The organism is Cellulomonas sp. T2.31MG-18, from assembly GCF_964266755.1.
Taxonomy (GTDB): Bacteria; Actinomycetota; Actinomycetes; order Actinomycetales; family Cellulomonadaceae; genus Cellulomonas.
In genome coordinates this window covers 1,020,602-1,132,162 of record NZ_CAXWGW010000001.1, presented here as the reverse complement: position 1 = coordinate 1,132,162, position 111,561 = coordinate 1,020,602, and the positions used below count along the sequence as shown (strand labels likewise).

At 73.9% G+C, this 111,561-nt stretch carries 105 protein-coding genes and 1 riboswitch (2 of these 106 only partly in view); of the genes, 48 read left to right on the top strand and 57 right to left on the bottom strand.

From position 1 onward, the window contains the following. From narH to ACFQTY_RS05285, 4 genes are all read left to right on the top strand, one after another. Nucleotides 1-1,428 carry the 3' portion of a nitrate reductase subunit beta gene (narH, locus tag ACFQTY_RS05300; protein WP_378098222.1) on the top strand. The gene continues 240 nt to the left of window position 1, outside the view, so the window shows 1,428 of its 1,668 coding nt (coding positions 241-1,668); its start codon lies beyond the left edge, outside the window; it ends in the stop codon at nucleotides 1,426-1,428. Beyond that, complete coding sequence (gene narJ, locus ACFQTY_RS05295; protein ID WP_378098219.1) at nucleotides 1,428-2,135, top strand: nitrate reductase molybdenum cofactor assembly chaperone; 708 nt, start codon at nucleotides 1,428-1,430, stop codon at nucleotides 2,133-2,135. The genes narH and narJ overlap by 1 nt, the downstream gene beginning before the upstream one ends. Then, nucleotides 2,132-2,905, top strand: coding sequence for a respiratory nitrate reductase subunit gamma (gene narI, locus ACFQTY_RS05290; protein WP_378098216.1), 774 nt, complete (start codon nucleotides 2,132-2,134; stop codon nucleotides 2,903-2,905). The genes narJ and narI overlap by 4 nt, the downstream gene beginning before the upstream one ends. Nucleotides 2,906-2,979: 74 nt before the next feature. After that, on the top strand, nucleotides 2,980-3,744 hold the full coding sequence (locus ACFQTY_RS05285; RefSeq protein ID WP_378098213.1) for a helix-turn-helix transcriptional regulator: 765 nt from the start codon (nucleotides 2,980-2,982) through the stop codon (nucleotides 3,742-3,744). 75 nt (nucleotides 3,745-3,819) lie between these two features. On the opposite strand, the gene ACFQTY_RS05280 is transcribed toward ACFQTY_RS05285, so the two are convergent. Genes ACFQTY_RS05280 through ACFQTY_RS05270 form a run of 3 tightly spaced genes read right to left on the bottom strand, consistent with a single transcriptional unit; the run spans nucleotide 3,820 to nucleotide 7,842 of the window. Further along, nucleotides 3,820-5,328: a multicopper oxidase domain-containing protein gene (locus tag ACFQTY_RS05280; protein WP_378098210.1), complete on the bottom strand. Its 1,509-nt coding sequence runs from the start codon at nucleotides 5,326-5,328 to the stop codon at nucleotides 3,820-3,822. Then, nucleotides 5,321-6,646, bottom strand: a complete 1,326-nt coding sequence (locus ACFQTY_RS05275) for a hypothetical protein (protein WP_378098207.1) — start codon at nucleotides 6,644-6,646, stop codon at nucleotides 5,321-5,323. Before ACFQTY_RS05275 ends, ACFQTY_RS05280 begins: the two co-directional genes overlap by 8 nt. Continuing rightward, nucleotides 6,643-7,842 (bottom strand): hypothetical protein, encoded by a 1,200-nt coding sequence (locus ACFQTY_RS05270; protein ID WP_378098204.1) that lies wholly within the window; start codon nucleotides 7,840-7,842, stop codon nucleotides 6,643-6,645. Before ACFQTY_RS05270 ends, ACFQTY_RS05275 begins: the two co-directional genes overlap by 4 nt. A 64-nt stretch (nucleotides 7,843-7,906) precedes the next feature. On the opposite strand from ACFQTY_RS05270, the gene ACFQTY_RS05265 reads away from it, so the two are divergent. From ACFQTY_RS05265 to ACFQTY_RS05245, 5 genes are read left to right on the top strand one after another with little or no spacing between them, the layout of a single operon-like run. After that, nucleotides 7,907-9,211, top strand: coding sequence for a ThiF family adenylyltransferase (locus tag ACFQTY_RS05265; protein ID WP_378098201.1), 1,305 nt, complete (start codon nucleotides 7,907-7,909; stop codon nucleotides 9,209-9,211). Next, entirely contained in the window at nucleotides 9,208-10,488 is a 1,281-nt protein-coding gene (gene glp, locus ACFQTY_RS05260; RefSeq protein WP_378098198.1) for a gephyrin-like molybdotransferase Glp, read from the top strand. The genes ACFQTY_RS05265 and glp overlap by 4 nt, the downstream gene beginning before the upstream one ends. A 16-nt stretch (nucleotides 10,489-10,504) precedes the next feature. Next, a complete protein-coding gene (gene moaC, locus ACFQTY_RS05255) occupies nucleotides 10,505-10,978 on the top strand; it encodes a cyclic pyranopterin monophosphate synthase MoaC (RefSeq protein ID WP_378098195.1) in 474 nt (157 codons plus the stop codon). After that, entirely contained in the window at nucleotides 10,960-12,012 is a 1,053-nt protein-coding gene (locus tag ACFQTY_RS05250) for an NTP transferase domain-containing protein (protein WP_378098191.1), read from the top strand. The genes moaC and ACFQTY_RS05250 overlap by 19 nt, the downstream gene beginning before the upstream one ends. Beyond that, nucleotides 12,009-12,266: a MoaD/ThiS family protein gene (locus ACFQTY_RS05245; protein WP_378098188.1), complete on the top strand. Its 258-nt coding sequence runs from the start codon at nucleotides 12,009-12,011 to the stop codon at nucleotides 12,264-12,266. Before ACFQTY_RS05250 ends, ACFQTY_RS05245 begins: the two co-directional genes overlap by 4 nt. 36 nt (nucleotides 12,267-12,302) lie before the next feature. On the opposite strand, the gene moaA is transcribed toward ACFQTY_RS05245, so the two are convergent. The 3 genes from moaA to ACFQTY_RS05230 form a co-directional block, all read right to left on the bottom strand. Continuing rightward, nucleotides 12,303-13,358, bottom strand: a complete 1,056-nt coding sequence (gene moaA, locus ACFQTY_RS05240; RefSeq protein ID WP_378099114.1) for a GTP 3',8-cyclase MoaA — start codon at nucleotides 13,356-13,358, stop codon at nucleotides 12,303-12,305. A gap of 67 nt (nucleotides 13,359-13,425) precedes the next feature. Then, nucleotides 13,426-13,839, bottom strand: a complete 414-nt coding sequence (locus tag ACFQTY_RS05235) for a molybdenum cofactor biosynthesis protein MoaE (protein ID WP_378098185.1) — start codon at nucleotides 13,837-13,839, stop codon at nucleotides 13,426-13,428. Continuing rightward, nucleotides 13,839-14,438, bottom strand: coding sequence for a molybdenum cofactor biosynthesis protein B (locus ACFQTY_RS05230; protein WP_378098183.1), 600 nt, complete (start codon nucleotides 14,436-14,438; stop codon nucleotides 13,839-13,841). The genes ACFQTY_RS05235 and ACFQTY_RS05230 overlap by 1 nt, the downstream gene beginning before the upstream one ends. Nucleotides 14,439-14,474: 36 nt before the next feature. Here ACFQTY_RS05230 and ACFQTY_RS05225 point away from each other — a divergent pair, with 36 nt between their 5' ends. The 4 genes from ACFQTY_RS05225 to ACFQTY_RS05210 all read left to right on the top strand — a co-directional run bounded on the left by ACFQTY_RS05225 (nucleotide 14,475) and on the right by ACFQTY_RS05210 (nucleotide 17,309). Next, on the top strand, nucleotides 14,475-15,206 hold the full coding sequence (locus ACFQTY_RS05225) for a helix-turn-helix transcriptional regulator (RefSeq protein WP_378098180.1): 732 nt from the start codon (nucleotides 14,475-14,477) through the stop codon (nucleotides 15,204-15,206). Continuing rightward, nucleotides 15,196-16,377, top strand: coding sequence for a cytochrome P450 (locus ACFQTY_RS05220; RefSeq protein WP_378098177.1), 1,182 nt, complete (start codon nucleotides 15,196-15,198; stop codon nucleotides 16,375-16,377). The genes ACFQTY_RS05225 and ACFQTY_RS05220 overlap by 11 nt, the downstream gene beginning before the upstream one ends. Before the next feature lie 152 nt (nucleotides 16,378-16,529). After that, entirely contained in the window at nucleotides 16,530-16,841 is a 312-nt protein-coding gene (locus ACFQTY_RS05215) for a DUF2249 domain-containing protein (RefSeq protein WP_263729481.1), read from the top strand. A gap of 81 nt (nucleotides 16,842-16,922) precedes the next feature. Beyond that, nucleotides 16,923-17,309, top strand: a complete 387-nt coding sequence (locus ACFQTY_RS05210) for a DUF488 domain-containing protein (RefSeq protein ID WP_378098174.1) — start codon at nucleotides 16,923-16,925, stop codon at nucleotides 17,307-17,309. Nucleotides 17,310-17,328: 19 nt separating this feature from the next. On the opposite strand, the gene ACFQTY_RS05205 is transcribed toward ACFQTY_RS05210, so the two are convergent. Continuing rightward, on the bottom strand, nucleotides 17,329-17,874 hold the full coding sequence (locus ACFQTY_RS05205; RefSeq protein WP_378098171.1) for a hypothetical protein: 546 nt from the start codon (nucleotides 17,872-17,874) through the stop codon (nucleotides 17,329-17,331). 186 nt (nucleotides 17,875-18,060) lie between these two features. Between ACFQTY_RS05205 and ACFQTY_RS05200 the strand changes: the two genes are divergently transcribed. Next, on the top strand, nucleotides 18,061-19,014 hold the full coding sequence (locus tag ACFQTY_RS05200) for an aldo/keto reductase (RefSeq protein WP_378098168.1): 954 nt from the start codon (nucleotides 18,061-18,063) through the stop codon (nucleotides 19,012-19,014). 51 nt (nucleotides 19,015-19,065) lie between these two features. On the opposite strand, the gene ACFQTY_RS05195 is transcribed toward ACFQTY_RS05200, so the two are convergent. Further along, on the bottom strand, nucleotides 19,066-20,079 hold the full coding sequence (locus ACFQTY_RS05195; protein WP_378098165.1) for a pirin family protein: 1,014 nt from the start codon (nucleotides 20,077-20,079) through the stop codon (nucleotides 19,066-19,068). A gap of 106 nt (nucleotides 20,080-20,185) precedes the next feature. Here ACFQTY_RS05195 and ACFQTY_RS05190 point away from each other — a divergent pair, with 106 nt between their 5' ends. Continuing rightward, complete coding sequence (locus ACFQTY_RS05190; RefSeq protein WP_378098162.1) at nucleotides 20,186-21,385, top strand: Gfo/Idh/MocA family protein; 1,200 nt, start codon at nucleotides 20,186-20,188, stop codon at nucleotides 21,383-21,385. A gap of 109 nt (nucleotides 21,386-21,494) precedes the next feature. After that, nucleotides 21,495-22,370, top strand: coding sequence for an LLM class F420-dependent oxidoreductase (locus ACFQTY_RS05185; RefSeq protein ID WP_378098159.1), 876 nt, complete (start codon nucleotides 21,495-21,497; stop codon nucleotides 22,368-22,370). A gap of 34 nt (nucleotides 22,371-22,404) precedes the next feature. On the opposite strand, the gene ACFQTY_RS05180 is transcribed toward ACFQTY_RS05185, so the two are convergent. Continuing rightward, nucleotides 22,405-23,364, bottom strand: coding sequence for a GlxA family transcriptional regulator (locus ACFQTY_RS05180; protein ID WP_378098156.1), 960 nt, complete (start codon nucleotides 23,362-23,364; stop codon nucleotides 22,405-22,407). Nucleotides 23,365-23,417: 53 nt separating this feature from the next. Here ACFQTY_RS05180 and ACFQTY_RS05175 point away from each other — a divergent pair, with 53 nt between their 5' ends. Then, nucleotides 23,418-24,683 (top strand): APC family permease, encoded by a 1,266-nt coding sequence (locus ACFQTY_RS05175; protein WP_378098152.1) that lies wholly within the window; start codon nucleotides 23,418-23,420, stop codon nucleotides 24,681-24,683. Here ACFQTY_RS05175 and ACFQTY_RS05170 read toward each other — a convergent pair. Beyond that, the gene (locus ACFQTY_RS05170) at nucleotides 24,670-25,590 is read right to left on the bottom strand and encodes a Gmad2 immunoglobulin-like domain-containing protein (RefSeq protein ID WP_378098148.1); all 921 of its coding nucleotides are present in this window, start codon (nucleotides 25,588-25,590) and stop codon (nucleotides 24,670-24,672) included. The two genes, ACFQTY_RS05175 and ACFQTY_RS05170, sit on opposite strands and share 14 nt — an antisense overlap. Nucleotides 25,591-25,797: 207 nt before the next feature. Between ACFQTY_RS05170 and ACFQTY_RS05165 the strand changes: the two genes are divergently transcribed. Then, nucleotides 25,798-26,271, top strand: coding sequence for a CoA-binding protein (locus tag ACFQTY_RS05165; RefSeq protein ID WP_378098145.1), 474 nt, complete (start codon nucleotides 25,798-25,800; stop codon nucleotides 26,269-26,271). A 49-nt stretch (nucleotides 26,272-26,320) separates the two neighbouring features. Here the strand turns inward: ACFQTY_RS05165 and ACFQTY_RS05160 are convergent, their stop codons facing one another. Both ACFQTY_RS05160 and ACFQTY_RS05155 read right to left on the bottom strand, forming a co-directional pair. Next, on the bottom strand, nucleotides 26,321-26,998 hold the full coding sequence (locus ACFQTY_RS05160) for a hypothetical protein (RefSeq protein WP_378098142.1): 678 nt from the start codon (nucleotides 26,996-26,998) through the stop codon (nucleotides 26,321-26,323). Next, entirely contained in the window at nucleotides 26,991-27,566 is a 576-nt protein-coding gene (locus tag ACFQTY_RS05155) for an RNA polymerase sigma factor (protein ID WP_378098139.1), read from the bottom strand. Before ACFQTY_RS05155 ends, ACFQTY_RS05160 begins: the two co-directional genes overlap by 8 nt. Nucleotides 27,567-27,714: 148 nt before the next feature. Between ACFQTY_RS05155 and ACFQTY_RS05150 the strand changes: the two genes are divergently transcribed. Together ACFQTY_RS05150 and ACFQTY_RS05145 are read left to right on the top strand one after the other, a co-directional pair. Continuing rightward, complete coding sequence (locus ACFQTY_RS05150; protein ID WP_378098136.1) at nucleotides 27,715-28,266, top strand: hypothetical protein; 552 nt, start codon at nucleotides 27,715-27,717, stop codon at nucleotides 28,264-28,266. Between the two features lie 43 nt (nucleotides 28,267-28,309). After that, nucleotides 28,310-28,939 carry a DUF6529 family protein gene (locus ACFQTY_RS05145; protein ID WP_378098133.1) on the top strand — a complete coding sequence of 210 codons (630 nt, stop codon included), beginning with the start codon at nucleotides 28,310-28,312 and terminating at the stop codon, nucleotides 28,937-28,939. Between the two features lie 24 nt (nucleotides 28,940-28,963). Here the strand turns inward: ACFQTY_RS05145 and ACFQTY_RS05140 are convergent, their stop codons facing one another. From ACFQTY_RS05140 to ACFQTY_RS05110, 7 genes are all read right to left on the bottom strand, one after another. After that, nucleotides 28,964-29,302 carry a DsrE family protein gene (locus ACFQTY_RS05140; RefSeq protein ID WP_378098130.1) on the bottom strand — a complete coding sequence of 113 codons (339 nt, stop codon included), beginning with the start codon at nucleotides 29,300-29,302 and terminating at the stop codon, nucleotides 28,964-28,966. A 1,202-nt stretch (nucleotides 29,303-30,504) separates the two neighbouring features. Further along, complete coding sequence (locus ACFQTY_RS05135; RefSeq protein ID WP_378098127.1) at nucleotides 30,505-31,128, bottom strand: ATP-binding cassette domain-containing protein; 624 nt, start codon at nucleotides 31,126-31,128, stop codon at nucleotides 30,505-30,507. Beyond that, complete coding sequence (locus ACFQTY_RS05130; protein ID WP_378098124.1) at nucleotides 31,125-31,847, bottom strand: ABC transporter permease; 723 nt, start codon at nucleotides 31,845-31,847, stop codon at nucleotides 31,125-31,127. Before ACFQTY_RS05130 ends, ACFQTY_RS05135 begins: the two co-directional genes overlap by 4 nt. A 55-nt stretch (nucleotides 31,848-31,902) precedes the next feature. Further along, entirely contained in the window at nucleotides 31,903-32,931 is a 1,029-nt protein-coding gene (locus ACFQTY_RS05125; protein WP_378098121.1) for an ABC transporter substrate-binding protein, read from the bottom strand. Nucleotides 32,932-32,935: 4 nt separating this feature from the next. Continuing rightward, nucleotides 32,936-36,130, bottom strand: coding sequence for an NAD(P)-binding protein (locus ACFQTY_RS05120; protein WP_378098118.1), 3,195 nt, complete (start codon nucleotides 36,128-36,130; stop codon nucleotides 32,936-32,938). Between the two features lie 205 nt (nucleotides 36,131-36,335). Beyond that, nucleotides 36,336-36,698, bottom strand: coding sequence for a thioredoxin family protein (locus tag ACFQTY_RS05115; RefSeq protein WP_378098115.1), 363 nt, complete (start codon nucleotides 36,696-36,698; stop codon nucleotides 36,336-36,338). Nucleotides 36,699-36,710: 12 nt separating this feature from the next. Then, the gene (locus tag ACFQTY_RS05110) at nucleotides 36,711-36,926 is read right to left on the bottom strand and encodes a YgaP-like transmembrane domain (RefSeq protein WP_337973378.1); all 216 of its coding nucleotides are present in this window, start codon (nucleotides 36,924-36,926) and stop codon (nucleotides 36,711-36,713) included. Between the two features lie 111 nt (nucleotides 36,927-37,037). Between ACFQTY_RS05110 and ACFQTY_RS05105 the strand changes: the two genes are divergently transcribed. Further along, on the top strand, nucleotides 37,038-37,361 hold the full coding sequence (locus tag ACFQTY_RS05105) for a rhodanese-like domain-containing protein (RefSeq protein WP_378098111.1): 324 nt from the start codon (nucleotides 37,038-37,040) through the stop codon (nucleotides 37,359-37,361). 114 nt (nucleotides 37,362-37,475) lie between these two features. Here ACFQTY_RS05105 and ACFQTY_RS05100 read toward each other — a convergent pair whose 3' ends face one another. Next, nucleotides 37,476-38,858 carry a UTP--glucose-1-phosphate uridylyltransferase gene (locus tag ACFQTY_RS05100; RefSeq protein WP_378098108.1) on the bottom strand — a complete coding sequence of 461 codons (1,383 nt, stop codon included), beginning with the start codon at nucleotides 38,856-38,858 and terminating at the stop codon, nucleotides 37,476-37,478. 176 nt (nucleotides 38,859-39,034) lie between these two features. Between ACFQTY_RS05100 and ACFQTY_RS05095 the strand changes: the two genes are divergently transcribed. Further along, entirely contained in the window at nucleotides 39,035-39,484 is a 450-nt protein-coding gene (locus ACFQTY_RS05095; protein ID WP_378098105.1) for a methylglyoxal synthase, read from the top strand. A gap of 145 nt (nucleotides 39,485-39,629) precedes the next feature. Here the strand turns inward: ACFQTY_RS05095 and ACFQTY_RS05090 are convergent, their stop codons facing one another. Further along, nucleotides 39,630-39,785 (bottom strand): hypothetical protein, encoded by a 156-nt coding sequence (locus tag ACFQTY_RS05090; RefSeq protein ID WP_263729507.1) that lies wholly within the window; start codon nucleotides 39,783-39,785, stop codon nucleotides 39,630-39,632. A gap of 214 nt (nucleotides 39,786-39,999) precedes the next feature. Here ACFQTY_RS05090 and ACFQTY_RS05085 point away from each other — a divergent pair, with 214 nt between their 5' ends. The 5 genes from ACFQTY_RS05085 to ACFQTY_RS05065 all read left to right on the top strand — a co-directional run bounded on the left by ACFQTY_RS05085 (nucleotide 40,000) and on the right by ACFQTY_RS05065 (nucleotide 45,901). Further along, a complete protein-coding gene (locus ACFQTY_RS05085) occupies nucleotides 40,000-40,188 on the top strand; it encodes a hypothetical protein (protein ID WP_378098102.1) in 189 nt (62 codons plus the stop codon). After that, the gene (locus ACFQTY_RS05080; protein WP_378098099.1) at nucleotides 40,181-41,035 is read left to right on the top strand and encodes an SDR family oxidoreductase; all 855 of its coding nucleotides are present in this window, start codon (nucleotides 40,181-40,183) and stop codon (nucleotides 41,033-41,035) included. Before ACFQTY_RS05085 ends, ACFQTY_RS05080 begins: the two co-directional genes overlap by 8 nt. 87 nt (nucleotides 41,036-41,122) lie before the next feature. Beyond that, nucleotides 41,123-42,094, top strand: coding sequence for a UDP-glucuronic acid decarboxylase family protein (locus tag ACFQTY_RS05075; protein WP_378098096.1), 972 nt, complete (start codon nucleotides 41,123-41,125; stop codon nucleotides 42,092-42,094). A gap of 237 nt (nucleotides 42,095-42,331) precedes the next feature. Beyond that, nucleotides 42,332-44,122 carry an adenylyl cyclase gene (locus ACFQTY_RS05070; protein WP_378098093.1) on the top strand — a complete coding sequence of 597 codons (1,791 nt, stop codon included), beginning with the start codon at nucleotides 42,332-42,334 and terminating at the stop codon, nucleotides 44,120-44,122. A 345-nt stretch (nucleotides 44,123-44,467) separates the two neighbouring features. Further along, a complete protein-coding gene (locus tag ACFQTY_RS05065) occupies nucleotides 44,468-45,901 on the top strand; it encodes a P-loop ATPase, Sll1717 family (protein WP_378098089.1) in 1,434 nt (477 codons plus the stop codon). Nucleotides 45,902-46,177: 276 nt separating this feature from the next. Here the strand turns inward: ACFQTY_RS05065 and ACFQTY_RS05060 are convergent, their stop codons facing one another. Genes ACFQTY_RS05060 through ACFQTY_RS05020 form a run of 9 tightly spaced genes read right to left on the bottom strand, consistent with a single transcriptional unit; the run spans nucleotide 46,178 to nucleotide 56,648 of the window. Continuing rightward, complete coding sequence (locus ACFQTY_RS05060) at nucleotides 46,178-47,254, bottom strand: glycosyltransferase family 9 protein (protein WP_378098086.1); 1,077 nt, start codon at nucleotides 47,252-47,254, stop codon at nucleotides 46,178-46,180. Continuing rightward, entirely contained in the window at nucleotides 47,251-47,976 is a 726-nt protein-coding gene (locus ACFQTY_RS05055) for an SDR family oxidoreductase (RefSeq protein ID WP_378098083.1), read from the bottom strand. The genes ACFQTY_RS05060 and ACFQTY_RS05055 overlap by 4 nt, the downstream gene beginning before the upstream one ends. Next, on the bottom strand, nucleotides 47,973-49,433 hold the full coding sequence (locus ACFQTY_RS05050; protein WP_378098080.1) for a PfkB family carbohydrate kinase: 1,461 nt from the start codon (nucleotides 49,431-49,433) through the stop codon (nucleotides 47,973-47,975). The genes ACFQTY_RS05055 and ACFQTY_RS05050 overlap by 4 nt, the downstream gene beginning before the upstream one ends. Further along, nucleotides 49,430-50,068 (bottom strand): SIS domain-containing protein, encoded by a 639-nt coding sequence (locus ACFQTY_RS05045; protein WP_378098077.1) that lies wholly within the window; start codon nucleotides 50,066-50,068, stop codon nucleotides 49,430-49,432. Before ACFQTY_RS05045 ends, ACFQTY_RS05050 begins: the two co-directional genes overlap by 4 nt. Continuing rightward, nucleotides 50,065-51,336: a glycosyltransferase gene (locus tag ACFQTY_RS05040; RefSeq protein WP_378098074.1), complete on the bottom strand. Its 1,272-nt coding sequence runs from the start codon at nucleotides 51,334-51,336 to the stop codon at nucleotides 50,065-50,067. Before ACFQTY_RS05040 ends, ACFQTY_RS05045 begins: the two co-directional genes overlap by 4 nt. Beyond that, nucleotides 51,333-52,289, bottom strand: coding sequence for a glycosyltransferase (locus ACFQTY_RS05035; RefSeq protein WP_378098071.1), 957 nt, complete (start codon nucleotides 52,287-52,289; stop codon nucleotides 51,333-51,335). Before ACFQTY_RS05035 ends, ACFQTY_RS05040 begins: the two co-directional genes overlap by 4 nt. After that, nucleotides 52,286-53,389, bottom strand: a complete 1,104-nt coding sequence (locus ACFQTY_RS05030) for a glycosyltransferase family 9 protein (protein ID WP_378098067.1) — start codon at nucleotides 53,387-53,389, stop codon at nucleotides 52,286-52,288. Before ACFQTY_RS05030 ends, ACFQTY_RS05035 begins: the two co-directional genes overlap by 4 nt. Continuing rightward, the gene (locus ACFQTY_RS05025; protein ID WP_378098064.1) at nucleotides 53,386-54,990 is read right to left on the bottom strand and encodes an HAD-IIIA family hydrolase; all 1,605 of its coding nucleotides are present in this window, start codon (nucleotides 54,988-54,990) and stop codon (nucleotides 53,386-53,388) included. The genes ACFQTY_RS05030 and ACFQTY_RS05025 overlap by 4 nt, the downstream gene beginning before the upstream one ends. Beyond that, nucleotides 54,987-56,648: a carbamoyltransferase gene (locus tag ACFQTY_RS05020; RefSeq protein ID WP_378098061.1), complete on the bottom strand. Its 1,662-nt coding sequence runs from the start codon at nucleotides 56,646-56,648 to the stop codon at nucleotides 54,987-54,989. Before ACFQTY_RS05020 ends, ACFQTY_RS05025 begins: the two co-directional genes overlap by 4 nt. Nucleotides 56,649-56,798: 150 nt before the next feature. Here ACFQTY_RS05020 and ACFQTY_RS05015 point away from each other — a divergent pair, with 150 nt between their 5' ends. Both ACFQTY_RS05015 and ACFQTY_RS05010 read left to right on the top strand, forming a co-directional pair. Beyond that, on the top strand, nucleotides 56,799-58,292 hold the full coding sequence (locus tag ACFQTY_RS05015) for an aldehyde dehydrogenase family protein (protein ID WP_378098058.1): 1,494 nt from the start codon (nucleotides 56,799-56,801) through the stop codon (nucleotides 58,290-58,292). A gap of 49 nt (nucleotides 58,293-58,341) precedes the next feature. Then, the gene (locus ACFQTY_RS05010) at nucleotides 58,342-58,941 is read left to right on the top strand and encodes a TetR/AcrR family transcriptional regulator (protein WP_378098055.1); all 600 of its coding nucleotides are present in this window, start codon (nucleotides 58,342-58,344) and stop codon (nucleotides 58,939-58,941) included. Here the strand turns inward: ACFQTY_RS05010 and ACFQTY_RS05005 are convergent. The 5 genes from ACFQTY_RS05005 to ACFQTY_RS04985 are packed head-to-tail and all read right to left on the bottom strand — an operon-like array spanning nucleotide 58,925 to nucleotide 63,854. After that, nucleotides 58,925-59,851, bottom strand: a complete 927-nt coding sequence (locus ACFQTY_RS05005; RefSeq protein ID WP_378098052.1) for an NADP-dependent oxidoreductase — start codon at nucleotides 59,849-59,851, stop codon at nucleotides 58,925-58,927. The genes ACFQTY_RS05010 and ACFQTY_RS05005 overlap by 17 nt on opposite strands. Next, complete coding sequence (locus ACFQTY_RS05000; protein ID WP_378098049.1) at nucleotides 59,851-60,615, bottom strand: glycerophosphodiester phosphodiesterase; 765 nt, start codon at nucleotides 60,613-60,615, stop codon at nucleotides 59,851-59,853. The genes ACFQTY_RS05005 and ACFQTY_RS05000 overlap by 1 nt, the downstream gene beginning before the upstream one ends. Next, nucleotides 60,612-61,388, bottom strand: coding sequence for a glycerophosphodiester phosphodiesterase (locus ACFQTY_RS04995; protein WP_378098046.1), 777 nt, complete (start codon nucleotides 61,386-61,388; stop codon nucleotides 60,612-60,614). The genes ACFQTY_RS05000 and ACFQTY_RS04995 overlap by 4 nt, the downstream gene beginning before the upstream one ends. After that, nucleotides 61,385-62,437 carry an alpha/beta fold hydrolase gene (locus ACFQTY_RS04990; RefSeq protein ID WP_378098043.1) on the bottom strand — a complete coding sequence of 351 codons (1,053 nt, stop codon included), beginning with the start codon at nucleotides 62,435-62,437 and terminating at the stop codon, nucleotides 61,385-61,387. Before ACFQTY_RS04990 ends, ACFQTY_RS04995 begins: the two co-directional genes overlap by 4 nt. 1 nt (nucleotide 62,438) lies before the next feature. Beyond that, complete coding sequence (locus tag ACFQTY_RS04985) at nucleotides 62,439-63,854, bottom strand: MFS transporter (protein WP_378098040.1); 1,416 nt, start codon at nucleotides 63,852-63,854, stop codon at nucleotides 62,439-62,441. 216 nt (nucleotides 63,855-64,070) lie between these two features. On the opposite strand from ACFQTY_RS04985, the gene ACFQTY_RS04980 reads away from it, so the two are divergent. Further along, on the top strand, nucleotides 64,071-64,754 hold the full coding sequence (locus ACFQTY_RS04980) for a DUF4232 domain-containing protein (RefSeq protein ID WP_378098037.1): 684 nt from the start codon (nucleotides 64,071-64,073) through the stop codon (nucleotides 64,752-64,754). A gap of 88 nt (nucleotides 64,755-64,842) precedes the next feature. On the opposite strand, the gene ACFQTY_RS04975 is transcribed toward ACFQTY_RS04980, so the two are convergent. Then, nucleotides 64,843-67,851: a UPF0182 family protein gene (locus ACFQTY_RS04975; RefSeq protein WP_378098034.1), complete on the bottom strand. Its 3,009-nt coding sequence runs from the start codon at nucleotides 67,849-67,851 to the stop codon at nucleotides 64,843-64,845. 120 nt (nucleotides 67,852-67,971) lie between these two features. Between ACFQTY_RS04975 and ACFQTY_RS04970 the strand changes: the two genes are divergently transcribed. After that, nucleotides 67,972-68,625 (top strand): PPA1309 family protein, encoded by a 654-nt coding sequence (locus ACFQTY_RS04970; protein WP_378098031.1) that lies wholly within the window; start codon nucleotides 67,972-67,974, stop codon nucleotides 68,623-68,625. 4 nt (nucleotides 68,626-68,629) lie between these two features. Here ACFQTY_RS04970 and ACFQTY_RS04965 read toward each other — a convergent pair whose 3' ends face one another. Next, nucleotides 68,630-69,763, bottom strand: coding sequence for a PDZ domain-containing protein (locus ACFQTY_RS04965; RefSeq protein WP_378098028.1), 1,134 nt, complete (start codon nucleotides 69,761-69,763; stop codon nucleotides 68,630-68,632). A gap of 251 nt (nucleotides 69,764-70,014) precedes the next feature. Here ACFQTY_RS04965 and ACFQTY_RS04960 point away from each other — a divergent pair, with 251 nt between their 5' ends. Further along, nucleotides 70,015-71,487: a zinc-dependent metalloprotease gene (locus tag ACFQTY_RS04960; protein WP_378098025.1), complete on the top strand. Its 1,473-nt coding sequence runs from the start codon at nucleotides 70,015-70,017 to the stop codon at nucleotides 71,485-71,487. Between the two features lie 85 nt (nucleotides 71,488-71,572). Here ACFQTY_RS04960 and ACFQTY_RS04955 read toward each other — a convergent pair whose 3' ends face one another. After that, nucleotides 71,573-72,199: a M48 family metallopeptidase gene (locus ACFQTY_RS04955; RefSeq protein WP_378098022.1), complete on the bottom strand. Its 627-nt coding sequence runs from the start codon at nucleotides 72,197-72,199 to the stop codon at nucleotides 71,573-71,575. Between the two features lie 184 nt (nucleotides 72,200-72,383). Between ACFQTY_RS04955 and ACFQTY_RS04950 the strand changes: the two genes are divergently transcribed. Beyond that, the gene (locus ACFQTY_RS04950) at nucleotides 72,384-72,542 is read left to right on the top strand and encodes a DUF5679 domain-containing protein (RefSeq protein WP_263729539.1); all 159 of its coding nucleotides are present in this window, start codon (nucleotides 72,384-72,386) and stop codon (nucleotides 72,540-72,542) included. A 202-nt stretch (nucleotides 72,543-72,744) separates the two neighbouring features. Beyond that, a complete protein-coding gene (locus tag ACFQTY_RS04945; RefSeq protein WP_378098017.1) occupies nucleotides 72,745-73,749 on the top strand; it encodes a ThiF family adenylyltransferase in 1,005 nt (334 codons plus the stop codon). A gap of 69 nt (nucleotides 73,750-73,818) precedes the next feature. Here ACFQTY_RS04945 and ACFQTY_RS04940 read toward each other — a convergent pair whose 3' ends face one another. From ACFQTY_RS04940 to ACFQTY_RS04930, 3 genes are all read right to left on the bottom strand, one after another. Beyond that, the gene (locus ACFQTY_RS04940; protein ID WP_291757739.1) at nucleotides 73,819-74,157 is read right to left on the bottom strand and encodes a WhiB family transcriptional regulator; all 339 of its coding nucleotides are present in this window, start codon (nucleotides 74,155-74,157) and stop codon (nucleotides 73,819-73,821) included. A 144-nt stretch (nucleotides 74,158-74,301) separates the two neighbouring features. Beyond that, complete coding sequence (locus ACFQTY_RS04935) at nucleotides 74,302-74,472, bottom strand: hypothetical protein (RefSeq protein WP_291757741.1); 171 nt, start codon at nucleotides 74,470-74,472, stop codon at nucleotides 74,302-74,304. 67 nt (nucleotides 74,473-74,539) lie between these two features. Further along, nucleotides 74,540-76,627 (bottom strand): ATP-dependent helicase, encoded by a 2,088-nt coding sequence (locus ACFQTY_RS04930; RefSeq protein WP_378098013.1) that lies wholly within the window; start codon nucleotides 76,625-76,627, stop codon nucleotides 74,540-74,542. A gap of 194 nt (nucleotides 76,628-76,821) precedes the next feature. On the opposite strand from ACFQTY_RS04930, the gene ACFQTY_RS04925 reads away from it, so the two are divergent. After that, complete coding sequence (locus tag ACFQTY_RS04925; RefSeq protein WP_291757743.1) at nucleotides 76,822-77,091, top strand: mycoredoxin; 270 nt, start codon at nucleotides 76,822-76,824, stop codon at nucleotides 77,089-77,091. Nucleotides 77,092-77,106: 15 nt separating this feature from the next. On the opposite strand, the gene nudC is transcribed toward ACFQTY_RS04925, so the two are convergent. Continuing rightward, on the bottom strand, nucleotides 77,107-78,384 hold the full coding sequence (nudC, locus tag ACFQTY_RS04920) for an NAD(+) diphosphatase (protein ID WP_378098008.1): 1,278 nt from the start codon (nucleotides 78,382-78,384) through the stop codon (nucleotides 77,107-77,109). 152 nt (nucleotides 78,385-78,536) lie between these two features. Between nudC and ACFQTY_RS04915 the strand changes: the two genes are divergently transcribed. After that, nucleotides 78,537-79,484 carry a phosphotransferase gene (locus tag ACFQTY_RS04915; protein ID WP_378098005.1) on the top strand — a complete coding sequence of 316 codons (948 nt, stop codon included), beginning with the start codon at nucleotides 78,537-78,539 and terminating at the stop codon, nucleotides 79,482-79,484. Nucleotides 79,485-79,498: 14 nt separating this feature from the next. Here the strand turns inward: ACFQTY_RS04915 and ACFQTY_RS04910 are convergent, their stop codons facing one another. Both ACFQTY_RS04910 and ACFQTY_RS04905 read right to left on the bottom strand, forming a co-directional pair. Then, a complete protein-coding gene (locus ACFQTY_RS04910; protein ID WP_378098002.1) occupies nucleotides 79,499-82,804 on the bottom strand; it encodes a UvrD-helicase domain-containing protein in 3,306 nt (1,101 codons plus the stop codon). Beyond that, nucleotides 82,801-86,100 (bottom strand): ATP-dependent helicase, encoded by a 3,300-nt coding sequence (locus tag ACFQTY_RS04905; protein WP_378097999.1) that lies wholly within the window; start codon nucleotides 86,098-86,100, stop codon nucleotides 82,801-82,803. Before ACFQTY_RS04905 ends, ACFQTY_RS04910 begins: the two co-directional genes overlap by 4 nt. Before the next feature lie 153 nt (nucleotides 86,101-86,253). On the opposite strand from ACFQTY_RS04905, the gene ACFQTY_RS04900 reads away from it, so the two are divergent. Both ACFQTY_RS04900 and ACFQTY_RS04895 read left to right on the top strand, forming a co-directional pair. Further along, a complete protein-coding gene (locus ACFQTY_RS04900; protein ID WP_378097996.1) occupies nucleotides 86,254-87,042 on the top strand; it encodes a TetR/AcrR family transcriptional regulator in 789 nt (262 codons plus the stop codon). Nucleotides 87,043-87,162: 120 nt separating this feature from the next. Beyond that, complete coding sequence (locus ACFQTY_RS04895; RefSeq protein WP_378097992.1) at nucleotides 87,163-87,387, top strand: DUF3107 domain-containing protein; 225 nt, start codon at nucleotides 87,163-87,165, stop codon at nucleotides 87,385-87,387. 30 nt (nucleotides 87,388-87,417) lie between these two features. Here ACFQTY_RS04895 and ACFQTY_RS04890 read toward each other — a convergent pair whose 3' ends face one another. Then, on the bottom strand, nucleotides 87,418-88,191 hold the full coding sequence (locus ACFQTY_RS04890) for a ferritin-like fold-containing protein (RefSeq protein WP_378097989.1): 774 nt from the start codon (nucleotides 88,189-88,191) through the stop codon (nucleotides 87,418-87,420). Nucleotides 88,192-88,508: 317 nt separating this feature from the next. On the opposite strand from ACFQTY_RS04890, the gene ACFQTY_RS04885 reads away from it, so the two are divergent. Next, nucleotides 88,509-90,191: a DEAD/DEAH box helicase gene (locus tag ACFQTY_RS04885; RefSeq protein ID WP_378099112.1), complete on the top strand. Its 1,683-nt coding sequence runs from the start codon at nucleotides 88,509-88,511 to the stop codon at nucleotides 90,189-90,191. Between the two features lie 118 nt (nucleotides 90,192-90,309). Here the strand turns inward: ACFQTY_RS04885 and ACFQTY_RS04880 are convergent, their stop codons facing one another. After that, entirely contained in the window at nucleotides 90,310-90,930 is a 621-nt protein-coding gene (locus tag ACFQTY_RS04880) for a MarC family protein (RefSeq protein ID WP_263729549.1), read from the bottom strand. Then, a complete protein-coding gene (locus ACFQTY_RS04875) occupies nucleotides 90,927-91,772 on the bottom strand; it encodes a PHP domain-containing protein (RefSeq protein WP_378099110.1) in 846 nt (281 codons plus the stop codon). The genes ACFQTY_RS04880 and ACFQTY_RS04875 overlap by 4 nt, the downstream gene beginning before the upstream one ends. Nucleotides 91,773-91,993: 221 nt before the next feature. Between ACFQTY_RS04875 and ACFQTY_RS04870 the strand changes: the two genes are divergently transcribed. Genes ACFQTY_RS04870 through ACFQTY_RS04855 form a run of 4 tightly spaced genes read left to right on the top strand, consistent with a single transcriptional unit; the run spans nucleotide 91,994 to nucleotide 97,199 of the window. Beyond that, nucleotides 91,994-93,184, top strand: coding sequence for an NADH-quinone oxidoreductase subunit F (locus ACFQTY_RS04870; RefSeq protein ID WP_378097985.1), 1,191 nt, complete (start codon nucleotides 91,994-91,996; stop codon nucleotides 93,182-93,184). A gap of 10 nt (nucleotides 93,185-93,194) precedes the next feature. After that, nucleotides 93,195-95,117: a [FeFe] hydrogenase, group A gene (locus ACFQTY_RS04865; RefSeq protein WP_378097982.1), complete on the top strand. Its 1,923-nt coding sequence runs from the start codon at nucleotides 93,195-93,197 to the stop codon at nucleotides 95,115-95,117. Further along, nucleotides 95,114-95,695 carry an NAD(P)H-dependent oxidoreductase subunit E gene (locus ACFQTY_RS04860; protein WP_378097979.1) on the top strand — a complete coding sequence of 194 codons (582 nt, stop codon included), beginning with the start codon at nucleotides 95,114-95,116 and terminating at the stop codon, nucleotides 95,693-95,695. Before ACFQTY_RS04865 ends, ACFQTY_RS04860 begins: the two co-directional genes overlap by 4 nt. Further along, a complete protein-coding gene (locus ACFQTY_RS04855) occupies nucleotides 95,655-97,199 on the top strand; it encodes an aminopeptidase P family protein (protein WP_378097976.1) in 1,545 nt (514 codons plus the stop codon). Before ACFQTY_RS04860 ends, ACFQTY_RS04855 begins: the two co-directional genes overlap by 41 nt. A gap of 9 nt (nucleotides 97,200-97,208) precedes the next feature. On the opposite strand, the gene ACFQTY_RS04850 is transcribed toward ACFQTY_RS04855, so the two are convergent. Continuing rightward, complete coding sequence (locus tag ACFQTY_RS04850; protein WP_378097972.1) at nucleotides 97,209-97,943, bottom strand: general stress protein; 735 nt, start codon at nucleotides 97,941-97,943, stop codon at nucleotides 97,209-97,211. A gap of 92 nt (nucleotides 97,944-98,035) precedes the next feature. Between ACFQTY_RS04850 and ACFQTY_RS04845 the strand changes: the two genes are divergently transcribed. The 3 genes from ACFQTY_RS04845 (at nucleotide 98,036) to ACFQTY_RS04835 (ending at nucleotide 101,064) form a co-directional block, all read left to right on the top strand. Further along, the gene (locus tag ACFQTY_RS04845; RefSeq protein ID WP_378097969.1) at nucleotides 98,036-99,304 is read left to right on the top strand and encodes a magnesium transporter MgtE N-terminal domain-containing protein; all 1,269 of its coding nucleotides are present in this window, start codon (nucleotides 98,036-98,038) and stop codon (nucleotides 99,302-99,304) included. Further along, nucleotides 99,297-99,821: a DUF1003 domain-containing protein gene (locus ACFQTY_RS04840; protein WP_378097965.1), complete on the top strand. Its 525-nt coding sequence runs from the start codon at nucleotides 99,297-99,299 to the stop codon at nucleotides 99,819-99,821. Before ACFQTY_RS04845 ends, ACFQTY_RS04840 begins: the two co-directional genes overlap by 8 nt. Nucleotides 99,822-99,897: 76 nt before the next feature. Continuing rightward, nucleotides 99,898-101,064, top strand: a complete 1,167-nt coding sequence (locus tag ACFQTY_RS04835) for an Mrp/NBP35 family ATP-binding protein (RefSeq protein WP_378097962.1) — start codon at nucleotides 99,898-99,900, stop codon at nucleotides 101,062-101,064. A 57-nt stretch (nucleotides 101,065-101,121) separates the two neighbouring features. On the opposite strand, the gene ACFQTY_RS04830 is transcribed toward ACFQTY_RS04835, so the two are convergent. The 5 genes from ACFQTY_RS04830 to ACFQTY_RS04810 all read right to left on the bottom strand — a co-directional run bounded on the left by ACFQTY_RS04830 (nucleotide 101,122) and on the right by ACFQTY_RS04810 (nucleotide 105,561). Next, nucleotides 101,122-101,919 (bottom strand): exodeoxyribonuclease III, encoded by a 798-nt coding sequence (locus ACFQTY_RS04830; RefSeq protein ID WP_378097959.1) that lies wholly within the window; start codon nucleotides 101,917-101,919, stop codon nucleotides 101,122-101,124. 39 nt (nucleotides 101,920-101,958) lie between these two features. Next, entirely contained in the window at nucleotides 101,959-102,438 is a 480-nt protein-coding gene (locus ACFQTY_RS04825; protein ID WP_378097956.1) for a VOC family protein, read from the bottom strand. A 135-nt stretch (nucleotides 102,439-102,573) separates the two neighbouring features. Next, entirely contained in the window at nucleotides 102,574-103,455 is an 882-nt protein-coding gene (locus ACFQTY_RS04820) for a bifunctional methylenetetrahydrofolate dehydrogenase/methenyltetrahydrofolate cyclohydrolase (protein WP_378097953.1), read from the bottom strand. Next, complete coding sequence (glyA, locus tag ACFQTY_RS04815; RefSeq protein ID WP_378097950.1) at nucleotides 103,455-104,732, bottom strand: serine hydroxymethyltransferase; 1,278 nt, start codon at nucleotides 104,730-104,732, stop codon at nucleotides 103,455-103,457. Before glyA ends, ACFQTY_RS04820 begins: the two co-directional genes overlap by 1 nt. Before the next feature lie 71 nt (nucleotides 104,733-104,803). Then, nucleotides 104,804-104,893, bottom strand: a riboswitch (ZMP/ZTP riboswitch). Nucleotides 104,894-105,036: 143 nt separating this feature from the next. Next, the gene (locus tag ACFQTY_RS04810) at nucleotides 105,037-105,561 is read right to left on the bottom strand and encodes a MarR family winged helix-turn-helix transcriptional regulator (protein ID WP_378097947.1); all 525 of its coding nucleotides are present in this window, start codon (nucleotides 105,559-105,561) and stop codon (nucleotides 105,037-105,039) included. 42 nt (nucleotides 105,562-105,603) lie between these two features. Between ACFQTY_RS04810 and ACFQTY_RS04805 the strand changes: the two genes are divergently transcribed. Then, the gene (locus ACFQTY_RS04805; protein WP_378097943.1) at nucleotides 105,604-106,560 is read left to right on the top strand and encodes a DMT family transporter; all 957 of its coding nucleotides are present in this window, start codon (nucleotides 105,604-105,606) and stop codon (nucleotides 106,558-106,560) included. Here the strand turns inward: ACFQTY_RS04805 and ACFQTY_RS04800 are convergent. Continuing rightward, on the bottom strand, nucleotides 106,547-107,077 hold the full coding sequence (locus ACFQTY_RS04800; RefSeq protein WP_291757768.1) for a GNAT family N-acetyltransferase: 531 nt from the start codon (nucleotides 107,075-107,077) through the stop codon (nucleotides 106,547-106,549). The genes ACFQTY_RS04805 and ACFQTY_RS04800 overlap by 14 nt on opposite strands. 48 nt (nucleotides 107,078-107,125) lie before the next feature. On the opposite strand from ACFQTY_RS04800, the gene purU reads away from it, so the two are divergent. Beyond that, nucleotides 107,126-107,992, top strand: a complete 867-nt coding sequence (gene purU, locus ACFQTY_RS04795) for a formyltetrahydrofolate deformylase (protein ID WP_378097940.1) — start codon at nucleotides 107,126-107,128, stop codon at nucleotides 107,990-107,992. A gap of 146 nt (nucleotides 107,993-108,138) precedes the next feature. Here the strand turns inward: purU and ACFQTY_RS04790 are convergent, their stop codons facing one another. The 3 genes from ACFQTY_RS04790 to mmsA all read right to left on the bottom strand — a co-directional run. Next, entirely contained in the window at nucleotides 108,139-109,242 is a 1,104-nt protein-coding gene (locus ACFQTY_RS04790; RefSeq protein WP_337973421.1) for a sugar-binding protein, read from the bottom strand. Between the two features lie 67 nt (nucleotides 109,243-109,309). After that, nucleotides 109,310-110,590 (bottom strand): multiple monosaccharide ABC transporter permease, encoded by a 1,281-nt coding sequence (gene mmsB / locus ACFQTY_RS04785; RefSeq protein ID WP_378097935.1) that lies wholly within the window; start codon nucleotides 110,588-110,590, stop codon nucleotides 109,310-109,312. A 29-nt stretch (nucleotides 110,591-110,619) separates the two neighbouring features. Next, on the bottom strand, nucleotides 110,620-111,561 hold the 3' portion of the coding sequence (gene mmsA, locus ACFQTY_RS04780) for a multiple monosaccharide ABC transporter ATP-binding protein (RefSeq protein WP_378097932.1). The gene runs 606 nt beyond the window's last position; only the last 942 of its 1,548 coding nucleotides appear in the window; its start codon lies off the right edge, out of view; its stop codon occupies nucleotides 110,620-110,622.

Genomic DNA, 111,561 nt, shown 5'->3' with positions numbered 1-111,561 from the left:
CGCGTCGCCCGGTTCGCCAACCTGTTCGCCAACCCGGACCTGCCGGAGATCGTCGACTACTACGAGCCGTGGACGTACGAGTACGACAAGCTGCTCTCGGCGCCCAAGGACTCGAAGGACTTCCCGGTGGCGCGCCCGGTCAGCCAGCTGACCGGCAAGCCGATGGACACCATCGGCTGGGGCCCCAACTGGGACGACGACCTGGGCGGCTCCACGGAGACGATGCAGCAGGACCCGGTACTGGCGAAGATCAGCACCGAGGTCCGCGCCGAGATCGAGCAGACCTTCATGTTCTACCTGCCGCGGATCTGCGAGCACTGCCTGAACCCGACCTGCGTCGCGGCCTGCCCGTCCGGCGCGATGTACAAGCGGGCCGAGGACGGCATCGTGCTGGTGGACCAGGACCGGTGCCGCGGCTGGCGGATGTGCGTCTCGTCGTGCCCGTACAAGAAGGTCTACTTCAACCACACCACCGGCAAGGCCGAGAAGTGCACGCTGTGCTACCCGCGCCTCGAGGTCGGTCAGCCGACGGTGTGCTCGGAGACCTGCGTCGGGCGCCTGCGCTACCTCGGCGTGCTGCTCTACGACGCGGACCGCGTCACCGAGGCCGCCTCGGTCGAGGACCCGCAGGACCTGTACATGGCCCAGCGCTCGATCCTGCTCGACCCGTACGACCCGACCGTCGTGGCGGCGGCCCGCGCCGAAGGTGTGCCGGACTCGTGGGTCAAGGCCGCCCAGGACTCCCCGATCTGGGCGCTGATCGACACCTACGAGGTGGCGCTGCCGCTGCACCCGGAGTACCGGACGCTGCCGATGGTCTGGTACGTGCCGCCGCTGTCCCCGGTGGTCGACCGCGTGACCGCCGCCGGCAACGACGGCGAGGACCACAAGGTGCTGCTCACGGCCCTGTCGACCATGCGCATCCCGCTGGAGTACCTCGCCGGGCTGCTGACGGCCGGGGACACCAGGCCGGTGGAGCGGTCGCTGCGGCGGCTGGCCGCGATGCGCTCGTACATGCGCGACCTGGACCTGGGCCGCGAGGGGAACGAGGAGATCGCCGCTGCCGTCGGCATGAGCGGCGAGCGGGTGCAGGCGATGTACCGGCTGCTCGCGATCGCCAAGTACGACGACCGGTACGTCATCCCCACCACGCACCCGGAGACGCCGCGCGGCATCGCCGAGCTGGGCGAGGACGTGACCGGCATGGTCGAGGAGCTGGTCGGCGCCGGTGAGGGTGCACCGGAGGCGTGCTCGGTCTCGACGTTCCACGGCGGTGGGACAGGCCTGCGGATCACCTCCCGCGGTCGGGCCAAGGCGGGGGCGGAGGGACTCGCACCGACCCCGGGCCGCGTCAACCTGCTCGACTGGAGCGGCGACACCGCCCAGGCCGGGCTGTTCCCGCCGGCCGCCGCGGGGGTGGACGCCTGATGGTCGCCCGCATGGTGCACGCCCCGCGGCTGCCGGAGCTCGCGCGCGTCGTCTGCACCCCCGAGCAGCTGCGGACCGTGCACATGACGGTGTCCGTGCTGCTGGACTACCCCGGCGAGCGGACGGGTGCCGCGCTGGGCGCCGCGCGCGAGTCGATGGCCGGCCTGCCTCCGCTGGTGCAGCAGGACGTGGAGGCCTTCTGCGAGTGGGCCGGCCGCAGCGGGCTGCGGGCCATGGCGGAGCACTACGTCGACACGTTCGACCAGCGCCGTCGCTGTGCGCTGTACCTGTCCTACTACGCGGTGGGCGACACCCGGCAGCGGGGTGCGGCGATCCTCGGGTTCAAGGCGGTGCTGCGCGCGCTCGGCTTCGAGCAGGTGCGCGACGAGCTGGCGGACTACCTGCCTCTGGTGCTGGAGCTGTCGGGCCTGACGGGCGAGCGGCTGGTGCTGGAGCTGCTGGCCTCGCACCAGGAGGGCATCGAGGTGATGCGCTCGGCGCTGCGGGGGTACCGCTCCCCCTACGCGCACCTGCTCGACGCGCTGTGCCGCACGCTCCCGCCGGTGGACGCCGCGACGCACGAGCGGTACCAGCGCCTGGTCACCCAGGGACCGCCGGCCGAGATGGTCGGCACCACGTCCGCCTTCGCCGACGCGATGCCCTTCGCACCCGCATTCGCCCTCGCTGACGGGAGCTCCCCCTCGTGACCACCGCCGACGTCCTGCTCTGGGTCGCCTACCCCTACATCTGCCTGACGCTGCTGGTCGGCGGGCTGGTGTGGCGGTGGCGCAACGACCAGTTCGGCTGGACCACCCGCTCCTCGCAGCTGTACGAGAAGCCGATCCTGCGGGCCGCCTCGCCGACGTTCCACCTCGGGTTCCTCGCGGTGATCGGCGGGCACTTCGTCGGCCTGCTGGTGCCGAAGACGTGGACCGAGGCGGTCGGCATCCCGCAGCACGTCTACCACCTGACGGCGACCATCGGCGGGTCGGTGGCGGCGTTGGCCACCGTGCTCGGCCTGGCCGGGCTGCTGTACCGGCGGTTCGCCGTGCGGTCGGTCACGCTGGCCACCACGACGCGGGACAAGGTGATGTACGTGCTGCTGGTGCTGCCGGTGGCGCTCGGCACGTGGGCGACCGTGGCCAACCAGGTGCTCGGCGGGCCGGAGGGCTACGACTACCGCGAGACGATCAGCCCCTGGCTCCGTTCGGTGCTGACGTTCTCGCCGGAGCCGCAGCTGATGACGGCGGTCCCGCTGTCGTTCCGGCTGCACGTCCTGGCCGGGTTCGCGCTGTTCGCGATCTGGCCCTTCACGCGCCTGGTGCACGCCGTCACCATCCCGGTGCAGTACCCGACGCGCCCCTACATCGTCTACCGCGCCCGGCGCGCCTCGGTGTCCGCGGCCGCCGGCCGCCGCGGCTGGGCGCCCGTGCAGCGCTCCGCCGACCGCGACGGCGCCCGGTCCCGGGGCGCATGAGCGCCGTGCCGGCGCCCGGCGCGAAAGGGCGCATCCTTGGATCGGACGCCTCGCATGACAGGATCACGGCCGACATGAGCAGCCTCGCCACGCACGACCAGCCCGATGCCCCGGACGGGCCCACCACCCCGCAGACGCTGATGCGCGCCCTCGAGGCGCTGTCCCCCGCCCAGCACACCCTGCTGCGCGAGGTCGCGCGGTACACCGAGCCGGTCACCGTCACCGAGCTCGCGGTGGGCATGGGCCTGCACCCGAACTCCGTGCGCGAATCGATGGCGGCGCTGCTCGACGCCGGCCTGGTGGCCCGGGGCCGTCGGCCCGCGGTCGGCCGCGGCCGGCCGTCGTGGACCTACCGGTCGGTCGCCCCCGCGCAGCCGTCCGCGCTGGCCCGCGAGTTCGCGGACGTCTGTGCCGCCGTCGCGGACCACCTGGCCGACACGGTGCCGGACCCGGAGGCGGCGGCGCGGGACATCGGCTCACGGTGGGCCCGGCGCATGGTCGACGTGGCCGGGCCGCCCGCCGGCAAGAACGGTCAGCCGCTCGACGAGCCGCAGCGGATCGACGTGCACGGCGGCCGGCTGCGGCTGCTGCTCAGCTCCCTGGGCTACGGCGCCCTGTCCGAGGAGACCCCCGGGCGGCTGACGCTGCACCAGTGCCCGCTGCGGATCGAGGGCCAGGTGCCCAGCCCGCTGGTGTGCCAGATGCACCGCGGTCTGATCGACGAGGTGCTGCAGCGGGTGTCGCACGGCAACGTGGAGGCCGAGCTCACGCCGTTCGCGGGGCCGGACCACTGCACGGTCGCGCTGCACCTGACCAAGCGGGACGCCGCCACCGCCTGAGGACGGGTTCGCCGGCCGCGGTGGTGGCCGCGCAGCAGCGGGTCGTCAGGCGGCGGGTCGTCAGGCGGCGGGCGGTCAGCCCGTCACCTGCAGCACGCCGTGCGCGCCCTTCTCCGCCAGGCTCATCTCGTGGTTGACCAGGGCGTAGCGGCCCGCGGCGGGCGGCACCAGCTCGACGAACCCGCCCTCGGCCGGCAGCAGGGACAGCACCTGCGCGCCCGTGCTGCCGGTGGTGGTCCCGTCGGTCGCCGTGCCGTGGTGGACGCGGTACGCACCCTCGGTCCAGACGGTGTCGAACTGGGTGCCGACGACGTGGAACGACAGCGCCGCGTTCGGCCCCGCGTCGAGCACCCACAGGCGCACGCGCTGGCCAACCGTGGCGGCCAGCGGGTGCGCGTCGTACTGGAAGGCGCGGCCGTTGAACGCCACGACGTCGGGCACCAGCCCGGCGATCTTGGTGGCGTCCGCCGGCTGACCGTTCGCGCCGAGGTAGAGCTCGGACTGGACGACGACGTAGGAGCGGTCCACCTGCTCCAGCCCGTCCGGCTCGATGACGACCGCCCCGAACATGCCGTTGGCGATGTGGCTGGACATCGGCATGGTCGCGCAGTGGTACATCCAGATGCCGGCCCGGCCGGCCGTGAACGTGTAGTCGAGGCTCTGACCAGGCTCGATGGTGCGCATCGGCTGCTCCGGGGCCACCTCGCCGGCGTGGAAGTCGATCGAGTGGCCCATCGTCCCGTGGTTCACCAGCGTGATGTGGAACGTGTCGCCCACGCGGCCGTGCAGGATCGGGCCCGGCGTTGTGCCGTTGTACGTCCACACCTCGCGCGTCAGGCCGGCGGTCACCGGGTCCTGCTGCTGCGTGATGGTGAACGTGTACGAGTGGTCGGTCGACGAGTCGAGCGGCGGCAGCTGCGCCGGGTAGGCGGGGAGCGCGGCGGCCTCGGCCTGCAGGTCGGCCATGGTGGGCGCGGCGGTGGTGCCGCCGGTGGTCCCCATCCCGGGCATGGCTGAGCCGTACGACGAGCCGGACGACGAACCGGAGGACGAACCCGGCGACGCAGACGCCGCCGGCGTCCCGACCGCGACGACGTGCACCACCATGCCCAGCTGCCGATGCCCCGGCAGCGAGCACCAGCCCTCGAGGTTGCCGCTGATCACCCCGACGTCCAGCACCGCCGTGGCACCGGGCGCCAGTGGCTCCAGCGCCGCGCCGTTGGCGAACACCAGGTCGTGCCGCTGGTCCCCGCTGTTGACCAGCGTGACGCGCAGCCGGTCGCCGACCGGCACCTGGATGGTGGACGGGGTGAACGACATGCCGCTGACGTGCAGCGTCACCTCCGTCGTGCGTCCGGTCGGGGTGACCGTCGTCGTCCCGGCGCCAGCTGCGCCCGCCGTCGCCGCCGCCGTCATCGCCATCCCTCCGCCGGCCAGGCCCGTCGCCGGCCGCGCGAGCAGCACGGCCAGCGCGACACCGACCACGACCACCACGCCGACCACGGCCATCGCCGCCCGGGACGTCGGCGTGCCCTCGCGGCCCGGCAGCTGCCGGGGTCCGGTGGGGCGGGGCTGCTCAGACATCGACTCCTCCGAGACTCTCCACCGCGGCCCGTCGCGCCCTTGCCTGCCTGACACCCGAGACCGCGAACAGGACCACGTCGAACGCGTACGCACCCAGCACCAGCAGCCACCACGCCGTGCGCAGCGCGCCGGACCCGGTGCCGGTCACGGCGATCAGCAGCAGGGCGGTGCTGCGCAGCACCACGCGCAGCGGCCAGACCGTCTCCAGCACCCCCATGCCCCGGCGGACGGCCTCCGGACCGCCACCCACCACCACGGGCATCAGGTAGGTCAGCGCGCCGACGAACACCTGCGCCAGTCCCCCGGCACCGAGCACCGCCAACCAGGGCAGGTCGGCGTCGCGCAGCGCGGACGCGTCGGCCGCACGGAAGGCGTTGACGGCGATGGCCAGCACGGCGACCAGCGCCCAGCCGATCCCGGCCGTCATGGTCCACGTCGCATAGGCGCGCGGCGCCTTGCCCAGCGCGGCACGCACCAGCGGGAGCGCCACGCCGAGCAGCAGACCGACGAGCACCACCAGCAGGCCGATGCCGATGCCCGGCATCAGCCCGACCGTCGCCGCCGTCGCGGCCAGCAGCACGCCGCCGGCCACCCACGGCAGGACGCCGATCGCGTCGTCCACCGCCCGCGGGTCCATGCGCGTGCGCAGCATCGTGGGACCGAGGGTGACCAGCGTCCCGGCGATCGACAGGCCCAGCCAGCCGCCCACGTTGACCAGGGCGTGCGCCAACGTCAGGTCGTCGCGGGCATGCAGCAGCCACGCCGGCGCGGTGCGGGCGAACATCGAGACGGTGAGGAACCCGGCCAGCACGCAGCCGACCACCAGGAAGCCGGCCGCCACCACGTAGTACCGGATCACCACCGCGAACCGGGACGCCAGGGCGGTGCGGCCCGCCCGCAGCAGGGCCAGCCCGTGCCAGCCGATCACCACGCCGACCAGCCCCGCGGCCGTGACGGTGCCCCACGTGCTGGCCGTCCACATCGCCGCGACCAGGCCGATCAGGACGACGTTGAACGCCACGCTGCGCACGGTGGCGTCCCGGCCGGACCGGAGGTCGTCGGGCGCCAGGTGCAGCAGTGCCCGCGTGAAGTACCAGGACCACTGCAGGATCCCGTTGGTCAGCACCCCGAGGGCGCCGACGTGGATCATGCTCCACAGCGGCTGCGGTAGCGCCGCGGGGTGCAGCAGCCCGACGGCGGTCACCGCCAGGGTGGCCAGCAGCCAGCCGGTGGTCCACCGGTCCGTCCGGGGCCGTCGGGTCTGGCGCCGCGCCGGGGTGGCCGGCCGGGACACCCCAGGTGAGCTCAGCCCCGTCATGCCACCACCTCACGGTCGTCGCCGGCCGCGTCGGTGCGGGCCACCCGCGCTCGTCGTCCGCCCACGGTCACCAGCACCACGGTGCTGCCCAGGAAGGCGAGCAGCGCCACCACGCTGAGGGAGCCGCCGAGCTGCCACGCGCCGACCGACGTCCGCGCGTCCGCCACCAGCCGGATCGCCAGCCCGACGTGCAGCATCGCCCACACGGCCCACATCACCGGGTGGTACGGCAGCGGCCGCCGGGCGACCGCCGGCACGATGACCGGGGCGTGCGCCACCACCATCGACATGACGAACCCGATGGTCAGCGCGTGCACCACCGCGTCGTACCCGAAGCCGGAGAGCACCGGTCCGTGCACCATCCAGACGAGCGCCGGCACCATCGCCCACACGTAGCCGGCCAGCATGCACGCGCCCATGAACCGGGTCAGGCCGCTGCTGCGGACGGTGCGCCGGGCCACGTCGTGCAGCCCGACGTCCACCATCAGCACGCCGAGCGCCAGCCCGAGCAGCGGGTACCCCCACGCGGGGGTCACGACGGTGGCGACCAGGGCGACCAGCAGCAGGCAGGACTCGGCGAGGATCCGCGGCTCGGTGGCCGAGGTCATGAACGCCACCCGGGCCAGCTCCAGCCGTTCGCCGACGATGGTGAGCACCATCAGGGCGGCCCACCACGGCACGATCGTCGCCACCTCGTACCCGCGCGCCCACAGGGCCACCCCGCCGAGCCCGGCCACGGCGCCGACCAGCTGCACCAGTACCGCGACCGACTGCTGCCGCCGCCACACGGTCAGGTAGATCGCCGCGAACAGGGCCATCGAGGCGACCCAGGCCCCGCCGGGCAGCGCCCGGCCCCACGGGACGTGCAGCGGAGTGGACTGGGCGACGAGCAGCAGCGCCCCGAGCCCGCCGGCCGCCGGGGCCGCGTACGCCCACCCGGAGCGCGGCTGGGACTGCAGGGCGACGGCCCGCTCCAGCATGATGGCGGTGCCGAGGAACCCGTAGATCATGAGGATGCCGTGGGACGACGCGAGCGCTTGCGAGTGCACCGGCGCGGACACGCCCAGGCGCAGCAGGGCGGCGTCCAGCCCGGACAGCGCCGCGACCAGGACGAGCACCAGCACGGCGAGCCGACCGCGGGGCACGCGCCCCGTGGGAACGCCCGTCGCCCGCGCGTCCGGCCGGCTCTTTGTCACGGATCTAACCGTAGTAAGTTGACGGCCGGCCGAGTGCCGCGACGACGGCAAGGAGACTGAGGCGATGCTCACATCCCAGCCGGCCGTGGCGCTCCCCCCGCTGGTCGAGCCCGGCCCGCCGCTCGACGGCGCCGAGGCGCAGCGCACTGCTCGGCAGACCCGGTTGCCGGAGCTCGGCGAGCTCGGTCAGCGCCGGCTGGCGGCCGCCCGCGTGCTGGTGATCGGCGCCGGCGGCCTGGGCGCACCCGCGCTGCTGTACCTCGCGGCGGCGGGTGTCGGCACCATCGGCATCGTCGACGACGACGTCGTGTCGCTCACCGACCTGCACCGTCAGGTGATCCACGGCGCGGCAGTCGGTGAGCCCAAGGTGGACAGCGCCGCCCGCCGGCTGGCCGAGCTGGCGCGGGACGTCGTCGTCGAGACGCATCGCGTCCGGCTCGAGGAGTCCAACGTCCACGACCTGCTGCGCGGCTACCACCTGGTGCTGGACGGCACGGACACCTTCGCCACCCGGTACCTCGTCTCGGACACCTGCGCCGAGCTCGGGGTGCCGCTGGTGTGGGCGTCGGTGCTGCGGTTCGACGCCCAGGTGTCGGTGTTCTGGTCCCGGCCGCCGGCCGGGGTGGCGCCCGTGACGTTGCGCGACCTGTTCCCCGAGCCGCCTGCGCCGGGGTCGGTGCCGTCCTGCGCCGAGGCGGGCGTGCTGGGGGCGCTGTGCGGGATGGTCGGCTCGATGATGGCCACCGAGGCGCTCAAGCTGATCATCGGCGCCGGGCAGGTGCTGCTGGGCCGCGTCGCGGTGGTGGACGCGCTGGGCATGCGGGTGCGTGAGGTGCCGCTGCTGCCGCGGGCGGCGAGCGCGCCGACGGACGTCGTGGGCGCACCGGCGGAGGCTGCGGACGCGTCGCGGCAGGTGGCGGCCGAGCGGCTCGCCGTCGGGACGCACCCTGTGCCGTTCACCGCTCGGGCGACCGGGGATCCGCGTGGGCCCGCGCGAGCGGCCACGGCGTCCGGCGACCTGTCGCTGGACGAGTACCGATCGCTGGCCGCCGCCGACCCGGCCCCGGTGCTGCTCGACGTGCGGGAGCCGTCCGAGTTCGCTCTCGACGCGCTGCCGGGCGCGGTCAACGTGCCGGTGTCCGCCCTGGTGCAGGCCTCGCGGCACGGGCCGGACGTGGTGCGGGCGCTGCTGACCGAGGCCGGTGCCGACCCCGCCGGGCTGCTGGTCGCGTACTGCGCGGTCGGCGCACGGTCGGCACGTGCCGTCCAGCTGCTGGTGGCCACGGACCACCGGGCCCGGACGCTGGCGCCGGCGGCGGTGACGGCGATCCGCGCCGAGGTCGCGGCTGCCGGACGGAGTGCCCGGTGAGCGGTCTGGTCCCGGTCGCCGAGCACCAGGCGCGCGTGCTGGCCGCCACCCCGACGCTGCCGGCCGAGCGCGTGCCCCTCGCGCAGGCGGCCGGGCGGCGGATCGCCGAGGACGTGCACGCCCTGGTGCCGGTCCCGCCGTGGGACGCCTCGGCGATGGACGGCTACGCGCTGCGCCATGTCGACGTCGCCGGCATGGCGACCCGGGGCGAGGCCGGCGGCGCAGACGACGACGGCGTGACGCTCGACGTCGTCGCCGACGTGCCGGCCGGCTCGGACCTCGACCCGCACCTGACCGCCGGGCAGGCGGTCCGCATCATGACCGGTGCGACTCTGCCGACCGACGCGGACACCGTCGTGCAGCTGGAGCACACCGACCGCACGGACACGCTCGCCGCCCTGCCGCCGACCGTCACGGTGCTGCGCGCACCGAGCAACGGCATGCACGTGCGGCGCACCGGTGAGGACAAGGCCGTCGGCGACCTGGTGGTCCCCGCCGGCACGCTGGCGCGGGCCACGGTGCTGTCGGCGCTGGCGTCCACCGGCCACGGCAGCGTGCTGGTCACCCGGGCGCCGCGGGTCGCCGTGATCGCCACCGGCAGCGAGCTGGTGGCGCCGGGAGAGCCGCTCCCGCGCGGGCACATCCCCGACTCGAACAGCCTGCTGGTGTGCGGGCTGGTGGCCGAGGCGGGCGGCGAGGTGGTCGCCGCCGAGCGGGTGCACGACGACCCCGCGGCGCTGGCGTCCGCGCTCGAACGGGCGGTCGCCCTGGAGCCCGATGCGGTGATCCTGACCGGCGGGGTGAGCGCGGGGGCGTTCGACCCGGTGAAGCAGCTGTTCACCGGCTCGTCTGACGTCACGTTCACCAAGGTGGCCATGCAGCCGGGCAAGCCGCAGGCGTTCGGCACGCTGCCCGGCGGGGCGCTGCTGCTGGCGCTGCCGGGCAACCCGGTCAGCGTGTGGGTGTCGTTCCACGTGTTCGTCCGTCCGGCGCTGCTGACCATGCAGGGTGCGGAGTCGTCGGCCGTGCAGCCGGGGCCGGTGCGCGCCCGCGCCGCCTCGTCGTGGCGCACCCCGGCCGGCCGCACCCAGTACCTGCCCGTCCGCGTGTCCCCGGCCGCGGACGGCTGGTCCGTCGAGCCGGCAGCCCGGCGCGAGTCGGCATCGCACCTGGTCGGCAGCCTCGCGGCGGCCGACGGGTATGCGATCGTGCCCGCGGAGACCGATGAGGTTCAGGCCGGCGACCTGGTGGACGTCGTGCTGACGGACCGGCGCTGAGGACGAAGAAGGAGCCATGGACGCACTGACCCACCTCGACGGCGCCGGCCACGCCCGGATGGTCGACGTGACCGAGAAGACGCCGACGGTCCGCTCGGCGACGGCCAGCGGATTCGTGCACTGCAGCCCGACGGTGGTCGCCGCGCTGCGCGACGACGCCGTGCCGAAGGGCGACGCGTTCGCCGTCGCCCGCATCGCCGGGATCGCCGGCGCCAAGCGGTGCGCCGAGCTGCTGCCGCTCGCGCACGTGATCGGCGTGCACGGCGCCAGCGTCGACCTCGAGCTGACCGACGCCGGCGTGCGGATCAGCGCGACCGTGCGCACGGCCGACCGCACGGGCGTGGAGATGGAGGCGTTCACCGCGGTGTCGGTGGCGGCGCTCGCCCTGGTCGACATGGTCAAGGCGCTGGACCGCGGCGTGTGGTTCGGGGACGTGCGGCTCGAGGCGAAGTCCGGCGGGAAGTCCGGCGAGTGGCGCCGCGAGCAGTGACCGCCGGGGGCACGGCCGACGGCGCGGCTGGCGGCCCAGCCGGGGTCACCGCGCGGGGCATCGGCGGCGCTCGCGCCGCTGACGTCCAGGCGGTGGTGCTGACGGGCGGGCGGGGGTCGCGGCTCGGCGGTGCGGCCAAGGCGGAGCTGGATCTCGGCGACGGACCGCTGATCGCCCGGCTGCTCGACGCGCTCGGCGCGGCCGGCATCGCCGACGCCGTCGTCGTCGGGCCGCCCCCCTCCCACGTGCCGGACTCCGTCCGCGTGCGCGTCACCCGCGAGGACCCGCCGTTCGGCGGCCCGGCCGCGGCGGTGCAGGCGGCGATGCCCCTGGTCGGGGCCCCCTGGGTGCTGCTGCTCGCGTGCGACCTGCCGCGCGCCGCCGACGTCGTGCGCCTGCTGCTGGACCGCTGGGGCGACGTGTCCGGCACCGCCGGCGACGGCGTGGTGCTGGTGGACGGCGAGGAGCACCCGCAGTGGCTCGCCGGGATCTACGCGCGGGAGCCGCTGGCGCAGGCGTTGCGGTCGGCCGCCTCGGCCGCGACGCTCGGAGGACGGCGCGGCGTGCGGATCGGCGACGTGGTGGGACAGCTGGAGCTCGCACCGGTGACGGACGCGGCCGGCGTCTCGCGGGACGTGGACACCCCGGACGACCTGGCGTGGTGGCGGGCGGCGCGGGAGCAACGAGGGACGACGAGCGGGAGGACGACCGTGGAGCACAGCGGCAAGGCCGGACGGGTTCCGGCGGGGGCGCTCGGCGACTGGCTCGCCGAGCTGCAGGGGTTGCTCGGCATCCAGGACTCGATCAACGTGGACGCGGTGCTGGACGTCGCACGCGACGTGGCGCACGGGGTGGCGCGTCCGGCGGCGCCGCTGAGCACCTTCGCACTCGGCCTGGCGGTGGGCCGCTCCGCAGCCGCCGGGGTGCCGGTGGGTGAGGAGCTGGAACGCCTCGCGGCGCTGGTGCAGCGTCGAGCGCTCGAGCACGCCGCCGAGTCGTCCCCCGAGCCCTCCGCCGAGCAGGGCACCGAGTGAGCACCACCACGACCACGGCGACGGTCCGACTGTTCGCGGCCGCGGCCGAGGCGGTGGGCGCCGAGCAGCTGGAGCTGCCAGCCGGCACCGTGCAGGACGTCGTGGACGCGCTGATCGCCGGAGGCGGCCCCGACACCGCCACGGTGCTCGGCCGCTGCTCGTTCCTGGTCGCCGGCCTGCGCGCCGACGGCCCCGACGTCCCCGTGCCGGCCGGCGCCGTGGTCGACGTCCTCCCACCCTTCGCCGGCGGCTGATCAGCCTTCGAAGCGTTCGGCCCCGATCGCCTTCGGTCAGCCGCCGATGGCGTTCATGCCGCGGGCCGGCTGGAGGAAGCCCGGGTCGTTGATCCCGTGGCCGGGCAGCTTGCCGTGCACGCACCGGCGGAGCACGGCGTCGAGCGCGTCGTCCGTCCGCTCGTCGTCGTGGAGCCCGTCCGAGCCCCGCTGATCCCGCAGCACCGCCCGCAGGTCCAGCTCCGAGGTGGCGAACAGGCAGCTGCGCAGCTGACCGTCTGCCGTCAGCCGCAGCCGGTCGCACGCGCCGCAGAACGGCGCCGTCACGGCCGCGATCACCCCGACCCGGTCGGGACCGCCGTCGAGCAGGAACGTCTCCGCCGGCGCACCGCCACGCCCCGGCAGCGGGGTCAGCGCCCACCGCTCCCCCAGCGCCGCCAGCATCTCGTCGCGCGTCACCATGCGGCCGCGGTCCCAGGTGTGGCCGGCGTCGAGCGGCATCTGCTCGATGAACCGCATCTGCGCACCGTGCGCGACTGCGAACTCGACCAGGTCCACCAGCTCGTCGTCGTTCACGCCGCGCATCGCCACGGCGTTGAGCTTGAGCGGCCGGAGCGGGGAGGCCGCCGCCGCGGCGATGCCCTCGAGCACGTCGTCGAGCCTGTCCCGCCTGGTCAGGGCGTGGAAACGGTCGGGGCGAAGGGTGTCCAGGCTGATGTTCAGCCGGTGCAGACCTGCCGCGACCAGGTCGTCGAGCACGGCGCCGAGCCGGATGCCGTTGGTGGTCATCGCCACCTGCACCGGGTCCCCGGACGGCCCACGCAGGGCCGACAGCCGCCGCACCAGGTCCACCAGGTCCGGCCGCAGCAGCGGCTCGCCCCCGGTCAACCGGAACGTGGTGACGCCGTCCTCCGCGCAGACCCGGGCCACCCGGACGATCTCGTCGGCGGACAGGATGCTGGGGCCCGCCAGCCAGGCCATGCCCTCGGCCGGCATGCAGTAGGTGCACCGCAGCGAGCACCGGTCGGTCAACGAGATGCGCAGGTCCCGGTGCACCCGGCCGAACGTGTCCACCAGCGGGTCACCGCGTCGTCCCGACGGCGCCCCGGGCATCGCCTCGGGGGCCGGTCGGGGCGCTCCGATCGTCACGGGGACCGCGGTCCGCCCAGCCCCCGTCACGTCAGATCCCCACCCACGACGTGCGGCCGTCCGCCTGGGACTGCCGCTTCCACACAGGCAGCTCGGCCTTGATCCGCTCGACGAGCTCGCGCGACACCTCGTACGCCTCCGCGCGGTGGGCCGTAGCCACGCACGCGACCAGGGCCAGGTCACCCACGGCCAGTGCACCGATGCGGTGGCTGACGGCCACCCGGGCCCCGCCTGCCTCGGCTCGCGCCGCGAGCTCCGCCAGGATCCGCTCGGCGTCGGGGTGAGCGCTGTACTCGATGCCGGTCACCTCGCCGTCGGCGCCCGGGTCGTGGTCGCGCACCTGCCCGACGAAGGTGACGACAGCACCGCAGCCCGGGTCCTGCACGGCGGCCAGGTGCTCGGCGAGGTCCAGAGGTGCGCTGCTGACGCGCGCGAGCGCCGCCATCAGTGGTCGCCGCCGCGCAGCTGGTCGAGCACGTGGGGCACCAGGGGCACCAGCACCTCCAGAGACTCGCGGACGGCGGCGGGCGAACCGGGCAAGTTCACCACCACCGAGTGTCCGGCCGTTCCGGCGACGGCGCGCGACAGGGCCGCCGTCGGAGTCTTCTGCAGACCTCGGGCACGGATCACCTCGGCGACACCCGGCAGCTCCAGGTCGAGCACGGCGCGGGTCCCCTCCGGTGTGCGGTCCCGCGGTCCGACACCGGTCCCACCGAGGGTCAGCACCAGGTCGGCACCCTCCGCGACCGCCTCCTCGAGAGCGAGGCGAACCGGCTCGGCCCCGTCCGGGACCACGCGGGGCGCGTCCACCGACCAGCCGGCCTGCGTCAGCGCCTCTGCGGCAGCGGGTCCGGACAGGTCCTCGCGCAGCCCGGCTGCGGACCGGTCCGAGACGGTGATCACCACGGCGCGGCGACGTGGCACCTGGTCGGTGGGGACGTGGACGTGGGCGCCGGCGGAGGGGTTGCGGTCGACCTCGTGGCGGTGCTGGCCGGCGGTGTCCACGCCGTGCGCAGCGGCGTCCGTCGGGTCCGGTCGCGGCATCCGGTCAATATAACGGACGATGGTAGTTTCTAAGCCGTGACGGCAGCGGACGACGCGAGCACCAGCGCCGCGCTGGCCTCCCCGGCACGCCGCCGGGTGCTCGACGCGGTCCGCGCGGCAGCGGAGCCTCCGACGGCCCAGCAGCTCGCCGTCGAGCTGGACCTGCACGTCACCACGGTCCGATTCCACCTGGACCTGCTGGAGCAGTCGGGTCTCGTGGAGCGGGTGACCCGCCATGCCGGCCGGCGCGGGCGGCCCAGCGTGCACTACCGCGCGGTGGGCCCAGCGGCGGACGTCGCGAGGGACCAGATGATCGAGGCGCTCGCCGAGGCCCTTGCCGCGAGCGGAGCCGCCGCGCACCGGGAGTCGGCGGCGGCGGGCCGGCGGTGGGCTGACCAGCTCGCGGCGCGAGCCGACACCGACCCGGAGACGCACATCGACCCCGCCACGCGCACCGACCCCGCCACGCGCACCGACCCCGCCGGTCAGGCTGCCGAGGCCACCGCCGCAATCTCCGAGGTGTTCGGGCGGCTCGGCTTCGACCCCGAGGCGCACGACGACACGATCCGGCTGAGGTCCTGCCCGTTCCGCGAGACCGCGTCCCGCTACCCCGAGATCGTCTGCCAGGTGCACACCGGGTTGGCGCAAAGACTGGCGGAACGGGCCTTCGACGGGGAACGTGTGCAGGTACGCCTCACCCCCTTCGTCGAACCGGAGCTCTGCGTGCTCCGCCTGGCCCCGCGAACGGATGGCGCCCTTGTCCGCTGAACCGAGCTCCCAGGACGACTGGGACCCGCGCTCTCCCGCCGTCCTGCAGGACCAGCTCGCCGCGTACGACGAGATGCGCGGCCGCTGCCCCGTCGCGCACAGCGAGTACCTCGGCTGGTCGCTGTTCCGCCACGCCGACGTGCTGCAGGTGGTGCAGGACCACGAGACCTTCTCCAACGTGGTGTCCACGCACCTGAACGTCCCGGACGGCATGGACCCGCCCGAGCACACCGTGTACCGGCAGATGGTCGACAGGTACTTCACCGACGAGCTGGTGGACGCCTTCGAGCCGGAGTGCCGCCGGGTGGTGACCGAGCTGCTGGGCCAGCTGCCGCGGGACGGGTCGCCGTGGGACGTCGCGGACCTCTCGGAGCAGGTGGCCCTGCGCACCCAGTCCGCCTACCTCGGCTGGCCCGAGCGGCTGCACGAGCCGCTGCGCGCGTGGACCGCCCGCAACCGCGCGGCGACCCTGGCGCGGGACCGCGGCGCGATGGCGGACGTGGCGGAGGACTTCGACGGCTACATCACCGGTCTGCTCGACGAGCGGCGGGCGCTCGGCGACGCGGCGCCGGACGACCTGACGACGCGGCTGCTGACCGACCAGGTGGACGGGCGACCGCTGACCGGCGCTGAGCTCGTCTCCACGCTGCGCAACTGGACCGTCGGCGAGCTGAGCACCATCGCGGCGTCGGTCGGCATCGTCGTGCACCTGCTCGCCACCCGACCGGAGACGCAGCAGGCGCTGCGCGACGACCCGTCGCTGATCCCTGCCGCGATGGACGAGATGCTGCGGATCCACCCGCCGCTGGTGGCCAACCGCCGCGTGGTGACCCGGGACGTCACCGTGGGTGGCCACGACTTCGCACCAGGCGACCGGCTGACCGTGATGTGGGCCTCTGCGGACCGGGACGAGGCCGTGTTCGGCGATCCCGACGAGCTGCGGCTCGACCGGCCGCCGGCGGACAACCTGCTGTACGGCGCGGGGATCCACGTCTGCCCGGGTGCCCCGCTGGCCCGGCTCGAGCTGCGCGTGCTGACCGAGGAGCTGCTGCGCCGCACGCGCTCGATCGAGCTGGACACCGAGCAGCAGCCGGAGCTGGCCGTCTACCCCGCCAGCGGCTTCACGCGGCTCTTCGTCCGGGTGCGCCGGGCGGGGCGCCACACCGCCTGAACCCCCCGAGAGCCCTGCGAGAGCGCCCCGTCACCGTGGCGAGACACGGGTCCGTTCGACAAATAAGTCGGAGTAGAGTCCTCTCTATTCAGGGTGAGACACGGCCCTGTCCCGGGCGGAGCGCCCGGCGCGACGTCACCGAGGAGCACCACGTGAGCGAGCCCATCGAGATCCTGCCCAGCGCCCCCGCGCCCGCCGGCCATTCCTGCGGCTGCGGCGGCCACGACGAGGCCGTCCCGGTGCTCGACGTGCGCACCATCCCGCACGCCATCCGCCACGCCGCGGTGTTCGGCGCCTTCGACGCGATCGCCCCGGGCGGCTCGATGGTGATCGTCGCGCCGCACGCCCCGCTGCCGATGCTGTCCCAGCTCTCCGAGCGCGCGCCGATCGACGTCGAGTTCCTCGTCGAGGGCCCCACGGAGTGGCACGTGCGTCTCACCCGGCTGGCCGCCGCCGCCGTGTGAGCCGGACGGGTGCCGGTCCGGTTCTCCCCGAGCCGGCCCGGCACCCGTCGTCATCACGCAAGGCCCCCGAAGGAGGCTGGCATGAGCGGCGTCGTACGGATCAAACGCGTCTACGACGACCCGGCGCCCGAGGACGGCTACCGCGTGCTGGTCGACCGCCTCTGGCCGCGCGGCGTCAGCCGCGAGCGCGCCGCCGTCGGCACCTGGCTCAAGGAGATCGCCCCGAGTGCGGAGCTGCGCACCTGGTGGGACCACGACCCCGCCCGCCTCGACCAGTTCACCGCCCGCTACCGCGCGGAGCTGGACGCGAACCCCACGCTCGACGAGCTGCACCGGCTGCTGCACGACCACCCGGTGGTGACCCTCGTCTACTCCGCGCGGGACCCGCACCTCAACCAGGCGCAGGTCCTGAGCGACTACCTCGTCGCCCGCAGCGGGACGACCGGCCGGGGAGGCAAGAAGCCGTAGCGGCTGGCGTCCTGCGGCGCTACGCCGGATCGGGTCCGGGCACGTCCGCAGTCGGCTTCGCGTCCAGGATCGGCTTCGCGTCCGGGGTCGGCACGTCCGTGGACGGCTTCTCGCCCGCGGCGAGCGACGCGAGGATCTGCTGGATCGCCGCGTCCTGAGCCAGCAGGTGCGCCTGGATCTGCCGCGCCTCCTCCAGCACCGCCGACGCGTCGTTGTAGGTGGCGAGCGAGCGCTCGTCGGCCGCCGCGGCCTGCACGTTCTGGCCCACGATGATGATGGGCAGCAGCACCAGCTGCAGGAACGTCTGGGCGATCCACGCGACGATCACCAGCCGGTCGCCGGACTTGAACGCCGAGGGCGCGCTCACCAGGGCCAGCACCGTGAACACGTACGCGGTCCACATCGTGCCGACGATCAGCGTGATCCGCAGACCGACCCGGGCGTTGAACCTCCCCACCAGCCCGCTGCCGTGCACCTGCGCGGCCGCGGCGGCGACCTTCGGCGGCCCGGCCTGCTGGCGGCGGGCGATGTGCGGGTGCGGGATGTACTCGAAGAGGTCCGGCATGGCGCGAGTATCGCGGCGCTGGGCGACGGACCCGGGCAGGCACGGCGCAGGCGCGCATGGGAAGGTCTGACAGGCGTCCGCGGTGGTCGCCAGGCACGGACGGGAGCGGTCATGCAGGGTCCCACGCAGAGCCCCACACCGGCAGCGTCGCCGTCAGGCGTCCCGCGTCCAGGGTCGTCCGACTGGATGCGCCCTCTGGGCCGCACGGGCATCACCGTCTCGGCGGTGTGCGCCGGCGGCAGCCCGCTCGGCAGCATGCCGGCGTTGTACGGGCGGGACGTCAGCCGGGACGAGGGGATCGCGACGGTCCTGGCGCTGCTGGACAGCCCGATCCGCACCATCGACACGTCCAACGGGTACAGCGACGGCGAGAGCGAGCGGCGCATCGGCGCGGCGCTGGCGCAGGTGGGCGGCAAGCCGGCCGACGTGGTGGTGATCACCAAGGTCGATGCCGACGGTCGGGACTACTCCGGCGACCGGGTGCGCGCCTCGGTGGCCGAGAGCATGCAGCGCCTCGGCCTGGACCACCTGCCGCTGGTGCACCTGCACGACCCGGAGGCCTTCGAGTTCGCGGAGCTGACCGCACCGGGCGGTGCGGTGGACGCCCTGGTGAGCCTGCGGGAGTCCGGCGTGGTCGGCTCGATCGGCCTGGCCGGCGGCCGGGTGCAGGAGATGGCGCGGTACCTGGCCCTCGGGGTGTTCGACGTGCTGCTGGTGCACAACCGCTGGACGCTGCTGGACCGCAGCGCCGCGGACCTGCTGGCCGAGGCCGAGCGGCGCGAGATGGGCCTGATCAACGCCGCGGTGTACGGCGGCGGCATCCTGGCCGGCGGCAGGTCCGGTGGGTCGGGCGGCTCCGACCCGGCGCGGTACGGATACCGGCCCGCGCCGCCGGAGATCCTGCAGGCGGTCGACGCGATGCATCAGGTGTGCGAGCGGCACGGCACGGACCTGCGGACGGCGGCGCTCCAGTTCTCGCTGCGGGACCCGCGGTTCGCCACCACGGTGGTCGGCATGAGCCGCCCCGAGAGGGTGGCGGCAACGGTGTCCGCGGCGCAGCAGCAGCTGCCGGAGGCGATCTGGGAGGAGCTGGATGCGCTGCTGCCGCCGTCGCACGTCTGGCTGGACGCGCCGCTCTGAGCCGTCGGACGATCGCCCGCGCTGGTCAACGGGGCGGGTCAACGCGCACGGTCAGCCGCGCGGCGCGAGCCGCAGGGGCGGCAGCACGGGAGCGGGCAGCGGTGCGTGCGGGTGGTCGGCGACGCGGCCGAAGCGGGACGACGCACCGCTGACCTCGTCGTCCGCCCCCGGGTCCACGTGTGCCTCGGGTTCGGCGCCGATCTCCGCCTGCCACTGCGCCCGCGCCCGCACCACGTCCTCGTGCGAGCGCCCGACGAAGTTCCACCACATGACGATCCGCTCCCCCAGCGGCCGTCCGCCCAGCAGCAGCAGCCGCACGGGCGCGTCACCGGCCACCACGGTCAGCTGCGTGCGGCCGGGCGCGAGGTAGAGCAGCTGCTCGGCCACCCCGTGCGTCCCGGCCACCTGCACCTCGCCACGGTCCACCAGCACCCCGTGCTCGAAGTCGGGGTCGACGACGAACGTGTGCTGCGAGCCGGCGTCGAGCAGCAGCTCGGCACCGAGCAACGGGGAGAACGTCGGCACCGGTGACACCTCACCTGCCAGCGCGCCGAGGAACACCCGCACGGTCACGCCCTCCAGCCGCAGGGCCGGCGGCGCGTAGTGCTGGAACGCCGGCGCCGTGTCGCGGTGCACCGCCGGCAGGGCGGTCCACAGCTGCACGCCGTGCAGCAGGGTGGTGCGCGAGGTCGAGTCCTCGGAGTGGCTGATGCCGTGCCCGGCCGTCATCAGGTTGAGCTGACCGGGCCTGACCAGGACGTGCGTCCCGAGGCTGTCGCGGTGCTCGATCTCGCCGGAGAACAGCCAGCTGACCGTCTGCAGCCCGGTGTGCGGGTGCGGCGGCACGCGCATGCCGCCGGTCACCGACACGTCGTCCGGCCCGTAGTGGTCGAGGAAGCACCATGCGCCGATCAGCGAGCGGGCGCGCTGCGGCAGCGTTCGCCGCACGGTCATCGCGCGGATGCCGCCGAGCGGGACGTCGCGCGGCTCGAGGACCTGCACGGCCTCCGTGGCACCGGAGCCGTCGCACACGGTCTCGGTCGGCGCCTGCTCGAGGTTCGTCATGCGCCCATGGTCACCCCCGGCCCCGACGACGGCACGGGCGTCCCGCCACGCCGCGTACGGGTGCCGGCTGCGCCTGGTGGAGCGCCGCCCGGGTCAGGATGTGCGCATGGACCCGGACGACTCCCCTGCCCCTGCCCAGCGACCCCGCCTGCGCATCGGGATGGTGGGCTACGCGTTCATGGGCCGAGCGCACTCGCACGCCTGGCGCACGGCGCCGCGGTTCTTCGAGCTGCCGATGCTGCCGGAGCTGACGGTCCTGGCCGGCCGCCACGCCGCAGCGGCACGCGCGGCAGCGGACACGCTGGGGTGGACGGACGTCGAGACGGACTGGCGGGCGCTCGTCGCGCGCGACGACGTCGACCTCGTGGACGTCTGCACCCCGGGCGACACGCACGCGGAGATCGCCATCGCCGCGCTCGAGGCCGGCAAGCACGTGCTGTGCGAGAAGCCGCTGGCCAACTCGGTGGCGGAGGCGGAGGCGATGACGGCCGCCGCCGCACGCGCCGCCGAGCGCGGGGTCGTGGCGATGGTCGGCTACAGCTATCGGCGGGTGCCGGCGATCCAGCTCGCCCGACAGCTCGTGGCCGAGGGGCGCATCGGGACCGTGCGGCACGTGCGCGCCCAGTACCTGCAGGACTGGCTCGCGGACCCGGAGGCGCCGCTGTCGTGGCGGCTCGACCGGCAGAAGGCCGGATCGGGTGCGCTCGGGGACATCGGCGCGCACATCGTGGACCTGACGCAGTTCATCACCGGTGACCGGTTGACCGAGCTGACGGCGATGCTCGAGACGTTCGTCAGCGAGCGTCCGGTGGCGGTCGGCTCCTCCGGGCTGGGCGGGACCCCCGGCACCGACCGGGGGCCCGTCACGGTGGACGACGCCGCGGTGTTCATGGGGCGCCTCGGCAACGGCGCCCTCGCCACGTTCGAGGCGACGCGCTTCGCGTGGGGACGACGCAACTCGATCCGCCTGGACATCGACGGCACGGACGGCGCACTGGCGTTCGACTTCGAGGACATGAACGTCCTGCAGGTCTTCGACGCGCACGAGGATCCGCGCACCGCCGGGTTCCGGCGCATCCAGGTCACCCAGCCGGTGCACCCGTACACCGGCAGCTGGTGGCCGGCCGGGCACGGGCTGGGGTACGAGCACGCGTTCACCCACCAGGTGGTCGACCTGGTGCGGGGCATCGCGGCCGGGCAGCAGCCGGAGCCGACGTTCGCGGACGGGCTGCAGGTGCAGCGGGTGCTCGCCGCCGTGGAGCGGTCCGCGCAGGGCCGCACCTGGGAGCGCGTCGAGACGGACTGACCGGGTGCAGCAAACGGAGGTCCCTTCCGCTTGACGCCGGACGGGGCCCCGTGTGCAGAGTGCTGCTGGCGGCTCTCGCCGTTTCCCGCTCGTACCTCGAGGAGCACCCATGCGCGTCGGCATCCACCTCATGCGGTTCGACAGCGTCGCCCCGACCGACCTGCGCGGCGAGCTCGCGCGGACGGTCGAGACGGCGGACGCGGCCGGCGTCGCCTGGATCTCGGTGATGGACCACTACTTCCAGATGATGCGCGCCGGGTTCCCGGCCGAGGACCCGATGCTCGAGGCGTACACGACCCTGGGCTACCTCGCGGGGCACACCGAGCGCGCGGAGCTGGGCGTGCTGGTCACCGGGGTGACCTACCGGTACCCGGGGCTGCTGGCGAAGATCGTCGCCACCCTCGACGTGCTCAGCGGCGGGCGCGCCGCGCTCGGCATCGGCGCCGCCTGGTACGAGGAGGAGCATGCCGCCCTCGGCGTGCCGTTCCCGCCGCTGTCCGAGCGGTTCGAGCGCCTCGAGGAGACGGTGCAGATCGCCCGGCAGATGTGGGACCCGTCCGACGAGGGCCCGTACACCGGTCGCTACTACCAGCTGGACCGCACGCTGTGCTCCCCGCTGCCCCTGCACCGGCCGGAGATCATGATCGGCGGCTCCGGCGAGAAGAAGACCCTGCGCCTGGTCGCGCAGTACGGCGACGCCTGCAACCTGTTCGGCGCCACGCCCGACGAGGTCGCCCACAAGCTCGACGTGCTCCGTGCGCACTGCGCCGACGTGGGCCGCGACCCGGCCGAGATCCGGGTGACGGTGCTCAACGGCGGCGACCAGCTGCTGAACGGCGACGTGGCCGGGTTCGTCGACGCGATGCGACCGTTCGCGGACCTCGGGGTGGAGACGGTCATCCTGCGGCCGCCGGCCACGTCGCTGCACGCCTGGGTGCGCGACGCCGTGGTGCCCGCGGTGGAACCGCTCGCCGAGCTGAGCTGATCCCGCTCCCGGCTCCGCACGCCGCCCGCGCGGCTCATGCCGCCCAGGTGGCGCGGTACTCGCTCGGCGACGTGTGCAGGTGCCGGCTGAACGCCGCCCGCAGTCCGGCCCCCGTGCCGAAGCCGCAGCGGGCCGCCACCGCGTCGACCGTCAGCTCGGTGCGCTCCAGCAGCTCCTGGGCCCGGCGCAGCCGCTCCCGTACCAGCCACTGCCCGGGGTTGCGCCCGTAGACGTCGAGGAACCGGCGAGTCAGCTGCCGCTCGCTCAGGTGGGCACGTGCTGCGAGGTCGCGCACCCGGATCGGCTCGCCGAGGTGGCGCAGCGCCCAGTCCGCGACGTCGGCGACCGTCGACGCCGCCACGTCCGGCACCGGGCCCAGCATGTACTGCGCCTGGTCGGCGGCCCGGTGCGGTGGGGTGACCATCCGGCGGGCGAGCTCGTTGGCCACCGCGGTGCCGTGGTCCTGCCGGACCAGCTCGATGCACAGGTCGATCCCGGCCGCGGTGCCGGCCGAGGTGTGGATGCGGTCGTCCTGCGTGTAGAGCACGCTCGCGTCGACCCGCACGCGCGGGTAGCGGCGCGCCAGCTCGTCGGCGTGCATCCAGTGCGTGGTCGCCCGGCGCCCGTCCAGCAGACCGGTCTGCGCCAGCACGAAGGCGCCCGAGCAGATCGACGCGATGCGGGCGCCCCGACGATGCGCCTCCCGCACGGCCTCGACCAGGGCCGCCGGCTGCTGCTCGTGGACGTCGGTGCACGCCGGCACGATCACCGTGTCGGCCGTCACCAGCTGCTCCAGCCCGGCGTCGCCGCCGACGACGAAACCCGGGCCGACGGCCGCGCCCGGCTCGGTGGCGCAGACCTCCAGCCGGTACCAGGGGTCGACCACGTCCGGACGCGGGATGCCGAACACCTCGCACGGCACGGCGACCTCGAAGATCGGCGCGCCCGGCATCACCGCGAGCGCCACCCGGTGCGTGTCCGTTCTGTTGCGCATGACGGCGATGGTGCCACTTCTCAGCACGGCCGGCGGACCGGTGCGATGGCGGTATGACGGACGGCACCATCGGCCTGGCCCACGGCGTCGCCCTGTACGCGTGCGCCGTGCTCGGTGCCGGCGTCCTGGTGCTACCCGGGCAGGCCGCCTCGCTCGCCGGCCCGGCCTCCCTGGTGGCGTGGGGGTTCAGTGCCCTGCTGGGCCTCGCGCTGGCGTTCACCTTCGCCGCCCTCGCGGTCCGCCACCCCGACGCCGGCGGGGTGGCGACGTTCACCGCCGCCGCGTTCGGGCACACGCTCGGTGGGATCACGGGGTGGTGGTACCTCGTCGCGGGGTCGGTCGGGCAGACCGTCGTGGCGCTGACCGCCGGGTACTACGTGACGGCCGCGGCCGGGGTCTCCCGGCGCTGGTCACCGGCGGTCGCCGCCGCCGTGCTCGCCTGCGCCGTGGTGGCCAACCTGCGCGGGCTGCGGACCGGTGCGCGGGTGCAGGTGGCGCTGGCGCTCGGCGTCGCGGCGATCCTGGTCACGGTGGTGCTGGTGGCGCTGCCGCAGGTGCACCGCGCGGAGCTGACACCGTTCGCGCCCGCGGGGGTCGACGGCATCGGCCGCGCCGTCGTGGTGCTGTTCTTCGCCTTCGCCGGCTGGGAGGCAGTCGCGCACCTGTCCGGGGAGTTCCGCGACGTCCGCCGCACGCTGCCCGCCGCGACGCTGATCACCGTCGTGGTCGTCACGGTCCTGTACCTCGGCGTCGCCCTCGCCGTCGTCGGCACCCGCGCCTACGGCGCGCCCGCCCTCGACCGCATCGCCCTGGGCACCGTCCTGCAGCGGGGCCTGGGCCTGTCGGCGCTGCACGTCGTCGCGGTCGCCGCCGTGGTGATCTGCGTCGGCACCACCAACGCCTACGTCGCGTCCGTGTCGCGCCTCGGGTACGCCCTCGGACGCGACGGGTGGGCACCGGCCGCGCTCGCCCGGCGCAACCGGCACGGCGCACCGGCCAGGGCTGTGCTGACGGTGTCGGCCATCGGTGCCGTCGGTCTCGTCGGTGCCGCGCTGCTCGGCTGGGGCACGGACGGCATCGTCGTGATCCCGTCGGTCCTCGTCCTGGCGACCTACCTGGTGGCGTCGGCGGCGGCCGTCCGCCTGCTGACCGGCGCGCGCCGCCTGGTCGCGGTGGTCGCGCTGGTCCTGCTGCTGCTCGCCGTGCCCTACGCCGGACGCGGTCTGGCGATCCCGCTCCTGGTGGCGGCCGTCGCCGCCGTCACCCACCGGGTGCGCCGGGGCCGACGGGCGGCGACGCCACCGGTCAGTGCACCGTGAACGTCTTGCTGTCGCTCATCCGCGGCCCCGGCGCCTCGCCACCGGACGGGTCGTCCTCCGTGGCGACCAGCGTGTACGTCCCCGGCGCCAGCTGGACGGTGAACGAGTACGGCGCGAACGTCTGGCCCTCGGCGGTGTGCGCCACACCGGACTGCACCACGGCACCCGTCGCCCCCAGCACCTGCCACGGCAGGGTCGCCTCGAACACGGCCGCCTGACCGCTGACCGTCACGGGCGACGTCGTCGTCGCACCCTGCCGCGGTGTGTCGATCTGCACCCAGGCCTGCACGTCGAGCGCCGGCTCCCGCACCTGCGGGCTGGTCCACGCCACGGCACCCCACAGCTCGCCGGCGGGCTGGCCGGCGACGGTCAGCAGCACCGAGCCGGACGGGTTGCCGGTCGCCGCCGTCACCGTGTGCACCAGCTGCTGGATCATCAGCGCCGCTCCCGCCGAGCCGATCGACGCGGTCCGGGCGTCGGCGCTGAGGTCGACGACGGTGGGGTTGCCAGCCGTGACACCGAGCACGGTGGTCGCCTTGTTCCACGGGCTGGTGTAGTCCGGGTCGTCCGGTCCGGCGATCATCCGCTCGACGGCGCTTCGCACCGGCTCGCCGGTCAGGTCGTGCCGCTCGGGGATCAGCCGCAGGCCGGTGCGGGTGTCGATCATGAAGTAGACGGGCACGTCAGCCGCCGTGACGGTCGACGTCCGGGTGGGCATCGGTGTGGGGCTCGGCGGGATGCTCGGCGTCGAGGGGGACGTCGTGACGGTGGGAGCCGGGGCGGTCGACGGCGACGAGCCGGGACCGGCGGTCTGGTTCTGGCACCCGGCCAGCAGCGCGCCGACGACGGCGACCACCGCACCGGCCGCGAGGAAGGGGAACGACGAGGGCCTCGTCAGCGTCGACATGGCGCGCTCCTGCAGCGACCCCGGGCCCTGCGACGGGGCCCGCCGCGGGGCCACTGTCTGGTTCGAGCGTCCCACCGCGCACTCGTCAGGACCACGGACCGAAGGTCCCCACCGGGCCTTTCGGCCCTGGACGCGAGCCGGCCCCGGCGGTCCGCTGGTCGGGCACCCGCTGCACCAGCAGCGTCGAACCCTGCCGAGGAGCACCCGATGAAGACCGCCGACGCCGCCGCCGAGTTCCTCTCCCAGCGCCGCATCGCGGTGACCGGGGTGTCCCGGACGCCGGCCAGCCACGGCGCGAACGTCGTCTACAAGACCCTGCGCGACAAGGGCTACGAGGTCGTCGCGGTCAACCCGAACGCCACCACGGTGGAGGGTGACCCCTGCTACCCGGACCTCGCCTCGGTGCCGGGCGGGGTGGACGCGGTGGTGATCGCTACGGGTCCGGACCACGCGGACGAGACGATGCGGCAGGCCGTGGACGCCGGCGTCGGGCACGTGTGGATGCACCGATCGGTGGACAAGGGCAGCGTCTCGGCCACCGCGACGGCACTGGGGCGGTCGCACGGCATCACGGTGATCGACGGCGGCTGCCCGCTGATGTACGGCCCGGCGTCGGACCCGGGGCACCGGTTCATGTGCCGGCTGTTCAGCCTGACGGGCCGCGTGCCGCGCAACGTCTGACGGCTCGTCGCGTCTGACGACCCGGACCGTCCCACGCCGGCGGCGGCCCTCAGACCTGCGCGGTCGCCCAGCGCGCGCCGGAGTCGGCCACCATCTCCACCGACGTCACCTGGCCCGTCGGCGGCCACGGCACCACCCAGCTGCCGCCGCCGGACCCGTCGAGCGCCCACGTGCCGGCCGCCCGCCGCGAGCCGTCGGCCAGCACCAGCCAGCACGAGTACCGCTCTCCCGCGTGGCCGCCGCTGACGCTGACGACCAGCACCTGCCCTGCGTCCGACCAGCTGCGCTGCACCGACCCGACGGCATCGCCTGCGGCGGTCCGCAGCGGGGCGCCGACCGCCACCTGCTGCGCGCTCGTCCCCCGTCCGACCACCGCCGAGCCGGCGGCACCGACGCCGATGCCCACCACCAGCGCGGCCGCCACCAGCAGCGCGGTCCGCCGCGAGGGGCCGCGATGCCGACGGACCCGCGCGGGCCGCACAGTCGGCACGCTGCCGCCGAGCCCGGTCGCCACCAGCACCCGCTGCGAGAACCCGGCCGGCGGCTCGACCCGCGGCGCCGCGACCAGCACGTGCTCCACGGCATCGGCGATCTCCGCGTACCGGCTGCGGCACGTCTCGCACCCGCCGAGGTGGCGCGTCACGCCGTCCCGGAGCCGCTCGTCCACCTGCCCGAGGGCGAGGTCCGTCAGCGCCTCGTCACCCAGGTGCGGCTGCTGCTCAGTCACGGTCCGCCTCCATCGCCTCGCGCACCCGACGCAGGCCGGTCCGGATGCGCGTCTTCGCCGTGCCGAGAGGGATGCCCTCGGACACGCTGATCTCGTTGGCCGTCCGCCCGCCGATCACGGCGAGCACCACGGCACGCGCCTGCTCGGGCGGCAGCGCCCGCAGCCGCGCGACGGCGGCGTCCCGCTCGGTGGAGCGCACCACCTCGTCCTCCGGCCCGGGCACCTGCAGGGTCGCCGTGATCATCTCCTCGAGCACCGCGCCGTCGACGGGCATCGGCCGGCGCGCCCGCATCGCGTCGATCGCCGCGTTGCGGGTGATGGTCAACAACCAGGTCAGCACCGAGGCACGCCGCACGTCATAGGTGCCGGCGGCCCGCCACGCCCGGACGAACACCTCCTGGCTGACGTCCTGCGCGAGCCCCGGGTCGTGGGTGATCGACACGGCCAGGCCGAACACGGCGGACTGGAAGCGCCGCACGAACGCGACGGCGGCGGCGTCATCGTCCACCGCGAGGCCGGCGACCAGCGCGGCGTCCGCCGTGCGGTCGGCACCGGAGAAGAGCTGCACGTCCTCTGGTACGTCGCCGGGGCCTCCAGGGATTGCGGCGGCGGGAGGGACGACGGCGGGCCGGCGCAATCCCCGGGCCCACGGCGCACGTATCACCCTCGACGGCCACCCACCGAGGGGCGGCCCGCTGCGACCACCTGGAGGAGCCATGACCGCACGATCCCGCGTCTGGACGCTCGGGGCGAGCCTGCTGCTGACGGCGACGCTGGCCGCCTGCGGGAGCTCGAGCACCGGCAGTGGTTCGACCTCCGGAGGTGGTTCCGGCGGCGGTGCCGGCGCGTACGGCGGCGGGGCTGCCTCGGGCGGGTCCTCGTCGAGCGCACCGGCGGCCGGTGGGTCCGCCTCCGCCGCCGCGGCGACGGTGATGACGGCGAGCTCGAGCCTCGGCACCATCCTGGTGGACGGCAGCGGCCGCACCCTCTACCTGTTCACCAAGGACTCGCCAGGCACGTCGACGTGCACCGGCGGCTGCCTGGCCGCATGGCCGCCGCTGCTCGGCACCCCGACGGCCGGCACGGGCGTTGACGCCTCGCTCCTCGGCACGGTGACGCGGCCCGACGGCAAGATGCAGGTCTCGTACAAGGGCATGCCGTTGTACTTCTGGGCCCAGGACTCCGCGCCGGGCCAGACGAGCGGCCAGGGTGTGCAAGGTGTCTGGTGGGTGATCAGCCCGCAGGGCACGCCGATCACCACCAAGTGACCGACCGGTGCCGACGACGAGAGGCACACCGCGCCGCGCCGCGGTGACGACCGACGCACGGGACCGCGGCGCGCTCGCGACGACGGGTGCGCCGAGCCGTGGCGCGACGCGGGCGCTGCTCGGCACCCTCGTCGCCGGCGCCGCCGTGTCGTCGGCGCTGGGCCTCTATGCCCGCCTGCACGTGCCGACCGGCCGGACGCTGACGACGCTCGGGTTCACCGACCTGCTGCACATGAAGGCGTGGCTGACCACCGCCGCGCTGGTGCTGGCCGCGGGTCAGGTGCTCAGCGCCCTGCGCCTCTACGGCCGGCTCGGTGGTCGTGGCTCGTCGGGACAGCGAGCCTCGTCAGGACAGCGAGCCGAGCCGGCACCGGCCTGGGTGCACCGGCTGCACCGGTCGGGCGGCGCGCTCGCCGTGCTGCTGACGCTGCCGGTGGCGTTCCAGTGCGCGTGGTCGCTCGGCTTCGGCACGTACAGCGTGCGGGTGCTGGTGCACTCGGTGCTCGGGTGCCTGCTCTACGGCGTGTTCGTGGCGAAGATGCTCGCGCTGCGCCTGCGACGGCCGCCGGGCTGGCTGATCCCCTGGCTCGGCGGCTCGCTGGTGCTCGCGTTGGTCGGCCTGTGGCTGACGTCGTCGCTGTGGTTCTTCACCCACGGCGGCAGGGGCTACTGACCCCGCCGCCGACCCCGCCGCGCGTCAGGGCCGCAGGTACGCCCAGCCCTGTCGCTGCCGCGCCACCAGGTGCGCCACCCCCGACGGGACGACGACGGCACCGGGCGTCACCGCGTCGTCGTCCAGCCCCAGGCTGCGCAGCGAGTTGCGGCACACCGCGAGCCCGATGCCCGCCTCGAACGCCTCCGCGAGCGCGGACGCCGTCTCCTGCCCAGGCAGGCCGAGCCGGGCCGCCTCGCCGTGCACCACCACCTCCACCGGCGTGCCGGGCTCCAGCTCGCGCAGCAGGTTCAGCGCGTTGCGCAGCACGGCGCGGTGCTTGTCCGGCGAGCCCTCGGACAGGTGCAGCACGACTCCGGACATCGGCACGACCCCTCGATCGGTGACGCCACGCACTGCGCGAGGCGTGTGGCACGGTACCCCGCGGCGTATGACGGCGCAGCCGACGGATGACGCGCAGCGGCCGGCAGTCCGGTCAGCCGCGCGCGGCGGACACCGACCCGACAGAACCGTCCAGGCGTCGGTGAGCACGGCGCACGATCGCGACCCGCCGGCGCTGACCGCCCAACAGTTCCCGCACGGGCGCGTGCACCGTCACGTAGTCGAGCCCCCCACCGCCGCAAGCGCCTCGAGCACCGCACCGCGGTCCGCCCCCCGCCCGAGCACCAGCCGCACTTCTACGGTCGCAGCCACCTCCGGTCGGCCGCCCCCGGACCGGAGACGAGAGCGCGCCGTGCGGCCCCGATAGACCTTGAAGCGCGTCAACGTCTATAGGACGGTTCACTCGAACGGGTGTGATCTACGTCACACTCGTGAAGTCCGCTCATGCGGAGTCCACCGTCCATGCACAGAGCTCCGCAGGCACCCTGAGCAGCGGCAGTGCCAGTTATCCACAGGAATTCATGGGACGACAGTCGCCGTTTTCCACAGGGTGAAGAACACCGGTGTAACTCGACCCCTTGGTGCGCCTTGGGGGCGTCGACAGCCGGACGTACGATGGGGTACGGAAGACGAGAGGCCTCCAAGACGAAGGTCTCGCCGTCGTCCTGAAGGCCCATCGTTGGTATCTTGCGCAACCAAACTTCCCGGTTCGGGGTGCGTATAGACACTGTAATACATCCTTAGAGTCGTGAACGCTTAGGCGGCCGAATCGCGGATGCGTTTGAGACGAAGAGTCAGCAGGCGGCACGCTTCCTCTCGCTGTCCTTGGGAGGACACGATGATCAGCAAGCCGATTGTCCGAGAGATCCACCACCGCCTCGTGATCGACGATGACGGTCAGCCCTGCATGAAGCGAATCGTCACGGAGCGCTACCTGGGCGAGTGACGCGAGGCACCGCACCCCGTCGCTTCGCACAGGAGTGGCGGGGTGCAGTGCTGTCACACGTTAGGTGCCGGTCGCGACCAAGGGGCACGGCTCGGGCGACGCGCTGAGGTCGTGCTGCACCTGTCCGAGGCCTCGCCGGACAAGCACCGTGCGCTGCACTCCGCGAGGCGTGTGGCACGGTACCCCGGGGCGTATGACGGCGCAGCCGACGGATGACGTGCGGCGGCCGGCAGTCCGGTCAGCCGCGCGCGGCGGACACCGATCCGACGGAACCGTCCAGGTGCACCACCCGCGCGTCGAACCATGCCGCCTCGCGCTCGTCGTGCGTCACCAGCAGCACAGTCCGCCCGGCGCACCGGTCGCGGACCCACGCCATGGTCACCGGCTTCACGGCCTGGTCCAGGCCGGTGAACGGCTCGTCGAGCACCACCAGCTCGGCGTCGGCGAGCACGGCCCGCACGATCGCGACCCGCCGGCGCTGACCGCCCGACAGCTCGCGCACGGGTGCGTGCACCGTCGCGTCGTCGAGCCCCACGGCCGCGAGCGCCTCGAGCACCGCACCGCGGTCCGCCCCCCGCCCCAGCACCAGCCGCACGTTGTCCACCGCCGACAGCTGCGGGCACAGCCGGTCCTCCTGGAACACCGCGGACCGCGGCCGGCCGTCCAGACCCTCCACCGCCCCGCCGTCCGGCCGGTCCAGCCCCAGCAGCAGCCGGGCGACGGTCGTCTTGCCGGACCCGTTGGGCCCCATCAGGGCCGTCACCCCGCCGGGCGCCAGCGACAGGTCCAGGCGGTCGAGCACCACGTGCTCGCCGAACCGCCGCGTCACGCCGCGGAGCCCGATCCCGCCGGTCCCGCTCATGCCGCACCACCCCAGCGCCGCTGCGCGGCGGTCAGCGCCAGCCGCACCAGCCGCTCGAAGGCGACGCTCAGCGCCACCACCACCAACGTCCACGCGAACAGGTCCGGCGTGGAGAGGAAGATCTTCGCCTGGTACATCCGCTCGCCGATGCTGCCCGTCGGCAGCCCGATCACCTCGGCGGCGATCCCGCTCTTCCACGCCAGGCCGACGCCCGTCTCGCAGCCGGCGACGACGAACGGCAGGACGGCCGGCACGTCGATGGCTCGCACGCGCCGCAGCCGGGGCACCCGGTACACCGTGGCCATCTCCAGCAGCGCGGTGTCCCGGTGGGCGATCCCCTCGAGGGTGTTGGTGTAGACGACCGGCACCACCATCAGCGCCGAGATCACCAGCGCCAGTCGCCCGGTGCCCGTCACCAGGATCACCAGGATGATGAAGCTGACCACCGGCGTGGCCCGCACGGTGCTGATCAGCGGCGCGAGCAGCGCCGCGACCAGGGGTACCCCCGCCGCGACGGCCGCCAGGCACACCGCGACCAGCGCCCCGATCGCGAAGCCTGCGCCGATCCGCAGCAGCGAGTGCCCGGCCGTCGTCCAGAACGCCGCGGTCCGCACCAGCTCGGCCAGCCGGCCCACCACCTCGACCGGTGAGGCGAGCACGATCTGCTGACCGACCGCGGCAGCGACCAGCTGCCACACGGCGAGCCAGAACACCAGCACGCCGACGGTGCGCAGCGCGCGCCCGGACCGCCGGGGGCGCGCTGCGACCGGCCGCTCAGCGCTGGTAGTAGAAGTCATCACCCGGCAGCGCGCCGCCCACCGAGGCGGGGTCGGCGTCGAACAGGACCTTGAGGTAGCCGCTCAGCGCGTTGCGCAGGTCGACACCTTCCAGGTCGACCACGTGGCTGGCGGGGATCGCGGCGACCGCCACCGCGGCGGACGGCACGATGCCGGCCTGCACGATCAGTGGCGCCGCCTGGTCGGGGTGCTCGTTGGTGAACGTGGTGGACAGCTTGTAGTCGTCCAGGAACTGCTTGAGCGCCGCGGCGTGCTCGGTGGCGAACGCCTTGCGGACCACCAGCACGCCGGTGACCAGCTGCGACGTGCCGCTGGTGACCTTGTTCCACTCGTCGGACAGCTGCACCACGGTGCGGATGCCCGGGTGGCTCGAGGTCAGCACGGTGGCGAAGGGCTGCGGCAGCATCCCGACGGCGCCCGGCGTGGCGGCCAGCACCGCGGCCACCTCGGTCGGCTCCGACCGGTAGTCCACCTTCACGTCGGTGCCCGGCACCAGACCGTCCTGGCGCAGCAGGTAGTTCAGCACGTACTCCGGCGAGGCACCCTTGCCGGACGTCACCACGGTCTTGCCCCGCAGGTCGGCCAGGCCGTGCACCGCCGTCCCGTTCTCCACCACGTCGAGCACGCCGAGCGTGTTCACCGCCGCGACCTGGACGGCACCCTTCGTCTTGGCGTAGAGCACCGCCGCGAGGTTGGACGGCAGCAGCGCGACGTCCACCGACCCCTGCGCCACCAGCGGCACCACCTGGTCGGGGGTGCTGTACATGGTGACCTTGTAGTCCTCGGCGGTGGTGCCGGCGGTCGCGTCGCTCATCAGCTTGACCAGGCCCATGGTGGTGGGGCCCTTGAGCGAGGCGATCCGGACGGTGGTGCGCTCCGCAGGCGTCGCCGACGCCGAGGCCACCGTGGTGGCCGGGGTGGAGGCCGCCGCCTGGGTGCCGCCGGCACAGCCGGCGAGCAGCGCGGCGGCGGCGAGCAGCGGGACGACGAGCGACGTGCGGCGCATGGCCTCAGCCCTTCCGGGTCGGGGTGGTCACCGGCTCGCGCCGGAACGGTTCGTAAGCGGTGTGCAGCGCGTGGTGCGCCGCCGGGGAGTTCGGTTCGCCGTAGGTCTCCTCGTACAGGCGCAGCACGTCCGGGTTCTCCTGGGACTTGCGGTAGCGGGACGTCTGGTCGATGTTCACCAGCACCTGCTGCCGGGCCGCCATCACGCCGACCTCGGACGGGACCGGGTGCCCGGCGCCGTTGATGCAGCCGCCGGGGCAGGCCATGACCTCGACCATGTCGTAGCCGGTGTCCTCGCCCGCGACGATGCGCCGGACCAGCGGCTCGGCGTTGTTCAGGCCGCTGATCACCGCGACGCGCACGGTGGCGTCGCCGGCCTGCACGGTGGCCTCCTTGAAGCCCTCGAAACCGCGGACCTCCTCGAACTCCAGGCCCTCCACCAGCGGTTCGCCGGTCAGCTTCTCCACGGCCATCCGCAGGGCCGCCTCAGCCACGCCGCCGGACGCGCCGAACAGCACGCCGGCGCCGCTGACCAGGGAGTACGGCGCGTCGAACTCGCCGGGCTCGATGTCCTGCTTCTCCAGCCGGAGCATCTTGGCCATCTCGAGGAACTCGGTGGTGGTCAGCACGGCGTCCACGTCGCGGATGCCCTCGGGGGCGAACTCCGGACGCGCGGCCTCGTACTTCTTGGCCAGGCACGGCACGATCGAGACGACGTAGAGGTCGTCCAGGTCGATCCCGGCGCGGAACGCGTAGTGCCGCTTCACCGTCGCGCCCATCATCTGCTGCGGGGACTTGCAGCTGGACAGGTGCGGGATCATCTCCGGCCAGCGCCGCTCGACCAGGTTCACCCAGCCCGGGCAGCAGGACGTGAACAGCGGGGTGACGCCGCCGCCGGTCAGCCGACCGAGCAGCTCGGTGGTCTCCTCCATGATCGTGAGGTCGGCGGCGAAGGCGAAGTCGAACGCCTTGTCGAAGCCGATCTTGCGCATCATCCCGGCGATGAACGCCGACGCCTGGTCGAACGGGATGCCGAACTCGGCGGCGATCACGCTGCGGACGGCGGGGGCGACGAAGCCGACCACCGTCTTGGTCGGGTCGTTGATCGCCGTGAACACCCCGCCGCGCTCGCGCACGTAGTCCAGGGCGCCGCACGGGCACGCCCGCACGCACTGCCCGCAGGACACGCAGTCGGTCTGGTTCAGCGGCAGGCCGTTGTGGGTGCCGACGGTCAGGCGCCCGTTCTCGAACTGGAACGCCAGGACGCCGGGGCCCTCGATCTCGGCACAGGCGGCGACGCAGCGGCCGCAGCTGATGCACTTGTTGTTGTCCCGGACGATGAACGGGTGGTCGCGCACCACCGGCTCGTAGGGCCGCACGTGCAGCGGTGCGGCGAACGTGACGGAGTGGGCGGTGGCCTGGCGGCGCAGGTCGCAGTCGTTCTGCTTGCCGCAGCCGCAGCTCAGGCAGCGCGCCGCCTCGGCACGGGCCTGCTCCTCCGTGAGGGTCTGCTCGACCTCCTCGAAGGTGCGGACGCGGCTGGCCACCGGCAGCTCGTCGGGGTGCACGCGCACGCGGCGCTCACGCACCTCGAACTCGTCGCGCGGCAGGTCCTCCAACGAGCCGCGGCTGCAGGAGTAGTCGTCCTGGCTGGGACGCACGTAGCCGCGGGTCAGGAACTCGTCGATCGCGGTGGCGGCACGCCGACCGGCGGCGACCGCCTGGATCACCGTGGCGGGGCCGGTGGCGCAGTCGCCGCCGGCGAAGATCTTCGACTCCGACGACTCCATGGTGCGGCCGTCGATGTCGATGTCGCCCCAGGCGTTCAGGCGCACCGGCAGGTCGTTGTAGAGGAAGCCGGTGTCGGTGCTCTGGCCGATGGCACCGATCACGGTGTCGGCCTCGATGATCGTGTCGCTGCCCTCGACCGGCACGGGACGCCGCCGGCCGGAACGGTCCGGCTCGCCGAGCTCCATGCGCAGGCAGTGCAGCTGCTTGACGCCACCGGCGGCCGTGATGCGGGTCGGCGCGGCGAGGAACGTCATCTCGACGCCCTCGTCGATAGCCGCCTCGACCTCCGCCGCCTCGGCCGGCATCTCGTCCCGGGTGCGCCGGTAGAGCAGCCGCACCTTCTCGGCACCGGCACGCAGCGCGGTGCGGGCGCAGTCGATCGCGGTGTTGCCGCCGCCGATCACCACGACGGTGCGGCCCAGCGGCACGTCCACGCCCTTGGTGACCTCCTCGAGGTACTGGATGCCGAGCCAGACGCCGTCGAGGTTCTCGCCGTCCAGGCGCAGCGGGGTGGCCCGCCATGAGCCGATGGCCAGGTACACCGCGTCGAAGTCGCGCTTGAGGTCCTCCAGCAGCAGCTGGGCGCCCAGCGCCTTGCCGGTGACGATGCTGACGCCCAGCGCCTCGATCACGCCGATCTCACGGTCGAGCGTGCGCTTGGGCAGGCGGTACTCCGGGATGCCGTAGCGCATCATGCCGCCGGCCCGGTCCTGCTTCTCGAACACGGTGACCGCGTGACCCGCGATCGCCGCGTAGTACGCCGCGGACAGGCCGGAAGGCCCGGCGCCGATGACGGCGAGCCGCTTGCCGGTCGGCTCGGCGACCCGCGGCACCCACGGCAGGCTGCGGCTCATGTCCCAGTCGGCGGCGAACCGCTTGACGTTGTTGATCGCGACGGGCTCGTCCACCAGGCTGCGGCGGCACTCGGCCTCGCAGGGGTGGGGGCACACGCGGCCGCACACCGACGGGAACGGGTTGCGGTCCTTGATCACCCGGACGGCAGCCTCGTAGTTGCCGTCGGCGACGTGCGCCAGGTACGTCTGGATGTCCACGTTCGCCGGACAGGTCTGCACGCACGGGGCGACGCAGTCGGCGTTGTGGTCGCACAGCAGCTGCTGCAGCCGGACCTTCCGGTACGCCTCGAGGCGCGGGGTGTGCGTGGTGATCACCATGCCGGGACGCACGGGCGTCAGGCAGGCCTTCACGTCGCGGGGGTTGGTCTCCCCCACCTCGACGACGCACAGGCCGCAGCTGCCGTTGGACCGCTTGAGGCGGATGTCGTGGCAGAGCGACGGGACCTCGATGTTCTCCTTGTCCAGGGCCTGCAGGATGGTCAGCCCGCCGAACACCTGGGTCTCGCGCCCGTTGACCGTGATGGTGATGCGGTCGTCGTCCGAGAGCTCGCGCATGCCGTGACCTCCGTTGGCCAGGACCTGCGTGCACCGCGTCGTCGCGCTGCCCGCCGTCGCCTGTTTCCGGACCGGCTCCGGCGCCGGTTCGGGTTCTGCTGCGACGGTACGGCGGCCCCCTGCCGACATCGTCGGACTTCGGACCTAGGGCAGCACGGGGCCCCGGTGCCGCTGTGCGGCCCGGGGCCTCGTCACCGGAAGGACGTCAGTGGGTCTGCTCGGCCACCTTCCGGCGCACCTCGTCCATGTCGAGCGCGCGCGCCTGGGCGATCAGGTCGTCGAGGGCCGGACCGGGCAGCGCGCCCGCGTCCTCGAACAGCAGCACGCCGTCGCGGTAGATCATCAGCGTCGGGATCGCGCTGATGCCCAGACGGCCGGCGAGCGCGTGCTCGGCCTCGGTGTCCAGCTTCGCGAACGTGATGTCCGGGTTCTTCTCGGAGGCCTTGCTGAACACCGGGGCGAACATGCGGCACGGTGCGCACCAGGAGGCCCAGCAGTCGACCAGGACGATGCCCTCGGCGTCGACGGTGGGCTGGAACGTGCTCGCGGTGAGGTCGACGGTCGCCATCAGGGATCCCGCTCAGCGCGCCACGCGGTCGGCCGGCCGCGTGGACAGGTGCAGGGCCTTGTACAGCGGGCAGAAGCCGACGGCGGCGGTGCCGGCCAGCAGCGCGGCCAGCACGATCAGCACCACGCCGAGCGCGCTGCCGACTCCGACCTGCAGCAGGACGACCACCAGGACGACGGCCGCGACCGCTCGCACGATCCGGTCGGTGGAACCCATGTTGCGTGGCACGACGAGCCTCCAGTCTCCGGCGAGTCGGCACCGGTCCGACGGACCGCGCCCTCCTACCTCGTCGAGAACCTATGGTATACCCCTGGGGGTATCCAACGACAAGGAGGAACCGTGTCCGAGGTCGACCTCGCCGCCTTCGCGGCAGCCCACGCCGACGGCGCGCTCGTCATCGACGTCCGCGAGCCGCACGAGTACGTCGACGGTCACGTGCCGGGCGCACGGCTGCTGCCGGTGGCCCACGTGCCGCTGCGCACCACCGAGCTGCCGCGGCGCGAGCGCGTCTACGTCGTCTGCGAGAGCGGCAACCGGGCGCGCTCGGTCGTCGGCATGCTGCGGGCGCAGGGTCTGGACGCCCTCAGCCTGCGGGGCGGCACCGCCGCCTGGCGCGCTGAGGGCCGGCCCCTGGTCACGGGCCCGCGCGCCAACCTGGGCTGACGTTCGCCGACCCTCGCCTTCCCCGCGACGCCCGTTCGTGGCGTCGCGGGTCGCGGCGGGTGGGCCCGGACCCGCCGCGGAGTCGTACGCCCCGCGGCGGCCGGCGCCCGAGCGTCAGCCGCCGAGGCGGGTGCCCTCCGGCACGTAGCGGGGGGTGCCCTCGTCGGCCAGCGTGACGTCGCCCGTGGCGACGACGCCGCGGGCGAACGTCCAGTCGCCGTGCACCGTCAGGGACCGGGCGTCGCGCAGCGACGGTGCACCGGCTGGGAAGTGGGCGTCGAACGCGGTGATCGTCTTGTAGTGCGTCGAGTCGAGGTCGACCAGCGGTGCCGGCTCGGTGACCAGGTCGAGCGTCGCCGTCTCGGACAGCTGGTAGGCGTCGGACCGCAGCAGCAGCAGGTCGTTGGTCGTCTTCACCGGCAGGAAGCGGGAACGCGGGACGACGATGGCGGTGGCGCCCTCGAACACCTCGATCGCGGCGCCCATGGCGGACTCGACCTGGATCACCTGCGGTGACGATGGGTCCGTCGGGTCCACCGTCTTGGAGTTGCGGATCATCGGCAGGCCGAGCACCCCGTGCCGCTCGTTGAGCGTGCGGCGCAGCGCCGCCAGGTCGAACCACAGGTTGTTGGTGTGGAAGTACGGGTGCCGGTGCTCGTCGGTGAAGTAGTCCATCTCCTCCGGCGCCGTCTGGGCGGTGTCGCGCAGCACCAGCCGGCCGTCGGAGCGGCGGATCGCCAGGTGGCCGCCCTTGCGGTCGGCGGCGGTGCGCCGGCACAGCTCGGCGGCGTAGGGGGCGCCCGACTCGGCGAACCAGCCGGCGATGCGCGGGTCAGGGGCGGCACCGAGGTTGTCGGAGTTGGAGACGGAGGCGTAGGCGAAACCGGCGTCGAGCAGGGCGTCGAGCACGCCGGACGCCTCGATGGCCGTGTAGAGGTCGCCGTGGCCGGGCGGGCACCACTCGAGAGACGGGTCAGCGGGCCACGAGACGGGCGTCAGGTCGTCGGCACGCAGCTTGGGCTCACGGTTCTGCAGGAAGTCGAGCGGCAGCTCGCCCACCTTGAGGTCCGGGTAGGCCGCCAGCGCGTCCAGGCTGTCCTGCTGGGTGCGGAACGAGTTCATCAGGATCAGCGGCAGGCGGGCGCCGTACCGGCTCCGGGCAGTACGCACCTGCCGGGCGATCACGTCGAGGAAGCTCAGCCCCTCGCGCACCGGCAGCAGCGACTTGGCGCGGTCCATGCCCATCGAGGTGCCCAGGCCGCCGTTGAGCTTGATGATCGCGGTGCGGGCCAGGGCGTCACGGGCGTCCGTCGGCGGCACCTCGACGGCGTCCAGGCTCGGCGGGTCCAGCAGCGGGGTGATGTCGTCCTCGCGGATCAGGCCCGTCGCCCCTGCCTCGAGGTCGCGGTAGTACCCGGCGAACACCTCGACCGCCGCGGGCGCGACGCCAGCCGCACGCATCTTCTCCACGGCCAGCCGCAGACCCTCGTCGCTCATCTCAGCCCTTCCGCAACCCGTCGCGGTGCCGACCGGCACCGGCCACCGAGCAGTATCGCGTGGCAACCCGTGGAAGGGGTGACCGGGGACGGCCCGCGACTCGCCCGCTAGGTTGGGCCACGCCCGCACGGACGGACGGCCCGCGGGCGGTCGGAGCGACGCGAAGGAGGACGACGATGGCCGGGTACGCGCACAACATCGCCCTGGTTGCCCACGACAACAAGAAGGTGGAGCTGCTGCGCTGGGCGGAGTTCAACCGCGGCACGCTGTCCCACCACCACCTCTACGCCACCGGCACCACGGGCACCATGCTCGAGTACGAGCTGGGGCTGCCGGTGACCCGGCTGCTGTCCGGCCCGGTGGGTGGCGACCAGCAGATCGGCGCCAAGATCGCCGAGGGCGCGATCGACATGCTCGTCTTCTTCTGGGACCCGCTGGAGCCGCAGCCGCACGACCCCGACGTCAAGGCCCTGCTGCGCATCGGCGCGGTGTGGAACGTGCCGATGGCCTGCAACGTCGCCACGGCCGACATGCTGATCTCGTCCCCGCTGCTGGCCACCGACTGGAACGCGAACCGGCCCGACATCACCCCGCGTGGGTGGGAGGGTTCGACGCCGGTCGCCTGAGCCGGTCGAGCGGGCCGCGGGAAATCGCCGGCCCCACATTGTGAACAGGCGCACATGTGAAAGGGCGGCGGCGGGACGTGTTCACGTCCCCACCGCCGCCCTTCTGCAGTCGCGCCCCCTGGCGCGCCACATTGGGCCTACCGGCTTACACGGTCGAGCGACCGCGACCCACCAGCCAACCGATCAGGCTGATGACCAGCAGGGCGATTCCGATCCACAGCAGGATCTTCGCTGCGGTGACGGCGACGCCGAGGACGATCATCACGACGCCGACGATGATGAGAATGAGCCACAGAGCCATGGGACAGCTCCCTTCGCTGAGCGGACGGCGGCGGTAAGCCACCTGGGAAAGATCGTCACCCGGCTTTCACAGGTTCGCATCCGGAACGATTCGGACGGCCGGCGGCCGGGGCCTGCGCGGACGCCTTCCGACGGTTCGCCGGGGCCGCCCGAGGTGCCGGCGGGGGCCCTCGTCCCCAGATGCGCGGAGCTACGGGCCGAGTGATCGTGGAGGCATGACCACCTCCGCAGACCCGGGCTCGACGCGCGGCCCTGACGACACCGACGCCGACCCCGGCACCATGAACCCGCGCACCGGCGCGGCGGCTCGGGACGAGTCGTCGGGCGAGTACGAGGACACCGACGCGGACCCGAACAACCTGAACCCGCGGGACCTGCGCGAGGGGGTGTCGGACGATGGCTGACGGCTTCCCCGCACAGCAGCAGCAGCCGCCCGGCCACACCGACCCGATGGTCCCCGACCCGGACCACGGCGAGCAGAGCTACACCGGCTCGGACAAGCTGGTGGCCAAGCGCGCGTTCATCACCGGCGGCGACTCCGGCATCGGGCGGGCCGTCGCGATCGCCTTCGCCCGCGAGGGTGCCGACGTGGCGATCGGGTACCTGCCCGAGGAGCAGGACGACGCCGAGGAGACCCGCGACTGGGTGCAGAAGGCCGGCCGCACGTGCGTGCTGGTGCCCGCGGACCTGACCGACGAGCAGCAGGCGCGCGAGTCGGTGCGCACCGCGGTGTCCGGGCTCGGCGGGCTGGACATCCTGGTGAACAACGCCGGGTTCCAGATGGCGCGGCGCGAGTCGATGGCGGACATCACCACCGAGGACCTGGACCGCACCATGCGGACCAACCTCTACGCGATGTTCTGGGTGACGCAGACGGCGCTGGAGCACCTGGGCAGCGGCGCCTCGATCATCAACACGACGTCGATCCAGGCGTACCAGCCGTCGACCTCGCTGCTGGACTACGCGTCGACCAAAGCCGCCATCACCAACTTCACGGTGAACCTGGCGGCGGAGGTCGGTCCGAAGGGCATCCGCGTGAACGCGGTGGCCCCCGGGCCCATCTGGACGCCGCTGCAGCCGGCGACGCAGCCCGTCGAGAAGCTGGAGAAGTTCGGCAGCGACACCCCGCTCGGCAGGGCCGGGATGCCGGCCGAGGTGGCGCCGGCGTACGTGTTCCTGGCGGCGGACTCCACCGGGTCGTACGTGTCCGGGACGGTGCTGGGCGTGACCGGCGGCAAGCCGGTGTTCTGACCGCGCGGCGGCCGGGCGGGCCTGCGGGTCCCCCGGCCGCGCGGCGGTCGTGGGTGGTTGTCGGGTCGGCCGATCGAGGAGGTTCGGATGCGGGTGCAGCGAGGCGTGAGCAGTGCGGGCCGGGTGGTGGTCACCGGTGGTGCCGGGTTCCTGGGCAGCCACCTGTGCACCGAGCTGCTGGACCGGGGCGCCGAGGTGGTGTGCCTGGACAGCTTCCTCACCGGCTCGCCGGCCAACGTCGCGCACCTGATCGACAACCCGCGGTTCCACCTGACCCGCTGCGACGTCACCGACTTCGTGCACGTGCCCGGGCCGGTGGACGCGGTGCTGCACTTCGCCTCCCCCGCCTCGCCGGTGGACTACCTGCAGCTGCCCATCGAGACGCTGAAGGTCGGGTCCATCGGCACCGGTCACGCGCTGGGCCTGGCGAAGGACAAGGGCGCGCGGTTCCTCATCGCCTCCACCTCGGAGGTGTACGGGGACCCGCAGGTGCACCCGCAGCGCGAGGACTACTGGGGTCACGTGAACCCCGTCGGGCCGCGCGGCGTCTACGACGAGGCCAAGCGCTACGGCGAGGCGCTGACCACCGCGTACCGCAGCGCGCACGGCGTGGACACCGCGATCGTGCGGATCTTCAACACCTACGGCCCCCGGATGCGCCCGCACGACGGGCGGGCGATCCCCACGTTCATCCGGCAGGCGCTGGCCGGCGAGCCGGTGACGGTGGCCGGGGACGGCAGCCAGACGCGGTCGGTCTGCTACGTGGACGACCTGGTGCGCGGCGTGCTGGGGCTGCTGGACAGCGGGCACCCGGGGCCGATGAACATCGGCAACCCGCGGGAGCTCACCGTGCGGCAGATCGCGGAGGACGTGGTGGCGGCGACGGGGTCGCGTTCGCGCATCGACTTCATCCCGCGGCCGGTGGACGACCCGGAGGTCCGGCGCCCCGACACGGGGCTGGCGACCGAGGTGCTCGGGTGGGCGCCGGAGGTGGCCTGGGAGGAGGGCCTGGAGCGGACCGTTGACTGGTTCACCACGGCGCTGAGCCGCACCGCCTGAAATTGCCAGTCCGGCGAACTAATCGTCCGGTGATTTGACGCCGCATCCCACGTGGGAGCGCTTCCGTTGACACCGGTCGAGGCCTTTCTGATACTGGCCGGAGGCGCTTCACGCGCCGCGGCACCATCAATGCAGATGGTTGCTACTTACCAGCCGGAAAGGCGGTCGCACGTGCGATCACGTGGTGAGAACCTGCGTCAAGAGAGCGCTCCCAGGCGCCGAGTCGCAGTCGTGGGGGTGACGTTCCTCGGTCTGGCGCTGAGCACCGGACTGGCCGCGGCGCCGGCAGTCGCGGCCGACCCGCACCAGGGCGGCAGCGCGACGGACCTCGGTGCGAACGTCGTCGTCTTCACGCCGTCGATGTCGACGGCGGACATCCGGGCCCGCGTGGACGCGATCTACGCCCAGCAGTCCGACAGCGAGATGGGCACCGGCCGGTACGCCCTGCTGTTCGAGCCGGGCACGTACGGCTCGGCGACCGACCCGCTGGACATCCCGGTCGGCTACTACACCGAGGTGGCGGGGCTGGGCCAGGACCCGTCGGCCGTCACCATCAACGGCGGCGTCACCGCCATCGGCAAGAACGGCAGCGGCTCGCTGGACATCTTCTGGCGGTCCGTCTCCAACCTGACCATCCACGTGGTGCCCACCTCCGACGGCTGCCACACCGGCAACGAGATGTGGGCCGTCTCGCAGGCCGCACCCATGCGGCGCGTCGACGTGAAGGACTACACGACCTTCATGCCGTACTGCGAGAACCCCAACTACGCGTCCGGCGGGTTCGTCGCCGACTCGTTCCTGGAGGGTGGCGCGCTCAACGGCTCCCAGCAGCAGTTCTACGTGCGCAACACCAACCTGGGCGGCGGCTGGTCCAACTACGTGTGGAACCAGGTGTTCTCCGGTGACGTCAACGCCCCCGCGCAGGACTTCGGCAACGGCGCCGCGTACACCACGCTCGCGCAGACGCCGGTGAGCAAGGAGAAGCCGTACGTCTACACGGACACCGCCGGCAGCTGGAACGTCTTCGTGCCGTCCGTGCAGCACGACTCCGTCGGCACGACGTGGGCCAACGGGCACACGCCGGGGACGTCGATCCCGCTGTCGAAGTTCTTCGTCGCGACCCCGTCGGACTCCGTCGCCACCATCAACGCCGCCCTGGCCCGCGGCCTGAACCTGCTGCTGACGCCCGGCGTCTACGACGTCGCCTCCCCCATCAAGGTGAAGCGGCCCGACACCGTGGTGCTCGGCCTGGGCATGGCCACGCTGACCGCCACCAACGGCAACACCGTGCTGACCACCGGTGACGTGCCCGGCATCGACATCGCCGGGATCACCGTCGACGCCGGTGCGACGAGCTCGCCGGTGCTGGTGCAGATCGGCTCGAAGAACGGCAACAACGGCCGCCCGCACGACGGCGCGTCCAACCCCGTCGCTCTGCAGGACGTCTTCTTCCGCATCGGTGGCCCGCACGTCGGCAAGGCGGACCTGGCGCTCGAGGTCAACACCGACCACGCGATCCTCGACGACCTGTGGGTGTGGCGTGCCGACCACGGCGTGCCGGGCTCGGTGGGCTGGACCGTCAACACCTCGAACACCGGCCTGGTGGTCAACGGTGACGACGTCACGGCGACCGGCCTGTTTGTCGAGCATTTCCAGAAGTACAACGTGATCTGGAACGGCAACGGCGGAAAGGTGCTCTTCTTCCAGAACGAGCTGCCCTACGACCCGCCGACGCAGGCCGACTACCAGCACGACGGCGTTCTGGGATATGCCGCGTTCAAGGTGGCCGACTCTGTTGCGAGCTTCCAGGGGTACGGCATGGGCAGCTACATCTACACGAACGTGAACCCCGACATCCACGTGTCGCACGCGTTCGAGGTGCCCGTGAACGACGGCGTGCGGCTGCACGACCTGCTGACCATCAACCTCAGCGGGCCGGGCACCATCGACCACGTGGTGAACGACACCGGCGGGCCGGTCAGCGACGCCAACAAGGACGTGGCGAGCCAGGTGGTCAGCTTCCCGTGATCGCCCGCTAACAGCAGCCCCGTCGCGTGGGGATGGTCCCGGACTCATCTCCGGAACCATCCCCACGCTCACGTTCGGTGGGCTAGCCCGCTCCGGCGGCCGGAGACGGGCCCCCGCAGGCGGCGCTGGTGCTCGGCTCCCGATGCCGCGTCGTCCATCGACCCGAGAGATGGCATTGGCCCAGCAGCCCAGGTGGCCAACCCCGCGACGTCGACGTAAGGGATCAAGAAGGAGGGCCGCCGACCCGATCACGCCACTCCAGCGCCGACTTCGTCGGACCCGTGGGAGCAACACGCCGGTAGCCCAGCCGCAGGCCGGACACGCTCCAGGCCCTAACCTTCCGGTATGCCGAACGGAATACCGTCGTTCAACCAGTTGCACTTCGGACACCTTGACGCAAGCCAAGAGGCGGTAGAGCAGCCGGAACTCCTGCGTGACGGTTACTACGACTATCGTGAGGCAGTTTACGGAATTACGTCACGCCATACATGGTTGATTCTGGGACCAAAGGGCTCGGGTAAGTCGGCTGCTCTCGAGTCCATTCGCCTCAGATGGGAGCCAGACCCCCAGCGATTCTTCACTTATTGGAACCTCGGCGCTTTCCCTGTAAACGACGTGACGAAAATTGGCACCGGCCAGTCGAGTGGCGCTTCCCGCGCACAGGCGGCCTGGGAGTTTCTACTGCTGTTGCGGATTGTCGAATCTCTCACAAACGACCAGGGTTTGAGTTGCCCGGGCTCCTTCACAAAGATGGTCAGAGGACTGCGATCTAGTGGACTAATCGCGGGCGATTGGCTATCGCGAGTATCTCATTGGGCGAGCACCAGGGTTAAGTTCGACGCGAAGGTTCTCGGTATTGAGGGCCAATGGGACAACGACGCCGTCACGCCGCTCGACGTGAGCGCATACATACGTCAGCAATTGAGCGAAGTCCGCACCGAGAGCACCCACACGATCGCTCTGGACGGGCTTGACTCGTTCTTCTTCGAAGCCGAAGACGAGTGGACCTCGCTGTCCGCACTAATGTCCGCCCTCTACGCGCTCAATCGAGAACTGCTAGCCGTCAGTTTGCCAATTGTGCTCGTGGCCGCCGTGCGCTCCGACATCCTCGACGTCCTCCCCGGACCGGAGGTCACCAAGCTGAAGCCACACTCTGTTCACCTTGACTGGAATGCAGGCGGAATTGGTGCGAAGAACCATCTCTGGAAGCTCCTTTCAACGAAGGCCGGCGTCCATCATCCTGACGTCCGAAACATCGTTACGCAGTATCTGAGGACCGAGGTGGCGATCGGGCCACACCGCAGTCTGTCAGAGTTTCTGCTGGACAACACTCGCCTCCTGCCGCGGGACGCGGTTGCACTTATGGGGTACCTGCAGTCCGCGTACCGCGGAAACGGACAGGTGACCGAAGCGAGTGCAAAACAAGCCGTACAGACGTATACGGAGCAGTACTTTGTCAGCGAGATATTCGACAATATCGCCGGGGTGCTCCCCGCCGGAAATGCGCGGCATATCGGCAGCTTCCGGGACGCACTCCGGACTGCTCCATCCAGGTTCTTCGACTTCCAGTATCTGCGTGACGAGCTCGCAGGCGAGCTTGACCCACCACAAATCAAACTGCTCCTGAAGCAGATGTTCGAGACTGGCGGCATCGGGATTAGGAATGGTGCCTACACGGACTTCGTCTTTCGGAAGGTATCAGGTGCTGGGTTCACAACTAGGTACGAGTTCATGCTGCATGACGCTTTAACTCGCGCTTGGAACCGGCCGTGGAATTGACCTGCACTCCTGGCAGACATGCGATTGCACATAGCGCGGAGACCGATGTGACGGCATTGACGAACCCTCGTGTCGCCACCCGCAACTTGGTGCGGCGCGCGACCGGCGATGCGCATCGGCCGACAATTCCGATGGGCAACCGGACGACGAGTCGGCTACCCATCTTCGGTGGCGAGTCGCGGCGACGAATCGCCCGGGCCTTGCTTCCCATTTGTCCGTAGGTTCCAGCACCTTGCCGGCCTTGGGACGGGCATGGCGCGGCGAGCGCTCATCTTGTTACCTCGGAGGCGAGCTGCGCGGCCCCCGGATCTCGGCAAGAACTTGCTCCACGCTGACCGCTGCCAATGCAACGTCAGTAGCCGAACCCTGGGGGTCACCGAGGTGGCTTGGGTCGCCGTGCCAGAGGACGGTGTGGATGTGCTCGTCGATGGCAGGGCCCCATTGTTGTGGCGGGGTGGGGCCGAAGAGGAGGACCGACGGGGTGGTGAGGGCTGTCGCCAAGTGGGCTACACCGGTGTCGCCGCAGATCAGTAGGGCCGCACCAGCAACGAGATCGGCTAGGGCCGGGATGGTGAGGGTGCCGGCGCGGCTCTCGATGAGGCGAGCGGCTGGCGCTGAGTCCCCGGTGAGCTGGGAGCGAGCATCCGTCACGACGCGCGTGGCTAGGTCGACCTCGTCGGGACCGCCTGTCACGAGCACGCGGCGGCCTTCGCAGGCGAGAGCGGCGGTGACAGTCGACCAGCGGTCGGCCGGCCACCGTCGCGAACCCGATGCCGCACCCGGGTGCAGCAGGACGGCGCCCGCGTCGTCGTCGGAAGCCCCGGGCGACAGCGTCAGGCGCAGGTCCTCGCGGCCGCACTCGCCGCCCGCCCAGGTGACCAGGCGGCACCAGCGGTCGACCTCGTGCTCGTCGGCACGCCACACGGGGCCCTCTGGGAAGCCCTCCGCCGCGAACGCGACAAGGCGCGACGGCCGGGTGGCGGCCAGCACTGCGTGGCTCTGTGGCCCACGGCCGTGCAGGTTCACCGCGATGTGGCCGCCCCGGGCCAGTTCCGGCGGCAGCACCAACGGGTCGAGCCCCGCGGCGGGCACCACCTCGTCCACCACGCCGAGGTCCCGCAGCCAGGAGCCGATGCCGACCGGCCCGGCGAGCCACAGCCGGCGGTCCGGCCAGGCCCGTCGGACGCCACGCAGCGCGGCGACACCGGTGAGGGCATCGCCCAGGCCGAGGGCCCGCAGCACCAGCACCTCGCCGGACGGCCCGGCCGATCCAGCCTCGACAGCCCCGGCCGCCTCAGCAGTCCCCGCCGCCACTGCCGTCGTCACGACGTCGTCGGGCGCCACGCCGCTCACGGCCAGGAGCTCTCCCCCGACGCCATCACCAGCATCTCTCTGATCTCTGACCCCACAGGCTGCCGCAGCGCGGTCAGCACGGCGCCCGCCGTCGCCGCCGGGTCGTTCAGCTGGGCGTCGGGCCCGGGGCGGTACTGCTCCGTGCGGCCGTCGAAGAACGCCGTCTTCATGCCGCCCGGGATCAGCAGGGTGACGCCGACGCGCCCGGCGAGCTCGGCCGCGAGCGCGTGCGTGAAGCCGCGGACGGCGAACTTGGACGCGCAGTAGGCGGTGGCGTCGCTGAAACCGCGCAGCGCGAGCGTGGAGCCGACCGTGACGACGGTGCCGTGGGTCCGCTCCAGCGACGGCAGGGCGGCGCGGATCACCGCGACGGTGCCGAACAGGTTGACGCGGACCACGTTCTCCCAGGTGGCGGGGTCGATGTCGAGCAGGCGGCCGGGCGCGTCGATGCCGGCGGCGGTCACGACGGCGGACACGTCGCCCACCTGGTCGATCAGCTGCTGGGTCGCCTGCGCCGCCGCAGTCGGGTCCGCCAGGTCCACCTGGACGTGCGGCACGTCGGCCGACGGCTCGGCGCGGTCCAGCACCACCGGGGTGCCGCCCGCGGCGCGGACGGCCTCCACCACCGCGGCACCCAGTCCGCTGGCACCGCCTGTGACCAGGACGGTTCCGAGCTCGCGGGGCTGGAGAGGGGTGGTGGGCTGCACGTCGGTCGCGGTCACGCGGTCTCCTTCATGGGGTGGGCTTCTTCGGGACGCGTCGCGGAGCGGCGCAGGATCGAGGTGGTGGAGCGGCCGTCCAGGTAGGGCAGCAGGACGATGCGGCCGCCGTGGCGCTGCACCACGTCGGCCTCCGGCAGCAGGCGCTCGTCGTAGTCGCCGCCCTTGACCCACACGTCGGGGCGTAGGTGCTCCAGCGCGGCGCGCGGGTCGTCCTCGTCGAAGACGAGCACGGCGTCCACGCAGTCGAGCGCGGCGAGCACGCGGGCCCGGTCGGCGGCGGTCACCACCGGACGGCCGGGACCTTTGAGGCGCCGGACGGAGTCGTCGGAGTTCATCAGCACGACGAGGGAGTCACCCAGCCGCCGGGCGGCCTGCAGGGTGGCGACGTGCCCGGCGTGGACGATGTCGAAGCAGCCGCCGGTCGCCACGAGGGTGCGGCCTCCGGCGCGGAGCGTGGCGGCCGTCTGACGCAGACGGGCGGGCGACGCCGCGGCACCGTCCGACGCGACCTCGGGCGCCTCGGTGTCGGCGGCCTCGTCCGCTGACGACGACCGCGGCCTGGCGTGCGAGCGCCGGAACGCCTCGGCGCCGCCGGCCTCGACCCACTCGCTGGCGTCGAGCACCGCCGCCGTGACGGCGTCCGTCACGGTCGCACCGGCGGCGAGCGCCACGACGGCGGAGGCCGCGAACCGGTCCCCCGCACCGCACGGGTCCCCGCCGGACGCGGCGGGCGCCGGGACGTAGCGGACGTCCCGGCCGGTAGCGACGAAGGCGCCGTCCGCACCGGCCGTGACGGCGACGCCGCGGGCCGACCAGACGTCGAGCAGAGCCGACGCGCGCACGTCCGCCGGTGCCGACGCCTCCGGCCGACCGCGCAGCGCACCGGCCGCCTCGGAGAGGTTGGGCGTGACCAGCGTGGCGCCCGGCACGGGCGCACCCCCGCGCGGGTGCGGGTCCCACACCAGCACACCGGTCGCGGCTGCCCTGGTCAGCAGCGTGCGCAGGTGCTCGTCGTGCGTCGTGCCGGCGCCGTAGTCGGACACCAGCACGGCGTCGGCCTGCGCCAGCACCGCGGCCACGTCGTCCACCGGCACGGCGCCCGGGGTGCCGGGACCACCGTCGTCCACCCGCACCAGCGACTGGGCCTGGCTGCGGACGCGGGTCTTGGTGCGGGTCGCGCCCTGGTGCGGCAGGGCGAGCAGGTCCACCCGGCCGGTGAGCCCTGCGGTGAGCCGGTGACCGGCCTCGTCGACGGCCACCGGTGCCACCAGAGTGACACGAGCGCCGGAACCGGCGCAGAGCAGCGCCGCGAGACCGGCACCGCCGGGGCTCTCCCGGATGCCCGTCACGTCGAGCACCGGCGCGGGGCCGTCCGGGGACAGGCGCTCCACCGTGCCGTCGACGTCGCGGTCGAGCATCACGTCGCCGACCACCACCACGTGCGGACGTCGCGTCATGCCGTCATCCCGATCTGCCGGTTCGGGGCCGGCTGCGGCTCCAGCTCGGGCCGGTCGTCCCGGAGGGCCAGCTCGGCGTCCAGCGCCGCGCACAGCGCGTGCACCGCCACCAGGTGCACGGCCTGGACGGCGGCCGTCGAGGGCGCGTCGACGCACAGCGCGTCGTCGGAGGCGGACGCCAGCGGGTTGGGGCCGCGGCCCGTCAGCGACCACACCGTCACGTCGCCCACCTCGCGAGCCCGCTGCGCGGCGTGCAGCACGTTGGGGCTGCGGCCGGACGTGGACATCAGCACCAGCACGTCGCCGGGCCGGGCATGGGCCTCCACCTGACGCGCGAACATCTCGGCCACGCCGTAGTCGTTGACCAGGGCGGTCACCGACGACGTCTCCGCAGACAGGCAGATGGCGGACAGCGGGCGGCGCTCGCCGAGGAACCGGCCCACCAGCTCGGAGGTCAGGTGCTGGGCCTCCGCCGCGCTGCCGCCGTTGCCGGCCGCCAGCAGCCGGCCGCCGGACGAGAGGCGGTCGGCCAACGTGGCGCCCCAGCTCTCCAGGGTCGACGACTGCCGGCGCAGGCCGCGCAGCGCGCGGCGCAGCTCCTCGTCGTGCTCGTCGATCCAGCTGCGCGCGGTCATCCGGCCACCCCCTCGCCAGCGGACCAGGCTTGCCCGGACCAACCCTGCTGGCCCCACGCCTGCGACCAGCCGGCCTGGGCGAGCATCGACTGGTAGACGAGCTCGGTGTCCTGCGCCACCCGGGTCCATGAGTAGCGGGTGAGCGCCCGACGACGGGCCGCCCGGCCCAACGAGCGGCGCAGCCCGGCGTCCGGCAGCAGCCGGCGCAACGCCGCAGCCAGGGCCGACGGGTCCCGCGGCGGCACCAGCAGGCCCGTCACGCCGTCCACCACGGAGTCGAGCAGGCCGCCGACGGCGCTGCCGACCAGCGGGACGCCGCAGGCGGCGGCCTCGAGCGGCACGATGCCGAACGGCTCGTACCAGGGCGTGGCCACCACGGCGTCGACGGCCGAGATCACGCCCGGCACGTCCGCGTGGCTGACCCGGCCCAGGAGCTGGACGCGGTCCGCGACGCCGAGCCGTTGTGCCAGCGCCACCAGGCGGACCGCCTCCGGGTCCTCGTCGAGGTGCGCCTGGTCCGGGCCGCCGGCGATCAGCAGCTCGGCACCGGGGACGTCCACCAGCGCCTCGATGGCGGTGTCCACGCCCTTGCGCTCCACCAGCCGGCCGATGCTGAGCAGCCGGTAGGGCTGGCGCTGCGGCGGCAGGGTGGTGCTGGCGGGCACCGGGCGGAAGTGCGCGACGTCCACCCCGCACGGCACCACGCGGATGCCGGTGTCCGGCACGCCGAGGCGCACCAGCTCGGTCACCTCGTCCGTGCAGGTGGCGATCACGGCGTCGACCCGGCGGCCGATGGTCGCCTCGGCCTCGACGCGGCCGGCGGGGCTGGTGTCCTTGTCCCGCTGGTGGCGACGCTTCACGCTGCCAAGGGCGTGGAACGTCTGCGCGACGGGCACGCCGGTACCGGCGGCGGCCTGGACGGCGGCCAGGCCGGACATCCAGAAGTGGCCGTGCACCACGTCCGGGGCGCCGTGGCGGGCCCAGTCGTCGGCCAACCACAGCCCGAACTCGCGCATGTAGGGCAGCAGCTCGTCCTTCGGCACCTCCTGCGGCGGTCCGGCGGGGACGTGCACCACCTCGACGCCCGGCTCCATCTGCACGCGCTCGGGCGAGGTCGCGTCGTCCCGGCGCGTGTAGACGGTCACCGTGTGACCGGCCTCGACCAGTGCGCCGGACAGCGCCGCGACGTGCACGTTCTGCCCGCCGGCGTCCACTCCCCCGATCACCGCGAGCGGGCTCGCGTGCTCGGACACCATCGCGATCCTCATCCCGTCACCCCCTTCAGCAGGTGGTCCCAGTCGGACAGGAAGCGCGCGAGACCGAACCGGTCCAGCGCGAACGTTCGGGCGGCGGCGCCGCGGTCGCGGGCCTCCGCCGGGTCGGCCAGCCACCGCTGCAGGGCGGCGACCAGCACGGCGGGGTCGGCGCTGACCACGCCGGCGTCGGGCGGCACCGCCTCGGGTGCCGCGGTGGTGGCCAGCGCTGCGACGGGCATGCCGAGGGTCATCGCCTCGATCAGCGACAGGCCCAGGCTGGTCCAGCGGTACGGGTGCAGGTAGGCGCGGGCGCCGGCCATCGCGGCATGGAGCTGGGCCTGCGGCAGGTCGTGCAGGTGGCCCACGAGGGACGGCTCCCGCTCCGCCAGCGGCGCCGTGCCCATGCCGTACACCTCCACCGGCAGGCGGGCCGCCACGTCCAGCAGCACGTCGGTGCCGGCCACCCGCCAGCGGCGCACCGGCTCGTTCACCACGGCGGCCACCCGCTCGCGCTCCCCGGTCCACAGCGGGCCCGGGTCGGGGATGCCGTGCTCGATCACGGTGACCGGCGCGGACCCGTTGTCCCAGGTCAGGGCGTTGAACGGGGTGACGTGGACCAGCGGGACGTCGGTGCGGTCCGCGAGGTGGTGCCGCGTCGTCACGGCATGGCCCGCGGGCGTGTTGTGCTCGACGTACACGGCCGGCACGTCGACACCGGCCCGGAGGCCGGTCCACCGCTCCAGCAGCTCGAGCTCGGTGGGTCGCTGCAGCACGACGACGTCCACCAGCTCGTCGCGCAGCGCGTCGACGTGCACCTCCCGGACGGAGGCCGGCCAGTCCCACGACTGCGCGCGGCCGCGGCCGTCGGGCGACCGCTCGTCGTCCACCGGGACCACGTAGTCGTGCGGACCCTGGACGAACGACGTCATCCACGAGCCGTGCACGTGCCAGGCGAGAACCCTCATGCGTGCACCTCCTCGGTCGGCCCGGTCAGCCGGCTCATCCCCGTCAGCCGGGTCAGCTCGGTCAGCGCCGTCAGCGGCAGCGGCGCGCCCGCGAGCGCGTCGACCGCCCGCACCACGGCGTCCGGATCGACGTCCAGGCACGGGTGGCCGGGTACCGGGCACTGCCGCGCCCGGGAACCGGCGCACGGGGCGTCCTGGTCGCCGAGCAGCACGGTCGGGACACCCCACGGCGCCCACCGGTCGGCCGGCACCACGGGCGCGAACAGCGACACCACGCGGGTGCCGACGGCGGCCGCGAGGTGCGCCGGGCCCGTGTTGCCCACCACCACGGCGTCGGCACCGGACAGCACCGCGGCCAGCTGGGCGAGGTCGGTGCGGCCGGAGAGTTCGGTCACCTCGGCCGGGTCGGCCGCGCCGGCGGCGACCGTGGCGGCGAGGTCCCGCTCCCCCGGCCCACCGGTGACCACCACGTGCCGGCCCGCGGCGGTCAGCGCGCCGACCAGTCGGGCAGCGTGCTGCGGCGCAGGGGCTCGCGACGGCACCGAGGCGCCCGGGTGCAGCACCACGTAGGGGCGCACCGGCAGCAGCGCGGAGACGTCCGGCAACGGGTGCCGCACCGCGAGCGCGCCGTCGTCGTCCGGCGCCAGCGCGCCGCCGGCCGCGCGTGCCAGGTCCAGCGCCGCCTCCACCTCGTGCAGCCCGGCGGGCCGGTGGTGGCGGACGTCGAGCAGCGAGCCCGGGTAGTCCTCGCTGGTGGCCGCGATCCAGCCGATGCCGGCCAGGCGGAGCAGCAGCGCGGTGGGCAGCGGGCTCTGGTGGAACGAGGTGAAGACGACGGCTCGGTCGTACCGCGCGGCGCGCAGCGCGTTGACCAGGGCGTCCACGGCCACGGTGTCCACCGGCGGCGGCGCGAAGCCGCTCCACGGGGCGTCGAACACGTGCACCTGGTCGACACCGGGCAGCAGCCGCGCCGCCTGGGCACCCGTGGGCGAGACGAGCAGGTCGACGTGGTCGGCGAACGTGCCGAGTGCGCGGACGGCCGGTCCGGTGAGCAGCACGTCGCCGTCGCTGTCGAGGCGGACGGCCAGCAGCCGGCTCATCGGGTCACCGCCAGGTGCCGGGCCAGCGGAACGTCGGGGCGCAGCAGCCGGATGGCGCCACGCAGGTCCTCCGCCACGTCCTCGGCGTGCTGCACCTCCTCCGGCAGGGTCACCGGCGTCGGCACCAGCACGGCACGGGCCCCCGCCGCGACAGCGGCGGCGACGTCCGTGCCGATGTCGCCCACCACGGCGCACTCCCAGGGCGCCACGCCGAGCCGGTGGGCCGCCTCGAGCACCAAGCCGGCACCGGGCTTGCGGCACGTGCACCCCGCCTCGGGGCGGTGCGGGCAGACCACCACGGTGTCGAACGGACCCAGCAGCTCGACGACGCGCCGCTGGACGGCGTCCAGCTGCGCCGCCGTCAGCAGCCCGCGGCCGACGCCGGACTGGTTGGTCACCATGCCGACCAGCACGCCGGCGGCGCGCAGGGCGTCGAGCGCCTCGCGGGCGCCCGGTACCGGCTGCACGGCGTCCGGGTTGCTGTTGTAGGGGACGTCCTCCACCAGCGTGCCGTCGCGGTCGAACAGCACCGCGCGCACCGGCGGCCGCCACGGCGGCACGTCGTCACCGCGCACCGCCAGCTCCCCGGCCACCCGGTGCCGGACGGCGGCGAACGGGATCACGGCGGAGGTCCACGCCATGCGGCGCCACTCCGGCACCCACCCGGTGTCCCCCGGACGGGGACCGCCGGACAGCCGGACGCGCAGGAAGTCGGCGGTCAGCGCCGCCGAGGCCAGGCCGGCCAGCGCGGCGGTCCGGTGACGCCGGGCGGCGAGGGCCGCCGTCGCGGCAGCCGCGGCGCCCACCGTGGCGGCGTGCCACGCGAAGCGCCCACGGCCGGTCTCCGCCAGGTCGCGCCAGCCGGGTCCGTGCAGCGCCCGCATCAGCACGTCGTCGCGCGCACCGGCCTGCACCCGCACGCTCACGCCGTCGTCGGCCGGCCGCACCGGGTGGTGCGTCACCCGGTCGCCGACCACCAGCTCCCAGCCGCCCTGCCGCACGCGCAGCGCCAGGTCGGCGTCCTCCCGGTAGGCGCGCGGGAAGCGCTCGTCGAACCCCTCGACCCCCGCGAGCGCCGTGCGGCGGTACGCCATGTCGGCCGTCGCCCAGCGGGCGTGCTCGAGACCGGCGGTGTTGCGCTCCCAGTCGGTCGGCGGCCGGTCGGCCGGCAGCGGCACGTGCAGCCGCGCCTGCGTCCCGGCGACGGTCGCCTGCGCGTCGGCCGACCGCAGGTCCGCCAGGAACGCCTCGCCCCAGCCGGACGGCAGCCGCACGTCGTCGTCCAGGAACAGCACCCAGTCCGTGCGGACCGTGCGCCACCCGGCGTTGCGGGCGGCGGCCGGGCCGCGTCCGCCGGTCCGGAGCAGCACCGGTGCGGGCAGCTGCCCCGCCGGGCCGGGCAGGGCGAGCGGCGCGTCGTCGGCCAGCGGGCGGTCGTCGACGACGACCACCTGAGCGGGTGGGTCCCCGGCGAAGACCTGCGCCGCGAGGTCGGTCAGCAGGGCGTGCAGCGACGGCCGACCCACGGTGGGGATCACCACCGCCCAGCTGGGGTGGACCGTCCGCCCGTCGCGCGAGGGCGGCGTGCCGTCGCCGTTCACGCCTGCACCCCGTCGTGCTGCGCGAACACCTCCGACCGCCGCACCAGGTGCGGGCCGAGCACCAGCAGGTCCACCGGTGCCGAGCCGAACAGCTCCAGGGCGTCGCGCGGGTCGTCCACCATCGGCCGTCCGGCCGTGTTCAGGCTCGTGTTGATCACCACCGGCAGTCCGGTGCGCTGCTCGAACTCGCGCAGCGTGGCCCCCAGCCGCGGCTGGGTGGCGGGGTCGACCGTCTGGATGCGGGCGGTGCCGTCGACGTGCACGGCGGCAGGGATGCGATCGACCCACCCGGCGTCCACACGGTGCACGAACAGCATGTACGGGCTGGGGATCGGTCCGTCGGAGAAGATCTCGGCGGCGCGGTCCTGCAGCACCATCGGCGCCACCGGCCGGAACTGCTCGCGGCCCTTGACGTCGTTGAGCCGCTCCAGGTTCTCGGCGAACCCGGGGTGCGCCAGCAGGGACCGGTGGCCGAGGGCCCTCGGGCCGAACTCGCTGCGCCCGTCGAACCAGGCGACCACGCCGTTGGACGCCAGCACGTCGGCCACCTCGGCCGCCAGGTCGTCCGGCGTGCTGAACGGCACCTTGGCGGTGCGCAGCTTCGCCGCCAGCTCGTCGTCCGACCACTCGCGGCCTAGCGCGGCGCCCGGCATCGGCCGGACCGGCTCACCAAGCTCGGCCGCGACCTGGAGCGCGGCGCCCAGCGACGTGCCGGCGTCGCCCGCGGCCGGCTGCACCCACACCTGCTCGAACCCGCTCTCCCGCCAGATCCGGGAGTTCGCCACGCAGTTCAGCGCGATGCCGCCCGCCATGGTCAGCGCCGTGTCGCCGGTGCGCTCGTGCAGCCAGCGCGCCAGCTCGACGAGCACCTCCTCGAGGCGTGCCTGCACGGAGGCGGCGAGGTCGGCGTGCGCGCCGCCCCACGTGCCGTCGTCCACCCGCGCCGGCGCCCACCGCGACCAGTCCGGCACCGGCGCCACGAACCCGCCGTCACCGGTCGTCCGCACGATCTGACGCAGCTCGTCCAGGAACCGGGGCTCGCCGTAGGACGCGAGGGCCATCACCTTGTACTCGTCCGACGAGCGCAGGAACCCGAGGTGCTCCGTCAGCGACTCGTACAGCAGGCCCAGCGAGTGCGGCAGCTCCTGGGTGGTGAACACCTCGATGCGGCCGTCCTCGTACCGGCCGGCCAGGTGGGAGGCGCGCTCGCCGCGGCCGTCGAGCACCAGCACGCTGCTGGTCGGGAACGGGGACGCCAGGGCCGCCGAGGCGGCGTGGGCCACGTGGTGCGGGACGTACCGCAGCTTGCCCTCGTCGATGCCCGGCAGGGTGCTGTGCAGGAACCCGGCGACGTGCTCGGCGTACGTGGTGCGCAGGTGGTCCCAGGGGTCGTGCAGGCCCAGGTCCTCGGCCGACTTCGACAGCGCGGGGTCGAAGCTGTAGGCGACCACGTCGACGTCCTCCGGGCGGATCCCCCCGGCCTCGAGCACCCAGCGCATCGACAGCTCGGGCAGCTCCCACGCCGAGAACGGCACCGGCCGCTTGCCGTGCTTGCGGCGGCTGAACCGCTCCTCCTCGGCCGCGGCGACGACGGTGCCGTCCACGACGAGGGCTGCCGACGGGTCGTGGTAGATCGCGTTGATCCCCAGGATTCGCATCAGTGGCCGACCTTTCCGGTGTGAGCGAGAGTCGTCCTCGGTGGGGGCGCCGTCCGGTCTGCCCCCGCCCAGCCAGGGTGAGTCGCTTCTCCGCGACTCGCACCTCGAACCGCTTCCCCTCTGTCCCGGGATGACCTGATCGGAGACGAGATGACCACCCTCGACGACGCCCTGACCAGCACGTCTACGCCGGCCGCCGCGGCGGTCCGGCGGCCGGCCACCCTCGCCGAGCACTGGCTGGACGGTGCCGCGGTGCCGGCCCGAGGGTCCCGGCGGCTCGCTCGGACCTCCCCCGTGGACGGGTCCCCGACGGGGTCGGTGACGGCCGCGGACGACGACGAGGTGGCCGCCGCCGTCGCCGGGGCGGCCGCCGCGTTCGACGGTTGGCGGCACACCTCACCGGCGGACCGGGCCGCCTGCCTGACCGCCGCCGCGGCCGCGATCCGGGAGCACGCCGACCAGCTGGGCGCCGCCCTGACCGCCGACACCGGCCGGCTGCTGCGCACGTCCGTCGAGTCCGCCGAGGTCGCGGCGGACCTGCTGACCGAGGCGGCCACCACGGGTCTCGGACCGGCCGGTCGCACGCTGGCGGGTGCACCGGCGGCGCTCGACGTGGTGCGCCGCGAGCCCCACGGCGTGGTCGCCGTGCTGACGCCGTGGAACGACCCGCTGCCGGCGGCGGCCGGCCTGCTCGCGGCCGCCCTGGTGACCGGCAACACCGTGGTGCACAAGCCCTCGGAGCGCAGCCCGCACGCCGGGTGGCTGCTGGGCCGGCTGGTCGCCGAGCACCTGCCGGCGGGCGTGCTCCAGGTGCTCGCGGGCGACGGGTCCACCGGGGCGGCCCTCGTCGCGGACCCGCGGATCGCTCTCGTGGCGCACATCGGCAGCTCGGCCACCGGCCGGGCGATCGCCGCGGTGGCGGGCGCCCGCGGCGCCCGGCTGCTGCTGGAGAACGGCGGCAAGGACGCGCTGGTGGTCGACGAGGACGTGGACCCGGCCTGGGCCGCGGCGCAGATCGCCCTCGGCGCGTTCACCAACACCGGCCAGCTGTGCACGTCGGTGGAGCGGGTCTACGTGCACGAGCGCGTGGCGGACGCGGTGCTCGACGAGCTGGTGCGGCTGGCCGACGCCCGGACGACGGGCGACCCGGACGACGACGGCACCGAGCTGGGGCCGCTGGTCGACGAGCTGCAGCTCGCGGTGGTGGCGGCGCACGTCGACGCAGCGGTCGCGGCCGGCGCCCGGTGCCTCGCCGGTGGACGCCGGCTGGACCGGCCCGGCGCGTGGTACCCGGCCACGGTGCTGGACGGCTGCACCGAGGAGATGGACGTGCTGGCCACCGAGACGTTCGGGCCGGTGGCGGCCGTGCGGCGGGCGCCCGACTTCGACACCGCGCTGGCGTGGGCGGGCAGCGGGCGCTACGGCCTGGCGGCCACGGTGCTGACCGGCAGCCTCGAGCACGCGCTACGTGCGGCGGACCGGCTCGACGTCGGCACGGTCAAGGTGAACGCCGTCTTCGGCGGCGCGCCGGGCGGTTCGGCGGACCCGCGCCGGGACAGCGGACAGGGTGCCGGGTACGGCCCGGACCTGCTCGCGGCGATGACCAGGCTCAAGGCCGTGCACCTCGAGGCGCCGCCACGCTGAGCGACCGGATGGGGTCGGAGGGGCCCGTGCGCACGGCTACCCTGCTCGGGTGGTGGGCACGGGTCAGGACTCCGGAGGGCTGCGGAGCCGCATCCTCGAGGCCACGCGACAGCTGCTGATCGAGGGACGCGACCCCCGCCTCGTCAGCATCGCGCGTGTCTGCGCACGGGCGGCGTGCACGCCGCCGTCGCTGTACCACTACTTCGCCACCAAGGACGAGCTGCTCAGCGAGGTCTGCGACGGCGTGATGCGCGAGTTCATGTCCGGCCTGCAGCTGCAGGTCCGCACCATCACCGACCCGCTCGAGGAGCTCGCCGCCCGCGGCACCGCCTACCTCGAGTGGGGACTGGCCAACCCGGGCGAGTACCGCGTGCTGTTCGACCGCCCCAGCTGGGCGATCGCCGGGGAGCAGCGGCAGTCGGACGCCAGCAACGGTCTCGCGGAGCTGGTCGACAACGTGGTGCGGTGCCGGCTCGCGGGCAAGCTGTCCACCGACACCGACCCGTTCATCCAGGCGCTCGCGCTGTGGGGCGAGGTGCACGGGCTGACGATGCTGGCGATCGCCAACCCGAACATCCCGCCGCACGTGCTGCACGGCGCGCTGCAGGCGTCGCAGGCCTGGCAGCTGGGGGTCAGCCCGCGGGCGTGACGACGAGCTTGCCCTGCACGTGACCGTCACGCAGCCGCGCGTACGCCTGCCGCACGGCGTCCAGCTCCAGCGGGTAGCGGCCCGCGATCGGCACGCGCACCCGTCCGGCGGCCACCAGGTCGAGCACGTGCGCCACGTCCTGCGACGTCGCGTGCGCGCCACCGGTGGAGACGGCGCCCTGGAGCCGGTCCGGCGGTGCGGCGATCGAGGCGATCCGCTCCACCGGCACGCCGAGCTCGATGCCGGCCGTCACGTACTCCGCCCCGTGCAGGTCCAGCACGGCGGTCACCGGACCCGGTGCCGCGGCGCGCACCCGGTCGACGAGCCCGTCGCCGTGTGTCACGGGCACCACGCCGAGGTCGCGCAGCAGCGGGTGGTTCGCCTCGCCGGCCACGCCGACCACCTGCACGCCGAGGTCCACCGCCAGCTGAGCGGCGATCAGCCCCACGCCGCCGGCGGCGGCACTGAGCAGCAGCACGTCGCCGGGTCCCACACCCACCGCCGCGAGGCCGGCCACGGCCGCCCGGCTCGCCACCTGGAGCGCACCGGCCACCACCGGGTCGACCCCCTCGGGCACCGGCAGCACCGCATCGGTGACGTCCAGCACCAGCACGTCCGCCAGCGCACCCTCGGACACCTGTGCGCACACGGCATCGCCGACCGCGAACCGGTCGACCCCCGCACCGACCTGGTCCACCACCCCCGACACGTCGTGCCCCACGCCGCGGGAGCCGTCCGGCGCCGGCCCGCGGGCGAACAGGCCCCCGAACGCCTTCCAGTCCGCCGGGTTCAGCCCGGCGGCCGTCACGCGGACGCGCAGCTGACCGGGCCCGGCCACCGGGTCCGGGCCCTCGACCAGCCGGAGCACCTCCGGTCCGCCATAGACGTCGTAGCGGATGCTGCGGACCATCAGCGCTCCCCCGCCCGGGCGGCCAGCCACCCGCGCAGCCGGTCCGGGCGGTTGGTGATCACGGCGTCCACCCCCAGCGCCTGGGCCTCGGCCCACATCCACGGCTCGTCGAGCGTCCACGCCATCACCTGCCGACCGGCGGCGTGCTGCGCCTCGACCAGGTCGGGGTGCGTCTGCAGCAGCCGACCGTCGGGGTTGCACGTCATCACCCCGAGCCGCGAGCAGAGCGCGTCGAGCGCCGCCAGGTGCGGTGCGCCGTCCGGGCCCAGCGGCAGGTCCTCCACCAGCAGCCCGCGGTGCAGCTGCGGGGCCACCTCGCGCAGGGCGGCGACGCTGTCGGGCTCGAAGCTCTGTCCGACGACGCGCGGCAGCAGCCCCGCCTCGGCGAGCGGGCCGAGCAGCAGCCGCACGCGGTCGGCCGTCCACACGCCCTTGAGCTCCAGCAGCAGGTCTGTGCGGGGGTGGCGCACCAGCAGATCGACCACCTCGTCCAGCACCGGCACCCGCTGACCTGCGTAGGCGGGGGCGAACCACGAGCCGGCGTCCAGGGCGCGCACCTGGTCCAGGGTCAGCGTGTCCACCCGGCCGGAGCCGCCGGTGGTGGCGTCCACCTCGTCGTCGTGGATCACCACGGCGTGCCCGTCGGCCGTCAGCTGCACGTCCAGCTCGATCGCGTCGACCCCCGCCGCGCACGCCGCCTCGAACGCCGCCAGCGTGTTCTGCGGCGCCACGGAGCTGTTGCCTCGGTGCCCGATCACCCTCATGCCCACACCCCTCGCTCCCGCAGCACCTGCGCCAGCAGGTCCGCCCGGTCGCTGACCAGGCCGTCCACCCCCAGCTCGAGCAGCCGCCGCATCTCCTCCGGCTCGTTCACCGTCCACACGTGCACCTGCAGACCGGCCCGGTGCGCCGCTGCCACCGTCCTCCGGTCCACCACCGTCACGCGACCCTGCGCCACCGGCACCTGCAGGCAGTCCACCGACCGCACCGCGCGCCGCAGCCCGCCGGCCGGCAGCCCGGTGCGCGCGCCGACGACGAACGCCGCCACCTCGCTGGTCGCCGCGGACGTCGCCACCGGCCGGGACAGCCCGGCCAGCGTCGCCAGCCGGCGCCGCACCGAGAACGACGCGATGCACACCCGGTCGTGCGCCGCCGTCCGCTCCACCGCCGCCACGACGGGCGCCACGGCCGACGCCGCCTTCACGTCGATGTTCACCCGCAGGTCGGGACTCAGCCCGAGCACGTCCTCGAGCAGCGGCACCGGCTCGGCACCGCCGATCCGCGCCTCTCGCACGCGGGACCACGGCAGGTCCCGCACGCGCCCGTGCGCATCGGTGGTGCGGTCCAGCGTCTCGTCGTGCAGCGCGACCGCCACGCCGTCGCTCGTCGCGTGCGCGTCCGTCTCCACGTAGCGGAACCCCAGGTCGACGGCTGACGCGAAGGCCGCCAGAGAGTTCTCCAGCCCCTCCCGGGAGAACCCGCGGTGCGCCAGCGCGACGAACCCGCTCGGGTCCGCGAGGTAGCCGGTCGCCGTCACCGGCGCGCCCGTTCGTCGAGGAACCGGGTCATCGCGGCGAGGTAGGCCGCCCGCGGCGCCTCCGCCGACAGCGCCAGGTCGTGCACCGCGCCGGGGAACGACCGCACCGTGACGTCCCGACCCAGACCGGGCGCCCGGCGGCTGATCGCCCGCACGTCCAGCACGGTGTCCTGCTCGTCCAGCGCCGGGTTGTCGGCGCGGTCGGGGCCGGACATCGCGGCGTGCCCCACCAGCACCGGGCAGCCGATCTCCAGCCCCCGCGACACGCGCGCCTGCGCCGACAGCACGGCCGCGAGCCAGCCCGCCCGGACCGGCACGCCGTCCGGCCGCTTGAGGGTGGTGTCGAACTCCCACCGCCCACCGTTGGCCACCAGCAGATGGCTCGCGTACACCGACGGCCCCGAGGAGACGACGGTCAGCGGCGCCGTGCGCGCCAGCACGCGCAGCACCCGGTCGGTCACGCGCGGCATCCACGACCGTCCCAGCGCGAGGAACGGGCTGTTCAGCACCAGCGCGTCGGGGCCGCCGTGCACCCGGTGCGCGTGCGCCCACAGCGCCGCGACCAGGCCACCCATCGAATGCGCGTGCACCGCCACCGGCACCGCGGGGTGCAGCCCGCGGGCCACCGCGACGGCGGCGCCGAGGTCGGCGGCCTGCTCCCGCACGTCGTCCAGGTAGTGCGGCACCTCCTCCGGCCGCCACGACCGGCCCGCCCGGCGCACGTCGACCGCGAGGAACGCCCAGCCGGCGTCCTCGACGGCGGCGGCGAGGTGCTCGGCGAAGAAGTAGTCGTTGTAGCCGTGCAGGTGGACCACCACCCCGCGCGGCGGTCGCCCGCGGTGCAGCCGGCCGGCCGGAGCGCGCCGGACGACGGTCAGCACGGGGTCGGTCCGACCCGCGGCCGCGGAGGCGAGCGGGCGCCCCGGCGCTGGCGGCCCGGCGGGCAGCCGGGTGGCGACGAAGCCGTCCAGCTGCTCGTCGTCCACCCAGTGCAGGCCGCCCGCCGCCGCGTCCATCGCCGGCGACCACAGCAGCGTCCGCAGCCTCATGTCACGCCCGCTCGCCGGCCGTCGGGACGTCGCGCACCGCGACGTCGTGCCGGCCGTCCACCCCGCGTCCGCGCGGGAACCGCACCAGCAGCAGCAGCCCGAGGCCCAGCGCCAGCACCACCACGATGCCGAGGATGCCCCAGTACTGGGCGCCGCCCCAGGCGATGGCCAGCGAGAACGCCATCGGCGCCAGGAAGCTCGCCGCCCGGCCGGTGGTGGCGTACAGCCCGAAGGCCTCGGCCTCGCGACCCGCGTCCGTCAGGCGCGCCAGGAGCCCGCGGCTGGCGGACTGGGTGGGGCCGACGCACGACGACAGCACCAGGCCGGCCACCCAGAACGCCGTCTGCCCCTGGTCGTGCAGCACGAACACCGCGACGGCCGCGAGCACCAGCACGACGAGGGACACCGTGATCACGCGCCGCGGCCCGAACCGGTCGTCCAACCAGCCGGCGCCGATCGTGCTGATCCCGGCCACCACGTTCGCGGCGATGGCGAACACGATCACCTGCGAGGACGTGAACCCGAACGTGCCGGAGGCGAGCACGGCACCGAACGTGAACACCCCCGCCAGCCCGTCCCGGTACACCGCGCTGGCCACCAGGTACCCCAGCGTCGACCGGCGGGTGCGCCACAGGTGCGCGACGTCGTGACCGAGCTTGCGGTACGCGCCGAGCGCGCCGATCGCGCGCGGGTCGGGGCGGGCGTGCTCCGGCACGGCGACCAGCACGGGGACGGCGAACACCGCCATCCAGACGGCGGACACCGCGACCGCCGCGCGGATGTTCCAGCCGTCGGCCGACGTCACGCCGAACCAGCCGACGTCGGGGTTGATGAACCCCACGAACAGCACGATCAGCAGCACGATCCCGCCGACGTACCCCGAGCCCCAGCCGATGCCGCTGACCCGGCCCACCGTGGCGGGCGTGGTGATCTGCAGCAGCAGCGCGTTGTACGCCACCGACGCCAGCTCGAAGAACACGTTCCCGGCCGCCAGCAGCACCACGCCGAGCAGCACGGCGTGGGACCGGGCGCCGTCGTGCGGGTGCACCAGCACCATGGCCGCCATCGCGGCCACCGTCACCGCCGTGTTCGCGCCGAGCCACACCTTGCGCCGGCCGGACGCGTCCGAGAGCGCGCCGAGCGCCGGCGCGAGCAGCGCCACCAGGATGCCCGCGACGGTCAGCCCCCAGCCCAGCCACTGCGAGTGCAGCGCCGTGGTGGCGGTGACGTCGGCCCCCGGCTCGACGAACACCTTCGAGGTCAGCCAGACGGTGAACACGAACGTGGTCACCACGGCGTTGAACGCCGCCGACCCCCAGTCCCAGGCAGCCCAGGCGAGCACCCGGCCGGTGGTCAGGCGCGGGGCACGGGCGGGCGGCGTGGAGGTCCGGCCGGGGCCGAGATCGTCGTCGATCACGGCCGGCTGCAGTCGTCGGTCACGGCCGGATGGTACGGCGGCACGACGACCACCGCCCCGCGGCCGCGCAGGCGCGCGGGTGAACACTGCACGAACGCTCACCGGAGGCCGCCGGAGCGGACCATCGAGGGGAGCCGCGAGGCCTCTCCGGCGGCTGCACCGGCTGCGGCGCGCGCCACCGTTGAACGGCCGTCCCCGGGCGCCCAGACTCGCACCATGACATCTCCCCGCCGACGGCCGGCCGGCCGTCGTCTGCTCGCGAGCCTGGCCCCGGCTGCTCTCGCGATCGCCCTGGCCGGGTGCAGCGGCGGCACCACGCCGGGATCAGCCGGCCCCACCGGCACCGCACCGGGAACGCCGGCCGGCAGCGGCAGCAGCAGCACGCCCGTCCCGAGCAGCGCGACCGGCGGCAGGGCACCGTCGACCCCGACCGCCTCGACGACAGCGGCGTCGGGTACCGGGTCGGCCCCCGGCGGCTGCACGTCCGCGCACCTGTCGGCGTCGCTGGTGCCGGGTGGTGCCGCGGCGGGCAGCACCATGCCCGTGCTGGTGCTGACCAACACCGGCAGCGACACCTGCACCCTGCAGGGCTGGCCGGGCGTCTCGTTCGTCGGCGGCGGCAACGGCACCCAGCTCGGTGCCGCGGCGGACCGCGACGACACCGGCTCGCACACCCTCGTCACCCTGGCGCCCGGCGCGGCCGCGCACGTCCCGATGCGGATCGCCAACGCGCAGAACTACGACGCCGCGGCGTGCAACCCCGTACCGGCGGACGGGCTGCGCGTCTACCCGCCGGGCCAGAAGGACGCGCTGTTCGTCTCGGCCAGCGGCCTGACGGCGTGCCGGTCCGACGTGCAGCACCTCATCTCGGTCCAGGCGGTGCAGCCGGGCGCCTCCTGAACGAGGTGAGGGTGGGGGCGCACGTGGCGCACCCACCCTCACCTGGCCCTCAGCGACCCTCGTCGGCCACCCGCGTCAGCTGCCCATGTCAGCTGCCCAGCCGCGCCTGCGCGTCGATCGCGGCCTGGATCGCCGCGTCCAGCCGGGACTGCGCCGCGCCGTACGCCGCGAAGTCGTTCGCCGCGAGCGCCGCCTGACCGTCCTTCATCGCCTGGCTGGCCGCCTGCAGCGCCGACTGCAGGTCGGCGCGCGCCGTGGCGTCCCCACCGGTGGAGGAGCCGCTCGGCGACGGCGTCGGGCTGGTGCTCGGCGTCGGCGTGCCGGACGGAGCCGGCGACGGGGTGCCGCTGGGGCTCGGCGACGGGCTCGGCGTCCCACCGGACCCGGCGTCACCGGCCTGGGCGCCGGAGTTGCCGCCGAACACCTGGTTCAGCGCCTCGTCCAGCGTCTCGGCGAACCCGATCTTGTTGCCGAACGACACCAGCACGCGCTGCAGCAGCGGGAACGTGGTGCCGCTCGACGCCTGCACGTACACGGGCTGCACGTAGAGCAGTCCCCCGCCCACCGGCAGCGTCAGCAGGTTGCCGCGCAGCACCGACGAGTCGCCGCGGCCCAGGATGTTCAGCTCGTTCGACACGGTGGCGTCCGCCGTGAAGGCCGAGTTGGCCTGTCCCGGTCCGGGCACCGTCGAGTCGCGCGGCAGCGTCAGCAGCCGCAACGTGCCGTAGTCCGGCGACGGTTTGCCGGCGACGTTGCCCGCCTCGGCGTCCGCCGCCAGGTATCCCGTCAGCACCTCACGCGCGGTGGAGCCGGCCGGGATGAACGTCGACATCAGCGAGAAGTTCGCCGACTTCTGGTCCGGCATCTGCAGGGTCAGGTAGTACGGCGGCTGGTCGACCTTCTCGGTGGTGGTGGTCGGGTCCAGCGGGTTGGCCCAGAAGTCGTTGCCGGAGAAGAACTGCCCGGCGTCCGTCACGTGGTACTTGGCCAGCAGCGTGCGCTGCACCTTGAACAGGTCCTCCGGGTACCGGATGTGGCTCATCAGCGCACCGCTGATGTCCGACATCGGCTTGACCGACGTGGGGAACACCTTCGACCACGCCTTGAGCACCGGGTCCTGCGTGTCCCAGGTGTACAGGTCCACCGACCCGTCGTACGCGTCGACCGTCGCCTTCACCGAGTTGCGGATGTAGTTCACCGTCTTCGGCTGCAGCGCCTGCACGTTGGAGCTGGTCTGGGTGACCGAGTCGGTGGTCGCGTCCGAGAGCGACTGGCTGGCGCTGTACGGGTACTGGTCCGAGGTGGTGTAGCCGTCGATGATCCACTTCACGCGGCCGTCGATCACCGCCGGGTACACCCGGCCGTCCAGCTCGAGGTAGGGCGCCACCTTGGCCACCCGGTCCCGCGGGTTGCGGTCGTAGAGGATCTGCGACTGCGGGGTGACGCGGTTGGAGAACAGGATCTGCTCGTCCCCGAACTTGATCGAGTACATGATCTTGTTCCACAGGTTGCCGATGCTCGGCCCCGCGGAGACCGTCTGCGTCGGGAACCGCGTGTTCAGCGAGCCGGAGCCACCCGTGTCGTCCGGGTAGTCGAACTCCCACCCTGTGGAGCCGTCGGGACCGCCGACGATCGAGTACGGCGGGGACGTCTCGCCGAAGTAGATGCGCGGCTCGTAGGTGCCGATGTCACCGCTGGACGGGATGCCGCCCTCCCAGAACGCCGGCTGACCGTTGGCGCCACGCGTGTTGCCGTAGGCCGCCACCACGCCGTACCCGTGGGTGTACACGGTGGTGTTGTTCACCCAGTTCCGCTGCGAGTCGCTCAGCCCGTTGAGGTCGAGCTCGCGGACGGCGATCACGGTGTCACGGCTCTGACCGTTGACCGTGTACCGGTCCACCGACAGCGTCTGCGGGAAGTCGTAGAACCCGCGGATCTGCTGCAGCTGCTTGAACGACGGCGACACCAGCTGCGGGTCGAGCAGGCGGATCGAGTTGGTCGTCTCGGCGTCGGAGCGCAGCGCACCGGCCTCCGCGGTCACCTTCGCCGGATACTCGCTCGTCTTGACGTCCCTCAGCCCGTACGCCTGCCGCGTCGAGTCGATGTTGCGCTGGATGTACTCCTTCTCGGCGTCCTGCTGGTTGGGCTGCACCTGGAAGCGCTGCACGATCGCCGGGTAGATGCCGCCGACGACGATGGCGGACAGCAGCATCAGCGCGACGCCGATGCCCGGCAGCCGCCAGTTGCCGGTGATCGCCGAGTAGACGAACGCCGCGGCGACGACGAGGGCGGCGACGGTGAGGATCGCCTTGGACGGCATCACCGCGTGCACGTCGGTGAAGGTCGCGCCGGCGAACTTCTGCCCGGCGCTGTTCTTCATCAGCAGCGAGTACCGGTCCAGCCAGTAGCTCGCGGCGATCAGCACCAGCAGCACCGCGGCCAGCACCGACAGGTGCACACGCGCGGCGCGGGTGGTCCGGTTGCCCTTCGCGGCGGGGCCCAGCCGCAGGCCGCCGTACAGGTAGTGGGTCGCCAGCGCGCCGATGCCGGACAGGATCACCACGGCCATCAGGAACGACACCGTGAACCGCAGCACCGGCAGCGTGAACATGTAGAAGCCGAGGTCCAGGTGGAACTGCGGGTCGGTGGTGCCGACGCGCTGCGCGTGCATCGCCAGCTGCACCGTGTCCCAGCGCTGCGCCGCGGCACCGCCGGCGAACAGCCCCAGCAGCACCGGTCCGACCAGCATCACCAGCCGGCGCAGCGGCTCGATCGCCTCGCGGTACTGGTCGAGGCTCGTCTGCTCGGGCGTCGACGGTGCGTACACCGGACGCGAGTGGTACGCGAACCGCAGGCTGCCTGCCACCGCGACGGCCATCACGGCGAACCCCACGACGAACAGCACGCCCCGGGTGCCCCACTCGGTCCACAGCACCTGCAGGTAGCCGAGCTGGTTGAACCACAGCGCCTCGGTCCACACGTGCGACAGGATCACGACGACGATCGCGATGCCGGCCAGGATGGCGATGGTCGGCAGCAGGGGCCCGCGTCGACGCCGGGCGGGACGGGGGCGGGGGCGGGGCGGTGAGGCGAACATCCGGCGGTGGTCCTCGTCGTGTGAGCGGTCCGGCCTCCTGGCCGGGTGGCCCACGAAGGGGCCAGCCGGTGAACGCGCCGGTCGGGGCCCAGGTTCCCACACCGATGCGACGATGAGGCCATGGCGGACGCACTCCAGGCAGCGGGCGACGCGCCCGACGGGACACCGGCCCCGAGCGGCGCTCCCGAAAGCGGCGCACCGGCAGGAGGCGACGACGTCACGACGAGCGGCGCAGGCTCCGTCGCGGCCCGCACCGCGCTGACCGCCGCGGTCCGGGAGATCGAGCTGCACGTCGCCCGCGCGGGCTGGGACGCACCCGTCCGGGTGTTCGCCCTGGTGCGCACCCAGCAGGCGCTGACCACCGAACCGACGCTCGCCGACCAGCTCGAGCCGGAGGTGCTCGCCGCCGCCCGCACCAACCCCTGGCACCTGACCTCCGTCGAGCAGGAGGGCCTGCCGGCCGCGGAGGACGTCGAGCAGCTGCTGGGCCAGCTGTCCTGGCCGTCGACGGTGGACGGTGCGGCGCTCACGGTGGAGCGCGTGGTGCTCCCGCCGGCCGCCGAGGCGCAGCTGCCGGCCGACCCGGACGCGGCGGTCGCCTACCTGATGGGCCACCCGGACCGGCAGGACGTGCGGATCGCCGTCGGCGTGCTGCGCGACGGTGCCGCGTGGTGCGCCGTCCGCACCCGCGCGCACGACTCCGACGACCAGGTGGGCGGCGGTCCCGACGTGGTCCCCGGCCTGGTCGCGGCGCTGCGCTCGACGCTCGACTGACGCGTCAGCGCGTGCAGGTGGGCAACGAGCCGCCCGCACCCTTGCCGATCGCGGTCATCGCCGCCACCGCGTCGGACAGCGTCGCCACCTTGACCACGTGCAGGCCGGCGGGGACGTGACCCACCACCTCGTCGCAGTTCGACGCCGGTGCCAGGAACCAGTCGGCACCGTCGCGCCGGGCGCCCACCAGCTTCTGCCGGATGCCGCCGATCGGCCCGACCTCCCCGGTGACGTCCATCGTCCCGGTGCCGGCGATCTTGGCGCCGTTCGCCTCGTCGGCCGGGGTGAGCTTGTCGACGATGCCGAGGGCGAACATCGTCCCCGCGCTCGGGCCGCCGATCCCGTCGATGCTGATGTCCACCTTCACGGGGAACGTGAACGTCGGGTCGATCATCACCCCGATCAGCGCGCGGCCGTCGGGGCGCTTCGACGTCACGATCGGTACCTGCTGGTCGGCACCGTCGCGCCGCACCGTCAGCGTGACCGTGCTCCCGGGTGTCACGGCCTCGAGCTTGCGCACCAGCGTCTGGTAGTCCGGCAGCGTCGTGCCGTCCAGCTGCTCCAGCACGTCCCCCTTGTGCAGCTTGGTCGCGGCGTCGGTGCCGTCCTGCGTGCCGGCGACGGTCAGCGTCGCCGGGACGGTGTAGCCCAGCTGCGTCAGCGCCGCGACCGTCGCGTTCTCCTGCGAGCTGGTCATCTCCTGGGAGTTCGCCGCGTCGATCTGCTGCTGCGTCTGGCCCTTGGGGACCACCGCCTCGGCCGGGTCGACGACGGACGTCGGGTCGAACCAGCCGCGCAGCACTCCTGACAGAGACGACGGGTACCCCGGCCCCCCGGTCCCGGACACGGTGGTCAGCCGCAGCTGTCCGGTGGACGGGTACGTCTGGGCGCCGGAGATCCGGATCAGCGGCGTGCCGTTCTGGGAGCCCAGCACGTCGCGCGTCGGTCCCGGGCTGGTCACGGCGTACGGGACCGGGATCACCACGGCGACGGCGATCAGCACGGCCGTCAGCAGCATGCCGCCGGACAGCAGCACGGAGCGCGGGTCGACGGGTCGGCGCGGCTCGACGGCCGCCGCCGCACCCTCGTCGGGCGCCGGCGCGATCTCGTCGGGACGGGGCTCGGGGCTGGCGAACACCCGCCGATCATCGCGCACGCGTCTGGGACCGCGCGTACCGACCGGCGCCGCCGCCCGACCGCGGGACGCGCACCGGTGACGCGGCGCTGCGCCGTGAGCGAACCCGCTGCTCCAGGCGGTGCCGGCCCTCGTTCGGCCGCGACGGCGGCGGTTACCGTGGAGCCGCGATCCCACGACGGCAGCCGCACCGACCGCGACCGGCGGACGCAGGTGCGTGCGACGCGTCGGCCGCCGACCGTCCAGGAGGACCCATGAGCCCGCAGACGCCGGACCCGGCCGTGCCGGGTGAGCAGCCCGACTGGGAGCAGGTGCTCCGCTCGATGCTGGGCCCGGCCGCCGACGAGGCGATCGCCCAGCTGCGCGCGGCGGGCATCGACCCCGCCGCGATGGCCTCGGGGTCGGGCCTGCCGCAGGACCCCGCCGCCCTGCAGCAGGTGTTCAGCCAGGTGCAGCGGATGTTCGCCGAGTCCGGTGACGAGCCGGTCAACTGGTCGATGGCCCACGAGCTGGCCCGCCAGCAGGCCTCCCTGGGCGGCGACCCGTCCGTCAGCCGCGCCGAGACCGACCAGGTGGCACAGGCGTTCTCGGTGGCCGAGCTGTGGCTCGACGCCGCCACCGACCTGCCGCCCACCGGGGCGACGGGCCGCGCGTGGAGCCGCGCCGAGTGGGTCGAGGCGACGCTGCCGACGTGGCGCACCCTGACCGAACCCGTCGCGTCGTCCCTGTCCACCGCCCTGGTGCAGGCGCTCGGCTCGTCGCTGCCGGAGGGTTTCGCCGAGGAGCTCGGGGCGCCCGGCGGACCCGGCGGGGCGTTCGGCGGCCTGCCTCCGGGCGCGCTGAGCGGCCTGCTGGGCGACGGCACCGGTGGGCCGATCGACATGGGTCAGCTGCTGCGGCGCCTCGGGTCGGCGGTGTTCGGCCTCCAGGTCGGGCAGGCCTCCGGCACCCTGTCCCGCGAGGTGTTCGGCGCCACGGACATCGGCCTCCCCCTGCTCGAGCAGCCCGTCCCGGTGCTGGTGCCGCACAACGTGGCGGAGTTCGGTGAGGGCCTGGAGGTGCCGGCCGACGAGGTGCGCCTGTTCCTCGCGCTGCGCGAGGCGGCGGCGACGCGCCTGTTCACGCACGTCCCCTGGCTGCGCGCGCACCTGTTCGGCCTGGTCGAGGCCTATGCACGCGGCATCGCCATCGACGCCGACGAGCTCGGCGAGGCGGTCCGTTCGGTGGACCCGACCGACCCGCAGGCGCTGCAGGAGGCGCTGACCGGCGGCATCTTCGTCCCGCAGAACACCCCCGAGCAGGCCGCGGCCCTCGAGCGCCTCGAGACCTCACTGGCGCTGGTCGAGGGCTGGGTGGACGAGGTGACGGCCCAGGCCGCCCTCCCCCACCTGCCGCACGCGGTCCCGCTGCGCGAGATGCTGCGCCGCCGACGCGCGTCCGGCGGACCCGCCGAGCAGACGTTCGCCAGCCTCGTCGGCCTCGAGCTGCGCCCCCGACGGCTGCGCGACGCCGCCACCCTGTGGGCGGCCATCGACGCCGAGCGCGGCCAGTCCGGGCGCGACGCCGTCTGGCAGCACCCCGACCTGATGCCCACCACGGCGGACCTGGACGACCCGTCCGGCTACGCCGCCCGGCGGCAGGCCGCGATCGACGAGGGCGCCGAGCTGGACCGCGCGCTGGCCGAGATCCTGGGTGAGGAGCCGCCGAAGGACGCCGAGCAGGGCTGACCGGCTCGCACGGCGTCACCGAGCGGGCGGCAGCACTGGCTGGGCGGCGCGCCGTCAGGACGTCCGCCGGGTCGGCGGCCCCAGCTCAGGCCCGTCGACCGTCCTCCTCGACGTCGTCGTCCACCCCGTCCGGCCCGTCGTCCGGCGCATCGTCGTCCGACCACGGCCCCGACGGCGAGGGCACGGCCGCGGGCCGCACACCCTCCCGGTCCACGGCGTGCGCGTACCCCTCGAGGAAGCCGCGCGCCCGCTCGGTGTGCGGGTAGTGCTCCAGCTCGGCCCAGAACTCGGGACCGTGCCCGGGGTGCAGCAGGTGCGTCAGCTCGTGCAGCAGCACGTAGTCCGTCACCCACCGCGGCATGCCGCGGATGCGGTCCGAGATGCGGATCGTGCCGTCCGTCGGCGTGCACGACCCCCAGCGGCGCCCCTGCTGGGTGGACCACCGGACCGACGACGGCACCGCGCGGCCGCCCAGGTACCGCGCCGACAGGTCCGCCGCGCGGGACAGGAGCTCGTCGTCGGACGGTCGGCGCCGCTTCTCCTGCGCCGCCAGGCGTGCCACCATCCGGCCCACCCACTCGGCCTCCTGCGCCCGGGTGAACCTGGCCGGGATGGCGACGATGGTGCGGCCGTCCTCCCGCCACGCCGTCACCGTCCGGGCACGGCGGCGCGAGCGGCGGACCTCGACCGACGGGTCGTGCGCGGGCGGCACAGGCGGCACCGTAGCGCGGCGCGGCGACAGCACGGCAGATCCCCGGTGCGACAGGCTGCCGCGCAGGCTCCGCACGCACGGAGCGCCTGGCCACTACTGTGAGCGCGGGCGCGCCGGCACGGCGCCGACCCTGTCGCCGGCCGGCATGCTCCGGTCGGGCGAACCACACCGAGGAGGGACCTGAATGGCCGAGACGTACGCGGGTGAGTTCTACTGCGTGAAGTGCAAGGAGAAGCGGCAGGCGGAGGGCGACGTCGTCGTCTCCGAGTCCGGTCGCAAGATGGCCAAGGCCATCTGCCCGGTCTGCGGCACCAAGCTGAACCGGATCCTGGGCAAGGCCTGACCCTCACGTCCCGAGCGAAGGGCACCGTCACCACCGGGTGACGGTGCCCTTCGTCGTCCCCGGCCCTTCGTCGTCCCCGGCCCTTCGTCGTCCCCCTGCGTCCCCGGCCCTGCGGACGGCCGTCGGCCCCTGTGGACGGTCCGCGGTCCGGTGCCGGCCCCGCCTGGCACAGTGGCCGCCCGACGGCGGACGAGGAGGGACCATGAGGCTGCGGCCCGGGCTGCGCGTGCTGACCCGCACGGACGGTGAGGTCCAGGTCGGCACCGACCCCCGGTGGGCGGTTCGCCTCGACGGGTTGACCGAGCGGGAGACCGCGGCGGTGCTGGCGCTCGGCGCCGGTGCCGACTCCGACCAGCTGGCCGCCGGCACCGGAGCGCGGCTCGCCCAGCTCGCCACGCTGCTGCGCGACGCCGGCCTGGCGGCGCCGGACCGCCGCTCGCCCGCCGTCCTCGGCCCCGCCGCAGCCGACGCGACCGTGTGCGGGCTGCTGCGACCGGACGGCGACGGCGCCCGGGTGGTCGACGCGAGGCGGACCGCCGTCGTCGGCGTGGTGGGGCTGGGGCCGATCGGTCTGGCGACGGCAGGGACGCTGGCCGCCGCCGGGGTCGGCACCGTCCTGGTCGACGACGCGAGCCCGGTGCGCTCGGTGGACGTCGGCGTGTGCGGCTACCGGTGGTCCGACGTCGGGTCGGTGCGGGAGCGGGCCGCGGCCCGCGTGCTGCGGGACATCGCACCGGACGTCCGCACCGACTCCTCCGCCGAGCCGGACGTGGTTGTCCTGGTCGAGCACGGCGCCGCGGATCCCGCCCGCAGCGAGCTGCTGCTCGGCACGGGCACGGTGCACCTGCCCGTGCTGGTGCGCGAGGCGGACGCCGTCGTCGGGCCCCTCGTCGTGCCGGGTACCGGACCGTGCCTCCGGTGCCTGGACCTGCACCGCGCCGACGCCGACCCCTGCTGGCCGCGGATCGTCGCCCAGCTGGTCGGTGCACCGCCCGCCGCCGAGGTCGGTGCGATGGCCGCCGTCTGCGCCGGGCTCGCCGCCGCCGCGGTGCTCCGGGCGGTCGACGACCCGCCGGCACGCACGCGGCTGCGGATCGGCACGACGTTCGAGGTCGGCCTCCCGGACGTCCTGCCCCGGACACGCACGTGGGAGGTGCACCCGGACTGCGGGTGCACCTCCCACGGTGCTGCTGCCGTCGCCGGCTGAGCGCCCCCTGCGCGCCCAGCCATCCCGTCCGCGAGGAGCCGGATACGAGGCCGGCACGCGGAGCCGGGGTCAGGCTGCCGGCTTCGCCTCCTTGCGCGGACGGCCGCGCCCGCGCTTGACGGCGACGACCTGCCCGGCGACGAAGACCTCGCCGCCCCAGACGCCCCACGGCTCGGCGCGTTCGATCGCACCGGCGAGGCAGCCGTCCAGCAGCGGGCAGGTCCGGCAGAGCGCCTTGGCGCGCTCCACCTCCGCCGTCCGCTCGGCGAACCACAGCTCCGGGTCGTTCGAGCGGCAGGGGATCAGCTCGGCGACGAGCTGGTCGAGGGTGTCGGGCGCGGTTGCGCCAGGCGGCCACGGGCCGGAACCCCCGTTGTTCACGGTGTCGAGCAGCGTGGTGAGCCGCACGATGTCCTCCTACGTCCTTGCTGGTGAGCGTTGTGCTGCGACGGTGCGGACCTGCGCCGTGCGCTCACCGGACGTCCGGAGAGACGAGAAAGGCCGCGGGTCCGAGTTCCGGACTCCGCGGCCTGTGCCGACCTCACGGTCGGATCAGGTCATACGAGTCCCGGGACGGGGATCGGTGGTGGCGCCACGGACGACGCCGACGTACGTCGAGAGGCCGGCGGGCACAGTGCGCCCCTGGAACGTGCGGGACGTGGCCGCGGGGATGCGCACGCGCAGGCGCTCGCAACGCTCGGATGCATCGAGCATCAGCTTCATCAGTGGCCACCTCCTCCCACGATCCGGGCTGCGACCTGCACGGTCGCGCCCTCCGACAAGGACCCGTTCACCTTAGGGGGGCCTTCGTGGACGTCACAACCCTTTTTCCGGGCTTCGTGCCAGACATTGTCGAAGGGGCCGCCGAGGGGTCGACGGCCACACCCTCGGCGAGGGCGTCCGCGATCACGGCGAGCACGTCCCGGCCGTAGCGCACCAGCTGGTTCTGACCGAAGCCGGGGATGCGGGTCAGTGCCTCGGGGCTGGCCGGGCGGTGCCGCGCCAGCTCCGCCAGGACGCGGTCGGTCAGCACCTTCGACGGCTCCTTGCCGTCCGCCGCCGCCCGGTCGGCACGCCAGCGCTGGAGCCGTGCGAGGGCACGGGCCGCTGCGGGATCCTCGTCGGACGCCGTGCCGTCCGAGGCCCCGGCCTCGCGACCCGCGGGCCAGAGGGCGTCGAGGAACTGCGAGCGGGTGCGGCTCGCCCGCGACCCCGGGGTGCGGGCCTTGGCCCAGGACAGCTCGAGACGGTCCCGGGCGCGGGTCACCCCGACGTACAGCAGCCGGCGCTCCTCCTCGCGAGCCGCGTCCGTCTCCGCCAAGGAGATCGGCAGCAGCCCCTCGCTGAGCCCGACGAGGAACACGACGTCCCACTCCAGACCCTTCGCCGCGTGCAGGGACGCCAGCGTCACGCCGTCGGTGGTCGGCGCCTGCTGGGCCGCCGCACGCTCGTCGAGCTCGGCCACGAGGTCCGCGAGGGTCGCCGGCCTGCCCTCGGCCGCGGCCGCCACCTCGTCGGCCAGCCCGACGAGCGCCTGCATCGCGTCCCACCGCTCGCGGACCTGACCGCGCTCGGCCGGTGGTGACGGCGCCCACCCGGAGGAGAGCAGCACGTCGCGCACCAGCTGCGGCATCCGCTCGTCCGCGTCGGCCGACCGCGCCGCGCCGCGCAGCAGCAGCACCGCCTGCCGCACGTCCTGCCGGGAGAAGAACCGGTCGCCGCCGCGCAGCTGGTAGCCGATGCCCAGCCGGGACAGCGAGTCCTCGAAGGCCTCCGACTGCACGTTGGTCCGGAACAGGACCGCCATGCGGGACGCCGGCGTACCGGCCGCCACCAGGCGGGCGACCCGTTGCGCGACGCCGGCCGCCTCCGCCTCGTCGTCCGCGTACGTCGTCCACTGCACCGCGGGACCGTCAGGACGCTGCGCGACCAGGTGCAGCGGGGCGTGACCGGGTCGCTTCGGAGCGGAGGCCAGCACGGCGTTGGCCAGCCGTACCACCTGCGGTGTGGAGCGGTAGTCCCGGACCAGGTCGATCTGCGTGGTCCCCGGGTGCGCCTGGGCGAACTCGAGCAGGTGCCGCGGGCTCGCCCCGGCGAAGGAGTAGATCGTCTGGCTCGGGTCGCCGACCACGCACACGTCGTGCCGACCACCGAGCCACTGGTCCAGCAGGTACTGCTGCAGCGGGCTGACGTCCTGGTACTCGTCGACCACGAAGTGCCGGTACTGGGCGCGCACCTGCTCGGCGACCTCGCCACGCTGGGCCAGCATGGCGGCGGTGAGCAGCAGCACGTCCTCGAAGTCGATGACGCCCCGTGCCTCCTTGGCGTCCTCGTAGGCGGACATCAGGCGGGGCACGTCCTGCTGGTCGACCCCGCCGGGGGCCGGCCTCCGGGCGGCACGCGCCGCGGCGACGTAGTCGTCGGACGGGACCAGGCTGACCTTCGCCCACTCGATCTCCGCGGCGAGGTCACGGATCGCGAGCCGGTCGACGCCCTCGAGCTCGGCCCGGCGGGCCGCGTCCGCCACCACGGGCGCCTTCTGCTCGAGCAGCCGGGGCGGGGCACCCCCCACCACGCGGGGCCAGAAGAAGCCGAGCTGCCGCAGCGCCGCCGCGTGGAACGTACGCGCCTGCACGCCGCCGGCGCCGAGGGCGCGCAGCCGCAGCCGCATCTCCCCCGCTGCGCGCGCGGTGAACGTCACGGCGAGCACCCCGGCCGGCCGGTACTGCCCGGTGCGCACGCCGTAGGCGATGCGGTGCGTGATCGCCCTGGTCTTGCCCGTGCCGGCGCCCGCGAGCACGCACACCGGCCCCGTCAGGGCGGTGGCGACGGCACGCTGCTCGGGGTCGAGCGCGGCCAGCAGGTCGTCGGCGGACATCGGGCACATCCTCCCAGCCGGCACCGACACGGTGGCGGCCGACCGGTGGACGGCGGGAACACGGCACCGTGGTGCGGCGTTGCGCCCGAGGGCCGGCAGAGCGACCGCGGCACAGCGACCACGATCGGCGGCTGCACGGACCACCATGCAGCACGAGACGCAGCACGACGAACCGACGAGGACCCAGAGGACCCATGAGCGACACCCGGACGTCCGAGATCCCGCAGCAGCCGCTGACCATGTACACCACCACGTGGTGCGGGTACTGCCGCCGGCTCAAGAGCCAGCTCGACGCCGCCGGGATCGACTACTCCGAGGTGGACGTCGAGCAGGTGCCGGACGCCGCCGCCTTCGTCGAGTCGGTCAACGAGGGCAACCGGACGGTGCCGACCGTCGTCTTCCCCGACGGCTCCGCCGCCACCAACCCGTCGCTGGCCCAGGTGCGGGAGCGGCTGGGCGTCTGACGACCGGGGCGGCCCTCAGTCCGAGGTCGGCACCGGGCCGCCGTACCAGTCCTCGATCAGGGCGTGCGCGATGGACGCCGGGCTGGGCAGCACCAGGTCACCGGTGGCGACGGCGGCCGCGAGCTCGTCGCGGCTGAACCAGCGGGCCTCGGTGAGCTCGACCCCGTCGACCACCACGTCGGTGCTCAGGGCGCGGGCGCGGAAGCCCAGCATCAGCGACGCGGGGAACGGCCACGGCTGGCTGCCGACGTACGCGACGTCGCCCACCAGGACGGTCGTCTCCTCCGCCACCTCGCGACGGACCGCGTGCTCGATCGACTCGCCCGCCTCGACGAAGCCCGCGAGCGTGGAGAACCGGTGCGGTGCCCAGGCGGCGGCGTGACCGAGGAGCAGCCGGTCCGAGTCGTCCACCACCGCCATGATCACGGCGGGGTCCGTGCGCGGGTAGTGCTCCGAGCCGTCGACCGTGCACCGGCGGGTCCAGCCGGCTGCCGTGCTCGTCGTCGGCGCCCCGCAGCGCGGGCAGCGCGGGTGCCGGGCGTGCCACGCGTCGAGCGCGACGGCGGTGGTCGCCAGGCCGGCGTCGGCGTCGGACAGCTCGGCACCGATCGCGCGCAGGGCGACCCAGCGCAAGCCCGGGAGGGGCTCGGGCACGGGTTCGGCGTCGACGTCCGACGGGGAGGTGGGTGCCGTATGGGCGGCGGACGACGAGACCGTCGACGACGTCGAACCCGAGGACGTGGACGGCGACGACGAGGTGCCGTTCGTCAGGCCGCTGCTCGCCGCGATCGCGGCGTCCGCGGCCGCACCGCTGTCCCGGCGGGGCCGGTGCACCAGCACGTCGGAGGGTGCTCCGGACCGCGGGGCGCTGTGCTCCGGCCGGACGCGGCGGGCGAGGACGTCGCCGTCGTCGTCCCGGCCGAGGAACAGCCAGCCGCCGTCGCCGGGCTCGGCGTCCGCCGGCTCCGGGTCAGCGGGTGCGGTGCCGGGCGGTGCCGCGTCAGCCGGCTCGGCGTCGCGCGGTGCGGCGTCGGCCGCTCGGGCCACCGCCTCGGCCGTGCCGGGGTCCAGGAACGCCACCCGCACCGTGCCGCCTGCGCGACGGCCCCACCCCTCACCGACCAGGGGGTCGGCATCCCCGGAAGGCGTGCGCATCACCACCGAGCCGTCCCGGACCAGGAGCACCCGGGTGCGCCCGTCCGCCCGGGCTCGCCTGATCAGCTCCTCGTCGGCACGGGCGACCGCGGTGCGGTCGACCGAGGCGCGCGAGAGGGGCAGGTCGTCGGAGATCATGCGCCGACCGTACGCGGCGATCGGTCCGTGCCCGGGCTGCCGGCTGCGGTCCCCCGGCCCACCGCCGGGTCGCACGACCTCGCGTACCGCCGACGCCGGACACGCCGCGCCAGCCGCCCGGCACCACCACGAACCCGACCTACTCTGACCACGTGCCTCGCTCGCCCCTCGCTCTCGCAGCCCTCGCGACCGTCGCGGTCCCCGGCCTCGACGCGGTCGACGTGCGCCGACCGCTGAGCGGCGGCTCCGAGTTCGACGTGGCGATGGTGATCGACTCCGCCTCGCGCCGCTGGGTGGTGCGCTGCCCCGTCGGGGCCGCGTCCGGGGCGGCGCTCGAGGCCGAGGTCGCGCTGCTCGAGCGCCTCGGTGCGCAGGTCGACGCGGGTGCGCTGCCGTTCGACGTGCCCCGTCCGGAAGGCTTCGCGCACCTGCCGGAGGGCGGCCGCGCCTGCGTGCACCCGCTGGTCAAGGGCCGCCCGCTGCGCCTGGAGTCGCTGCGGCCCGGTCCCGGTCTCGCCGCCTCGCTGGGCCGGGCGATCGGTGCGCTGCACGAGCTGCCGACCTCGGTGGTCGAGGACGCCGGGATGCCCGTCTACGAGGCGGGGGCGTACCGGGAGCGACGGCAGGCGGAGGTCGACGAGGCGGCGCGCACGGGCAAGGTCCCCGCGAGCCTGCTGCGCCGGTGGGAGGCGAAGCTCGAGGACGTGTCGCTGTGGCGGTTCCGGCCCACGGTGGTGCACGGCGACCTGACCAGCGAGCACGTCCTGGTCGCCGACGACGACGTCAGCGGGGTCCTCGACTGGGGCGAGGCGATGGTGGCCGACCCGGCCGACGACCTCGCGTGGCTGCTGGTCGCCGCACCGCAGGACGCGGTGGACTCGATCCTCGAGGCCTACCAGCTGCGGCGCACCGAGCTGATCGACCCGCACCTCGCCGAGCGCGCGCTGCTGGCCGGTGAGCTGGCGCTGGCACGCTGGCTGCTGGTGGGCGTGCGCTCGCACGACGACGAGGTGGTGGCCGATGCGGTCGCGATGCTCCTGGACCTCGAGGAGCACCTTCGCATGCAGGAGGAGCAGGAGCAGGCCGCCGAGGCGGTCTAGGGCCGACCGGCTCGTCACACGGTGACACCGCGGAGCATCGCGGCGATCTCCTCCTCGTCCAGCAGTCGCTCCGGCCACACCGTCCGCTCCGCACCGACGTAGCAGAACGCCGCACGCACCGACTCCAGCGGCGTTCCCGTCCACCGCGACCACGCGAGCCGGTACACCGCCAGCTGCAGCTCGCGGTGCGCCCGCTCGGCCGGGTCGGTCGGCGGCGCTCCCGTCTTCCAGTCGACCACCACCACGGCGTGCGGGTCACCGGGTGCGTCCGGGTCCGGGAACACCGCGTCGATGCGGCTGCGCAGCACGTAGCCGTCCACCGACGTCTGCACGTCCACCTCGACCGCCACCGGCGTCCGGTACGCCCACGGGGAGCGCAGGAACGCCGCACGCAGCGCCGCGAGGTCGGCGTCGACCGCGACCGAGTCGTCGTCGGCACCGGGTAGCGCATCGAGGTCCACCAGCGAGGCAGCCCCGAACCAGCCCTCGACCCAGGCGTGGAAGGCCGTGCCGCGGCGGGCCTGCGGGGCCGGGGCCGACGGGACCGGGCGGCGCAGCTCGGCGGCGAAGCCGGTCGCGTCGGCGTCGAGGCGCACCAGCGCCGACGCGGACAGGTGCGACGGCAGCTCCACGGGCCCGTCCGGCTCCCGAGCGGCGGACCGCTCGGCGAGCAGCCGGTCGGCGAGCAGGTCCCAGGCAGTGCCGGCACCGTCCGGCCCGCCGGCGACCTGGGCGGCGGCGCGCACGGCGCCCGCCGCCTCCTCCAGCGCAGCGCGTCGCCGACCGTCGTCCCCGAACGGGTCGCCGGGCCACTGCGTGGTGGCCACCACGTCGTCACGCGGGTTGGCCGCGCCCACCTCGGGCGGCGCCTCCCAGCCGGCCTCCGAGACCGCCCCCGCCTCGAGCAGCTCGGCGAGGAAGGGGGACACGGCCCGTGGTCGGGTCGCGGTGCCCCACCAGGCACCCGTCAGCAGCAGGTCCGTCCGCGCACGGGTCAGCGCGACGTAGGCGAGCCGCCGCTCCTCGGCCAGCTCGTGCCGGCCGGCGTCCAGCCGGAAGTCCAGCCGCCGTCGGTCCAGGTCCTGCGGGCTCGCGGCGCCGGCGTAGCGGAAGGCGGGGAGGTCGTCCCGGTCACCTCGCAGCGGGTACGGCAGCGTGCCGAGCCCCGTCAGCCAGCCCGAGCTCGTCGGCCCGTCGGCCCCGCTCGCCAGCACGGGAAGCACACCGTCCACCAGGCCGGGCACGGCGACCACGTCCCACTCCAGCCCCTTGGCGGCGTGCACGGTGATCAGCTGGACGGCGTCCGGGTCCGGCTCGCTCACGGGCAGCTCGAGACCGTCCTCGCGCGCGTCGGCCGCCTCCAGCCAGGCGAGGAAGCCGCCGAGCGTGGGCAGCTCCGCGGAGCGGGCGAACTCGCCGGCCACCCGGGCGAACGAGTCGAGGTGCAGGCGGGCACGGGCGGGGCCGACGCCCGGTCGGGACGCCACCTCGATGTCGAGGCCGAGCAGGCGTTCCGTCTCCGCCACCAGCTCCGGGAGCGGCAGGTAGGTGTGCCGGCGGACGTCACGCAGCACGGTGGCGAGGCGCGCCAGGCGGGTCCGACCGACGTCGGTCAGCACGCGCCCGTCATGGCTGCGCCAACCCGGTGCGGGTAGGTCGTCGAGCGCGTCGACGATGCTGCGCTCGTCCACCACGTCGTGCTCGCGAGAGCCGTCGTCGGTGGACCGCGACCTGCCCGGACCGCGGGCGGCGAGCTCGCGCGCCCAGGCCGCGAGCGCGTGCAGGTCCGCGGCACCGAGCCGGGTGCGCGCCCCGGTGAGCAGCCGCATCAGCGCGTCTCCGCGCGACGGGTCGTGGGCCGCCTGCAGCGCCGCGACCAGGTCGACCACCTCGGGGGTGGAGAGCAGCCCCCCGAGGCCGACCACCTCGACCGGCAGCCCTGCCGCCCGCAGGGCGGGTGCCAGCACCTCGAACTGCGACCGCTTGCGGCACAGCACGGCGGCGCTGACGCGACGGCCGTCCTGGCTCGCGGGACGCCACCGCTCGGCGACGAACCGTGCGACCGCCGACGCCTCCTCCTCCACCGTGGCGCACATCAGCGCCGCCACGTGACCGGGCCCCGCGCCGGGCCGGGCGCCGAGCACCGGGACCTCCACGGGGTGCACGCGAGCCGCGGCGGCGGCCCGCAGCGGACCCGCCACGAGGTTCGCCGCGTCGAGGATCGCCCGGTCGTTGCGCCACGACGTGGAGAGCTGGTGCACGTCGGCCGGCCGCCGGCCGTCGTCGTCCACCACCGGGAACGAGGTCGGGAACCGTTCCAGACCGCCCGCACTGGCGCCGCGCCAGCCGTAGATGGACTGGTGCGGGTCCCCGACCGCCATCACGGGGTGGCCGTCGCCGAAGAGGGCTCGCAGCAGCTCCAGCTGGGCGTGGGACGTGTCCTGGTACTCGTCGAGCAGCACCACGCGGTACCGGTCCCGTTCGGCGCTCGCGACGGCCGGCACCTCACCGGCCAGCCTGGCGGCCAGCGCGACCTGGTCGCCGAAGTCGATGACGTCTCCGGCGCGCTTGCGGTCCCGGTAGGCGGCCACCACGTCGAGCAGCCGCAGCCGCTCCTGCAGCGAGCCGATCAGGGTGCGGAGCTCCTGCTTCAGCGGCCGCGGCGGGTCGCCGGCGGGCGTCGACGTCAGGCCGTCGACGATCCGCTCGATCCCGCGCCGGGCGTCCACCACCGTCACCAGGTGCTCGTCCAGCGCGCCGGACAGCTCGAGCACCGCGTCCACCACGGTGGACGTCGCCTTGTCCGTGTCGAGGTCGCCGGACCACGACTCGACGACGTCGGCCGCCAGCTGCCACTGCGCCGCCTCGCCCAGCAGCCGGGCGCCGGGCTCGAGGCCGAGGCGAAGGGCGTGCTCGCCGACCAGCCCCGCGGCGTAGGCGTGGTACGTCGAGACGGTCGGCCGGCTGAGGGCACCGAGGGGGTCGTCGGGGTCGTGCAGGCCGAGCAGCTCCGCACCGGGCAGCTCCAGCCGTGCCGACCGGGCGCTGCGCACCAGCGCCCGCAGCCGCCGACGGACGCGGTCCTCGAGCTCACCGGCCGCCTTCCGGGTGAAGGTGAGCCCGAGGACCTGCTCGGGCGCCACCAGGCCGTTGGCCAGCAGCCAGACGACGCGGGCTGCCATCGTCTCCGTCTTGCCGGACCCCGCCCCGGCCACGACCAGCGCCGGGCGCAACGGCGACTCGATCACCCGCTGCTGCTCCGGCGTCGGCGGTTCCTTGTTCAGCAGCGCGGCGATCTGCACCGCGGACAGCACGCTCATCCGGCCACCACCTGCTGACCCTCGTCGCGCAGCGGGCACGAGCGGCGCACCGGGCACCGGTCGCACATCGCATTGTGCGTCGCGGGGAACCGCGCGGCCGCCATCGCACCGGCCACCTCGTCGATCATCGTCCGGGCCCAGCTCGGGCCGTCCGCCTCCGGGCCTATCGGCGGCTGCACCCGCTGGGCCGCCTTCTTGCCGCTGCCCAGGTACACCAGCCGCGCGTCGGCGCTGGAGGTGCCGGGGGCCAGCTCCGCGAACGCGCCGTTCTCCACCGCCAGCTGGTAGGCGGCCAGCTGGGGGTTCGCCTCGGCCTCGGACTGCGGCGGCGGCGTACGACCCGTCTTGAGGTCGATCACCCGCACCGCACCGTCGGCAGCCCGCTCCACCCGGTCGGCCGAGCCTCGCACCAGGGCCCGCTCGGTGGTCAGGGTGAACTCCGCCTCGACCAGCAGCGGCTCCCCCGCCGTCTGCACGTAGTCGGCCAGGCGGTCCACCATCTGCTCGGCACGCCGCCGCGCCGCACGCGCCGGCCAGCCGTCACCGAGCCCCAGCTCGGACCACCGGCGGTCGAGCGCCTCCCTCAGCTCGGTCCTGGTGCCGCGGGGCAGCTCCTGCGCGATGGCGTGCACCAGCGTGCCGAGCGTCTGCTGGCCCGAGTCGGCGGGTGTGCCGCCCGCCGCCTCCAGCGCCCAGCGCAGCGTGCAACGTTGCGCCGCCTCGATGCGCGACGGCGAGACGGGAACGCGGGTGTCCTCGTCCCACAGCGGCGCGTCCGACGACGGCTCCGCGAGCCCCGCCCACTCCGCCGGGTCGGCGCCCTCGACGCCGGCGGCCGCCAGACGCGCGAGCGTGCGTGCGGCGGCCCGGTCCGGGTGCCCGTCCGCGACCGAGGCGACGAGCGACGCCCGCAGCGACGCCACCAGCCCGCGCAGGTCGAGCGGCGCCGGTGCGGTGGTGCGACGCTCGGCCCCGTCCTCCGACTCGGGCGGCTGGACCAGGTCGAGGAAGGGCGAGGGCTGCTGGTCCGTGTCCGCGACGGCCGTGACCAGCAGCCGTCGGCGCGCGCGCGAGCACGCGACCGTGAACGAGCGCAGCTCGTCCGCCAGCACCGCCGCCCGTGCCTGCACCGGGTCGCCACGACCGTCCGACGCCCCGGCACGCCCGTCGAGCAGGTCCACCAGCGCCGCGGCGCCGAGCATGCTGTCCCGCAGCCGCAGGTCGGGCCACACACCCTCCTGCACGCCGGTGACCGCCACCACGTCCCACTCGCGGCCGGCCGCGCCCGCGGGGGTCAGCACGCTGACCGCCTGGTGCCGGCCGCGCGCCGCCAGCGAGTCGACGGGCAGGTCCTGCCCCTCCAGCCACGTGACGAACGCGCCCGGCGGCGCCTGCGGGTTCCGGTCGACGAACGTCTCGGCCGCGCGGAACAGGGCCAGCACGGCATCGAGGTCCCGGTCCGCCCGCTGTCCCGAGGCGCCACCTGACAGGGCCGCCCGCCGCCACGTCTCGGCGACCCGCGCGGCGTCCCACACCGCCCACAGCACCCCCTGCGCATCCGCGCCGTCGCGCAGCGCCGCGTCGCGACCCGCGGCCAGCACGGAGGCCAGCCGCCGCAACGGGCCGGCGGCCGTCGGGGGCAGCCCCGCGGTCCTCGTCTGCTCCGCCGCGGCCTCGACCAGCAGCGCGTCGCTGCTGCGGCCGCCGCCGCCGGCCAGCTCGACGGCGCGCAGGGCGCGCCGGACCCGTCGCAGGCCCACGGCATCGAGCCCGATCAGCGGCGAGCACAGCAGCCGAGCGGCCAGCGGCGCGTCGAGCGATGCCACGCCGCAGGCGACCCCCATCGCGTCGAGCAGGGGGCGCACGGCGGGCTCGTCGCGCAGCGCGACCTGCGACCCGAGCACGCTGACCGGAACGCCGGCCGCCGCCAGCGCACGACGCAGCCGCGTGACACCGTCCCCGGACCGCGCCACCACCGCCATCCGGTCCCAGCCGAGCCCCTCCTCCAGCCGCGCGCTGCGCAGCGCGTGAGCCACCAGCGCCGCCTCCTGCGCCTCGCTCGGCAGCACCGCCACCCGCACCGAGCCGACCGGTGCCGCCGGCGGGGCGGCCGCACGTCGGTGCTGCGCGGTGCCGACCGTGCCGACCCGCTCGGCGACCCGGGCCGTCACCGCACGAAGGGCACCCCCCTGCCGCCACGCCGTCGTCAGGGCCAGCACGCGCGCGTCCAGCTCCCCCGGACCGTCACCGGCGACCGCGGCTCGGGACACCAGCGCCGGGTCCGCCCCCCGGAACGTCTGCACCGCGGCGTCGGGGTCGGCGAGCAGCAGCAGCCGGGCACCGTCCTGCGCCAGCACGCGCAGCAGCCGGGCGGTCGCGGCGGTCGACTCCTGGTGGTCGTCGACGACGACGAGACCCCACCGCGGCGGTGGCACGCGGGGCACCTCCTCCGCCCACGACTCGAGCGCGCGCACCGCCTCGTCGACGACGACGGCAGGGTCGAGCCGGGCACCGACGTCCGGGGTCGACGTGCGCAGCGCCATCACCGCGAGGTACTCCTCGTAGACCCGCGCCGCGGCGCACCACTCCGGCCGTTCGTGTCGCCTGCCGAGCGCGGCCAGCTCCTCGGGCGCCAGCCCGCGCTCCGCGGCACGCATCAGCAGGTCGCGCAGCTCGTCGCGGAACGCCCGCCGCCCGAGCGCCTCGACGGGTACGTCGGCCGGCCACCCGACCTCGGCCCCGTCGCCCTCGGCGTGGCCGGCGAGGAGCTCGGCGAGGACCAGGTCCTGCTCGGCCCCGGACACCAGCGCGGGCGGCGGCTCGCCGAGCGCCACCGCGCGTGCCCGCAGCACCGCGAACGCCACCGCGGCCGGCGTCTGCACCAGCGGACGTCCCGCGGTGTGCGGCCAGCGGGCCGCGAGCCGGTCGCGCAGGTCAGCCGCGAGCCGGCGGCTCGCCGCCAGCACCAGCACGTCGTCGGCCCGGGCCCCGCGCCGGGCCGCCTCGACCACCGCCTCCAGCGCGACGGTCGTCTTGCCGGTACCGGGCGCGCCGAGCACGAGCAGGGCACGCTCGCCGCCCGCCACCGCGTCGACCGCCGCACGCTGGGCGTCGTCGAGCGTGACCGGCCTGCCGGGACCTTCCTGCGGCACGTCGGCCAGCGTCGGCCGCGCCAGCACCGTACCCGCAGCGGACGTGCCCGATCGGCCGGCCGCCGTGCCGGACGTCCCACGGGCACCCGACCTGCCGACGTCCGCCGGTGCGCGGAGCACCGGAGGGGGTGGGCTGTCGGGCACGGCCAGATCCCACCACGTCCCACCGACATGCCGACGCACCGCCGCCGCAGCCGATCCGGGTCGGCCGCGCTGACCGGCGCCGAGCACCTCCCGCCGGCACGCTCACCCGGCTCCCACCGGGTCGCCCGGCCGTGCGCTGGCTACCATCACCGGATGAGCGCCGTCCCGCCCGTCGACGGGGACTCGGCCGCCTCCGTGCCGGCACTGCCGGCGGGCCGCGCCGCGGGTCCGCGGATGCGCCGCGACCAGCGCCGCGACCAGCTGCTGACCATCGCGCAGCAGCTGTTCGCCAGCGAGGGCTACCACCACGTGTCGATGGACGACATCGCCGACCGCGCGCTGGTCAGCAAGCCGGTGCTGTACCGGCACTTCCCGTCCAAGCTCGACCTCTACCTGGCGGTGGTGGACGCCTGCGGCGAGGACCTGCTGACCACCATGGACCGCGCCCTCGAACCGGTGCAGCACGGCCAGGCGACGGACGGTCGCGACGTCGTCGCCGCCATCGTGCGGGCGTACATCTCCTTCGTCGAGGTCGCGGGCGAGGCGTCCAGCCTGCTCTTCGAGTCCGACGTCACCCGCGACCCCGGCGTCCGGGCCCGGGTCGAGCGGGCCTCCGTCTCCACCGGGACGCGCATCGCCGAGGCATTGCAGCAGGCCGCGGGCCTCGGGCCTGCGGAGGCCGCGACCGTGTCCGCCGCCCTGGTGACGATGGCGCAGGGAGCGGCGGTGCACCGCCTGCGCCATGCCGGCACGCTGACGGCGGAGGCGACCACGGACCTCGTCTCCCGGCTGGCGTGGGGCGGTGTGGGCGGCCTGATCACGGACGTGTCGCGGCCCGCCGGGAGCACGGCGCCGACCAGGGCCGGGACGACGGACGCGGCGACCCACGGTGCCGAGCCGGCCGAGGCCGCCGACCCGGGCCCCTCTCCCGCCACCACCTAGGATCGACCGGTGGTGGCGCGTCAGCGCCCTGGGAGGCCACCCCGCCCGGTCCCACCCCGCGAGGGGGACGACGACGGGGACGACGACGGTGGGCTCCCGCACCGGACAGGAGGAGGAACGGTGGACATCACGATCGGCGTGCAGAACCTGCCCCGGGAGATCACGCTCGAGTCCGACCAGACGTCGGACGAGGTCGCCGCCGCCGTCGCCGCCGCGCTTGCCGGCAAGGCGGCGCTGGAGCTGGTGGACAGCAAGGGACGACGGGTCATCGTGCCGACCGCGAGCCTCGGGTACGTCGAGATCGGCGCGGAGTCCCGGCCGCGGGTCGGCTTCGGCACCATCTGACGTCGGCGCACGACGGCTGCGCCGACCCGCTCAGGCGGTGAGGCGCAGCCGGTTCATCCGCCGGGTGTGCTCGGCCGTCAGCTCACCGAGCACCGCGGCGCTCTCACCGGCCCGGGGCCGTGCGTTCGTCGTCGTCGGCTCCGCCTCCGCGGACTCCGCCCCGTGCCTGCTGCGCGCCGCGTGCAGCAGCCGCTCCAGCGCGGGCCGCTGCGCCAGCAGCCGCTGCACCACGCTGAGCGACTCACCGACCAGACGCCGGCCCCACAGCGCCAGCCGAGCAGCCAGCACCGTGTCCTGCGCGGACGCGGCGTCCAGCTCCGCGGCCGCCAGCTCGGCGGGCGATCCCGCACCGAGCACCTCGAGGACGAGGGTGCGCGAGCGCTCGTCCAGCCCCTCGGCGGCGAGCCGGCAGAAGTCGTCGGCGACGCCGTAGCCGACGTAGGCGGTCAGCAGTCGCTCCCACCACGACCCCGGCGCCGTCCGGGCGTCGAAGTCGTCCATCACGTGCTCGTGGCGCGCCATCGCCGCCACCGGGTCGCCACCGAGCTCGGCGATCCGGTCGAGCACCCGGTCACGCCCCTGGACGCACTCGGCGGCGCACCGGCTCAGTGCCAGGCGCTGCTCGATCGAGGGCGCCGCCTGGGAGTCGGCGGCGAGGCGGACGAACTCGGTGTGCGCCACCTGTGCGACGAGGCCCAGCAGCTCCACCGCGTCGGCGGCCTGGGTCCCGGCGTCGGCGGCCTGGGTCGCGGCGGACGCCGCGGCGGACGTCTGCGGGGCGGGGACGGCTGCGTCGGCGGTCATCCTTGGAGGGTAACGCCCGGCGCACCGGGCGGCGCCACGGAGGTCCGGTAGACTCGCGCCCGTACATCGGTTGCCCGGTCGTCTTGCATCTCGGGTCCACCCCTGCGAGGTGGCCCACCTCCCTGGCACCGGTCCGCACGGACCGGACGTCGTGCGTGAGGCGGAATTCACGATCGGCTGCCGGCCAACCCGCGTGGCGCCGCCGCCGCGTCCGGGGTGCCAGGCGACACGCCGTGGCCGCCCTGGCCGCCGCCCGCCGCCACCCTTCGCAGTGAAGAGTCCACGTGACCACCACCGATCAGCAGCCGGCTGACACCATGCTCACCGCCGCGGACGCCGTGGCGACGCCCGTCGGCGCCTACTCCCGCGCGTCCTCCTCCGTGCAGGCCGTCGACGCCTCGTTCGCCGACTTCGACATCCGCCCCGAGACCGTCGCCGCGCTCGCGTCGCACGGCATCACGCACCCGTTCCCGATCCAGGCGATGACCCTGCCGGTCGCGCTGGCCGGCCACGACATCATCGGCCAGGCGAAGACGGGCACCGGCAAGACCCTCGGCTTCGGCATCCCGCTCCTCGAGCACGTGATCGCGCCCGACGAGGACGGCTACGCCGACCTGACCGCGCCCGGCAAGCCGCAGGCGCTCGTCGTCGTCCCCACCCGCGAGCTGGCCGTCCAGGTGGCCGGCGACCTCGCGATGGCGGCCGCGACCCGCAAGGTCCGCATCGTGCAGGTGTACGGCGGCCGTGCCTACGAGCCGCAGGTCGAGGCGCTCGCCCGCGGTGCCGAGGTGGTCGTCGGCACCCCCGGCCGCATGATCGACCTGCTCACGCAGCGCAGCCTGATCCTGTCCCACGCCCGCACGGTGGTGCTGGACGAGGCCGACGAGATGCTGGACCTCGGCTTCCTCCCCGACGTCGAGCGGCTGCTCGGCGCCACCTCCGCCAGCCGCCACACCATGCTGTTCTCGGCCACCATGCCGGGCGCCGTCGTCGCGATGGCCCGCCGTTACATGAGCCAGCCGACGCACATCCGCGCCAGCGACCCGGACGACGACTCCAAGACCGTCAAGAACATCCACCAGGTCGCCTACCGCGCCCACGCGCTGGACAAGGTGGAGCTGCTCGCGCGGATCCTGCAGGCCCGCGGCCGTGGCCTGACCATCGTCTTCGCGCGGACCAAGCGGACCGCCGCCAAGGTGGCGGACGAGCTGAACGAGCGCGGCTTCGCCGCCGGCGCCATCCACGGGGACCTCGGCCAGGGTGCCCGGGAGCAGGCGCTGCGCGCCTTCCGCCACGGCAAGGTCGACGTGCTGGTCGCGACCGACGTCGCGGCCCGTGGCATCGACGTCGAGGACGTCACGCACGTCATCAACTACCAGTGCCCCGAGGACGAGAAGATCTACCTGCACCGCACCGGCCGCACCGGCCGCGCGGGGCACAAGGGCACCGCGGTGACCTTCGTCGACTGGGACGACGTGCCGCGCTGGGGCCTGATCGACAAGGCGCTCGAGCTCGGCATCCCCGAGCCGGTGGAGACCTACTCCTCCTCGGCGCACGTGCGCGAGGACCTCGACGTCCCCGAGGGCATCACCGGACGGCTGCCGAAGTCGCAGCAGACCCGCGAGGGGCTGGCGGCGGAGGTGCTCGAGGACCTGGGTGAGACCGGCAAGCACGGCGGTGCACCGAAGCACGACGGACCTCGCGGCCGCGGTGGCCGTGGCGACGGTCCTCAGGGTGGTCGCGGCGAGCGGAGCCGGCCGCGCTCCGGCGGCCGGTCCGAGGGCCGGTCCGAGGGCCGGTCGCAGGGACGGGGTGACGACGAGCGCACCCGCACGTCGGACGCCGCACCTGCCACTGAGGGCGCAGCCCCGGTGAGCGGCGAGGCGACGTCCGCCGACGAGACGCGCAAGCGTCGGTCGCGCAACCGTCGGCGCACGCGTGGCGGCCGCCCGGTCGAGGGCGCCGCGGGCGCCGCGGCGGAGGCCGGCTCCGAGGGCTGAGCCCGGAACCGCGTCCGGAACGACGAACGGGCCGTCGCTCGCACCTTCGGGTGCGGCGGCGGCCCGTCGTCCTCGGGGCTGCAGCGGGACGCGCCCGTCGGTCGGACGCAGGGTCCGGTCAGACCTGCCGGGCGAACGTGAGCACGGCGTCCGCGAGCAGCTGCGCCGCGATCGCCGCGAGCAGCAGACCGGCGATCCGGCTGACCAGCATGGTCCCCGAGTCACCGAGCACCCGGTGGATCGCGTTGGCGAACCGCATCGCCAGGTAGAGGCAGATGTGCACGCCGACCACGGCCAGCGCGATGGCGATCCAGTCGCCTGCGGTGCGCGCCTGCTGCGCGAACACCATCGTCGCGACGATCGCGCCGGGACCGGCCAGCAGCGGGGTGCCCAGCGGCACCATGGCGATGTTGCCGCGGGCGACGTCCGGGGCAGGCTCGTCGTCCATCTTGCCGGTGAGCAGCTCCATCGCCACCACCAGCAGCAGCAGACCGCCCGCCGCCTGCAGGGCGGGCAGCGAGACGTGCAGGTACGTCAGCAGCTGCTGGCCGAACAGCGCGAACCCGACGATCACGCCGAAGGCCACGAGGATCGCCTGCCGTGCCGCCCGCACCCGCTGCGCGCGGTTCATCGCGCCGGTCAGCACCAGGAAGATCGGCACGGTCCCGGGCGGGTCCATGATCACGAACAGCGTGACGAACGCCGACAGCAGCAGCTGGACGTTCAGCACGGCCCTCACGGCCGGACCACCGGCATGCTCCCCCGCTCCTCGATCGCGGCCAGCACCGCCGGGTCGGTGAGGTTCTCCCCCAGCACGTTCGGCTTGCCGGCACCGTGGTAGTCGCTCGACCCGGTGACCAGCAGCCCGAGTCGGTTCGCCAGCGCCCGCAGGCGGTCGCGCTGCGCCGGGCTGTGGTCCCGGTGGTCCACCTCGAGCGCCACCAGGCCCGCCTCGGCCAGCTCCTCGATGACGTCGTCCGCCACCACCCGGCCGCGGCCGTCGGCACCGGGGTGCGCGAACACCGGCACCCCACCGGCAGCGACGACCGCCCGTACCGCGTCGACGGCGGTCGGCGCGGCGTAGCCGACGTAGTACGGACCCCGGGCGGACAGCAGGTCGACGAAGGCGGTGGACCGGTCGGGCACGATGCCCAGCTCCACCAGCGCGTCGGCGATGTGCGGCCGGCCGACGGCCACCGCGTCCTTCGCCTGCAGCAGCACGTCGGCCCAGGTCACCGGCACGCCGCCGGCGGCGAGCCGTGCCACCATCCGCTCCGCCCGGTGCTCCCGGGAGTCCCGCGTGCGGGCCAGCACGTCGGCGAGCGCCGGCGCCGTCGGGTCCTGCAGGTAGCTGAGCAGGTGCACGCTGACACCCCCCGCGATCGCCGACACCTCGGTGCCCCGCACCAGCGCGACGCCCGCGCGCTCCGCCTCGTGCGCCGCCTCGGCCCAGCCGGTCGTCGTGTCGTGGTCCGTCAGGCCCACCACGTCCAGGCCCGCCGCCCGCGCGTCGCGGACCACCTGCGACGGAGAGCCCGTCCCGTCCGATGCCGACGAGTGCGTGTGGAGGTCGATGCGCACGTCGGACGGGGTCACGCGGACACGGTAGTGCCCGGATCCGACGCCTCCGCCCTGTCGTGGTGCCGATCGGCCGGGACGCTGCCGCTCCGCCGTCCCACAAGGGACGTTCGGACCACGCGCACCGCGCGCGATGGGGCGTGGACTGAGGACGTCACAGCGTGAGGCGCGCCGAGGTAGCCGCGCGGTGCGCCTGGCGCTCCGAGCGCGAGGCGGTGGCACCTGTGAGCATCCGCACCCCCCTGACCCTGGCGTCGATCGAACCCGACGCCGGCCTGCGAGCCGCCCTGGCGCTCGACCCGGCGGGGGTGGTGGCGACCGTCACGGACTCGGGCATCAAGGGCCGCGGCGGCGCCGGTTTCCCCACCGGTCGCAAGTGGACCCTCGCCGCCGGTGCTCCGGCGCCGGACGGCGTGCGCTACGTCGTGTGCAACGCCGACGAGGGCGAGCCGTCCACGTTCAAGGACCGCGTGCTGCTGGACGAGCTGCCGGACCTGGTGTTCGAGGGCATGACGATCGCGGCCTACGCGATCGGCGCGCACGAGGGCATCTGCTACCTGCGCGGCGAGTACGTCTACCTGCTCGACGCCCTCGAGGCGTGCCTCGCCCGACGGCGGGAGGCCGGGCTGCTCGGCGACGACGTGCTGGGCTCCGGCTTCTCCTTCGACGTGCGGGTGTTCCTCGGCGCCGGGGCGTACGTCTGCGGCGAGGAGACGGCGCTGATCGAGAGCCTCGAGGGACGTCGGGGCGAGGCGCGCAGCCGCCCGCCGTTCCCGGTGGTGCGCGGGTACAACGGGGCGCCCACCGTGGTGAACAACGTCGAGACCTTCGCCTGGACGGCGGCGATCCTCGCGCGCGGCGCGGACTGGTTCGCGGCGATCGGCACCGACCGGTCCACCGGCCCCAAGCTGCTCAGCGTGTCCGGCGACGTGCAGCACCCCGGCATCTACGAGTTCCCGCTCGGCGTGCCGATCGCCACCGTCCTGGAGGCGGCTGGTGGTGCGGACGCCAAGGCGGTGATCGTCGGCGGCGCGGCCGGCACGTGCGTGCCGCGTCGTGACTTCGGCCGGGCGATCAGCTACGAGGACGTGTCCACCGGCGGCGCCGTCATCGTCCTCGGGCCCTGGCGGGACCTGCTCGAGGTGGCCGAGAACCTGCAGTGGTTCTTCGTCAACGAGTCGTGCGGCCAGTGCACCCCGTGCCGGGTCGGCAGCCTGAAGCTGCTCGAGGGCATCCGTCGGCTGCGCCGTGGCGAGTGCACGCGGCAGGAGCTGGCCGACCTGGTCAGCCTGGGCGGCACCATGCAGATCGCGTCCAAGTGCGGGCTGGGGCAGGCCGCACCGAACGTGTTCCTGTCCCTGGTCAGAAGCCTGGAGCAGGAGATGCTCAGCCACATCCCGGCCGGCGCACGGTGAGGGGACGACGATGACCACCACCACGACACCCGGCACCGCGACGAGCACGGACACCGTGCGGGTCGTCGTCGACGGTGTCCCCGTCGACGTCCCCGTCGGCTCGTCGATCCTCGACGCCGCCCACCTCGCGGGCCGCCGCATCCCCACCCTGTGCCACCACCCGGACCTGCCGGACGTCGGCATCTGCCGGGTCTGCCTCGTCGAGGTGGTCGGCCAGCGCGCCCTGCAGGCGTCGTGCGCGTACCCGATCACCGAACCCGTCGAGATCCGCACCTACAGCCGCCGCGTGCGCCAGGCCCGCCAGACCGTGGTCGACCTGATGCTCGCCGAGCACTACGGCTCCTGCCAGACGTGCGGCCGCAACGGCGCCTGCGAGCTGCAGGACCTGGCCGCCGAGTACGGCTCCGACCACTACCGGTTCGGCCGGCAGACGGAGCCGACGCGCCCGTTCGACCTGGTGGGCCCGTCGATCGTGCGGGACATGAACAAGTGCGTGCACTGCACCCGCTGCATCCGCACGTGCGCACAGGTGCAGGGCGTCGGTGCCCTCGGCGTGATCGGCCGCGGCAGCTCGACGACCATGTCGCCGTACCTGACGCTGCCGATCTCCGACGTGGTGTGCATCAACTGCGGCCAGTGCATCGACCGCTGCCCCACGGGCGCCCTGCAGGAGCACGACGACACCGAGCTGGTGTGGCGCGCGATCGAGGACCCGACCAAGCACGTGGTGATCCAGACGGCACCGGCGCCGCGCGCCGCGATGGGTGAGGAGTTCGGCCTGCCGCCGGGGACGCCCGTGACGTGGCAGCTGAACACGGCGCTGCGCGGCATCGGGTTCGACAAGGTGTTCGACACCAACTTCGCCGCCGACCTGACGATCATCGAGGAGGGCACGGAGCTGCTGCTCCGCCTGTACGAGAACCTCGTCCTCGACGACCACAGCCGGCCGCTGCCGCAGTTCACCTCGTGCAGCCCGGGTTGGATCAAGTACCTCGAGCACCGGTACCCCGACGCCATACCCAACCTGTCCAGCTGCAAGAGCCCGCAGCAGATGTTCGGCGCTGTGATCAAGGGCTTCTACGCCGCGCGCGCAGGGGTGGACCCGGCGGACGTCGTGTCCGTGTCGCTGATGCCCTGCACGGCGAAGAAGTTCGAGGCGGCCCGGCCGGAGATGGCCGACTCGGGCTACCGCGACGTCGACGTCTCGCTGACCACGCGCGAGCTGGCCCGGATGATCCGCGAGTGCGGGATCCGGCTGCCCGACCTGCCGGAGTCGGACTTCGACGACCCGTTCGGCACGGCGTCCGGGTCCGGCGTGATCTTCGGGGCGACCGGCGGGGTGATGGAGGCCGCGCTACGGACCGTCGTCGAGCTGGTCACCGGGCGGCCGGTCGAGGAGCTGTTCGACCACGCCGACATCACGCCGGTCCGCGGCTTCGAGGACACGCGCTACACCGAGATCACGCTCCCCGACCAGCTGGGACCGGTTCCGGCGATCCTCGCGGGGAAGATCCCGGACCTCGACTGGCTGCGCGGCGTGACGCTGCGGCTGGGAGTGGTGCACGGGACGGGCAACGCCCGGAAGGTGATGGAAGACATCGCCGCCGGCGGCCTGTTCAGCCGCTGCCACTTCATCGAGTTCATGGGCTGCCCGGGCGGCTGCCTGGGCGGCGGCGGCCAGCCGGTGCCCACCGATGCGACGATCCGGGCCGCGCGTGCCAGGGCCATCTACGCGGAGGACGCCCATTACGGGGAGACGGGCCGCGCACGCAAGAGCCACGAGAACCCCGCGGTGCTGCGGCTGTACGACGAGCTGCTCGCCGACGGCCCCAACGGGCCGACGGCCCACCACCTGCTGCACACCACGTACACGCCGCGCGGCAGCTTCATCACCGCGGGCGTGACGAGGACCGGACGGGAGGCGTCCCGATGACCGGCATCCCGGCCGACGTGCTGGAGCGTGAGGCCGACCTGGTCGGCGCGATCGACCGGCTGGTGGCGCAGCACGGCGCCCGACGCAGCTCCCTGCTGCCGATCCTGGAGGCGCTGCGCGAGCAGCGACGCCAGATCAGCGACGTCGCCATGCAGGTGGTAGCCGACCGCCTCGGCCTGCCCCCGGTGGAGGTCCAGGGCGTGGTGACCTTCTACCACTTCCTCGGCACCGAGCCGACGGGCCGGCACGTCGTCCACCTGTGCCGGACGATCTCCTGCGCGATGGCGGGCATGGGGGCGATCGCCGAGCGGCTGGAGAACGAGCTCGGCATCCGGTTCGGCGAGACGACGGACGACGGCCTGGTCACCCTCGCCTGGGCCAACTGCATCGGCATGTGCGACCGCCCGCCGGCGATCCTGCTGGACAGGCAGGCGATCGGCCGGGTGACGCCCGACGACGCGTGCGAGCTGGTCGCACGCCTCCGTGCAGCGTCGTCGGACGACACGGTCGGTGGGACGCCGGTGGGAAACTGGTCGGGTGACCGAGGACCTGACCCCAGAGACGACGACTCCCGCTGACCACTCCGCCGACCAGCCGCTCCAGGACCGCGGCGGCAACCGTTCGCTGCGGCCGTCGTCGGCGGAGTTCCTCCGGTTCGTCACGTCCGGCTGGGCTCCCCGCGCGGCCGGCACGGTGACTCGCTCCGCCGTCGCAGACCTCACCCCGGCGCGCCGCACGGCGCTGGCCGCCGACTTCGCCGACCAGCGCCTCGTCGTCCCCGCGGGCCGCCCCCAGCTCCGGTCGAACGACACCGACTTCCGCTTCCGCCCGCACGCCGCGTTCGCCCACCTGACCGGGCTCGGCATGGAGCAGGAGCCGGAGGCCGTGCTCGTGCTGCACCCGGTCGAGGACGGCACCGGGGAGAGCGGCGGGAGCCACCGGCCCGTGCTGTACCTGCGCCCCCTGTCCGGCCGGGACAGCGAGGAGTTCTTCGCCGACAGCGCGCGCGGCGAGTTCTGGGTGGGCGCCCGGCCGACCCTCGAGGACATGGCCACGCTGACCGGCATCCCCACGGCCCACCTCGACGACCTGCGCGACGCGCTCGCCAAGGACGCCGGCGCCGACGGCGTCCTGCTGGCCGTGGTTCCGGACGTCGACGAGGCCGTGTCGCAGATCGTCGAGGAGATCCGCGCCGACGAGGCCGCGGGCAAGCGGCGCGACGAGCGGCTGGCCGAGGCGCTGTCCGAGCTGCGCCTGGTCAAGGACGCGCACGAGGTCGAGCAGATGCGCGAGGCCGTCGCCACGACGATCGCCGGGTTCGAGAAGGTGGTGCGGCAGCTGCCCGCGGCCACCGCGCACCGGCGCGGCGAGCGCGTGGTCGAGGGCACGTTCATCGGGCACGCGCGGCAGGAGGGCAACGACGTCGGCTACGCGACGATCGCCGCCGCCGGCGAGCACGCGACCACGCTGCACTGGACCGACAACGACGGCACGGTGCGCCCCGGCCAGCTGCTGCTGCTCGACGCCGGCGTCGAGATCGACTCGCTCTACACCGCCGACGTCACGCGCACGCTGCCGGTCGACGGCCGCTTCACGGACGCGCAGCGCAAGGTCTACCAGGCGGTGCTCGACGCGGCCGATGCCGCGTTCGCCGTCGTGCGACCGGGCATCCGGTTCCGGGAGGTGCACGGCGCCGCGATGGAGGTGATCGCCGACCGCCTCGCCTCCTGGGGGCTGCTGCCGGTCGGCGCCGCCGAGTCGCTGCGGCCGGACGCCCAGTTCCACCGCCGCTGGATGGTGCACGGCACCAGCCACCACCTCGGCATCGACGTCCACGACTGCGCGCAGGCGCGCGTCGAGATGTACCTCGACGGCGTCGTCCGGGCCGGGATGGTGTTCACCATCGAGCCGGGCCTGTACTTCAAGTCGGACGACCTGCTCGTCCCCGAGGAGCTGCGCGGCATCGGGGTCCGCATCGAGGACGACGTGCTGGTGATCGCGGACGGTGCCGAGAACCTGTCCGGGGCCCTGCCCCGCGACCCCGACGCCGTGGAGGCGTGGATGGCCGGCCTGCTGGCCTGAGCCGGCCGGTCAGGTCGTCGGCCCACCCGGTCCGGTCGGCTCACCCGGTCCGGTCGGCTCACCCGGTCCGGACGGTCCCGTCGGCTCACCCGCACGCGGCGGAGCCGACGGACCCGTCGGCGAGGCGGGCGGCACCGGCGGTGCAGGCGGCGCGACCGGTGGCACGTCGGGCCGCGCCGGTCCCGGGTAGGTGGCGGTGGGGTCCGAGGGCGGGGGTCCCATCGGCCGGCTGGGCTCCGGGGTGCGGTCCGGCCAGCCGGAGCGGACCCCGCCGATCGACGCGAGCAGCTGGCGCGCCTTGCCGGCGTGCTCCGCAGCGCACAGCACGGAGTACGACGTCGCGACGATCTGGCTCGACGAGGTGAAGTCGCGGCGGCCGCGCGAGAACGAGTACGTGATCACCGAGAACAGCAGCCCGAACGCCCCGCCGAACAGGATCGCCGGCAGGAACAGGCTCGAGGCGCTCGACGAGAACATCGTGAGGATCAGCCCCACGAACAGCCCGAACCAGGCGCCGGAGGCGAACCCGCCGAGCGCCACCGACGGGTACGACAGCCGCCGCAGCACCCGCTCCACCATCTGCAGGTCGGTGCCGACGATCGTCACGTTCTGCACCGGGAACTGCGAGTCGGCGAGGTGGTCCACCGCCCGCTGCGCCTCGAGGTAGGTGCCGTAGGACGCGACGGTCTCCCCCTTGGGCAGCGTCGGTGTGCTCGGGGTCCGGTTCGGACGGGTGAACGACATGCGTCGATCCTGGCCCACGCTGCGGCGATGTGCCTAGGGCAGCCTGGTGGCGCCCGGTGCCGGCGGGAGGCGCACCGCTTAGGCTCACCTGCGTGAGCGCCGCCGGGACACGCGTCTTCGTCGCACGGCTCGCGGGCACCATGGTGTTCGACCCCCTCGGGGACCACGTCGGCCGGGTCCGCGACGTCGTCGTGCTGGTGCGCCCGAAGGGGGCGGCGCGCGCGGTCGGACTGGTCGTCGAGGTGCCGGGGCGCCGGCGCATCTTCCTGCCGCTGACCCGGGTGACCGCGATCGACCCCGGACAGGTGATCTCCACCGGCCTGCTCAACATGCGCCGCTTCGAGCAGCGCGCCGCCGAGACGCTGGTCGTCGGGGAGCTGCTGGACCGGACGGTGGACCTGGTCGACGGTTCGGGCACGGTGCTGATCGAGGACGTCGCGATCGAACGGCAGCGCAACGGCGACTGGTTGGCCACCCAGCTGTTCGTCCGGCGCCCACGACCCAGCGGCGGGCTGCTGCGCCGCCGTGGCGAGACGATGCTCGTCGGCGCCGACCAGGTCCGGGGCCTCGACCGTTCGACGGACGCCCAGGGCGCCGGGCTGCTCCTCGCGCAGTACGCCGACCTGAAGCCCGCCGACCTCGCCGACGCGCTGCACGACCTCACCACCGCACGTCGGCTCGAGGTCGCCGCGGCGCTGGACGACGAGCGCCTCGCGGACGTGCTCGAGGAGCTGCCGGAGGACGACCAGGTCGAGATCCTGCAGGTCCTGGACCTGACGCGGGCGGCGGACGTGCTCGAGGCGATGCAGCCCGACGACGCGGCAGACCTGCTCGGCGAGCTGCCGGACGCGCAGCAGGCGGAGCTGCTGGGCCTCATGCAGCCGGAGGAGGCGCGGGACGTCCGCCGGCTGCTCGCCTACGAGGACAACACCGCCGGCGGCCTGATGACCACCGAACCGGTGATCCTGGGCCCCGAGACGCCGATCGCCGCGGCGCTCGCGCACGTGCGACGGCAGGACCTCAACCCGGCCCTCGCCTCGGTCGTGTTCGTCGCACGCCCACCGCTGGAGACGCCGACGGGCCGGTTCATCGGCGTCGTGCACCTGCAGCGCATGCTGCGCGAACCGCCGCACCAGCCGATCGGAGCCATCGTCGACACCGACCTCGAACCGGTGACGGCCGACGCGCCGCTGCTGAGGGTCACCCGTGAGCTCGCCACCTACAACCTGCTGGTGCTCCCGGTGGTCGACGCCGAGCGGCGGCTGCTCGGTGCGGTGTCCGTGGACGACGTGCTGGACCACCTGCTGCCGGAGGACTGGCGCGAGGTCGACGACGAGACGACGGGTGCCCAGCATGGCTGAGCGTCGGCTGGACACCCCGCGCGAGCAGGGTCGCACCTGGCGGCCTGCGCTCGACCCCGATGCCATCGGCCGTGGTGCGGAGGCGTTCGCCCGGTTCATGGGCACCGGGCGCTTCCTGCTCTACATGACCGGGTTCATCATCGTCTGGATCTTCCTCAACGTCGTCGGGCTGGTCGGCCACTGGGACCCGTACCCGTTCATCCTGCTCAACCTCTGCTTCTCGGTTCAGGCGTCGTACGCGGCGCCGCTGATCCTGCTCGCCCAGAACCGGCAGGACGACCGCGACCGCGTCGCGCTCGAGCAGGACCGGCAGCAGGCGGAGCGGAGCCTGGCGGACACCGAGTTCCTCGCCCGCGAGATGGCGGCGCTGCGCATCGCGCTGTCGGAGGTCGCCACCCGAGACTTCGTGCGCTCCGAGCTCCGGGCCCTGCTGGAGGACCTGACCGAGGACCGCGACGCCGACGTCGTGGCGACCACGAGCGGCGGCACCGACCGGAGCGCGCCACCCAGCGCCTGACGCCCGGGCCGTCGCAGACCCAGGAGGCGACGAGGGTCACAGATGACGGCCCGGTCGCCGCACCTACGATTGCCCCATGCCGACCGACACCCCGCCCACCGCCACGTCTCCCGCCCCCGGCGGTCTCGAAGAGGCGATCCGGGCAGCGCTGGCGCGGGTGCAGGACCCGGAGATCCACCGGCCGATCACAGAGCTCGGCATGGTGCGCTCCGTCGAGCTCGACGGCGGCCGCGCCGTGGTCGGCATCGACCTCACCGTGCCGGGCTGCCCGCTGAAGGACACGCTGCAGCGGGACGTCACGGCCGCGGTCGCCGCCGTGCCGGGCGTCGACGAGGTGGTGGTCCAGCTCGGGTCGATGACGGCCGAGCAGCGTGCCGAGCTGCGCTCCCGGCTGCGCGGCGGGGCCGGCGAGCCCGTCATCCCGTTCGCCCAGCCCGGTTCGCTGACCAGGGTGATCGCGGTGGCGTCCGGCAAGGGTGGCGTCGGCAAGTCCTCCGTCACGGCCAACCTCGCGGTGGCGATGGCCCGCCAGGGGCTGTCCGTCGGTGTGGTCGACGCGGACATCTACGGCTTCTCGCTGCCGCGCATGCTCGGTGCCGACCGCCCGCCCACGCAGGTGGACGACATGCTCCTGCCGCCCGAGGCGAACGGCGTCAAGGTGGTGTCGATCGGCCAGTTCGTCGCCCCCGGCCAGCCCGTGGTGTGGCGCGGGCCGATGCTGCACCGGGCCCTGCAGCAGTTCCTCGCCGACGTGTTCTGGGGCGACCTCGACGTGCTGCTGCTGGACCTCCCGCCCGGGACGGGTGACATCGCGATCTCCGTGGCCCAGCTGCTGCCGGCATCCGAGCTGGTGGTGGTCACCACCCCGCAGGTCGCCGCGGCCGAGGTCGCCGAGCGTGCCGGTGCCGTCGCGGTGCAGACGCGGCAGCGGGTGATCGGCGTCGTGGAGAACATGTCCTGGCTGGAGCAGCCGGACGGCACCCGGTTCGAGCTGTTCGGTGCCGGCGGCGGCGCTCGGGTCGCCGAGAGCCTGTCCCGCATCACCGGTACGGACGTGCCCCTGCTGGGTCAGGTGCCGCTCGACGTGTCGCTGCGCGAGGCGGGCGACGGCGGGACCCCGGTGGTCGCAGCGAACCCCGAGACGGCCGCCGCCCAGGTGCTCACCGACATCGCCAAGCGGCTGGCGGTCCGGCCCCGCGGCCTGGCCGGCCGCTCGCTCGGGCTCTCCCCCGTCGGCCGCTGACGGGAGCACGGAGCGCACCGCTCCCGCGGCCGTGGCCGGTGATGCCCTTCAGATGGCTCAGGCGTCGAACTCGACGACCAGGGGGGCGTGGTCGCTGAACCGCTCGGCGTACGACGGCGCACGGTCCACGGTCGCCGCCACGGCCACCTCGGCCAGCGGTGCGGACGCGAGCTGGTAGTCGATCCGCCACCCGGCGTCGTTGTCGAACGCCTTGCCCCGCCAGGACCACCAGGTGTACGGACCGGGTCCCTCGCCACCGAGCTCACGTCCGAGGTCGTGCCAGCCGAGCTCGTCGAACCAGTGGTCCAGGTACGCCCGCTCCTGCGGCAGGAAGCCGGCGTTCGCCAGGTTGCCCTTCCAGTTCTTGATGTCCACCTCGCGGTGGGCGATGTTCAGGTCGCCCCCGACCACGGCGAGCCCGCCCGCCTGCGCCAGCTCCCGCAGCCGTGCACCGACGTGCTCGCAGAACGCGTACTTCTCCTCCAGCGACGGCGTGCCCACCGTCGCGGAGTGCAGGTACACCGAGACGACGGTCAGCGTCCGCCCGTCCGGCAGCGTGACGTCCGCCTCGACCCACCGTCCGGCGTCGCCCGTCGCCCCTGTCCCGAGCCCGACGCGGACGGCCGTCATCGGCAACCGCGACGCGATCGCCACACCGGCCCGGCCCTTCGCGGCCCCCGCCTCGTGCGCGAGGTCCCACCCGGCCGGGTCGAGGTGGTCCGCGAGGATCTCGTCCGACCCGCGGACCTCCTGCAGCAGCAGCACGTCCGGCTGGCGCTTGTCCAGCCACTGACCCATGCCGCGGCGGAAGGCGGCACGGATGCCGTTGACGTTGACGGTGGCGACGCTCAGCACCGGGACATCGTGCCCGACACCGCCGACATCTCGACCCGGTCAGCGACCGGCGTAGGCCGCCTCGAGCGGATCCACCTCGAGCTTCGACATCGTGAGCATGACGGCCATCGCGCGGGCGACGCCGGCGGCGTCCGACCCGCTCATCACGCGCGTCAGCCCGGCGGGCACCACCTGCCACGACACGCCGAACCGGTCGACGAGCCACCCGCACTGACCCGGCTGCCCGCCGTCGGCGGTCAGCGCGTCCCAGTACCGGTCGACCTCCTCCTGGGTGTCCACCTGCAGGAGCACGGAGAAGGCCGCGTCGAGCCGGAGGGCGGGACCGCCGTTCAGGAACGTGAACGGCACGCCGACCAGCTCGAGCTCGACGATGAACGGCGCACCGTCCGTCACACCGGGTGTGCCCGCCGGCGCCTGCACCACCGAGGTGACCCTCGTGTCCGGCAGCAGCGCGGCGTAGTGCTGCGCCGCCGGGAGCGCCTGGTCGTCGAACCACAGGTGCGAGCGAACCGTCGTCATGACCGACCCCGTCCCCGGCACCCCCTGCGGGCACCGTCAGCCGTACCGACCGTCCGCACCACGCGATCTCATCGCGGGCGCGGGCCGGGTGGGCCCCGGGTCGGACGCGGCACCCGCCCACTGCCGGCCACGCGCTCAGGCGAGGATGCGCTCCGCGGCCTCGACCACGTTGGTGAGCAGCATCGCCCGGGTCATCGGCCCGACGCCGCCGGGGTTGGGCGACACCCACGCCGCCACCTCGCGCACCGCCGGGTCCACGTCGCCCACCACAGGCGACCGGCCCGTCGCCGGGTCGGTCACCCGCGAGACCCCGACGTCCACCACGACGGCACCGGGCCGCACCATGTCCGCCGTCACGATGCCCGGCACCCCCGCCGCGGCGACCACGACGTCGGCGTTGCGCGTGTGCGCCGCCAGGTCCGCCGTCCCGGTGTGGGTCAGCGTCACCGTGGCGTTGAGCTCCCGGCGCGTGAGCAGCAGCCCGATCGACCGCCCGACGGTCACCCCGCGGCCGACGACCACCACGTCCGCCCCGCGCAGGTCGACCCCGTGCCGGGTCAGCAGCTCGACGATGCCGCGCGGCGTGCACGGCAGCGGTGACGTCACCGGCTCGTTCACGCGCAGCACCAGCCGGCCGAGGTTGGTGGGGTGCAGCCCGTCGGCGTCCTTCGCCGGGTCGATCAGCTCCAGCACGCGGTGCGTGTCGATGCCCTTGGGAAGCGGCAGCTGCACGATGAACCCGGTGCAGTCCGGGTCCTCGTTCAGCCTCGTGACCGCCGCCTCGATCTGCTCCTGCGTGGCGTCCGCCGGCAGGTCCTCACGGAGCGACGCGATGCCGACCTGCGCACAGTCGCGGTGCTTGCCCTCGACGTAGAGCCGCGACCCGGGGTCGTCCCCGACCAGCAGCGTGCCGAGCCCGGGACGCAGCCCCCGGGCCGCCAGCGCGGCGACCCGGGAGGTGAGCTCGTCCTTGATGGCAGCCGCGGTCGCGGTGCCGTCCAGCAGCCGTGCCGTCATCAGTACTGCTTCAGGCCGGCGTACAGCGGGAACGCCTCGGTCAGCTTGGCGACCCGTGCCCGCAGCGCGTCGATGTCCGCGCCGGCGCCGTCCACCAGCGCGGTGGCGATGACGTCCGCCACCTCGGTGAACTCGGCCGCACCGAACCCGCGCGTGGCGAGCGCCGGCGTGCCGATGCGCAGGCCGGAGGTGACGCGCGGGGGGCGCGGGTCGAACGGCACGGCGTTGCGGTTCACGGTGATGCCTGCGTCGTGCAGGAGGTCCTCGGCCTGCTGGCCGTCCAGCGGCGAGTTCCGCAGGTCCACCAGCACCAGGTGCACGTCCGTGCCGCCGGTGAGCACCGAGACCCCGGCGTCCCGCACGTCCGCCGCCGACAGGCGCTCGGCGATGATCTTGGCGCCCTCGAGGGTGCGCTGCTGGCGGTCGACGAACTCCGGGGTGCCGGCGATCTTGAACGCGACGGCCTTCGCGGCCACCACGTGCATCAGCGGGCCGCCCTGCTGACCGGGGAAGACTGCCGAGTCGATCTTCTTCGCATACTCCTCGCGCGACAGGATGAAGCCCGAGCGCGGGCCGCCGATCGTCTTGTGCACGGTCGACGAGACGACGTCGGAGTACGGGACGGGCGACGGGTGCAGCCCGGCGGCGACGAGGCCGGCGAAGTGCGCCATGTCCACCCAGAGCTTGGCGCCCACCTCGTCGGCGATCTCGCGGAACGCCGCGAAGTCCAGGTGCCGCGGGTACGCCGACCAGCCGCCGATGATGACGGCCGGACGGTGCTTGAGCGCGGCCTCACGCACCGCCTCGGGGGTGATCAGGAACGACTCGGGGTCCACCCCGTACGCCGCGACGTCGTACAGCCGGCCGGAGAAGTTGATCTTCATGCCGTGCGTCAGGTGACCGCCGTGGGCCAGCTGGAGGCCGAGGATCCGGTCACCCGGGGTGGCCAGCGCGTGCAGCACGGCCGCGTTGGCCGTCGCGCCCGAGTGCGGCTGCACGTTGGCGTGCTCGGCACCGAACAGCGCCTTGGCGCGGTCGATCGCGATGGTCTCGGCGATGTCGACCTGCTCGCAGCCGCCGTAGTACCGCTTGCCGGGGTAGCCCTCGGCGTACTTGTTGGTCAGCACCGACCCCTGCGCCTGCAGCACCGCGCGGGGGACGAAGTTCTCGCTGGCGATCATCTCCAGCGTGCCCTGCTGCCGGGCGAGCTCACCGTCCAGGACGGCGGCGATGTCGGGGTCGAGCTCGGCGATGGACTGATCCATCAGATCGGTCATGGTGGCGCTCCGTTCGCAGTCAGCGGTGGGCGGCGGCCGGCGACGGGCACCCCGCACCGTGGTGGTGGGTGACCGGGGGCCCAGGCGTCCGACCCGCTGGTCCTGCTGCTGCGTCGCTCCCCGGTGGTGACCCACCCGTTGCGCCAGTCGCGACCCGCCAAGACTACCAACGGGTCCGTCGCCCGCCGCCAGCCCGTCTCAGGACCACCGCCGGTCTCAGGACCACCGCCGGTCTCAGGACCGCCGACCGTCTCAGGACCGCCGACCGTCTCAGGACGACCGGCCACGATCGCACCGGGCCCGGTCAGTCGTGCGCGGGCGGCTCCTCGAGCGCCGCCAGCCACACCCGCAGGATCTGCTCCAGCTGCCCGGCCCGCTCGTCGCCGATCATCGCCACCAGCCGGTGCTCGTTCGCGATGTGCTCGGTGTAGGCGGCGTCGATCACCTCGCGGCCCCGCGCGGTCAGCGCGACCACCCGCCCGCGGCCGTCGTGCGCGTCGCGACGACGTTCGACGAGCCCGGCCCGCTCCAGCCGGTCGATCCGCTTGGTCATCCCGCCGGTGGTCACCAGCGTGTGCTCCGCGAGGTCGCCGGCGCTCCGCTCGAACGGCGCTCCCCCGCGCCGCAACGTGGCGAGCACGTCGAAGTCGCCCTCGCCCAGGCCGTGCCTCCGGTAGACCTCCACGAGCCGGTCGGTCAGGTGGTTCGCCACCCGGTGCAGGCGGGTGACCACCCCCTGGGGGCTGACGTCGAGGTCCGGCCGCTCCCGCTCCCAGGCAGACCGCAGCAGGTCGATGCGATCCGGGCCCGGTACCCCGTCGTCCGCCATGCCGCCCAGCGTATATCTTCCCGGTCAGATACTATCCCTTCCATGGAAGGTAACTGGCGCGCCTCCGCCACCACCGCGGTCGCCCCCGTCGCGTGGGGCGCCACCTACTTCGTCACACGGCACGCACTGCCGGCCCAGCTCCCGCTGTGGGGCTCGGCGCTGCGCGCACTCCCGGCCGGCCTGCTGCTGCTCCTCGTCGCCCGCCGGTTGCCGCGCGGCCGGTGGTGGTGGCGCTCCGCCGTGCTGGGCCTGCTCAACACGAGCGTGTTCTTCGTGCTCGTGTACGTCGCCTCGCAGCGGCTGGAGACCAGCACCGCCTCGACCGTCATGGCGACGTCGCCCTTCGTGCTCATGCTGGTCGCCCGGCCGCTGCTCGGCCAGCACCCGACCCGCGCCGCCCTGGTCGGCGCCGCCCTCGGCGTCGCGGGCGTCGTGGCGATGCTGACCACGGGCGCCGCGCGCCCCGACCCGCTCGGCATCGCGGCGTCGGTCAGTGCGATGGTCATGTCATCGGTCGGCTACGGCCTGGCGACGCGCTGGCGCGACGACGTGGACGTCGTCAGCTCCACCGCCTGGCAGCTGGTGGGCGGCGGCCTGCTGCTGACCCCGGCGGCCCTGCTCGGGGAGGGGCCGCCGCCGAGGTTGGGACCCGAGGCCCTCCTCGCCGTCGGATACGTGACGCTGGTCGCCACGGCGCTGGCCTACCTGGCCTGGTTCTCGGGCCTGCGCCGCCTTCCGGCCTCCGCCGTCGGCCTGCTCGGACTCCTGAACCCGGTCACCGGCGTCACGCTCGGGCTGCTGCTGGGCGGCGAGCGGCTCGGCCCGCTCCAGGTGGTCGGCACGATCACCGTGCTGGCCGCCGTGCTGGTCGGTCAGCCGTCGACCGCCGCCGTCGTCGCACGCCTGCGGGCACCGGTCGTCCGGGGCAGAGCGCCCGCCCCGGGCTCAGCCGCCGAGTCCCCGCGGCTCGCCGAACCGTGCGGCGTCAGTCCTCGGTAGCGGCACCGTCGTCGGCGGGCTCCAGCTCCTCGCCGGGGTCCCGACCCAGGAACCGGCGCAGGTAGGCGTAGGTCAGGTCCCCGGCCGTGCGGTCGTGCTGGTACTCGTAGCCCCGCCGCGTGTACATCGCGATGTTCTGCACGGAGTCGCGCGCGGTGAAGATCCACACCTCGCTGATGCCGTCCGGCAGGAACGTCGCCACGGCGTCGAGCAGGTGCGTGCCGACGCCCTTGCCCTGCTGGTCGGGCGCGACCGCGAAGCGGCCGAGCGTCGCCTTCGACCCCTCGACCAGCACCCGGATCGAGCCGACCAGCCGGTGCCGCTGCCACATGCCGACGGTGATCACACCCGGTGCGGACAGGTCCGCTCGCAGCTCCTTGAGCGTCTGCGTCAGCGGCGGGATGAAGGGGTCGTTGGCGAGCTGCGCCTCCGTCACGAACGCAGCCCGGCGCAGCGTCAGCAGCTCGCCGGCGTCCTCCGCGGTGACGAGGCGGATCTCGATGTCGTCGGCCGTCATGCGGCCATCGTCCCAGGCCCGGCACCGACCGCACTACTCTCGGGCCTCGTGTCCCCCACCACAGACACCGACGCCACCGCGTGGGTGCTGACCCTGTCCTGCCCCGACCGTCCGGGCATCGTCGCCGCGGTCGCCGGCCTGCTGGCCGAGCACGGAGGCAACATCACCGAGTCGCAGCAGTTCGGGGACGCCGACTCGGGTCTGTTCTTCATGCGCGTGCAGGTGACGGCAGCGGCGTCGCGGGAGTCGCTGGAGACGGCGCTGGCCGCGTTGGCGGAGCGGTTCGACCTCACCTGGGAGCTCGACGTCGCCGGTCGACCGGTCCGGACCCTGGTCATGGTCTCCACCGCGGCGCACTGCCTGAACGACCTCGCCTTCCGCCAGCGGTCGGAGAGCCTGCCGATCGACATCGTGGCCGTCGTGTCCAACCACGAGGTGCTGCGCCCGCTCGCCGAGTTCTACGACATCGCCTTCCATCACCTGCCGGTCAGCCCCGACACCAAGGCGCAGGCCGAGGCGCGGCTGCTCGAGCTGGTCGACCAGCTCGACGTCGAGCTGGTCGTGCTGGCCCGCTACATGCAGGTGCTGTCGGACGACCTGTGCCGACGGCTGCCCGGCCGGGTGATCAACATCCACCACTCGTTCCTGCCGTCGTTCAAGGGCGCCCGCCCGTACGCCCAGGCGCACGCCCGCGGCGTCAAGCTGATCGGAGCGACGGCGCACTACGTGACCGCGGCGCTGGACGAGGGGCCGATCATCGAGCAGGACGTCGAGCGGGTGGACCACAACCGCACGATCACCGACATGGTGCGCCTCGGTCAGGACGTCGAACGTCGTGCGCTGGCCCGTGCCGTCCGCTGGCACGCCGAGCACCGGGTGCTGCTGGACGGCGGCCGCACCATCGTCTTCCGCTGAGCCCCCCGCCCGCCGGAGCTCCTCGCGTCGGTCCGAGCTGCTGGCGCTCGCCCGAGCTGCCCGCGCCGGTCCGAGCTGCTCGGACACGCCACGAGGGCCCCGCACCTTCCGGTGCGGGGCCCTCGTGGCGTGCTGTGCTGACGGAACTACTTGGTCAGCGGGGCCAGCGTCGGGTCGTTCGCGTAGACCTGGGCCGCGTTCGCCTTGGTCACGATGACCGGGGTCAGCAGGTAGGCCGGGACGACCTTGACACCGTTGTTGTAGGACTTGGTGTCGTTCACCTGAGCGTCCTTGCCGGCCTGCAGGTCCTTGATCGTCTGGACGGTCTGCTTGACCAGCTCGCGGGTGTCCTTGTAGATGGTGGAGTACTGCTCACCAGCCATGATGGACTTCACGGACTCGACCTCGGAGTCCTGACCGGTGACGACCGGCAGGTCCTTGCCGGCCTGCTTGACCGAGGTCATCGCAGCACGGCCGAGGGTGTCGTTCGGGGACAGGATGCCGTCGAGCTTCTTGTCCGTGTAGGTGCCCGCCAGGATCGTGTCCATGCGCTTCTGGGCGTTCTCAGCCTTCCAGCCCTGGGTCGAGACCTGCTCGATCGTGGTCTGGCCGGAGGGCACGACGAGCGTGCCGTCCTTGATCTTCGGCTCGAGCACGGACATCGCACCGTTGAAGAACGGGGCGGAGTTCGCGTCGTCGGGCGAACCGGCGATGAGCTCGATGTTGTAGGGGCCGTTGCCCTTGCGCGCCTTGAGGCCGTCCAGCAGGGCCTGGCCCTGCAGCTGGCCGACCTTGTAGTTGTCGAACGCGATGTACAGGTCCACCGCGTCGGTGTTCTTCAGCAGGCGGTCGTAGGCGATGATCGTCGCGCCGGAGGACTTGGCGTCCTTCAGCTGGCTGCCGAGCTGCGAACCGTCGATGGCGCCGACGACGATGACCTTGGCCTTCTGCTCCACCATCGAGGAGATCTGGTTCTGCTGCTCGGTCACGCCGCCGTTGGCGAACTGGACGAGCGGCTTGAAGCCGGCGGCCTTGAGGTCGTCGTTGAACAGGCTCTCGGCGAGGACCCAGTTCTCCGAGGTCTTCTGCGGCAGGGCGACACCGATGGTCGCGTCGGCAGCGAAGCCCTTGGCAGCGGCGCTGGAGCCGGCCGAGGAGGCCGCGGTGGAACGCGAGTTGGACGAGCAACCGGTGAGCACCAAGGCCCCGGCGGCGCCGACCGCGATGGCCGCGACTGCGAACTTCTTCATGGGATATCGCTTTCTTGTCGGGCACCCGTCATTGGGTGCGGGTGTAACAGCGGAAATCTGTGGAGGGCTAGCCCCGAGCGGCGGTCTCGCCGGCGCTGACCGGTACGGAGGGCTGCTCGGAGGTTCCGGGCGCGACGATGTCGTTGCGCCGGTTGCGGAAGAGGGTGCCGATGATCGACGGCCGACCCTGGACCTTGTTGTAGACGTCGAACGCCACAGCGGCGAGCAGCACCAGGCCCTTGATGATCTGCGTGCGGTCCGAGCCGACACCCATCAGCTGAAGGCCGTTGTTCAGCACGGCCATCACAAGACCACCGATCATCGACCCGACGACGGTGCCGACACCGCCGGAGACCGCCGCACCACCGATGAACACGGCGGCGATCGCGTCGAGCTCCCAGCCGGTGCCGTCGAACGGGCCCGAGGCGGTGGAGCGACCGATGAACACGATGCCGGCCAGGGCCGAGAGCAGGGACATGTTCATCATCACGACGAAGTTGGTCCGCTTGATGTTCACGCCGGACAGGGCCGCTGCGGCCCGGTTGCCACCGACCGCGTACACGTGGCGACCGGTGATGGTCCGCGCCGAGATGAAGTGGTAGACGATCACCAGCACCACGAGGATGACGCCGGAGACCGGGAAGGACGTGCCGGGGCGGCCGGAGCCGAACAGCCAGGTCACGTAGCCGAGCAGCGCCACGATGAGCACGGTCCGGATGACCGACACCATGACCGGCATCTGGGCGCCGTTGAGCTTGGCGGCCTTGCTGCGCCGACGGAACTCCACCCAGACGGTGAACACGATCGCGAGCACGCCGAGCAGCAGCGTCGAGTTGTTCAGACCGGTGTTGGGGCCCCACTCGGGCAGGTAGCCCGCGCCGAGGTACTGGATCTGGTTGGGCACCGGGATGGTGTTCGACTTGCCGATGTACTGGTTGGCGCCGCGGAACAGCATCATGCCGGCCAGCGTGGTGATGAAGCCGGGGATGCCGACGTAGGCGACCCAGGCGCCTTGCCAGGCACCGATCAGGGCGCCGACCGCCAGACCGAGGAGCACCCCGAGCCACCACGGGATGCCCCAGTCGCGGATCGCGAGCGCCACCACGATGCCCACGACCGCCGCGACCGACCCGACCGACAGGTCGATGTGCCCGGCGATGATCACCAGCACCATGCCGATGGCCAGGATCAGCACGTAGGCGTTGCCGTTGATGATGTTCTGGGCGTTGGTCGACGTGAGGACCTTGCCACCCGTCGTGAACTGGAAGATCGCGATCAGCGCCGCGAGCGCGAACACCATTCCGAACTGGCGCGCGCCGCCGCTGAACAGCTGCTTGAGAGACTTCATCGTCGAGATTCCTTCGTGCCGGTAGGGCTTCAGTGGGTGGCGGCCGAAGCCGCGCCGGTCATGAGGCGCATGAGGGACTCCTGCGTGGCATCCGCCCGGTCGACGACGCCGGTGATGGCGCCCTCGAAGATCGTGTAGATGCGGTCGCAGAGGCCGAGCAGCTCAGGCAGCTCGGACGAGATGACGACCACGCCCTTGCCTGCGTCGGCGAGGCGGTTGATCAGACCGTAGATCTCGAACTTCGCACCGACGTCGATGCCTCGGGTCGGCTCGTCCAGGATCAGCAGGTCCGGCTCCGGGAACATCCACTTGCCGAGCAGCACCTTCTGCTGGTTGCCGCCGGAGAGCTTGACCACACCCTCGGTCACCGAGTTCGCCTTGACGTTCAGCGCCTTGCGGTACCGCTCCGCGGCCAGGAACGCCGCGTCCGAGTCGATCACCGAGCGCTTGGAGATGCGCCGCAGGTCCGCCGCCACGACGGTGTCCTGGATCGTGTCGAGCAGGTTGAGTCCGAGCGCCTTGCGGTCCTCCGGGACGTAGGCGACCTTGTGGTCGATCGCCTGCTGCACCGTGTGGATCGTCACGGGCCGCCCCTCGATGAAGATCTGACCACCGAGGTAGCGCCCGTAGGAACGGCCGAACAGCGACCGAGCGAGCTCGGTGCGGCCGGCGCCCATGATGCCGGCGAAGCCGACGATCTCGCCGCGACGGACATGGAAGTTCGAGCCCTTGCAGACCAGCCGCCCCGGCACCTGCGGGTGCTCGACCGTCCAGTCGCGCACCTCGAAGAACGTGGAGCCGATGTTCGGCGTGTGCTCCGGGAACCGCGCCTCGAGGGACCGACCGACCATCCCGCGGATGATCCGGTCCTCGTCGACGCCACCGGCGCCGACGTCCAGCGTCTCGACCGACTTGCCGTCACGGATGATCGTGATCGAGTCGGCGATCGCCGCGATCTCGTTGAGCTTGTG

Excerpts from the sequence above, each read along its gene's own strand:
- narJ (WP_378098219.1), top strand. The coding sequence starts at position 1,428 with ATGGTCGCCCGCATGGTGCACGCCCCGCGGCTGCCGGAGCTCGCGCGC.
- ACFQTY_RS05285 (WP_378098213.1), top strand. The coding sequence starts at position 2,980 with ATGAGCAGCCTCGCCACGCACGACCAGCCCGATGCCCCGGACGGGCCC.
- ACFQTY_RS05280 (WP_378098210.1), bottom strand. The coding sequence starts at position 5,328 with ATGTCTGAGCAGCCCCGCCCCACCGGACCCCGGCAGCTGCCGGGCCGC.
- ACFQTY_RS05275 (WP_378098207.1), bottom strand. The coding sequence starts at position 6,646 with ATGACGGGGCTGAGCTCACCTGGGGTGTCCCGGCCGGCCACCCCGGCG.
- ACFQTY_RS05265 (WP_378098201.1), top strand. The coding sequence starts at position 7,907 with ATGCTCACATCCCAGCCGGCCGTGGCGCTCCCCCCGCTGGTCGAGCCC.
- moaC (WP_378098195.1), top strand. The coding sequence starts at position 10,505 with ATGGACGCACTGACCCACCTCGACGGCGCCGGCCACGCCCGGATGGTC.
- moaA (WP_378099114.1), bottom strand. The coding sequence starts at position 13,358 with ATGCCCGGGGCGCCGTCGGGACGACGCGGTGACCCGCTGGTGGACACG.
- ACFQTY_RS05235 (WP_378098185.1), bottom strand. The coding sequence starts at position 13,839 with ATGGCGGCGCTCGCGCGCGTCAGCAGCGCACCTCTGGACCTCGCCGAG.
- ACFQTY_RS05230 (WP_378098183.1), bottom strand. The coding sequence starts at position 14,438 with ATGCCGCGACCGGACCCGACGGACGCCGCTGCGCACGGCGTGGACACC.
- ACFQTY_RS05210 (WP_378098174.1), top strand. The coding sequence starts at position 16,923 with ATGAGCGGCGTCGTACGGATCAAACGCGTCTACGACGACCCGGCGCCC.
- ACFQTY_RS05205 (WP_378098171.1), bottom strand. The coding sequence starts at position 17,874 with ATGCCGGACCTCTTCGAGTACATCCCGCACCCGCACATCGCCCGCCGC.
- ACFQTY_RS05200 (WP_378098168.1), top strand. The coding sequence starts at position 18,061 with ATGCGCCCTCTGGGCCGCACGGGCATCACCGTCTCGGCGGTGTGCGCC.
- ACFQTY_RS05195 (WP_378098165.1), bottom strand. The coding sequence starts at position 20,079 with ATGACGAACCTCGAGCAGGCGCCGACCGAGACCGTGTGCGACGGCTCC.
- ACFQTY_RS05190 (WP_378098162.1), top strand. The coding sequence starts at position 20,186 with ATGGACCCGGACGACTCCCCTGCCCCTGCCCAGCGACCCCGCCTGCGC.
- ACFQTY_RS05185 (WP_378098159.1), top strand. The coding sequence starts at position 21,495 with ATGCGCGTCGGCATCCACCTCATGCGGTTCGACAGCGTCGCCCCGACC.
- ACFQTY_RS05180 (WP_378098156.1), bottom strand. The coding sequence starts at position 23,364 with ATGCGCAACAGAACGGACACGCACCGGGTGGCGCTCGCGGTGATGCCG.
- ACFQTY_RS05175 (WP_378098152.1), top strand. The coding sequence starts at position 23,418 with ATGACGGACGGCACCATCGGCCTGGCCCACGGCGTCGCCCTGTACGCG.
- ACFQTY_RS05170 (WP_378098148.1), bottom strand. The coding sequence starts at position 25,590 with ATGTCGACGCTGACGAGGCCCTCGTCGTTCCCCTTCCTCGCGGCCGGT.
- ACFQTY_RS05165 (WP_378098145.1), top strand. The coding sequence starts at position 25,798 with ATGAAGACCGCCGACGCCGCCGCCGAGTTCCTCTCCCAGCGCCGCATC.
- ACFQTY_RS05150 (WP_378098136.1), top strand. The coding sequence starts at position 27,715 with ATGACCGCACGATCCCGCGTCTGGACGCTCGGGGCGAGCCTGCTGCTG.
- ACFQTY_RS05140 (WP_378098130.1), bottom strand. The coding sequence starts at position 29,302 with ATGTCCGGAGTCGTGCTGCACCTGTCCGAGGGCTCGCCGGACAAGCAC.
- ACFQTY_RS05135 (WP_378098127.1), bottom strand. The coding sequence starts at position 31,128 with ATGAGCGGGACCGGCGGGATCGGGCTCCGCGGCGTGACGCGGCGGTTC.
- ACFQTY_RS05125 (WP_378098121.1), bottom strand. The coding sequence starts at position 32,931 with ATGCGCCGCACGTCGCTCGTCGTCCCGCTGCTCGCCGCCGCCGCGCTG.
- ACFQTY_RS05120 (WP_378098118.1), bottom strand. The coding sequence starts at position 36,130 with ATGCGCGAGCTCTCGGACGACGACCGCATCACCATCACGGTCAACGGG.
- ACFQTY_RS05115 (WP_378098115.1), bottom strand. The coding sequence starts at position 36,698 with ATGGCGACCGTCGACCTCACCGCGAGCACGTTCCAGCCCACCGTCGAC.
- ACFQTY_RS05100 (WP_378098108.1), bottom strand. The coding sequence starts at position 38,858 with ATGAGCGACGAGGGTCTGCGGCTGGCCGTGGAGAAGATGCGTGCGGCT.
- ACFQTY_RS05095 (WP_378098105.1), top strand. The coding sequence starts at position 39,035 with ATGGCCGGGTACGCGCACAACATCGCCCTGGTTGCCCACGACAACAAG.
- ACFQTY_RS05090 (WP_263729507.1), bottom strand. The coding sequence starts at position 39,785 with ATGGCTCTGTGGCTCATTCTCATCATCGTCGGCGTCGTGATGATCGTC.
- ACFQTY_RS05085 (WP_378098102.1), top strand. The coding sequence starts at position 40,000 with ATGACCACCTCCGCAGACCCGGGCTCGACGCGCGGCCCTGACGACACC.
- ACFQTY_RS05080 (WP_378098099.1), top strand. The coding sequence starts at position 40,181 with ATGGCTGACGGCTTCCCCGCACAGCAGCAGCAGCCGCCCGGCCACACC.
- ACFQTY_RS05075 (WP_378098096.1), top strand. The coding sequence starts at position 41,123 with ATGCGGGTGCAGCGAGGCGTGAGCAGTGCGGGCCGGGTGGTGGTCACC.
- ACFQTY_RS05065 (WP_378098089.1), top strand. The coding sequence starts at position 44,468 with ATGCCGAACGGAATACCGTCGTTCAACCAGTTGCACTTCGGACACCTT.
- ACFQTY_RS05050 (WP_378098080.1), bottom strand. The coding sequence starts at position 49,433 with ATGACGCGACGTCCGCACGTGGTGGTGGTCGGCGACGTGATGCTCGAC.
- ACFQTY_RS05045 (WP_378098077.1), bottom strand. The coding sequence starts at position 50,068 with ATGACCGCGCGCAGCTGGATCGACGAGCACGACGAGGAGCTGCGCCGC.
- ACFQTY_RS05040 (WP_378098074.1), bottom strand. The coding sequence starts at position 51,336 with ATGAGGATCGCGATGGTGTCCGAGCACGCGAGCCCGCTCGCGGTGATC.
- ACFQTY_RS05035 (WP_378098071.1), bottom strand. The coding sequence starts at position 52,289 with ATGAGGGTTCTCGCCTGGCACGTGCACGGCTCGTGGATGACGTCGTTC.
- ACFQTY_RS05030 (WP_378098067.1), bottom strand. The coding sequence starts at position 53,389 with ATGAGCCGGCTGCTGGCCGTCCGCCTCGACAGCGACGGCGACGTGCTG.
- ACFQTY_RS05020 (WP_378098061.1), bottom strand. The coding sequence starts at position 56,648 with ATGCGAATCCTGGGGATCAACGCGATCTACCACGACCCGTCGGCAGCC.
- ACFQTY_RS05015 (WP_378098058.1), top strand. The coding sequence starts at position 56,799 with ATGACCACCCTCGACGACGCCCTGACCAGCACGTCTACGCCGGCCGCC.
- ACFQTY_RS05005 (WP_378098052.1), bottom strand. The coding sequence starts at position 59,851 with ATGGTCCGCAGCATCCGCTACGACGTCTATGGCGGACCGGAGGTGCTC.
- ACFQTY_RS05000 (WP_378098049.1), bottom strand. The coding sequence starts at position 60,615 with ATGAGGGTGATCGGGCACCGAGGCAACAGCTCCGTGGCGCCGCAGAAC.
- ACFQTY_RS04990 (WP_378098043.1), bottom strand. The coding sequence starts at position 62,437 with ATGAGGCTGCGGACGCTGCTGTGGTCGCCGGCGATGGACGCGGCGGCG.
- ACFQTY_RS04980 (WP_378098037.1), top strand. The coding sequence starts at position 64,071 with ATGACATCTCCCCGCCGACGGCCGGCCGGCCGTCGTCTGCTCGCGAGC.
- ACFQTY_RS04975 (WP_378098034.1), bottom strand. The coding sequence starts at position 67,851 with ATGTTCGCCTCACCGCCCCGCCCCCGCCCCCGTCCCGCCCGGCGTCGA.
- ACFQTY_RS04970 (WP_378098031.1), top strand. The coding sequence starts at position 67,972 with ATGGCGGACGCACTCCAGGCAGCGGGCGACGCGCCCGACGGGACACCG.
- ACFQTY_RS04960 (WP_378098025.1), top strand. The coding sequence starts at position 70,015 with ATGAGCCCGCAGACGCCGGACCCGGCCGTGCCGGGTGAGCAGCCCGAC.
- ACFQTY_RS04950 (WP_263729539.1), top strand. The coding sequence starts at position 72,384 with ATGGCCGAGACGTACGCGGGTGAGTTCTACTGCGTGAAGTGCAAGGAG.
- ACFQTY_RS04945 (WP_378098017.1), top strand. The coding sequence starts at position 72,745 with ATGAGGCTGCGGCCCGGGCTGCGCGTGCTGACCCGCACGGACGGTGAG.
- ACFQTY_RS04935 (WP_291757741.1), bottom strand. The coding sequence starts at position 74,472 with ATGAAGCTGATGCTCGATGCATCCGAGCGTTGCGAGCGCCTGCGCGTG.
- ACFQTY_RS04930 (WP_378098013.1), bottom strand. The coding sequence starts at position 76,627 with ATGTCCGCCGACGACCTGCTGGCCGCGCTCGACCCCGAGCAGCGTGCC.
- ACFQTY_RS04925 (WP_291757743.1), top strand. The coding sequence starts at position 76,822 with ATGAGCGACACCCGGACGTCCGAGATCCCGCAGCAGCCGCTGACCATG.
- nudC (WP_378098008.1), bottom strand. The coding sequence starts at position 78,384 with ATGATCTCCGACGACCTGCCCCTCTCGCGCGCCTCGGTCGACCGCACC.
- ACFQTY_RS04910 (WP_378098002.1), bottom strand. The coding sequence starts at position 82,804 with ATGAGCGTGCTGTCCGCGGTGCAGATCGCCGCGCTGCTGAACAAGGAA.
- ACFQTY_RS04900 (WP_378097996.1), top strand. The coding sequence starts at position 86,254 with ATGAGCGCCGTCCCGCCCGTCGACGGGGACTCGGCCGCCTCCGTGCCG.
- ACFQTY_RS04890 (WP_378097989.1), bottom strand. The coding sequence starts at position 88,191 with ATGACCGCCGACGCAGCCGTCCCCGCCCCGCAGACGTCCGCCGCGGCG.
- ACFQTY_RS04885 (WP_378099112.1), top strand. The coding sequence starts at position 88,509 with ATGCTCACCGCCGCGGACGCCGTGGCGACGCCCGTCGGCGCCTACTCC.
- ACFQTY_RS04865 (WP_378097982.1), top strand. The coding sequence starts at position 93,195 with ATGACCACCACCACGACACCCGGCACCGCGACGAGCACGGACACCGTG.
- ACFQTY_RS04860 (WP_378097979.1), top strand. The coding sequence starts at position 95,114 with ATGACCGGCATCCCGGCCGACGTGCTGGAGCGTGAGGCCGACCTGGTC.
- ACFQTY_RS04850 (WP_378097972.1), bottom strand. The coding sequence starts at position 97,943 with ATGTCGTTCACCCGTCCGAACCGGACCCCGAGCACACCGACGCTGCCC.
- ACFQTY_RS04840 (WP_378097965.1), top strand. The coding sequence starts at position 99,297 with ATGGCTGAGCGTCGGCTGGACACCCCGCGCGAGCAGGGTCGCACCTGG.
- ACFQTY_RS04835 (WP_378097962.1), top strand. The coding sequence starts at position 99,898 with ATGCCGACCGACACCCCGCCCACCGCCACGTCTCCCGCCCCCGGCGGT.
- ACFQTY_RS04825 (WP_378097956.1), bottom strand. The coding sequence starts at position 102,438 with ATGACGACGGTTCGCTCGCACCTGTGGTTCGACGACCAGGCGCTCCCG.
- ACFQTY_RS04820 (WP_378097953.1), bottom strand. The coding sequence starts at position 103,455 with ATGACGGCACGGCTGCTGGACGGCACCGCGACCGCGGCTGCCATCAAG.
- glyA (WP_378097950.1), bottom strand. The coding sequence starts at position 104,732 with ATGACCGATCTGATGGATCAGTCCATCGCCGAGCTCGACCCCGACATC.
- ACFQTY_RS04810 (WP_378097947.1), bottom strand. The coding sequence starts at position 105,561 with ATGGCGGACGACGGGGTACCGGGCCCGGATCGCATCGACCTGCTGCGG.
- ACFQTY_RS04805 (WP_378097943.1), top strand. The coding sequence starts at position 105,604 with ATGGAAGGTAACTGGCGCGCCTCCGCCACCACCGCGGTCGCCCCCGTC.
- ACFQTY_RS04800 (WP_291757768.1), bottom strand. The coding sequence starts at position 107,077 with ATGACGGCCGACGACATCGAGATCCGCCTCGTCACCGCGGAGGACGCC.
- ACFQTY_RS04790 (WP_337973421.1), bottom strand. The coding sequence starts at position 109,242 with ATGAAGAAGTTCGCAGTCGCGGCCATCGCGGTCGGCGCCGCCGGGGCC.
- mmsB (WP_378097935.1), bottom strand. The coding sequence starts at position 110,590 with ATGAAGTCTCTCAAGCAGCTGTTCAGCGGCGGCGCGCGCCAGTTCGGA.